Here is a 110245-nt window from a genome sequence, read left to right as displayed (position 1 = left end):
GCTGGACAACGCCCGGGGCATGAAGACGCTCGCCGAGGCCGCGTACGTGCGGGACCACGTCATCGAGCAGCTCGACGTGGCGGACGCGAGTCAGGACGAGGCGGAGCGCGCCTCGCGGCTCCAGTTCGTCGTGGTGGGCGGGGGTTACGCCGGGACCGAGACTGCTGCCTGTCTCCAGCGGCTGACGACCAACGCCGTGAAGCACTACCCGCGGCTGGACCCGAAGCTGATCAAGTGGCATCTGATCGACATCGCCCCGAAGCTCATGCCGGAGCTGGGTGACAAGCTAGGCGTCAGCGCCATGGAGATCCTGCGCAGGCGTGGCATCGAGGTGTCGCTGGGCGTGTCGATCGCGAAGGCGGAGCGCGAGGAGGTCACCTTCACGGACGGCCGGGTGCTGCCCTGCCGCACCCTGATCTGGACGGCCGGTGTGGCCGCGAGTCCGCTGATCGCGACACTGGGCGCGGAGACGGTACGCGGCCGGCTGGCGGTGAACCCGGAGATGGGTCTGCCCGGTGCCGACGGCGTGTTCGCGCTCGGTGACGCGGCGGCGGTGCCCGATCTCGCGAAGGGCGACGGCGCGATCTGTCCGCCGACCGCGCAGCACGCGATGCGACAGGGCCGGGCGGTGGCGGACAACGTGCTCGCCTCCCTGCGGGGTGGCGCACTCCAGCCGTACGTGCACAAGGACCTGGGGCTGGTCGTGGACCTCGGTGGCCGGGACGCGGTCTCCAAGCCGCTCGGGATCGAACTGCAGGGCATCCCGGCCCAGGCGGTGGCGCGCGGCTACCACTGGTCGGCGCTGCGGACGAACGTGGCGAAGACCCGGGTGCTCACCAACTGGCTGCTGAACGCGGTCGCCGGTGACGACTTCGTGCGTACCGGTTTCCAGGCGCGCAAGCCGGCGACGCTGCGGGACTTCGAGTACACGGACGCCTATCTGAGCCCCGAGGAACTCCTCGCGCGCACGGAGTCCGCCGCGAAGCGGAAGTGACGCTTCGCCACCGTTTCCGCCGGAAGGCGCCGCCCCGGGATTTCGCCGGGCGGCGCCTTCCGGCGTGCACGGCCTGCCGGGACCGGGCCTGCCGGGGTCAGGACTACGTGGCGAGGACGGTGGCGACGGTATCCGCCTCCTGCGGGCGCTTGTCCTCGCGGTAGCGCAGGACCCGGGCGAAGCGCAGGGTGACGCCGGCCGGATAGCGGGTGGAGCGCTGGAGGCCGTCGTAGGCGATCTCCACGACGAGCTCCGGGCGTACGGTCACGACGTGCCCGTCGTCGCCCGTGGAAAGCCCGAGCAGGCGTTCGGTCTGCCAGGCGAGCAGCTGGTCGGTGAGCCCCTTGAAGGTTTTGCCGAGCATGACCGGGGCGCCGTCGGGGCCCAGTGCGCCGAGGTGCAGGTTGGAGAGCTTTCCGCTGCGGCGGCCACTGCCCCACTCCGCGGCCAGCACCAGGAGGTCGAGGGTGTGCACGGGCTTGACCTTGAGCCAGGACGCGCCCCGGCGGCCGGCGCTGTAGGGGGCGGCGAGGTCCTTGACGACCACGCCTTCGTGGCCGCGTTCCAGAGTGGCGGCGAAGAAGGCGCCGGCGGCCTCCCGGGCCGACGGGTCCGAGGGGTCGGCGACGACGGCGCGCCGCACCCGCATCCGCTCGGGGACCAGGCGGGCGAGGGCGGCGTGCCGCTCGGCGAGGGGCCGGTCCAGCAGGTCCTCGCCGTCGACGTCGAGTACGTCGAAGAAGACCGGGAGCACGGGCAGCTCCGCCGCCGCGCGGGCCACGTCGCGGCGGGAGCCGACGCGTGCGGCGATCTCCTGGAACGGGCGCGGCCGGCCGTCCGGGCCGAGCGCGATCACCTCGCCGTCGAGGATGAAGCGTTCGCCGGGGAAGGCGGCGACGGCGGTCACCAGGTCGGGGAGGCGGTCGGTGATGTCGTCGAGGGTGCGGGTCCAGGCGCGTACGCCGTTACCGTCCCGGTGGACCTGTACCCGGATGCCGTCGAGCTTCTCCTCGACGACCGCACGGCCGCCCATCTTGTCGATCGCCTCCGGGACCGAACCGGCGGTGTGCGCGAGCATCGGGTGGACCGGGCGCCCGACGGTGAGCCGGAAGCGGGCGAGCGCCTCGGGGCCGTCCGCGAGCAGGGCGACCGCGACGTCCGTCAGCGAGCCGGCGAGCATGACGGCGCGGCGCACATCGGCGCCCGCCGCGCCGGACGCGCGGGCCAGCGCGTCCACCGCGATCGCGTCCAGGGCGCCCTGGCGCAGCTCGCCCAGGAGCAGGGCGCGCAGGAAGTGCTGTTCGTCGGCGGTTGCCGCCCCCAGCAGGGCGCGCAGCCGTTCCGCCCGCGCGGCCCGCGATCCGGAGCCGGTCAGGCTCCCGATCGCGGTCAGCTCGGCGTCGGTGTGCGCGACGGTGAGGGTGGGATCGGTGGCGGGTGCGACGGAGTCGCCGAGGGTGGACCAGCCGATGCCGAGCCGCCCCTGCGGCAGCCGCCCCGCGAGGTACGGGATGACGACCGGGACGTCGTCCGGTGCCGCCTCCCGGAAGAGGTCGGCCAGCAGTTCGACCTTACGGTTCCGGGCGGGGGCACCGGCGACCCGGAGCGAGACCTGGGCGAGCCGGATGAGCAGCATGTGCCCATGGTCCTACGGCGACACCCCCGCCGCCCGGAGAAGGACCCCGGGCGACGGGGGTGTCGCGCCGGCCGGGATCAAATGATGTTGAGCGCACCCGCCGCGCCGATCCCCCCGAGCACCATGAACACGGGCATCAGTACCTTCAGCTCCACCCAGCTGCCGGCCCGGAAGCGCATGGCCTTCGGCGGCCCCAGCGCGTACCAGCGCTTGCGGCCGAGGGGGATGGGCCAGAGGATCGGGCAGCCCGAGACCGTCAGGGCGTCGCCGATGTCGTGGACGAGGGCGCCGAGGAGGATCGGCAGCCCGAGCCACATGTACTCCTGGCCGGGTGCGTCGAAGAACCAGTTCGAGCCGTGTCCGGGCTGGTCCAGCACGCCGGCGAGGATCCAGGCGCTGGTCGCGCCGAGCAGCCAGACGAGTACGTCGCTGGAGACGCGGGCGGCCCGCCAGAGCAGCCCTTCGACGGCGAGCACGAGGTGGACGAAGAGGATCGCGAGGACCGCCCACCGGCCGCCGAGGATCGCGGCGCCCGAGGCGACGGCTCCGGTGAGGACGGCCCACAGCCAGGTGTGGGTCAGGGTCCGGTGGCCGCCGTTGCGACGGGGGTCGCCGGGGCCGCGGGTGGCCTTGTAGACGGCGTACGAGAGCTTGTCGACGACCTCGCAGACCAGCTTGGACACGGGACCGAAGGCGCGGGAGATGGTGGCCGACTTGTGGTCCAGATCGGGGGCGAGCGCGGCGCCCGCCGTGATCAGCGCTCCGACGACCAGGACGGGCCAGGGCATGGTGTGACCCGTGGCGGCGGCAGCCGCCCCCACCCCGAGCCAGGCCGCAGCTCCGGACAGTGAGTGTGCCGGTCCCATCATGGTGTTTTCCGCCCCCAGAACGTGGTGCGGCCGACGCCGTTGCGGCGCGGCCGAGTTGAGTGGGAAGCGTACCGCTCATGATCTTCGTGGGGCCGTCCGGTTCCCTCATTGGGACGGAAGGCAGGCAAGATGGGGGCGTGACCCTTATCGATCAGCTGCCCCCGACCGCAGACCCGGACGCTCTCTTCGAGGCCTTCTCCTCGTGGACCGAGAGTCAGGGAATCGTCCTCTACCCCGCTCAGGAGGAGGCGCTGATCGAGGTGGTCTCCGGGGCGAACGTCATCCTGTCCACGCCGACCGGCTCGGGCAAGAGCCTGGTCGCGGCGGGTGCGCACTTCACGGCGCTGGCGCAGGACAAGGTCACCTTCTACACGGCTCCGATCAAGGCCCTGGTCTCGGAGAAGTTCTTCGATCTCTGCAAGCTCTTCGGCACCGAGAACGTCGGGATGCTGACGGGCGACGCCTCGGTCAACGCGGACGCACCCGTCATCTGCTGTACGGCGGAGGTGCTGGCCTCGATCGCGCTGCGCGACGGCAAGTACGCCGACATCGGCCAGGTCGTGATGGACGAGTTCCACTTCTACGCGGAGCCCGACCGCGGCTGGGCGTGGCAGATTCCCCTGCTGGAGCTGCCGCAGGCACAGTTCGTCCTGATGTCGGCGACCCTCGGCGACGTCGCGATGTTCGAGAAGGACCTCACCCGGCGGACCGGCAGGCCGACCTCCGTGGTGCGCTCGGCGACCCGTCCGGTGCCGCTCAGCTACGAGTACCGCCTCACGCCGATCACGGAGACGCTGACCGAGCTGCTGGACACCCGGCAGTCCCCCGTCTACATCGTGCACTTCACGCAGGCCGCCGCCGTGGAGCGGGCGCAGTCGCTGATGAGCATCAACATGTGCAGCAAGGAGGAGAAGGAGAAGATCGCCGATCTGATCGGCAGCTTCCGCTTCACCACCAAGTTCGGCCAGAACCTCTCCCGGTACGTACGCCACGGCATCGGGGTCCACCACGCCGGGATGCTGCCCAAGTACCGGCGCCTGGTGGAGAAGCTCGCGCAGGCCGGGTTGCTGAAGGTGATCTGCGGTACGGACACACTCGGCGTCGGGGTGAACGTCCCCATCCGCACAGTGCTGTTCACCGCGCTCACCAAGTACGACGGCACCCGGGTGCGCACGCTGCGGGCGCGGGAGTTCCACCAGATCGCGGGACGGGCCGGGCGGGCCGGCTTCGACACGGCCGGGTTCGTGGTGGCGCAGGCTCCCGAGCACGTCATCGAGAACGAGAAGAACGTCAAGAAGGCGGGCGACGACCCGAAGAAGAAGCGCAAGGTCGTCCGCAAGAAGGCTCCCGAGGGCTTTGTCGCGTGGTCGGAGACGACCTTCGACAAGTTGATCCAGTCCGACCCGGAACCGCTCACCTCCCGCTTCCGGGTCACCCACACCATGCTGCTGTCGGTGATCGCCCGTCCCGGCAACGCCTTCAAGGCGATGCGCCACCTGCTGGAGGACAACCACGAGCCGCGCAAGGCCCAGTTGCGGCACATCCGGCGGGCCATCGCCATCTACCGCTCGCTGCTCGACGGCGGCGTGGTGGAGCAGCTGGCCCAGCCGGACGCCGAGGGCCGGATCGTCCGGCTCACCGTGGACCTCCAGCAGGACTTCGCGCTGAACCAGCCGCTCTCCACGTTCGCGCTCGCCGCGTTCGACCTGCTGGACGCCGAATCCCCCTCGTACGCGCTGGACATGGTCTCCGTCGTCGAGTCGACGCTCGACGACCCCCGTCAGATCCTCGCCGCCCAGCAGAACAAGGCGCGCGGCGAGGCGGTCGGGCAGATGAAGGCGGACGGCGTCGAGTACGAGGAGCGTATGGAGCGGCTCCAGGAGGTCACGTACCCGAAGCCGCTGGGCGAACTGCTGTGGCACGCCTACGACGTGTACCGCAAGAGCCACCCGTGGGTCGGGGACCATCCGGTGTCGCCGAAGTCGGTGATCCGTGACATGTACGAACGGGCCATGACCTTCACGGAGTTCACCTCGCACTACGAGCTGGCCCGGACCGAGGGCATCGTGCTGCGCTACCTCGCGAGCGCGTACAAGGCGCTGGAGCACACGATCCCGGACGACATCAAGTCCGAGGACCTCCAGGATTTGATCTCCTGGCTCGGCGAAATGGTGCGGCAGGTGGACTCCAGCCTGCTGGACGAGTGGGAGCAGCTCGCCAACCCGGAGGTGGAGACCGCCGAGCAGGCGCAGGAGAAGGCCGACGAGGTCAAGCCGGTCACGGCGAACGCCCGCGCCTTCCGGGTGCTGGTGCGCAACGCGATGTTCCGCCGGGTCGAGCTGGCCGCGCTCGACCGGGTCCGTGAACTCGGCGAGCTGGACGCGGACTCCGGCTGGGACGAGGACGCCTGGGGCGAGGCGATGGACGCCTACTGGGACGCGTTCGAGGAGCTGGGTACGGGTCCGGACGCGCGCGGTCCCAAGCTGCTGAAGATCGAGGAGGACCCGGCGCACGGGGTGTGGCGGGTGTGGCAGGCTTTCGCCGACCCGAACGGTGACCACGACTGGGGCATCCGCGCCGAGGTGGATCTCGCGGCTTCCGACGAAGAAGGCCGCGCGGTCGTGCGCGTCACCGACGTGGGGCAGCTGTGAGCCCGGCCGCGACGGTGGCGCCCGGGTCGCGAGAGTGGAGAAGAAGCGCATGACGAACCCCGCCGAGCTCTTGGTCGGCCTCCTCGACCTGGAACGGATCGAGGTCAACATCTTCCGCGGCCGGAGCCCCGAGGAGTCCCTCCAGCGGGTCTTCGGCGGTCAGGTCGCGGGCCAGGCGCTGGTCGCCGCCGGCCGGACCACCGACGGTGACCGTCCGGTGCACTCGCTGCACGCCTACTTCCTGCGCCCGGGCCGTCCGGGCGTGCCGATCGTGTACCAGGTGGAGCGGGTGCGCGACGGCCGTTCGTTCACGACGCGGCGGGTCACGGCGGTGCAGGAGGGCCGGACGATCTTCAACCTGACGGCCTCCTTCCACCGGCCCGAGGAGGCGGCCTTCGAGCACCAGCTGCCGGCCGCCCGGATCGTCCCGGCCCCGGAGGAGCTGCCCACGGTCGCCGACGAGGTGCGCGAGCACCTGGGCGGGCTGCCGGAGGCACTGGAGCGGATGGCCCGGCGCCAGCCGTTCGACATCCGGTACGTGGACCGGCTGCGCTGGACGCGGGAGGAGATCGCCGAGGCGGAGCCGCGCAGCGCGGTGTGGATGCGCGCTGTCGGCCCGCTGGGCGACGACCCGTTGGTGCACACCTGCGCGCTGACGTACGCCAGCGACATGACGCTGCTGGACGCCGTCCGCATCCCGGTGGAGCCCCTCTGGGGCCCGCGCGGCTTCGACATGGCCTCCCTGGACCACGCCATGTGGTTCCACCGCCCGTTCCGGGCCGACGAGTGGTTCCTCTACGACCAGGAGTCGCCGATCGCCACCGGCGGGCGGGGTCTGGCACGCGGCCGGATCTACGACCGGGAGGGCAACCTGCTGGTCTCCGTGGTGCAGGAGGGCTTGTTCCGGCGGCTGGGGGCGTAAGGCTGCCGGCCCCGGCCGACGACCCGCGCGAGCGGTGTCCGGGCCGTGTCCGGCTCCCGGCGCCCCGGTCTCACAGCCCCGGGAGGGTCTCCTGGTCGGCCTCCCGGCGGCGGGCGCGGGTGTCCGGTGGCGCCGGGTGGAGTTTCGCGTCGCAGGTGGGGCCGAGGCCGCTCCGCCGGGAGCCCCTGCCGGTGAGTGGGCGTCCGCAGAGGCGGCAGCGGACGAGGGGGCGCCGCGGGTCGCCGTCCCGGCTCGCGTCCTGAGCGGCGGGGGCCGGTGAAGCGCCGGAGAAGAGCTCGGGTGACTCCATGGCGGTGATTCTTCCAGGCGCCGGTGACAATCGGCCGGTGACCGTCGGCCCGCGACAGTCGGCCGGTAACCGTCGCACGGGTTGGTCCCGCCCCGTACGGCCGACCGCACGGGCGCACGGGCGCCCGGGCCGGATTGCCGGGGGCGGGGTGTACGGCCTTACTGGAGGGGCCCCGCACGCAGACCCGGCGGGGCCACGGAGTGAGGGGTACGCGATGGACCTGATCCACGTCCGCGCGGTGAGCCCGCCCGACCTGACCGAGCGGGTCGTGGCGCTGCTCGCCGACAATCCGTCCGTCCTCAATCTGATCGTGCAACCGGGGGTGGCCAGGAACCCGGACGGCGACGCGATCTCCTGCGACGTACTGACCGGGGGCGCCAACGCGGTGCTGCGGGGGATGCGGGAAGTCCGGTTGGACCAGCTCGGCTCCATCGTGGTCGAACCGGTGGACATGGCGTTCTCGGGGCGGGGCGGGTCCGGCGGGGGCGAGGAGCCGGGCCCGCTCGCGCGGGCCCCGGTCTGGGAGCAGGTGGAGGCGCGTATCCGCGCCGACGCCCGGTATCCGCCGAGTTTCTACCTCTACCTGGTCGTCGCCGGTCTGATCGGTTCGGTGGGGATCGTCACCAACTCGCAGATCCTGATCGTGGGGGCCATGGTCGTCGGCCCCGAGTACGGGGCGATCGTCAGCATCGCGCTCGGCATCGACCGGGGTGAACGGCGAACCATCCGCAGGGGGCTGAGGGCGCTCGGGGCGGGTCTGCTGCTGACCGTGCTGGTCACCTTCCTCTTCAGCCTGCTGATCCGGGGTTTCGGCCTCCAGTCGCAGGCGTTCGAGGCGGGGCTGCGCCCGGTGTCCGACCTGATCAACACGCCCAACTTCTTCTCGGTGGCGGTGGCGACGCTGGCGGGTGTCGTCGGCATCGTGTCGCTCACCGAGGCGCGGACGAGCGCCCTGCTCGGGGTGTTCATCTCGGTCACCACCATTCCGGCCGCCGCGGCCATCGCCGTCTCCGTGGCCTTCACCAGCTGGCAGGAGGCGTGGGGGTCGCTCGTCCAGCTGCTGGTGAACATCGTGGTCCTGGTGGCCGTCGGCACCGGCACCCTGCGGTGCCAGCGGGCGATCTGGCGGCGGGTCGCCCTGCGACGCCAGGGGCCGGGCGGGCCCGGCTGAGGCGGGTGCACGCGGGTGGCCCCCTCCCTCGGACGTGCCGGTCCCCACCGTGCCGGGGATCATCGAAGGGGGCGCTCCAGCGCCTCGCGCCGGGAACACCGGGAACACCGGGATCACCCGGGGGAAGTCAGGAGAGCCCGTCATGCCTCAGGACCGCCGCCCCGCGTCGCGCACCGCGCCTCGCGCCACCCCTGCCGAACGGGCCGCCGCGGGCAAGGCCGTACGCAAGAGGGTCCCCCGGTCGGCCCATGCGGCTTTCGAGCCCTCCGCGCGCCGGTTCGACCCGCTGACGGTCCTGGAGACCCAGTCCGCCGCGCGCGTGCCGGAGCTGGTCCCCCTCCGGTACGGCCGGATGACCGAGTCGCCGTTCCGCTTCTACCGGGGCGCAGCGGCGATCATGGCGGCGGACCTGGCGGGCACCGCGGACTCCGGGATCACCACGCAGCTGTGCGGTGACGCGCATCTGCTGAACTTCCGGCTGCTGGCCTCGCCCGAACGCAATCTCGTCTTCGACATCAACGACTTCGACGAGACGCTGCCGGGCCCGTGGGAGTGGGACGTGAAACGGCTCGCTGCCAGCCTGGTCATCGCCGCGCGGGCGAACGGCTTCTCGGACCGTGAGCGCACGCGCATCGTGCGGGCCTCCGTGAGGTCGTACCGGGAGTCGATGGCCGGGTACGCGGGGATGCGCAACCTGGACGTCTGGTACGCGAAGATCGACGAGGGGCGGTTGCGGGCCGTCGCTGCGGCGCAGCTCGCCGCGCGGGGGCGCGAGAACCTCGACCGCGCCCTGGTGAAGGCCCGCACCCGGGACAGCCGGCAGGTGTACGGGAAGCTCACCGAGTGGTCGGGAGGCCGCCGCCGGATCGTGTCCGACCCGCCTCTGGTGGTACCGCTCGCGGAGCTGGTGCCGGACGCGGAACGCATCGAGACCGAGGAACGGTTCCGGGTCCTGCTGCGGCGGTACGGCCGCAGCCTCCCGTCCGACCGCCGGGCGCTGCTCTCCAGCTTCCGGCTGGTGGACGTGGCCCGCAAGGTGGTCGGCGTGGGAAGCGTCGGCACGCGGTGCTGGGTCCTGCTCCTCCTCGGCAGGGACGACGACGATCCGCTCTTCCTCCAGGCCAAGGAGGCCGACACCTCGGTGCTCGCCGGCCATGTCGGGACGAGCCGCTACCGCAACCAGGGCGAGCGGGTCGTGGCCGGCCAGCGGCTGATGCAGGCGTCGAGCGACATCTTTCTCGGCTGGGAGCGGGCGGAGGGCTTCGACGGCCGGCGCCGCGACTTCTACGTCCGCCAGCTGCGCGACTGGAAGGGGATCGTCGAACCGGAGCGCATGGTGCCGGAGGGGATGGCCGTCTTCGGTGAGGTCTGCGGGGCGGCCCTGGCCCGTGCGCACGCCAGGTCGGGCGACCGGATCGCCATCGCCGGGTACCTGGGGCGGGGTGACGCCTTCGACCGGGCTCTCGGGGTCTTCGCCGAGGCGTACGCGGACCTCAACGAGCGGGATCACGAGGCGCTCGTGGCAGCGGTCCGCGCGGGGCGTCTGCCCGCCGCGGACCCTTCGGGGACCCGGTGATCCGGTCCGGGGACAGGTGAGTGCGCCCCGACCGGCTGTCGGGGCGCACTCCTGAGTCCGCGTCCGCCGTCCTCAGGGCGTGTGCGGCGTGTGCTCCGTGCGCGCGCACAGCGCCCAGATGACGAAGATGTTGATGGCGACGAGGATGATCGACCAGAACGGGTAGTACGGCAGCCAGAGGAAGTTGGCCACCGCGCCCAGTCCCGCCAGCACCACACCGATGAGCCGGGCCCACAGCGCGCCGGTGAACAGCGCGCATCCGGCCAGGATGATGACGATTCCCAGGATGAGGTGGATCCAGCCCCATCCCGTGAGGTCCCACTGGAAGATGTAGTTGCGGGTGGTGACGAACACGTCGTCCTTGGCGATGGCGGCGATGCCCTCGAAGACCGCCATCGCGCCGCCGAAGATCATCAAAACGCCCGCGAACGTGGTCCATCCGGTCTGGAACGCGGTGGTCTTCCGGGTGGTTCTGGCCATGGTCGGCCTCCTTGCCGTACCCGAAGCCCCTGAGCGGCCCGAACGGACGGGCCCTACGGAATCTTTACTTCTCAGCCTGGCACGCCGTCACCCGATCGGCACACGGGCGCTACCGGGTGGGGCCCGGAGCACGGCGGGGAACCCCACTTATCCCAGATACGGGATAAGCTCCCGGATATGAGAGATGACAGCGGGGCGGAGTCCGCCGACAGCCGACTGGCAGCCCGGCTCGCCTCACTCCGGGCCGAACGCGGCTGGTCCCTGGACGAACTCTCCGGTGCGACCGGCCTGAGCAGATCCACCCTGTCGCGGGTGGAGCGGGGCGAGCTGAGCCCCACCGCGGCTTCCCTGGGCCGGCTGTGCACGGCGTACGGGCTGACGATGTCGCGCCTGCTGACGGAGGTCGAGGCGGAGCCGCCCCGCCACGTGCCCGCCGGGTCGCAGCCGGTCTGGTACGACGCGTCCGTCGGCTTCACCCGCCGCTCGGTGTCGCCGCCGCACCCGGGACTCCGCGGCGAGGTCGTCGAGGGCACTCTCGACCCGGGCGCGGCGATCTCCTACGAGAACCCTCCCGTGCCCGGCGTGGAACAGCACGTGTGGGTACGGGAAGGGACGGTCCGGATCACCGTCGACGGGACCACGCACACCCTGGCCACCGGCGACTGCCTGCGATTCCGCCTGAACGGCCCCTCCCGTTTCCACTGCCCGGGGCCGGACCGGACCCGGTACGTCCTGCTCATCGTGATGCCGTGAAAGGAACCCCTCCCATGACCGAGATCGTCCCCGTATCGGGCCCCGAGCTCGTCACGTACGCCGACGAACTGGCCGCCCTGCTGGTGGACACCGTGCACGACGGCGCGTCCGTCGGCTTTCTCGATCCGCTCGACCGGGGCGCCGCAGCGGACTGGTGGCGGGAGCGTGCCAGGGCCGTGGAGGCGGGCACGCTGCGGGTCTGGCTCGCCCGGGACGGCGAGCGGGTGGCCGGTACGGTCAGCCTCGTTCCCGCGTCGCTGCCGAACGCCCGCCACCGTGCCGAGGTCGCGAAGCTGATGGTCCGCCCCTCCGGCCGGGGGCGCGGGCTGGGCCGCGCACTGCTGGCGGCCGTGGACGACTGGGCGGCGTCGGAGGGCTTGTCCCTGCTGGTCCTGGACACCGAGACCGGGAGCGCCGCCGAGCGGCTGTACCGGGCGGCGGGGTGGACGGAGTGCGGCTCGGTGCCGGAGTACGCGCGGGACCCGGCGGGGACGCTCAGGGCCACGACCTTCTACTACAAGACCCCCGGTGAGCGCGGGAAGGGCGGGAAGCCCGACGCGACCGCGGGCCCGGACGGCGCCGGGGCCACAATGGGCGGCGACGCCTTCTGACCGGGCGGCAGTTCCGAACGAGGAGTTCTCCGATGACCCTGCACGACATCCCCCTGCGGACCCTGACCGGCGAGCCGACGACGCTCGGCGCCTGGAGCGGCAAGGCGGTGCTGCTGGTGAACGTCGCGTCCAAGTGCGGCCTCACGCCCCAGTACGAGGGCCTGGAGCGCCTGCAGAACACCTACGGCGAGCGGGGCTTCACCGTCCTGGGCGTGCCGTGCAACCAGTTCGCCGGGCAGGAGCCGGGTACCGCCGAGGAGATCCAGTCCTTCTGCTCGACGACGTACGGCGTCAGCTTCCCGCTGCTGGAGAAGGTGGACGTGAACGGCGAAAGCCGGCACCCGCTCTACGCGGAGCTGACGAAGGTCACGGACGCCGAGGGTGCGGCCGGGGACGTCCAGTGGAACTTCGAGAAGTTCCTGATCTCCCCCGCCGGTGAGCCGGTCGCCCGCATCCGCCCGCGCACCGAGCCGGAGGCTCCGGAGGTCGTGGCCGCCATCGAGGCGCAGCTGCCCGCCTGACGTTCCCGGCCGGGGGCCGGGGTGCCCGGGTACCTGTCCCGAGCACCCCGGCCGAACCGGCCGTCCCGGCTGTCCCGTTTCAGCGGATCGGCATGCCCGAGAGGGTGCGGGCGATCACCAGGCGCTGGATCTCGCTGGTGCCTTCGAAGATGGTGTAGATCGCCGCGTCGCGGTGCATCCGCTCCACCGGGTACTCGCGGGTGAAGCCGTTACCGCCGAGGATCTGGACGGCCTGAGCGGTGACCTTCTTCGCGGTCTCGCTGGCGTACAGCTTCGACATCGAGCCCTCGGCCGAGGTGAACGGCTTGTTGGCGGCGGCCATCCAGGACGCGCGCCAGACCAGCAGCCGGGCCGCGTCGATCTGGGTGCGCATGTCGGCGAGCTGGAAGGCGACGCCCTGGTTGTCGATGATCGGGCGGCCGAACTGGGTGCGCGTCTTGGCGTAGTCGAGGGCGACCTCGTACGCGGCGCGGGCGGTACCGACCGCCATGGCGCCGACGGCGGGGCGGGACGCCTCGAAGGTGGCCATGGCGGCGTTCTTCACCCGCTCGCCGCCCGACTTCGCCCGCTCGCGGGCACGGGCGAGGCGCTCGTCGAGCTTCTCCTTGCCGCCGAGCAGGCAGTGGCCGGGGACGCGGACGTCCTCCAGCACCACCTCGGCGGTGTGGGAGGCCCGGATGCCGTGCTTCTTGAACTTCTGCCCCTGGGACAGCCCCGGGGTGTCCGGAGGCACGATGAAGGAGGCGTGGCCCTTCGAGCCGAGTTCGGCGTCGACGACCGCCACCACGACGTGGACGTTGGCGATGCCGCCGTTGGTCGCCCAGGTCTTGGTGCCGTTGAGGACCCACTCGTCCTTGGCCGCGTCGTAGACGGCGCGGGTGCGCATCGAGGCGACGTCGGAGCCGGCGTCGGGCTCGGACGAGCAGAAGGCGGCCACCTTCACGTCGTTCGCGTCGCCGTACATCTGCGGGATCCAGGTGCCGATCTGCTCCTCGGTGCCGTTGGCGAGTACACCCACGGCCGCCAGACCCGTGCCGACGATCGACAGGGCGATGCCCGCGTCGCCCCAGAAGAGCTCCTCCATCGCCACCGGGATGCCGAGGCCGGTGGGGTCGAAGAACTGCTGGGCGTAGAAGTCGAGCGAGTAGATGCCGACCTTGGCGGCCTCCTGGATGACCGGCCAGGGAGTCTCCTCACGCTCGTCCCACTCGGACGCCGCCGGCCGGATCACATCGGCGGCGAAGCCGTGGAGCCAGTCGCGTACCTGCTTCTGGTCTTCGTTGAGCTCAAGCGTGAACTCGGCCATGTTCCCCTCCATGCACTGCCCGACATTGCGTTACTTACGGTAACAGCAGTCTGTTACCGGCAAGTAGCCCCTGTCAACCGCTCATGGACCGATCGGCGCCCGTCCGAGCCGGGGTGTTACGTTGCCCGGGCGCGCGGAAAGCGCCAGGCCAGAGGTGTCAGGGGTGGGGAAAGGGCGAAAGATGGAGACCGCACGACAGGCCGACCGGCAGCGGACGGCGGCCGAGCAGCGGCGCCGGGAACTGCTGGAGGCAGCCGACCGGGTGGTGCTCAGGGACGGCCCCAGGGCCTCCATGAACGCCATCGCCGCCGAGGCGGGCATCACCAAGCCGATCCTCTACCGCCACTTCGGCGACAAGGGCGGCCTCTACCGCGCCCTCGCGCAACGCCACACCGACGCCCTGCTGAGCAATCTGCGCGCCGCTCTCGACGCCCCCGCCGAACGCCGCCGACGGGTGGAGAACACCCTCGACACCTACCTCGCGGCCATCGAGGCCCGCCCGCAGGTCTACCGCTTCCTGATGCACCCGTCCGACGACGTCCCCGCGCCCGAACCGGGATTCGACACCGGCCGGCACTCCGTGCCGCTGCTCCGGCGCCTCGGCGAGGAGCTGGGACAGGTCATCGCCGAGCGGGTCGAGCTCGGCGCGGACGGCGAAGAGACGGCCCGGATCTGGGGTCATGGAATCGTCGGGATGATGCACGCGGCGGGCGACTGGTGGCTCGGCGACCGCCCCGTCCCGCGCGAACGCCTGGTACGCAGCCTCGCCGACCTGCTCTGGGGCCGGCTGGCCGAGGTGGGCGACAAGCCGGGTGCGCCCGGCTTCTGAGCGCCTTCGACAACCCCATACAGGCCCTAAGGCCTCGGTTCGGCCCAGGGTGCCCGGCGGGCCTTGCGCAACGCCCGCGCCCGGCGCAGTCCGGTCAGCCGGTCGGTGTAGACGGTGCCGTCCAGGTGGTCGCACTCGTGCTGGAGACAGCGCGCGAACCAACCCGTACCGGTGATCTCGATCTCCTCGCCGGTGACGGTGCGCCCGCGCACCACCGCCCGGTCGAAGCGCTCGGTGCCCGCTTCGATGCCCGGCAGCGACAGACACCCCTCGGGGCCGCGTACCGTGATGCCGTCCGCCTCCACCAGCCGGGGGTTGACCACGTGGCCGAGGTGGCGGACGTCGTCGTCGTCCGGGCAGTCGTATACGAAGACCCGGAGCGGCACACCGATCTGATTGGCCGCGAGACCGACGCCGCGGGCCGCGTACATGGTGGCGAACATGTCCTCCACCAGCCGGGCGAGCGAGGGACCGAAATCGGTGACGTCCTCGCAGGCACGGTGGAGGACGGGGTCACCGAGGGTGCTCACGGTACGAATGATTCCGGAACTGCCGGGGATCGGGCGGTTTCGCATGGCCGTAAGGGTACGGTCCGCCTTGACCGCCCTGTTCCGTGGTGCCGCGGTGCGGCCGTCGCGCTGGACATCGATAGGCTGGGCGTGGACCGATGCAAGGAGGATCTAGGACGATGGCAGGCAACACGGAGCCGTTGTCGCCGCGGGCCAAGCTCGCCGTGACGGCGGGCAAGGCCGCGGCGGCGGTGTCGCGCGCCGCGGGGCGCGGCAGCGGATCGGTGATCGGCGGCCGGGTGGCGCTCAAGCTCGACCCCGACCTGCTGGGGCGGCTGGCGCAGCACCTGGACGTGATCCTCGTGTCGGCGACGAACGGCAAGACGACCACCACACGGCTGATCGCCGAGGCCTTGCGGGCCGCTGGGCCCGTCGTCTCGAACGCGCTCGGCGCGAACATGCCGGCGGGCATCACCTCGGCACTGGCCGGCGGATCGGACGCCCGGTTCGGCGTGATCGAGGTCGACGAGAAGTACCTCGCCGGAGTGGCGCGCGACACGACGCCCAAGGCGATCGCGCTGCTCAACCTCTCCCGCGACCAGCTCGACCGCGCGGCGGAGACCCGCATGCTGGCCGAGCACTGGCGCGAGGGACTGGCGGGCTCGAAGGCCGTCATCATCGCCAACGCGGACGACCCGCTGATCGTCTGGGCGGCCTCGTCCTCCCAGAACGTGGTGTGGGTGGCGGCCGGTCAGGCGTGGAAGGACGACGCCTGGTCCTGCCCCTCCTGCGGCGGTGTGATGCAGCGCCCCGGGGACGACTGGTTCTGCGGGCAGTGCGGATTCCGCCGTCCGGCGCCGAGCTGGGCGCTCAACGGCGACTACGTGCTCGACCCGCACGGCTCCGCGTGGCCGATCCACCTCCAGCTGCCCGGTCGCGCCAACAGGGCGAACGCCACCTCGTCGGCCGCCGTGGCGGCCGTCTTCGGGGTTCCCCCGCAGGTGGCGCTGGAGCGGATGTACCAGGTGCAGGCGGTGGCGGGCCGTTACGACGTGGTCTCGTTCCACAACCGCGATCTGCGGCTGCTGCTGGCGAAGAACCCGGCCGGCTGGCTGGAGACGTTCTCGCTCATCGATCCCCCGCCGACGCCGGTGATCCTCTCCGTCAACGCGCGCGGCGCGGACGGCACGGACACCTCCTGGCTGTGGGACGTCGATTACACGCAGCTGACCGGTCACCCGATCTTCGTGCTCGGGGACCGCAAGATGGACCTCGCCGTCCGGCTCGAAGTGGCCGGTCTGGACTTCCGTGTCTGCGAGACCCTGGACGAGGCCGTCCAGCTGGCACCGCCCGGCCGCATCGAGGTCATCGCCAACTACACCGCCTTCCAGGATCTGCGCCGTCGTGTCGGCAACTGATCCCCGCCAGGGCCTCCGGAGAGGACGAAGCATGAGCAACAACGGTCTGCGTCTGGTCTGGGTCTACCCCGACCTCCTCAGCACCTACGGCGACCAGGGCAACGCCCTCGTCGTCGAGCGGCGGGCACGGCAGCGCGGCCTCGACGTGCAGCGGGTCGACGTACGCAGCGACCAGCCGATCCCCACGTCGGGCGACATCTACCTCATCGGCGGCGGTGAGGACCGGCCCCAGCGGCTGGCGGCGGAGCGGCTGCGCCGCGACGGCGGACTGAGCCGGGCCGCGTCGAACGGCGCGATCATCTTCTCGGTCTGCGCGGGCTACCAGATCCTGGGCCACGAGTTCATCAACGACCTCGGGGAGCGGGAGCCGGGCCTCGGGCTGCTCGACGTGGTGACGACCCGCGGCGAGGGCGCGCGGTGCGTCGGTGACGTACTGGGCGACATCGACCCGAACCTCGGTCTGCCGCCGCTCACCGGTTTCGAGAACCATCAGGGCATCACACACCTCGGTCCGACGGCGCGTCCGTTCGCCCGGGTCCGGGTGGGCCGGGGCAACGGCACCGGGGACGGTACGGAGGGCGCGTACAGCGACACCGTGTTCGGGACGTACATGCACGGTCCGGTGCTGGCGCGCAATCCGCTGGTCGCCGATCTGCTGCTGAAGCTGGCCCTCGACGTCAACGCGCTGCCGCCGGTGAACGACCACTGGTACGAGGCGCTGAGGTCGGAACGCATCGCCGCGGCGACCCAGCCGGCCTGATGTGACGGCCTTGTTTCGTCTGAGTTGAATCCGGCTCAACCGAGCGGAGTCCAGCAGGCGGACAGAGGGTTCGGTCCCGCCACCCTGCGCCGGTAGGGTGGCGGGTATTCAGCCGGACGACGCGGTCCGGTCGTCGGCCCACGTTGCAAAGGTTCCTCGGGCAATGCGCATTGGTGTCCTCACGTCCGGCGGCGACTGCCCCGGTCTCAACGCAGTCATCCGCTCCGTGGTGCACCGGGCAGTTGTCGACCACGGCGACGAGGTCATCGGCTTCCACGACGGATGGCGCGGCCTTCTCGAGTGCGACTACCGCAAGCTCGATCTGGACGCGGTCGGCGGCATCCTGTCCCTCGGCGGCACCATCCTCGGCTCGTCCCGGGTCCAGCCCGCGCACCTGCGCGATGGCGTGGAGCGGGCCAGGGGTCACGTCGCCGACCTGGGCCTCGACGCGATCATCCCCATCGGCGGCGAGGGAACGCTGAAGGCGGCCAACCTCCTCTCCGAGGCGGGGCTGCCGATCGTCGGCGTACCGAAGACCATCGACAACGACATCGCCTCCACCGACGTCACCTTCGGTTTCGACACCGCCGTGGGCGTGGCCACCGAGGCACTGGACCGGTTGAAGACCACCGCCGAATCGCACCAGCGCGTGCTGATCGTCGAGGTCATGGGCCGTCACACCGGGTGGATCGCCCTGCACTCGGGCATGGCGGCCGGCGCGCACGCCATCGTGGTGCCGGAGCGGCCGTTCCACATCGACGAGCTGACGAGGGTCGTCGGGGAGCGCTTCTCGGCCGGCAAGAAGTTCGCGATCGTGGTGGTCGCCGAGGGCGCCAAGCCGCAGGACGACACGATGGACTTCGCCACCGGTTCCGAGGACATCTACGGGCACGAGCGTTTCGCGGGGATAGCGTCCCAGCTCTCGGTCGAGCTGGAGCGGCGCCTCGGCAAGGAGGCCCGCCCGGTCATCCTCGGCCACGTGCAGCGCGGTGGTACCCCCACGGCGTACGACCGGGTACTCGCCACCCGCTTCGGCTGGCACGCCGTGGAGGCGGTGCACCGCGGCGAGTTCGGCATGATGACGGCGCTCCAGGGCACGGACATCCGGATGGTGCCGCTGACCGCCGCGGTGGAGACCCTCAAGACCGTCCCGGCGGAGCGGTACGCCGAGGTGGACTGCGTTCTCTGAGCCTCTCCGCCCCCTCCTGCTCCCGCCACACGGCTTCCGGCAGGAGCGGTCACGACACCCCCGGGACTGCCCCCGGCCGCAAGCGCGGTCGGGGGCAGTCCTAGTCTGGACCGGACAACCGGCACGAATCGGGGACGTCCCCCAGCAGGAGTGAACAGATGGATCACGGCGGGCACGGCATGGACATGGATCTGCCGCCGTTCACACTGGGCCGCGGGCTCGCGTTCTCCGCGGACCCGTTCTTCCTGGTCGGGTGCCTCGCGGCACTGGCCCTGTACGGCTGGGCCGTGGTGCGGCTGCGGCGGCGCGGCGACGACTGGCCGGTCAACCGGATCGTCTTCTTCGTGGTCGGGGTGCTCACCATCGCCCTGGTGATGTGCACCCGGCTGAACGACTACGGCATGGTCATGTTCAGCGTCCACATGATCCAGCACATGGTGATCAGCATGCTCTCGCCGATCCTGCTCCTGCTGGGCGCGCCGGTGACCCTGGCGCTGCGGGCGCTGCCGGTGGCGCGGAGGCGGGGCGCCAAGGGCCCGCGCGAACTGCTGCTGATGCTGCTCCACAGCCGTTACATGAAGATCATCACGCATCCGGTCTTCACGATCCCGCTCTTCATCGCGAGTCTCTACGGCCTCTACTTCACCCCGCTCTTCGACTTCCTCATGGGCTCGAAGCCGGGCCACCTGGCGATGATGGTGCACTTCCTCGCGGTCGGTCTGGTCTTCTTCTGGCCGATCATGGGGATCGATCCCGGCCCGCACCGGCCCGGCTACGTGATGCGGATGCTGGAGCTGTTCGCGGGGATGCCGTTCCACGCGTTCTTCGGCATCGCCCTGATGATGGCCTCCCAGCCGATGGTGGAGTCGTACAAACACCCTCCGGCCTCGCTGGGCATCGACGCGCTGAGCGACCAGAGCTGGGCGGGCGGTATCGCCTGGGCCTTCAGCGAGGTGCCGTCCGTGCTGGTGCTGATCGCGCTCGTCTTCCAGTGGTACCGCTCCGACCAGCGGCTCGCGAAGCGCGAGGACCGGGCGGCGGACCGGGACGGCGACCAGGAGCTTGCGGCTTACAACGCGTATCTCGCCTCATTGCAGACGCGCGGACGGTAGCGCGCCACCCGTCTCGGGGGCGACCATGGTCCCAACGGCCGCGCGGCCGACGAGGAGCGTGCGCGCATGTCCGGATCGACGAAGTCCATGGGAGTCATCACCGTCACGGCCCTGGTGGCGGTGACGGCGTACACGGTGGCGTTGGGGAGCAACGGCTGGCTCTGGTTCGGGTGGGTGGTGCTGGGGCTGTGCACGCTCGGCATGCTCGCCATCCGGGACGCCTGACGCGGCCGCCCGCTTCCGGTCCGCGCCGTGCTCGGGCCCCGGCCAGCCCGGACCGGGTGTCCGGTCCGCACCTGCGGACCGGGGCGCCGCACCGCTTACACTGACGGGCCCGCACACCCGGGTGTCCGGTACGAAGCAGCCCGAGGCCGATCCGGCAGAACGAGGTTCACCCTCCGTGTTCTACTACGTGCTGAAGTACGCCGTGCTCGGCCCGCTGCTGCGGCTGCTCTTCCGGCCCCGCATCGAGGGACTGCACCACATCCCCGCAGAGGGGGCGGCGATCGTCGCCGGCAACCACCTCTCCTTCTCGGACCACTTCCTGATGCCCGCCATGCTCAAGCGCCGCATCACCTTCCTGGCGAAGGCGGAGTACTTCACCGGTCCCGGGATCAAGGGGCGGCTGACGGCGGCGTTCTTCCACAGCATCGGGCAGATCCCGGTGGACCGGTCGGGCAAGGAGGCGGGTGCGGCGGCGATCCGTGAGGGGCTCGGCGTCCTCGCCAAGGGTGAGCTGCTCGGCATCTACCCGGAAGGCACCCGCTCGCACGACGGGCGCCTCTACAAGGGCAAGGTCGGGGTCGCGGTGATGGCCATCAGGGCAGGGGTGCCGGTGATCCCCTGTGCGATGGTCGGCACCTTCGAGATCCAGCCGCCCGGTCAGAAGGTGCCGAGCATCCGGCGGGTCACGATCCGTTTCGGTGAGCCGCTGGACTTCTCCCGGTACGCCGGGCTGGACAACCAGAAGGCCGCGATCCGGGCCGTCACGGACGAGATCATGTACGCGATCCTGAATCTGTCCGGGCAGGAGTACGTGGACGAGTACGCGGCGAAGGTGAAGGCCGGCACAGCGGCCGGCGCGAAGCGGCCCGGACGTCCGGGCGAGCAGGGCTGATCCCCGCGGCCCTTCCGGCGGCTTCCGGTCGGCTTCCGGCCTGGCTGCGGGGGTGGGAGTGCGGGTGGCCGGATCGTGTCCCGGCCACCCGCGCTCCCCTGTCGTGGGTCTCCCGGTTACGGGACGGGCGTGGCGTGCGGGCCGCACGTCACGTCGTGCCGGTCGGTGGCGCCGGTGAGCAGATAGGTGTTGACCCGCTCGTTGACGCAGGGGTTGAGGAGACCGGTGACCCCGTGCGATCCGGCGTCCTTCTCGGTGATCAGCCGGGACCCCTTGAACCGCCGGTGCAGTTCGACCGCTCCTTCGTAGGGGGTGGCGGCGTCACGTGTGGACTGCACGATCAGGACGGGCGGGAGTCCCTTGCCCGTCCGCACCTCCAAAGGCGACTGGCGCTTGGTCGGCCAGGTGGCGCAGGGGAGGTTCATCCACGCGTTCGCCCAGGTCAGGAACGGGTAGTCGCGGTGCAGCCGGGTGTTGTCCCGGTCCCAGGTGCGCCAGTCGGTGGGCCACTGGGCGTCCGCGCACTCGACCGCGGTGTACACGGCGTTGCTGTTCTCGGTGGCGATGTTGCCCGCGAGGTCACCGAGGTCGGGGGCGATGGCGTCGACGAGCGCCTGGGTGTCTCCGGCCAGGTAGGCGCTCCAGGTCCGCGCGACGGGTGCCCAGGAGGAGTCGTAGTACGGCGCGCTCTGGAAGAAGCCGGTGAGCTCGGCGGGGCCGACGACGCCACCGATGGGGTTCTTCTTGGCGGCCGCACGCAGGGTGAGCCAGGCCTGCTCGACCTTCTGGGGCGTGTCGCCGATGTGGTAGACGGAGTCGTTGCGGGCGACCCACGCCTGCCAGTCCTCCCAGCGGGTCTGGAAGGCGACGTCCTGGTTGAGGTTGGCCTCGTACCAGATGTTGCTCCGTTCCGGGTTGACGACGCTGTCCACGACCATGCGGCGCAGGTGCCCCGGGAAGAGCGTTCCGTAGACCGCCCCGAGGTAGGTCCCGTAGGAGACGCCGAGGTAGTTCAGCTTCCTCTCGCCGAGCGCCGCCCGGATGACGTCCAGGTCGCGCACGGTGTTGAGGGTGGTCATGTGCGGCAGCAGATCGCCGCTGCGCTCGGCGCAGCCGGCCGCGTACTCGGCGGCGAGCTTGCGCTGGGCCCGCTTGTCCGCCTCGGTGTCGGGGACCGGGTCGGCCTTGGGCACCTTGACGTACTCCTGCGGGTCGGCACAGGAGACGGGGGCGGAGTGGCCCACGCCGCGCGGATCGAAGCCCACGAAGTCGTAGGCCGCGGCGACCTTCGTCCAGATCGGGTTCTTGTTGGTGATCCGGGTCGGGAAGCGCATACCGGAGCCGCCGGGGCCGCCGGGGTTGTAGACGAGGGCGCCCTGGCGTTCGGCGGCCGTCCCGGTGCTCACGTGGCGGTCGACGGACAGCTTGATCCGCTTCCCGTTCGGCTTCGCGTAGTCGAGCGGGACGGTCACCCAGCCGCACTGGATGGGCTTGGGGAGCCCGTACTCGGCGGGGCAGTCCGCCCAGTCGATGCCCTCGCGCGCGGCACGTTCCGCGGCGATCGCCGCTCCACGTGCCTCGGCCGCGCCGGTGTGCCGGTTGTCCGCTCCGGCCGCCGGTGCGGCCGTCATGCCCGCTATGAGCGTCCCCGCGATCAGAGTGCCGGCCGCGCCGAGCACTGCAGTGCGTCTCAAGTGGAACCTCCCCCATGGGTGTCGTGCCGCGTGTGCGGCACGGATCTACGGTTTCCCGCGGATCATTTCCCCTGTGAGGTTCCTGAGAACAGTGCGCATCCACCTTTCTTTACCCAACCGATAACCGGTAACAGCGGTACCGATCAGCGGACTTGGCCGTGCTCGCTCCTCAAGGCCGCTGCCGCTCGGCCGCGTTGAGCTGCACTTTCACCGCCCAGGACGAGTCGCACGGCCCCGTCCAGGACCCCGCGCAGCAGTCGGGCGTCGGCGGCCACGGCCGTGACCAGTGCGGCGGGTCCCGCCAGCGGGGTGAGGACGGCGGTGGGGCCCAGGAGACAGGGGCCCATCGGCTGCTCGTCGAACTCCGGCATCACGAAGAGGAGTTGGCCCACAGCCCGATGGGCGCCGAGCACGGCCGGCCCGTCCCATCCGCCCGGGGCGCCGGGACCGTAGGCGAGCTCCTGGTCGAGCAACGGGCGTCCCGCGCGCCGCACGGTGAGACGGGTGGTCAAGGAGCCCGTGGGTTCGCCGTGGCGGCCCAGGACCTGCTCCTCCCTGAGCACGAGCCGTGCGGTGGCGGCGAGTTCGACGGTGGTGGTCATCCGTAGTTCGCTGCCGCGGGCGGAGATCAGCTGCTCCGGGAGCCAGCGCAGCTCGGCGTCCTCGCCCACGGTCAGCCGGACGTCGTACCGGGCGGCCTCCGGGCCGGGGAGCGCCACCGTGGCGGCGGCGGCACCGACGGTGAGCCGCGCCCCGTTGCCGGCCTCCACCTCGACGGCGAGGTGGTCGCCGCCGAGGGGTGCGCTCATGGCGCCGACGACCGTGACCCCCGCGTACGGGGCGGGGGCCCGGGTCCGGCGCAGCGCGAGGGGGCCGTCGCTCTCCAGCACGGGCAGCGCGGTGGAGCCCCGCCCGTCCGTGACGGCGCGGACGCGGGCGGTCGCGGTGACGCTCACGAGGACCAGGCGGCGAGCTGCGACCTGACCCACCCGGCCACCGGCGCCACGCCGTCGGCGGAGGTCAGCGAGGTGAAGACCACGGGCAGTTCACCACGCTGCCGGGCGGCGTCCTCGGCCATCCGGCCCAGGTCGGAGCCGACGTACGGGGCGAGGTCGGTCTTGTTGACGACGAGCAGGTCGGCGGTGGTCACGCCGGGGCCTCCCTTGCGCGGGATGTCGTCGCCGCCGGCCACGTCGATGACGAACACCTGGGCGTCTACCAGCCCTTTGGAGAAGGTGGCGGTGAGGTTGTCGCCGCCCGACTCCACGAGGATGAGGTCGAGCGGGCCGACGCTGTCCTCCAGGTCCTCGACGGCTTCGAGGTTGGCGGAGATGTCGTCGCGGATGGCGGTGTGCGGGCAGGCTCCGGTCTCGACGGCCTGGATGCGCTCGGGCGGGAGTACCGCGTTGCGGAGCAGGAACTCCGCGTCCTCGCGGGTGTAGATGTCGTTGGTGACCACGGCGATGGAGAACTCGTCGCGCAGCGTACGGCAGAGGGCCGCGACGGTGGCGGTCTTGCCGGAGCCGACGGGGCCGCCCAGTCCGATGCGCAGGGCTCGGCGGGTGCCGTCCGGACGTGCGGCGTCCGCGCCGACCGCGGCGGGCCCGTCGTGCGAGTGGTCGAGATGCATGGTGCGGCTCCTGGGCTCCTGGGTGACGGAAGGTGCTGGGTGGTGTCCGGTGCGTGCGGTCGCTGGGCCGTGTCCGACAATTCCTGGCGGGCGTGCGGCCCCCGGCGGGAATCGTCGGACAGCCCTTAGGAGGCGAAGAGGCGGACGGGCCAGGTGGCGTGGGTCTCGGCGGCGATGTCGAGCAACGGGGCCGAGGCCGCGGGGAGGGCGTCGATGCCCTGCCGGGCTGCGGCGGCGGCCCGTTCGGCGACACGGTCGAGTTCGGGGGCGAGCCGGGCGAGGACGGCGGTGGCCTCGAAGGGGTCGAGCGAGAGCAGCCGCACGACGGCGGTGGACGGCCCGCCGACCGCCTCGTACGCGGCGCAGTAGGCGGCGTCCTCGGGGGTCAGGCCGGCCGAGGCCGCGGTGAGCCCGAGGACGACGGGCTGGTGGGCGCCGCGCGGCCGGGCGGCAGCGAGCGCGTCGAGGGCGGGACTCGGCCAGGTGGACCTGGCGGCCCTCATGAGCTGGCGGCCGAGCTTGCGGGCGGTGGCCCGCAGGGCAGGTGACGGGGTGCGGGCGTCCGCCGCCTCGTCGAGTGCGAGCGGGTCGTGGCCGAGGGCCGCCGCCGCGGCGAGCGCGGCGGCGGTGAGCCCGGTGGTGTGCAGGCGGCCCCGGCAGAAGTCGGCGAGGTCGCCCGCGTCTCGGACGCGTCCCGCTGTGACGGCCGGTTCGGCTCCGCCGGAGTGGGCGTGGCCTCCGGCGGGAAACCGGCCGTCGGCGAGGACGAGCAAGGCTGCGCGTGACATGGTTCCTGCCCGATTAGAAGAGGAAGTAGCGCTGGGCCATGGGCAATTCGGCAGCGGGTGCGGGTTCGACCAGGTCGCCGTCGATCGTCACGGCGAAGCTGTCCGGGTCGACCTGCACCCGGGGAAGTGCGTCGTTCTCCCGCATGTCGGCCTTGGTGACGCCCCGGGTGCTGGTGATCGGCACGAACCGTTTGCCGAGGCCGAGGCGTTCGGGCAGCCCGTCCTCGATCGCCGCGCTGGAGACGAAGTTGAAGGAGTTGGAGGCGGGAGCCCGCCCCACCGCACCGAACATGGGGCGCGGCAGGACCGGTTGGGGGGTCGGGATGGACGCGTTCGCGTCGCCCATCTGCGCGTACGCGATCTGCCCCCCCTTGATGACCAGGTGCGGCTTCACACCGAAGAAGGCGGGGTCCCAGAGGACGAGGTCGGCGAGCTTGCCGGACTCGACGGAGCCGATCTCGCGGTCGAGCCCTTGTGCCACGGCCGGGTTGATCGTGTATTTGGCGACATAGCGACGTACCCGGTGGTTGTCGGCAGCGCCGTCACCGGGGAGTGCGCCCCGGCGGTTCTTCATGACGTGCGCGGTCTGCCAGGTGCGCAGGACGACCTCACCGATCCGCCCCATGGCCTGGGAGTCGGAGGAGATGATCGAGATGGCGCCGAGGTCGTGCAGGATGTCCTCGGCGGCGATGGTGGACGGCCGGATGCGGGACTCGGCGAACGCCAGGTCCTCGGGGACGGCCGGGTTCAGGTGGTGGCAGACCATCAGCATGTCGAGGTGTTCCTCGATGGTGTTGACGGTGTGCGGGCGGGTCGGGTTGGTGGAGCTCGGCAGGACGTACGGCTCCGAGACGACGGTGATGATGTCGGGGGCGTGCCCACCACCGGCTCCCTCGGTGTGGTAGGCGTGGATCGTGCGGCCCGCGATGGCGGCGAGGGTGTCCGCCACGAAACCGGCCTCGTTGAGGGTGTCCGTGTGGATGGCGAGCTGAGCGCCGCTCTCCTCGCAGACCCGCAGGCAGGCGTCGATGACGGCGGGTGTCGCCCCCCAGTCCTCGTGGATCTTGAATCCCAGTGCGCCGCCGCGCAGTTGGGCCCGCATGGCCTCGTGGGACATGGTGTTGCCCTTGCCCAGGAGGCCGATGTTGACGGGGTACGCCTCCAGCGACTCGAACATCCGGGCGAGGTGCCAGGAGCCCGGGGTCACGGTGGTCGCCTTGGTGCCCTCGGCCGGTCCGGTTCCACCGCCGACGAGGGTCGTGATCCCGGACGACAGCGCCTGGTCCACGAGGGTGGGCGAGATGAAGTGGACGTGCGCGTCGATGGCGCCCGCGGTGAGGATCTTGCCGTTCCCCGCGATGATCTCCGTCTCCGGCCCGATGACGAGTTCGGGGTGGACCCCGTCCATGGTGTCGGGGTTCCCGGCCTTGCCGATGCCGGTGATCCGCCCGTCACGGATGCCGATGTCCGCCTTGACGATCCCCCAGTGGTCGATGACGATCACTCCGGTGATCACCGTGTCGGGGGCACCCTCGGCGCGGGTGGTGCGGGCCTGTCCCATGGACTCCCGGATGACCTTGCCCCCGCCGAACACCGCTTCGTCGCCGGCCCGTCCGGGGCCGCCCGAGCGGTCCTCCTCGATCTCCACGAGCAGGGAGGTGTCGGCGAGCCGGACGCGGTCGCCGGTGGTGGGGCCGAACAGGTCGGCGTACACGGCACGGTCGAGTTCAGCCATCGAGGGCACCTCCGGTTTCGCCGCGCAGGCCGGGGACGACGCGCGCGCCGGCGAGCGGCACGAGTTCGACGTCCACGGGGATGCCGGGCTCGAAGCGCACGGCCGTCCCCGCGGCGATGTTCAGCCGCAGGCCGCGGGCGGCACCGCGGTCGAAGTCGAGGCCGGGATTGGCCTCGGCGAAGTGGTAGTGCGAGCCGACCTGTACGGGCCGGTCGGCCGCGTTGAGGACGGTGAGACGGGTGACGGGGCGGCCTTCGTTGATCGGCACGGCCCCCTTGCCGTAAAGGACCTCTCCGGGAATCACGGCGCCCCTCAGACGATCGGTTCGTGGACGGTGACGAGCTTCGTGCCGTCCGGGAAGGTGGCTTCCACCTGGACGTCGTGGATCATCTCCGGGATGCCCTCCATGACGTCGGCGCGGGTGAGCACTGTGCGTCCGGACGCCATGAGTTCGGCTACGGTCCGGCCGTCGCGGGCGCCTTCGAGGATGTGGGAGGTGATCAACGCGACCGCCTCCGGATGGTTGAGCCGGAGGCCGCGTGCCCGGCGCCTCCCGGCGACGTCGGCGGCCACATGGATGAGCAGGCGTTCCTGCTCGTGCGGGGTGAGTTGCACGCTTCCACCTCATCGTCTCGCGCCCGGTACCGGCCCCGGCGCGGTGGAGCCCCGTCGGACACCGACTCGTTCGTCGGGTGCCGAGGCGGGCGTCACCGGCCAGGCAACGCACGTTAGGACCAAAGTTTTTCCGTCGCGTTAACTGGGACGCTCCCGCTCGGACGTCGGCCGGCGCCGGGGCACGCCCGCGGTGGGCGGGCCCGTGCCCCGGGGAGGCACCACCACGCCGCCTCCGTGCCCTCGCCTCGTATACGGCACGCACCGTCCGCGGCACCACCCCTCGCCTACCGCCCCCGGGTGTACGGGGCGGTACCGGCGCCCTCATGCCGGGGTGGGCGCGCCCCGGGCGCCGACATGGTCCGGCGGCGGCACGGGGAGTAGTACCACACCCCGCCTGCCCGCGTCGGCGGGGTGGCGGCCGTCGCCCCGGAGGCCGGAAGCCGGGAGCTCGTCCGACAGCGCGACTCGCTCGGGGTTTCCGTACGGGCCGGCCGGGCGGCCCTTCGCCCACGACTTCGACCGTGCCCCCGCCCCGACGCCGCGACCGCCCGCATCCGGGGCCCGTACGAGCGCGTCGCGGAGCACCGCACCACCCACCCGTACCGCCCCCGACGAGGTGACGTCCCGATGCTGCCCCCGGAGACGGGGAGCTGACGGCGCCCGGGCGGCATCGGAGTGGCATCGGAGTGGCATCGGAGTGGCATCGGAGTGGCTGGAGACGGCCGAGGGCTCCCTCCACTCCCCGCGCAACCCGGCCCACGGCGGAACCGGCCCGGTCATTCCCCGTAGCCTCCCGGGCATGACTCGCTCCACTCACGTCCCTCAGGTCACACGGCTCGTCGGCACGGACATATGCGCCTACGACCTCACCGCCGATGCCCGGGGGGTCCTGTCGCCCGCCCTGATCTTCCGGCCTTCCGCCGGGGACGAGGTGGTCGACCACGCCGCTGCCGACGGTCTCCAACGGGTCTTCTACACGACCTTGAACGCGGCCGTCTGCGTGACGGCCGACGGGGCCGAGGTCTGGCGGTCGGAATTCGTACCGGGGTCGGACAGACGGCACGGACACACGCCCGGCTGTGCGCTGTCGTCGGACGGACTCACGGTCTGGGTCTACCGGCCGGACACCATGGCCGGCCGTGACCGCTCCGACCAGTGGCTGGCCCTGGATGCCGGCACCGGGGCGGTGCTCGCTCAGGCGGACCTGGACACCGTGGGACACGGTGGGATCCAGCTCGTGCACCGGGCGAGCGGCGAGCTCCTCCTGAACGTGGGCGAGGGGCAGGACGGTTCGGTCATCCACCGCGCGTCGTGGGCCGAGGGGCGGATGGCTCTCCACCGCTACCCCTGGACCGACAGGTGCCTCATCGATCTGTCACCCGACGGACGTCACTTCATGACGGTCGATCACTGTCAGGGCGACATGGCCATCCACGCCTACCCGGACGGCGAGGTCACCTTCGCCCTCTCCGTCGATGCCTTCGGGCACGACTCGGAGAACATCTGCGTGGAGTGGTGCGGCGGCTACCTGAGCCCGGACACCGTCGTCGTCACCCTCGCCGGCGAGACCGAGGACGAGGAGGAGTGGTTTCGCCACTACCGCGTGGACGCGCGCTCCGGCAACATCCGGGCCGCGCTCGACGCCCACAGCGGGAATCCCTACGACCTCCAGCCCCTCGGGGACGGGTCCTGGCTCACCACCGATCCGTCCGGCCACCCGGTCCGCCGAAGCGACTCCACTCCTGGATGATCGATTCCAAGGGGTTCAGTGGTCATAGGCGGTCAAGGCTCGCATGACCGGTTGATCGGTGCGATCGCACCTGATTTACCGCACCCGCATCACCGCCCGATCGAGCCGTCGATCTGCTCGCGCAGGATGTCCGCGTGACCGGCGTGCCGGGCGGTCTCCTCGATCATGTGGACCAGCACCCAGCGCATCGAGGGCGGCGGGGTCTCGCGCAGCGAGCGGGCGCCGGGGCGGTCCAGGTCGGTGCAGGCGAGGGCAACCTCGTTGGCCCGGGCGATCGCCTCGCGATAGGCCTCCGCCACGTCCGAGGCGGTGTCGTCGGCGGACACCGCACCCTCGTCCTCCCAGCGCTCGCGGTCGGCGCCGGCATAGGCCCAGACGAACCAGTTGAGCTCGACGGCCGTCAGGTGCTTGAGCAGCCGGAGCAGGCTGGTCCCGGAAGGGACGCCGGCCGTGCGGACCGCCGGCTCCGGGACGCCGGCCGCCTTCGCGAGGACGGACTCGCGCAGGTAGTCCAGGAAGGTCAGCAGGGTGGTCTGCTCGTCGGCGTTCAGGCCGGGGGGCCGGAGATCGGGGCGGGGCTCGACAGTCGTCATGGCGGAACCGTAGATGATCGATTCAAGCCGTCGATGGTCGTATGCAGTCAGCGATCGCATGACGGGTTGCCCGGTGTGCTCGTTGTGCCAGATGGCGGCGGTCAGTCCACCACCCACACGCCGTCGGTCCACCGCGCGGTGTCCGTGGCCAACTCGCTCAAGACGTGCGGGATGAGGTCGGCCGCCTTGCGCAGTTTCTTGTTGCAGCCGGGCTGCTTCGACAGGGAACAGGTGCCGCAGGTGGGCCCAGGCATCCGCAGCCACCGGGCTTCGGAGGTGTTGCCGAGCATCGCCTGCATCATCGACAGCGTCACCAGTTCGGCATCGCTGAGCCGCGGCGCTATGCCGACTACCGGCCGCCAGGGGGCGAGCTGCGGCGAACCCTCCAGCAGGTCGTCGGTCCTGACGTGGAGTGCGGCCGCGAGGGAGTCCATGTCTGGCGTCACAACCTGACTGTGGACTCCCTCGTCTCATGGGCGCAGCCAACCCTTGGAATCGATCATCTGGGGCGTCTCGATCCGTTCCGGGCCATTCCTGGCGGTTCCGGGCAGATCCCGTGGGGGTGACGCTCCATGGGGTCGAGGGGCGTGCCGGACCGTAGGGGGTCTCCCTTTCCCGCGACACGCCGTAATGAATATCCGATTTTCCGCCTGTTCGGCGCAGGGAATCAGCCCGCCAATCACCTCTCCCGATTTGCACTCCCTCACGTTCTCCTCATGCGCGAACTGCCTTACTGCGAAAGCCCGGCGGAGCCACGCGGGGTACGCGCCCCCGGCCGCGCCGGACGCTCCCCCACACTCCCGGCGCAACGGGGGCCGACCGTCCTGGCTGCCACTGTCACCTCGAAAATTCCGCACGACGTGGGTCAAGATCCGTGGGACGACAAGCCCCCGCCACCCTGACGGGGCGGTCCGCGCGGACGCCGAGTCCTGCCGCCGAGCGGATGACGGGTCGACAGGAGTGGATCGGCAGGAGTGGAGGACCCGAGCACTACGGGTCGACCGGGCAACCGGCCGTCCCTCGGGGTGAAGCCGCAACGCGCGGCCGGGCAACTTCGCCAGCCCGAACCCGACAGGTCATCCTTCACAGGCGGCTGACGAAGGGTTGCGCATGACCGCGCAGGTTCATGTCCCGTCTCTGCTCACCCGGGCCGGTACGGCCTCGGTCCTCGCTCTGGCCCTCAGCTCGACCATGCTGGCCCCCGGCCTGGTCTCCGACGCCGAGGCGGCCACCCACGCGACGAAGGCGCTCCGGGTCGCCGCGTCGAAGAAGGGCTCCCCCTACCAGTGGGGTGCCATCGGTCCCCGCCGGTTCGACTGCTCCGGGCTGACCCTCTACTCGTTCAAGCGCGTCGGCAAGAAACTGCCCCGCACGGCGCAGCAGCAGTACAACAAGACGCGCCACATCACTTCCTCGCAGCGCAGGAAAGGTGACCTGGTCTTCTTCCACAGCGGTCGAAGCGTCTACCACGTGGGCATCTACGCCGGCAACGGCAAGATCTGGCACTCCCCCAAGACCGGGTCCGTGGTCCGGCTGGAGCGGATCTGGACGAAGCGGGTCTGGTACGGGCGGGTGCGCTGACGAGCGCCGGACCCCCGGGCGGCCGGTGAGCGGCGGCCGGTGAGCGGCGGCCGGTCCGGAAGCGGCCGTCCGCGCCGGTACGCGCGGGCGCCGCTTCCGGACCGGCCGCGCCCTCAGCCCCGCACCGGAACGGACCAGGGCAGTGCGACCCATACGGTCTTGCCGCCCTCGGCGGTCGGCGCCACACCGAACCGCCCGCCGGACTCCTTGGCCAGGGCCCGGATGATCGCCAGACCACGCCCGTTGTCCTGCTGCACGGCCGCGGGGAGTCGTCTGGGCCACCTGGGGTGGCTGTCGGTCACCTCCAGCCGCACTTCCTCGTCGCGGTCGAGCACCAGCCGCACCGTGAACGCGGGTGACTGGCCGCGCGTGTGCAGGACCGCGTTGGTGGCGAGTTCCGAGACGATCAGGAGGATCGTCCCGGCGTCGTCCGTGTCGTCGTGCATGCCCCACTCCGCGAGCACGCGGGCCACGTGTCTGCGGGCCGCGGACACCGACACCGGATCGCTCGGCAGGGTGACATGTGCTTCCTGATGGTCTGCCATGGCGACGCCGTCCCTTTCCGCCCGGGCGACCCCTATCGGCCCGGATTGTGCCTGGCGCCAGAGTGCCACCGCCTGAGCCCGTGCAGGCACGATCTGCCGAGATATGCATATATCTATCGCTCAATGCGGTGAACTCCGGCTCGGCGGGGCTCGAACATTCGGCACACTTGCCTTCCAGGCCGACCGGCGGAAGGAGACCGGCAATGGGTAACGGCCCCGTCGTACGCCGTCGCAAACTCGGTGAGGAGCTGCGGAGTCTGCGCCACTCGTCGGGACTCACGAGTCAGCAGGCGGCATCGATGCTCGGCTGGCACCAGTCGAAGGTGAGCAGGATCGAGACGGGTGCGAGCGGTGTGTCCCCGGCCGACGTCGGCCGTCTGCTCGACGCGTACGCCGTCGCCGACCCCGAACTCCGCACCCTGCTCTCGGCGCTGGCAGGATCGGCTGACGGTCGCGACACGGGCTGGTGGCACGCGTACCGGGCGGTCATCCCGCCGCAGTACCGCGATTTCATCGCCCTGGAGGCACAGGCCGAGACGGCCAGGACCCTGGAGACCTCGGTGGTTCCCGGCTTGCTCCAGACCGCCGATTACGCGCGGTCGGTCACCGAGTCGGCGCTGGACGGGATACCGGAGGCGCACCTGGACGCCCTGGTCGAAGTGCGGCTCGCCCGTCAGTCGGTGCTGCGGTGCGACGCCCCGCTCCGGCTCACCGCCGTGCTCGACGAGGCGGTGCTGCGGCGCGAGGTCGGCGGCCGGCGCGTGATGCGGGCCCAGCTCGACCACCTCGTGAGCATGACGGAACTCCCGCACGTGCGGATCCAGTTGGTCCCGTTCAGCGCCGGAGGATACGTCGGCCTGACCGGTCCGTTCGTCATTTTCTCTTTTCCGACAACTTCTGCACTGGATGTGGTCGTACTCGACCACTTGACGCGTAGTCACTACCTGGAACGGAAAGAGGATCTGGAAGCGTACGGCTCCGCTTTCCGCACCATGCGGGAGCGCGCCCTCTCTCCGGAGCGGTCGAGGGACCTCATCACGGCGATCGGCCGCGAGGGACGGCCGTGACGAACCACCGCGGGCCCGACCGGACGGAGCCGGGTGGGCCCCGCCGACGTCCACCGATCCGAAGGAGCACCATGGCCGACCGCCCGGCACCGCCCGCCTCACCGTGGCGCCGCAGCAGCCGCAGCACCGGTATGAACAACTGCGTGGAGACAGCGGTACGAGGGCCCGGCCTGCTGTCCGTACGCGATTCCAAGGCCGCGGACGGGGCCCGGCTGTCCTTCTCCGCATCCGCCTGGAGGGCGTTCGTGGCCGGCCTCGGGGGCCGGGGCGGAACCTCACACTGAGAGGCGTGCCCCGGCCCCGGCCGGCCCGCGCCCAGCGGTCAGCCGGCGCCCCTCGGAGCCGTACGGACGATGGTGTCCAGGGCGGTGTCGATGCGGTCGTCCGTCAGGTCGGCCCGGGCGGTGAGCCGGAGACGCGAGACGCCGTCCGGGACCGACGGCGGCCGGAAGCAGCCCACCGCGATCCCGGCGTCCCGGCAGTCCGCCGCCCATCGGACCGCCGCCTCGGGGGAAGGCGCCCGCACCGACACCACCGCGGCGTCCGGGCGCGCCGCGTACAGCCCGGACGCGGTCAGCCGTTCGTGCATCCGGGCGGCGACCTCGCGCGCCCGGGTGGCGCGTTCCGGCTCCCTCCTGAGCACCGCGAGGCTCGCGAGCGCGGCGCCGGCGGCGGCGGGTGCGAGTCCGGTGTCGAAGATGAACGTGCGGGCCGTGTTGACGAGATGACGGATCACCCGGGCGGGTCCCAGGACCGCGCCACCCTGGCTGCCCAGGGACTTGGAGAGGGTGAGCGTCGCCACGAGCCCTTCGTCCCCCGCCAGCCCGTGGGCGGCCGGAGCGCCGCGCCCACCCGTTCCGAGCACCCCGAGGCCGTGGGCGTCGTCGACGACCAGCCCGGCGCCCGCGCTCCGGCAGACGGCGGCCAGGGCTCCCAGGGGGGCCGCGTCCCCGTCGACGGAGAAGACCGAGTCGGTGACGACCAGCGCCGGCCCGGTGCGGGACTCCAGGGCCTTGGCTACGGCCTCCGGATCCGCGTGCGCCACCACCTCCGTCCTCGCGCGCGCCAGTCGGCAACCGTCGACGATCGAGGCGTGGTTGGACGCGTCGGACACGATGAGGCCCTCCGCGCGGGAGAGTGCGGTGAGTGCGGCCAGGTTCGCCGCGTAGCCGGAGGAGAACACCAGGGCGGCCTCGAAGCCGCAGAATTCCGCGAGTTCGTGCTCGAGCTCCGCGTGGAGGGTGGTGGATCCGGTGACCAGGCGTGAACCCGTGGCGCCCGCACCCCACTTCCGCGCGGCTCCGGCCGCTGCGTCGGTCACCTCGGGGTGCCGGGTGAGCCCGAGGTAGTCGTTGCTCGCGAGGTCCAGCACCTCGGTGGCGGCGGGCCGCGGGCGCAGCGTGCGGACGAGTCCGGCGGCGGCGCGGCGGCCGGACTCCTCCTCTGTCCAGTCGAACGGGGCGAAGGCCATCGGGGAGTCCCTTTTGTAGGCAGCTCACAGAGCGTAGCGGGGGGCGCAGCCGGTCATGGTGTGGCAATACACACACACCCTCCCCCTCTCTGCTGTCGAGTTCCTCCTTGGCCGATGACCTTTCCGTGCGTCAGGATCAACGCCATGGACCTGTTGAGCACACTGGTGGACAAGGGGTTGCGGCGCGAACTGCCGACCCGCGAAGAGGCGCTCGCCGTACTGGCGACCTCCGACGACGAACTGCTCGACGTGGTGGCCGCGGCGGGCAGAGTGCGCCGTCAGTGGTTCGGGCGGCGGGTAAAACTCAACTACCTGGTCAACCTCAAGTCGGGGCTGTGCCCCGAGGACTGCTCCTACTGCTCGCAGCGGCTCGGCTCCGAGGCGGGCATCCTCAAGTACTCCTGGCTGAAACCTGACGAGGCGTCCCGTGCGGCGGCCGCCGGGGTTGCCGGGGGTGCCAAGCGGGTCTGCCTGGTGGCGAGCGGCCGGGGCCCCACCGACAGGGACGTGGACCGGGTCTCCCGGACCATCGAGGCCATCAAGGACGACAACGACGGCGTCGAGGTGTGCGCCTGCCTCGGGCTGCTCTCCGACGGGCAGGCGGAGCGGTTGCGCGCGGCGGGGGCGGACGCGTACAACCACAACCTCAACACCTCCGAGGCCACGTACGGCGGCATCACCACCACCCACACCTACGCCGACCGGGTGGAGACCGTGCGCCACGCCCAGGGGGCCGGTCTGTCGGCCTGTTCCGGACTGATCGCGGGCATGGGCGAGAGCGACGAGGACCTGGTCGACGTGGTCTTCGCCCTCCGTCAACTCGACCCCGACTCCGTGCCGGTCAACTTCCTGATCCCGTTCGAGGGCACTCCGCTCGCCAAGGAGTGGAACCTGACACCCCAGCGGTGCCTGCGGATTCTGGCGATGGTCCGGTTCGTCTGCCCGGACGTGGAGGTGCGGCTCGCCGGTGGCCGTGAGGTCCACCTGCGGTCGATGCAGCCGTTCGCCCTGCACCTGGTCAACTCGATCTTCCTGGGCGACTATCTGACCAGTGAGGGGCAGGCGGGGCAGGCGGACCTGGACATGATCGCCGACGCCGGGTTCGAGGTGGAGGGCGCGGACACCACGACGCTGCCCGGCCATCGCGCGGCGGCCGGTGGGGGTACGAACGCCGGCGCGGGTACGAACGCCGGCGCGGGTACGAACGCCGGCGCGAGCGCGAGCGCGGGACCGGGGTGCGGGGGGCACCACGCGTCCGGCGGCTGCGGCGGCTGCGGTGGCGGGGCGGCAGCGGGCGGCGCCTGCGCACCGTGCGGCGGTCCCGCCGGGGACGCGTCGGGCGACGCCCCGCCGGAGGCGCGGGGGGCCGCCGCTGCGGCGCGCACGGACCTGGTGGCCGTGCGTCGGCGGGGCGCGGGGACGGATCTCGCTCCCAATGCCTGAGGCGTACGCCCCGGGGCCGGCGCGCTCCGCCGGGCCCGCCCCGGGCGGCCGGCCCGGGTGCGCCGCCGTACCGTCCGCCGCCGTACCGTCGTACGGTGCGTCGTCCGGTGCGTCGCCCACGCCGACGCTCCCTCCCGCTCCCGCGCTGACGCCCGCCCGGCTGCGGTCGCTCGACCGGGCGCACGTCTGGCATCCCTACGGACCGATGCCCGGACGGCAGGAGCCGCTGATCGTGGAGTCGGCTTCCGGCGTCCGACTCAGACTGGCGGAACCCGTGGACGGGCAGCGGGAGTTGGTGGACGGGATGTCCTCCTGGTGGTCCGCGGTGCACGGGTACAACCACCCGGTCCTGAACGAGGCGGCGCACGGGCAACTGGACCGGATGAGTCATGTGATGTTCGGCGGGCTCACCCATGAGCCCGCCGTCCGGCTGGCCACCCGGCTGGTGGAGATCACCCCGGCCCCCCTCCAGCACGTCTTCCTCGCCGACTCCGGTTCCGTCTCCGTCGAAGTGGCGGTGAAGATGTGCCTGCAGTACTGGCGATCCGCTGGGCAGCCCGCCAAGCAACGGCTCCTGACCTGGCGCGGGGGGTACCACGGCGACACCTGGCAGCCGATGTCGGTGTGCGATCCCGAGGGCGGGATGCACGACCTCTGGTCGGGGGTACTCCCCCGGCAGGTCTTCGCCGACGCCCCGCCGGACGGCTTCGACGCGGAGGTCGACGAGGCCTACGCGGGGCATCTGCGCGAGCTGATCGCCCGCCACGCCCATGAGCTGGCCGCGGTGATCGTGGAGCCCGTCGTCCAGGGGGCCGGGGGTATGCGGTTCCACTCGCCCGCCTATCTGCGGGTACTCAGGGAGGCGTGCGACACGCACGACGTACTGCTCGTCCTCGACGAGATCGCGACCGGATTCGGCCGCACGGGCCGGCTGTTCGCTGCGGAGCACGCCGGGATCGCCCCGGACGTCATGTGCGTCGGCAAGGCGCTGACCGGTGGTTACCTCACGATGGCGGCGACCCTGTGTACGACGAGGGTGGCCGAGGGCATTTCGCGCGGCGAGGTGCCCGTGCTGGCGCACGGTCCGACCTTCATGGGCAATCCGCTCGCCGCGGCGGTCGCCTGCGCCTCCGTGGACCTGCTCCTCGGCCAGGACTGGCAGCGCGAGGTGGAGCGGATCGGCGCGGGTCTGCGGACCGGTCTGACCGGGGCCGAGCGGCTGCCGGGCGTCTCGGACGTGCGGGTGCTGGGCGCGATCGGGGTCGTACAACTCGACCACGAGGTGGACATGGAGGCGGCGACCCGTGCGGCGGTGCGCGAGGGCGTATGGCTGCGGCCGTTCCGGGACCTCGTGTACACGATGCCGCCGTACGTGACGGACGACGAAGACGTGGCGCGGATCTGCCGTGCCGTGTGCGCCGCGGCGCGGGAGGGATGACCATGACCATTCTGGTGGTGTCCGGCACGGGCACCGAGATCGGCAAGACGATCGTGACCGCGGCCCTGGCGGTCGCTTCGGGCGGCCGGGTCGCGGTGCTCAAGCCCGCGCAGACGGGCGTCGCTCCGGGGGAGGACGGTGACACGGCCGAGGTGGTACGGCTGGCCGGCGGTGAGGTGACGGCGGTCGAACTGGCCCGCTACCCCGAACCGTTGGCGCCCGCGACGGCCGCCCGGCGCTCCGGACTCGCGCCCGTACGCCCGTACGAGATCGCCGACGCCGCGCGGAAGCTGGCGACGGAACACGATCTGGTGCTGGTCGAGGGCGCGGGCGGGCTGCTCGTACGGTTCGACGACGCCGGGGCCACGCTCGCGGACGCGGCCCGGTTGTTGGAGGCGCCGGTGCTGCTGGTGGCGGCTGCCGGGCTCGGCACGCTGAACTCCACGGCGCTGACGGCGGAGGCGCTGCGGACGCGGGGCCTCGCGTGCCCGGGTGTGGTGATCGGCAGCATGCCTGCGGACCCGGATCTGGCCATGCGGTGCAATCTGGAGGACCTGCCGATTGCGGCAGGCGCCCCGCTCGTGGGCGTACTGCCGGCCGGTGCGGGCTCGTTGCGGCCCGCCGACTTCCGTGCCCAGGCGCCGACCTGGCTCGCGCCGGAGCTGGGCGGGGTGCGCGGGGCCGGCTGACCGCCCTCCGGGGCGGGACCGCGGCCCCCGACCCCCGGAACGCTTACGGTCGCGGGCGCCGGGGCATCCGGTCACCCCCCGGACGCCTAGGCCCAGCCGCACCAGTCGTGCAGCTCTTCGGCGATGTCGCGTACGCCGGCCTTGCCCTCCTTCACCGGGCGGGCGAGGTCACAGACGTGGTCGGGGGACGTCTGGATGCGAAGTCCGGAGGCGACCAGGTAGCCGTGCGCCACGGCTGAGGCGAACATCGCATTCGAGTGCTCCAACGCCGGAACGTGCAGCAGGAGTTGGAGCAGCGAGGCGGCGTTGCGTGCGGGCTGGTGCAGACCGGGCTGCCGAAGATCTCCGCCTCGTGCCGGCTGACGGCGGCGACGAGGGCGTCCCAGTCGGCGACGTGCGGATCTCCCGGCGTCCGGTGCTCGGCCACCATGAGCAGCCATGAGAGATCGATGCGCAGGCTCTCGGGGCCGGGTGACGGTGATTCGGGTGACTCGTCGCGTTCCATGCAGTGAGGTTCCATGCAGTGAGGCCGTCTCGGAGGGGGAAGCGCTCGGTCCGCGCGCAGGGACCCCGTCGGTTCCGGACTCGATATTTCTCAGGCCAGGGCGTGATCGAACCCCCTGCCACCGCACGGGGGCGGTCCGGGGGCGCATTGCCGAGGAGACCGGTCCGGGCAGCCACTCTCCGGGCGCCAGCACTGGTGCTGGTACTGGCTCTGGTGCGGAAACCGACAGCGACCTGGAGCGCGTGGCTTGCGCCGAAGCCACACATGGCCCGGATCGGCCACGGTGGCGGGCGCTCGGGGCCGGCGGTCGACGCACTCGGTGCGGGACGCACTCGGCGCACGACGCGCTCCGTACCGCATTCCTCGGCGAAGACCGATTCGTACCGCTGCATGAAGTCCGCGGCCGCTTCCACGAAGGCGCGGGCCACGTCCTCCGAGTCCGTTTCCGCGCGCTCGGCCGGGGAGCGGGTCGCGGTCGCCCTCCTCCGTCGTGCGGCGCCGGCTGCGACGGCCTGGTCCACTCGGGAGTTCAGCTGGGTATCGGGCATCTTCCCCAGCTAGGCCCGGCAGTGTTTCCCCATGAGGAGGGGTGGTCGGTGCGTGCGATCGCAAGGCGACCGGAAGCCCTGGTAGCTCCGCTACCAGGGCTTCTGGTCAACGCAGGGAGTGCGCGTGCCGACCACCGCGACGGGGCAAAGCGTGCCGGGCGCGGCACTAGCGCCGCCCGGTCCGCCCGGGCAAGGGGATCGGGCGCCGCCGACCGGTCGGGGCCGGTAGGCAAGCAGGCAGGCAGTGAATCCCGCTCGACTACCACCGCTCGTCGATGGTGGGATTGTGCCCATGAGTGATCTTTCGCCGCACGGCCTCCCGACACACGGCCTCTCGCCGCACGACCTCCCGACACACGGCCTCTCGCCGCACGACCTCCCGACTCGTGACCTCTCGACGCACGACCTCTCGATACGCGCCGCCGTCCCCGCCGATCTGGACGCGGTCCTCACCTTCTGGAAGGAGGCGGCCGAGGGGACGAGCATCAGCGACGACCGGGACGGGATCGCGCGACTGGTGGAACGGGACCCCGAGTGCCTCCTTCTCGCGGAGCGCGGCGGCCGGCTCGCGGGGACGGTGATCGCCGGGTTCGACGGCTGGCGCTGCCACCTCTACCGGCTCGCCGTCCATCCGGACCAGCGTCGGCGCGGGGTGGCGACCGCCCTGCTGTCGGCTGCGGAGGAGCGGTTCGTGAGCCTCGGCGGGCGGCGCGGGGACGCGATGGTCCTCGACGACAACGAGCGCGCCCAGCATGCATGGCGCGCGGCGGGGTACGAGCGGGAGTCCCGGTGGAGCCGCTGGGTGAAGCCCCTGACCCGCTGAGGAGGGCCCGCGCGCGAGCGGGTGGTGGCGGACTCGGGGCCACTCCGCACTACTTTGCCGATCCTTTACTATGTCATTCTGTCCGATCGGCACAGCGATTCAGTACGGCCACCGGAACCGGGACCCGTGCGACGATCAGCGTGCCGATCGGCATTCGACCCCCTGCCGAGAAAGGTGTGAGCGTCCGCCCATGGGCGAGCCTCCCAGTAGCCGAACCCGCCGGTGTCACGGACATCGCGCGATCCTCCACCCGCTGCCCGATCATGGGACGGAGGTGAACCGATGACCGAAGTGCTTCTGCTGCTCGTGGCCGTGCTGCTCTCCATCGCCTGCGGCGCCTTCGTCGCCGCCGAGTTCTCCCTGACCACCGTGGAGCGCGGCGACCTCGAACGAGCCGTCGAGCGGGGTGAGCGCGGGGCGGCCGGCGCTCTCAAAGCCGTCCGCAGCCTCACTTTCCAGCTCTCCGGGGCGCAGCTCGGCATCACCGTCACCAACCTGGTGGTCGGCATGCTCTCCGAGTCGTCGATCGCCAAGCTCATCCGCGGGCCACTGGTCGCGCTCGGGCTGTCCCCCAGCCTGTCGCGGTCGGTGGCTCTGGTCATCGGGACCGCCCTGTCCACGGTGGTCCTGATGGTGGTGGGTGAGCTCGTCCCCAAGAACTGGGCTATCTCCTCACCGCTGAAGGTCGCCAAGGCGGTCGCCACACCCCAGCGGGTGTTCACCGCCGTATTCCGGCCCTTCATCAGCCATCTCAACAACACCGCCAACCGCATCCTGCGCCGCTTCGGCCTCGAACCGGCCGAGGAGCTGGCCTCCGCCAGGAGTCCGCAGGAACTGGCGGCCCTGGCCCGCCACTCCGCGAAGGAGGGGGCGCTGGAGGCGGACACCGCCGAGCTGTTCGTCCGCACCCTCAACCTCGCCGAGCTCACGGCGGAGAACGTCATGACGCCCCGGGTCCAGGTCGTCGCGCTGGACGTGCAGGCGACCGCCGAGGACGTCGCGAACGCGACCCGGGCGACCGGGCTGTCCCGCTTCCCGGTCTACCGCGGCAGCCTGGACACGGTCGTGGGCGTCGCCCACATCAAGGACGTCCTCGCCGTGCCCGCGGAGCAGCGGCCCCGCACCAGCGTCTCCGACCTGCTGCGCGAACCCCTTCTCGTACCCGAGACCCTCGGCGTCGACAGACTCCTCGACCGTCTCTCCGGCCGCAAGCTCGCCATGGCCGTCGTCATCGACGAGTACGGCGGCACGGCCGGTGTGGTGACCCTGGAGGACATCGTCGAGGAGGTCGTCGGCGAGGTGCGGGACGAGCACGACCCCCACGAGACGCCGGACCTGGCTCCCGCCGGGGAGGACGCCGACGGCCGCACCCTGTGGTCGGCCGACGGCGCGGCGCGCACCGACCAGCTCCGCACCATCGGGCTGCGCGCTCCGGACGGACCGTACGAAACCCTCGCCGGGCTCGTCGCCAACGAGGTCGGACGCATCCCCCGGGAGGGCGACAGCGTGGAGCTGGCCGGCTGGCGGATCGACGTCGTGGACGCTTCGGGGCGTCGCGCCGCACGCGCCCTGCTGCACGCGCCGCTCCCCGGCGAGGACCCCCTGACAGAGGATGCCCGATGACCGTTCTCCAGCTCTTCATCGGCCTGCTGACACTGGTCGTGAACGCGTTCTTCGTGGGCGCGGAGTTCGCTCTCATCTCGGTGCGCCGGAGCCAGATCGAGCCGGCTGCCGAGGCGGGCGACCGGCGGGCCCGCAGTGTGCTGTGGGGCCTGGAACACGTCTCGGCGCTCCTCGCGGCGGCGCAGCTCGGGATCACCCTCTGCACCCTGGTGCTGGGTATCGTCGCCGAGCCGGCCATCGCGCACTTGCTGGAGCCCGTGTTCGACGCCGTCGGGGTGCCGCACGGTCTGGTGCACCCACTGTCGTTCGTCATCGCGCTGACGGTGGCGACCTACCTCCACATGCTGCTCGGAGAGATGGTCCCGAAGAACGTCGCGCTGGCCGATCCGGCGAAGGGTGCGCTCTTCCTCGGACCACCGCTGGTGGCGCTGGCCAGGGGGCTGCGCCCGGTGATCTTCGCGATCAACGCGTTCGCCAACCTGCTGCTGAAGCTCCTGCGGGTGGAGACGAGGAGCGAGGTCTCCGCGACCTTTTCGGACGACCAGCTGGCGAGGCTGGTGAGGGACTCCGGTGACGCGGGCCTGGTGGACGACCGGTCGGCCGAGCGGCTGCGGCACGCCCTGGAGCTGGGTAGCCGCCCGGTCCGGGACGTGGCCATGCCGATCGCCCAGATGGTCAGTACCCGGGTGGGTACGACCCCGGAGGAGCTGGAGCGGCTCTCGGCCGAATCCGGCTACTCGCGCTTCCCCGTGATGGATGGCGAGCAGCGGATACTCGGCTACCTCCACGTGAAGGACGCCCTGGACGCGGCACCGCGCGACGTGCCGTTCCCGGTCTCCGCGATGCGTCCCATCGCCCGCGTACGGGCGGCTGCCCCGCTCGACGACGTACTGACGGCGCTCCGGCGCAGCCGTACGCACCTCGCGGCGGTACTGGACGACGACGGCCGGCTGGTCGGCACGGTCACCATGGAGGACGTGCTGCGCGAGCTGGTGGGACGGCCGCGGACCGGCTGACCGCACCGGTCGGGACGGCTCCCCCGCACCCCGTGACCCGCCCGGTCGGTCGGTACGCGGGCGCGCGGTGCGTGGGGCAGGTGGGCGGGCCGCCGAAACCGGCGGCTCCGGTCTCCGCGATACGATCGCGGAGCCATGGAAATGAATGCCTCTTACACCAGTTTCGTCGCGGTCGGTGACTCGTTCACCGAGGGCATGTCGGACCTTCTGCCGGACGGTACGTACCGGGGCTGGGCCGATGTCCTCGCCTCCCGGCTGGCGGCCCGCTCCCCCGGCTTCCGGTACGCCAACCTGGCCGTCCGGGGCAAGCTGATCGGTCAGATCGTCGACGAGCAGGTGGAAGCCGCCGCGGCCCTGCAGGCGGATGTGGTGACGCTCGTCGGCGGCCTCAACGACACCCTCCGGCCCCAGTGCGACATGGGCATGGTGCGAGGGCGGCTCGAAGAAGCGGTGGAGCGCCTCGCCCCGTCGTGCAAGACGCTCGTGCTGATGCGCAGCCCGGGACGGAACGGTCCGGTGATGGACCGCTTCCGCCCGCGCATGGAGGAGCTGTTCGCCCTCGTGGACGACCTGGTCGGCCGGTACGGCGCGGTGGTCGCCGACCTGTACGGGGCGCCGTCGCTGGGCGATCCCCGGCTGTGGGACATCGACCGGCTCCACCTGACCGCGGAGGGGCATCGCCGGGTCGCGGAGGCGGTCTGGCAGACGCTGGGGCTGCCTGCCGAGAGCGACTGGCGGACCCCCATGGGGGCGGCGGCGCGGGTTCGCTGGGGTACCCGTCGGGTCGAGGACGTCCGCTTCGCCAGACAGCATCTGGCTCCCTGGATCGGGCGGCGGCTCACCGGCAGGTCCTCGGGTGACGGACGCTTCGGCGCCCAGTTCGACGCGGCCTCGGGGCGCGCCTTCTGGATCACTCCGGCCCGTCCCGCCGACCCCGGTCCGGTGACGTCCTGGGTCCGGTACGACGAATCGCGGGACGCGTAGGAGCGGCCAGGAGCGCACGCGGTCGAGCCCCGCACATATAGCCGGACGGTGACCCGGGTCTCGTAGCAAGCCACAAACCGGTCCCCGGCGCCGGCCTGCACAAACCGCCAGTAGAATCCCTTCACGTGACTGCTGTGTCTGCGAAGCCTCGCATCCCCAATGTCCTTGCCGGCCGCTACGCCTCCACGGAGCTGGCCGTTCTCTGGTCCCCCGAGCAGAAGGTGAAGCTGGAGCGTCAGCTGTGGCTGGCGGTGCTGCGTGCTCAGAAGGACCTCGGGATCGAGGTACCCGACGCGGCGCTCGCCGACTACGAGCGTGTTCTCGACCAGGTCGACCTCGCCTCCATCGCCGAGCGCGAGAAGGTCACCCGCCACGACGTGAAGGCGCGCATCGAGGAGTTCAACGCCCTCGCCGGCCACGAGCAGGTCCACAAGGGCATGACCTCCCGTGACCTCACCGAGAACGTCGAGCAGCTCCAGATCCGCCTCTCCCTGGAGCTCATGCGCGACCGCACCGTGGCGGTGCTGGCGCGGCTCGGCAAGCTCGCGGGCGAGTACCGCGAACTCGTCATGGCGGGCCGGTCCCACAACGTGGCCGCGCAGGCCACCACGCTCGGTAAGCGCTTCGCGACCGGCGCCGACGAACTGCTCGTCGCCTACGGCCGCCTGGAGGAGCTGCTCGGCCGCTACCCGCTGCGCGGCATCAAGGGCCCGGTCGGTACCGCGCAGGACATGCTGGACCTGCTGGGCGGCGACACCGCCAAGCTCGCGGACCTGGAGCAGCGCATCGCGGGCCACCTGGGCTTCGCCAACGCCTTCACCTCGGTCGGTCAGGTCTACCCGCGCTCCCTCGACTACGACGTGGTGACCGCCCTCGTCCAGCTGGCCGCCGCCCCCTCGTCCCTTTCCAAGACGATCCGTCTCATGGCGGGGCACGAGCTGGTGACGGAGGGCTTCAAGCCCGGCCAGGTCGGCTCGTCCGCGATGCCGCACAAGATGAACACCCGGTCCTGCGAGCGCGTCAACGGCCTGATGGTCATCCTGCGCGGTTACGCCTCGATGACCGGCGAGCTGGCCGGCGACCAGTGGAACGAGGGTGACGTCTCGTGCTCGGTGGTACGCCGGGTGGCGCTGCCGGACGCCTTCTTCGCGTTCGACGGCCTGCTGGAGACCTTCCTGACGGTGCTGGACGAGTTCGGTGCCTTCCCCGCCGTCGTGGCACGTGAACTCGACCGCTACCTGCCGTTCCTCGCCACCACCAAGGTCCTCATGGGCGCCGTGCGCGCCGGTGTCGGCCGCGAGGTGGCCCACGAGGCGATCAAGGAGAACGCGGTGGCTTCGGCCCTCGCGATGCGGGAGCAGGGCACGGAGCGCAACGAACTCCTGGACAAGCTGGCGGCGGACGAGCGCATCCCGCTCGACCGCGAGCAGCTGGACTCCCTGATGGCGGACAAGCTGTCGTTCACGGGAGCCGCCGGTGACCAGGTCACCACTGTGGTCAACCGGATCGAGGCCATCGTCAAGGAGCACCCCGCAGCCGCGGGTTACGCCCCCGGGTCGATTCTCTGACCGGCTCCGCCTTTCCTCTGCCGTGAGACCCGAAGAGCTGGCCGCCGCCCGCGACCGCATCGTCCCCGATGTGGTCGCGGGCGGTTTGCGCGTGCTGTTCTGCGGCATCAATCCCAGCCTCATGACTGCCGCGACCGGGCACCATTTCGCGCACCCCGGCAACCGGTTCTGGCCGGTGCTCCATCTCTCCGGCTTCACCCCCCGCCGACTGTCTCCGGCCGAACAGGGTGAACTGCCCTCCTACGGTCTCGGCATCACCAACGTCGTCGCGCGGGCCACCGCCCGGGCGGACGAGCTGACCGCCGAGGAGTACCGCGCCGGCGGACAGATCCTGGTCGAGAAGACCGGGCGTCTACGGCCCCGGTGGCTGGCGGTCGTCGGCGTGACGGCCTACCGGACGGCCTTCGGGGAGCGCCGGGCCCGCATCGGCCCGCAGGAACGGATCATCGGCGGTGCCCGCGTGTGGGTGCTTCCCAATCCCAGCGGGCTCAATGCCCATTGGACCGTCGACTCGATGGCCGAGGAGTACGCCCGGCTCCGCGCGGCGGTGGACGACGCTGCCCCGCCGGACGGCGGCTGAGACGTCAGCTCGCCGCAGCGCCTCCCGCACCGCGTCGGCGTCCAGCTCTTTGCGGTCTGGCCCTCCGCCGACCAACCCTTTCCCGTCTGCCTTTCCCCTCGGGTACTTTGCCGTCAAGACCCCTGCCATCAGCTACGTCGCCGATCCGTCGCCGTGCCCGGGACCGTGCCTCACGCGCTCTCGCCCGCCGGGCTGCTTGGCACACCGCCCACGGATTGAGTCCCACGTCGGCCTCAGGCGTCCCGGGTGCGTATCGCCCACCAACCGGCCACCAGGGCTGCGGCTGTCCATGCGGCAGTCACCGCCAACCCGCCCCAGGGGCCAAGGCCGCCCACGGGGCTTTCATGCAGGACCAGCTGGCCCGCCCGGTCGGGCAGGAAGTCAGCCGCGCCCGCGTCCACGTCCCCTACAACGAACGAGACGATCAGGATGAAGGGCACGAGCATGCTCAGCACCGCGACGGCGCTCCGGAGCAACGCTGTGAGGCCTGCCGCAAAAAGGGCCATGAGCGCGAGATAGATACCGCTGCCCAGAACGGCTCGCAGCGCCCCTGGATGCCCCAGCCCGATCGCGAACTCCCCCATGAACAGCTGCCCCAGCAGAAAGCTCGCGAGGCCGGCCACCTCCCCCACGAGCAGAGCTGCCACCCCCACGACGGCTGTCTTCGCGATGTAGAACAGGTCACGGCGCGGCACCGCGGTCAGGGACACCCGCAGGGCCCCGCCCACGAACTCGGAGGAAAAGGCGGTGGCGCCGAAGGCCATGGCAGCGATCTGTGCGAAGTTCATCGCGTAGAAGGCCGTGAACACCCGATCGGCATCAGGGTGGTTCGCTTCGGCCTGTCCGGTCGTGGCGGAGACGAGCATGGAGATGGCCACAGTGACCACGAACACCGCAGCCAGAGAGCCACAGACGGCGCGCACCGACCGTGCCTTGATCCACTCCGAACGTAGGACCGCGACCGCTGCGTGCGACATCGTCATGCCTCCTTTGACGAGGTAGGAAGTGCGGCGGCGAATTCGGCGGTCTCCGCCGTGAGAGCGAGGTATGCCTCCTCCAGAGTGACGCGTTCCTCCACGAGTTCCAGAAGGGCGATGTGCTGGGATGCGGCCAACGCGCCGATCTCCTCGGTACGGGCCCCCTTGATCCAAAAGACCCCGTCTCCCGCGTCGGTGGCGTCGTAACCGCTCCGGATCAGGATGTCGCGGAGTCGTCCACCCTCGACCGCACGCAGCCGCACTCTGGGCCGACTGCGTGACGCGAGGAAACTCTCAGTCGGCATGTCGACGAGAAGCCTGCCCCCGCCGAGAATGATCAGGTGGTCAGCGAAGGCTGCGGTCTCGTCCATCAGATGACTGGACACCAGAACCGCGCGTCCCTCCCGTGCGAGCCGCTTTATCAGCTCGCGAATCCAGATGATCCCCTCGGGATCGAGTCCGTTGGACGGCTCGTCCAGCATCACCGCGGCAGGGTCACCGAGCAGTGCGGCGGCTATGCCCAACCGTTGGCGCATGCCGAGCGAGAACGTCTTGATCCGTCGGGTGGCGACCGATGCCAGACCGGCCTCCTCCAGCACGGTGTCGACCCTTCGCCGCGAGATGCCATTACTCACCGCGAGGGCGAGCACATGGTCGCGCGCTGTGCGCGAACCGTGCGCCGCTCCTGCGTCGAGCAGCGAACCGACCGCTCGCAGCGGGTTGTCGAGCGCGGCGTAGGGCTGTCCGTCCACGGTCGCCGTGCCCCCGGAGGGGCGGTCCAGGCCGAGGATCAATCGCATCGTGGTGGACTTCCCGGCGCCGTTGGGGCCGAGAAAGCCGGTCACCCGGCCGGCCTCCGCACGAAAGGTGAGTCTGTCCACCGCGCGAGTGGAACCATAGTCCTTGGTGAGTTGCTGCACATCGATGCTGGTCATGTACTCAGCCTGGCGGTAGCACCCCAAGACGTCCTCCCCCGGCCGTGGGAAGCCTCTCCCCCACACGGGGGAGGTACCACGGCGTGAGCACTGCCACCATTGCTCACGTGCGCCATCTACTCACCCCACTGACCGACCCGGTGACCTACAGCCGCTGGATCCACCTCGTCATCCCCCTGGCCGTCATATCCGTGTGGCTTTTCGTTTCGCCGGGCTTCCCGTGGGAGCTCGCGCTGCTCGCGGTGCCCGTCGGCCTCCTCCCGGTGATGCGTCTGGGTGAAGGGGTGCAGGCTCAACTGCTTCTCGTACCCGACGAGCGCGGGAAGGCCGACGCGACCATCTCGATCGCGCCTGCCACGACTTGGGGTGAGAAGTGGCGGACCGTGCTCTGGCTCGAACTACGCCTTGTGCTCTCCTTCATCGTGGCAGGGGCCACGGTCTGGTTGCCTGCTACGGCAATCGACATGGTCGGTGCCGCGACGGGGGACGGCACCGACAACGGCATATTCAAGCTGGTCGAGCCCCACGCCTGGTTCGCGGCGCTGGCGCCTCTTCCCCTTCTTTTGTTGCTGGCTTTCGTGGTTGTCTGCGGACGGTTCACCACAACTGTGGCGCGCCACTTGCTGGGGCCGTCGAGAAGCGAACGCATGTCGGCCCTGGAGGAACTCACGGAGCAGCTCCTGGAACGCAACCGCATTGCGCGCGAACTCCACGACTCCATCGGCCACGCCCTCACGGTTTCGGTGGTACAAGCCGGTGCCGCACGTACGGCGGACGACCCTGAGTTCACCCGGCGCGCGCTGATCGCCATTGAGGAGACGGGTCGTGCGGCACTCGACGATCTGGAACGGGTACTCCGGGTGCTGCGCGAGCCGCGAGCCTCTGCCGACCGACGGCCGACGCTGATGGCCGTCGAGCAGTTGCTCCACTCCGCGCGAGGATCCGGGGTCGCCGTGGACGCCCAGGTGGTCGGGCGCCTCGACCGCCTGCCCGACTCCCTGTCCCGGGAGGGTTATCGCATCCTTCAGGAGTCGCTCACCAATGCGCTGCGTCACGCGGGCCGGGTCCCTGTCCGTGTGCGTATCGGCGTCGAAGACGACCACCTCGAACTCGATGTACGAAACCCCATGGCGGGAACCGCCATCCGCTCGGGCCGCGGACACGGACTGCAGGGGATACGAGAACGGGCGAGGCTGCTCGGCGGGTGCGCGAAAGCCGGCCCGCGCCAGGGCGAATGGCAAGTCCGTGTCACCCTCCCCCTGGGGGGCGTGGGGTGATCCCGTGACGGTGAACGTCCTCCTGGTCGACGATGAACCCCTCGTACGGACAGGCCTACGGGCGGTGCTGGAGTCGCAGCCGGACATGAGGGTGGTCGGGGAGGCCGCGGACGGCGCGGCAGTGCTCCCTCTGGTCCGGCAGCTGCGGCCGGACGTGGTCGCCATGGACGTCCGAATGCCCTTGATGGACGGCATAGAGGCGACCCGTCTACTGCTTCGCTCACTCGCCCGACCGCCGAAGATTCTAGTGGTCACGACGTTCGAAAACGACGAGTACGTGTACGAGGCGCTGCGCGCCGGTGCGGACGGGTTCCTGCTCAAGCGCGCCCGACCTATGGAGATTGTGAATGCTGTCCGGCTCGTGGCGGAAGGCGAGTCACTGCTCTTTCCCGCAGCGGTACGCCGACTGGCCTCCGAATACGGAACGAACAGGGCCCGGGCGGTGGTGGAGCGGGCGGCCCTCACCGACCGGGAGGGGGCTGTGCTCCGGTTGATGTGTCGGGGACTCTCGAACGCGGAGATCGCGGCCAAGCTGATTGTGGGCACCGAGACGGTGAAAACCCATGTCAGCGCATTGCTGAGCAAGCTCGGGGCCAGGGACAGGACACAGGCCGTCATCACGGCGTACGAGTCGGGTTTCGTGGTCCCCGGCTGACGGCGGGGCGTGGCCTGGGCCACCCGGACCGTTTCCGCACCCAAGCCCCCGCAAGCCGCAGTCGGCCCCGGCAAGCTCCCGCGTGGTTTCTTGCCCGGGCGGACGGCGGGAAGCGCTCGACAGGGCTCATCACGAGGCCGACGCAACTGAAGTGCAAGCGGCGTGATCCAGCCACCCGGGGCCCGTCCGCAATGGGAACGGTGGGACCTGCGGGAACCGGGGCCGGGGTCACCGTGCGGTCGTGTCCCGTCGGAGACCGCCCCGCCCCGGCGGCGTTCGCGGAGCGTCACCCCACCGAGTACCATCCGGCAGACACAGGGGGCGTGAGGAGGACACACGTGGGGCGGCTGACCGGTGGAGACCCGTCGTTGTTGCGGCGGATCAATTCCGCGGTGGTACTGCACGCCCTGCGTGGAGCCGAGCTCCCGACGCTCTCGGACCTGACCCGGATCACCGGCCTTTCCCGGCCAACGGTCGAGGGTGTCGTCGAGGGGCTGTTCGACGCCGGGCTCGTCGTGGAGGCACTGCCCGATGAGGGGGAAGCGCGGCGCCAGGGCCGACCCGCCCGTCGGTTCCGCTTCCGTGCCGAGGCAGGGCATCTGCTGGGTATCGAGATCGGCCCGCACCGGATCTCCGCCCTCATTTCCGGACTCGACGGCAGGATCACCGGGGCGGGTCAGCGGGCTGTCTCCGAGAGTGCGCCCGCGGACGACCGGCTCGATCAGGTCCGAGCGATGATCGCCGATCTGCTGCGCCGTACGGGCGTGGCCAGGAGCAGCGTGCGAGCCGTGGGGGTCGGGAGCCCGGGGATCGTGGAGGCCGATGGCACGGTCCGGCTGGGCACGGCGCTGCCCGGCTGGACCGGCCTCCCCCTCGGGGAGCGGCTCCGGCGCTCGTTCCGCTGTCCGGTCCTGGTGGAGAACGACGCCAACACGGCTGCCGTGGCGGAGCACTGGAAGGGCGCCGCCACGGAGTCGGACGACGTCGTCTTCGTCCTGGCGGGCTTGAGCCCCGGCGCGGGTTCGCTGATCGGGGGACGGCTGCACCGCGGGTACGGCGGCGCCGCCGGCGAGATCGGCGCGCTCCACCTGCTCGGCAGGGAGGTCACGCCGGAGCATCTGCTGTCCACGACCGACACACCGCTCGACCCGCTGGACGAGCCGGCGGTCGCGGCGGTGTTCACGAAGGCCCGGCAGGGCGACAGCCGCGCCCAGGAGGCCGTCGAGCGGTTCATCCAGCGGTTGGTGCACGACGTGGCGGCACTCGTGCTGGCTCTCGACCCGGAGATCGTGGTGGTCGGTGGCTGGGCGGCAGGGCTCGACGGGGTGCTGGACCCGTTGCGGAACGAACTCTCGCGCTACTGTCTGCGCCCGCCCCGGGTCGCCCTGTCCCTGCTCGGGGAGGCGGCTGTGGCGACCGGGGCCCTTCGGCTGGCACTGGACCACGTGGAGGCACAACTGTTCGCCGTGGAGGGCACGGTGACGGCCCGCCGCTGATCGCGGCGGGCCGTCGGGTCCGCACGTCCCCCCGGTGTCGCGGGGCGGGGATGTTCAGGAGGCCTGGCGCTCCTGCTCCTGGCTGATCTCCAGGCCCCCGGACTCTCCGAAGGTCAGTCGGCAGGTGTCGGCACGGTAGGTGGCGACGGAGACCGCGGCGGTGCCGCCCGCGGCGAAGTAGCGCGTGGTGACGACCAGGACGGGGGCGCCGGGCAGCCGGTCCAGTTCCTTGGAGTCGTCCGCACTGGCCGAACCGAGTTCGACCGAGCGGTCCTGCCCCTCGAGTCCGAGGCGGTGCAGCTCGCGCAGCACCCCGCGGACGCGAGCGGGGCCCGTGGAGGTCTCGATCCCGGACAGGTCGGGGACCGACGCTGAGGGCACGTACAGCAGTTCCGCGGCCACCGGCTGACCGTGGGTGGTCCTGATCCGGCGGATCACATGGACCGTTTCGTCGGCCGCCGTGCCGAGCGCGGCGGCGACGGCCGCCGGGGCCGTGCCCCGAGCGCATTCGACGGGCTGCCACGCCTCGTCGGCCACAGCGCCCGCCCACTCCTGCTGGGCCGTGGAGACCGCGACCCCCACCCTGGGCGGAGCGACGGTGGTGCCCACCCCGCGCCTGCGCTGAAGCCTGCCTTCGAGTTCGAGCTGCTCCAGAGCCTGCCGGAGCGTAGCCCGTGCGACGCCGAACCGGGCTGCGAGATCCCGCTCGTTCGGCAGGATCTCACCCACCGCGAAGTCCGAGTCGAGTGCCTCACTGAGCACGGTCCTCAGGTGCCAGTACTTCGGCTCCTGCACCGTTTCCAGCTGCGTGGTCCCCACCCTGTCCTCCGCAATCGCCCAGCGGCCTTTTCCGCGACAACATTTATTAAAGGTTCCTGTCTTAACGTAAGGACCATAGGACGACGCACCGGCTTGGTCAAGACCAATCCTTGCCCGGGGTTCCGCGAAACGGGCTTCTGGCACGGAGCGTTCACAGGACGTTCGTGGTACGGGTCGATGCGCGGGGGCGCCCCTGCGCTCCCCCCGAACCGAAAGCTCGAACCGAAAGCTCGAACCGACGGCTCGAACCGACGGTTCGCACGGGAAGCTTGAACCTAAAGCTTGAACCGATAGCTACCGAGCGGTAGTTGTAGGTCCGGAAGGGTTCATCCACGCCAGGGAGCGGCCATGACCGGCACGGCATCGTTCACGTTCGACACCTCCGCGGGTCCGCGGAGTCTCTCGGTGGGCTACGCGCGGACCGGCACCGGGCAGCCGCTGCTGTTGCTCCACGGCATAGGTCATCACCGACAGGCGTGGGACCCGGTGGTACGGATTCTGTCCGGTGAGCGTGATGTGATCAGCGTGGATCTGCCGGGCTTCGGTGAGTCGCCCGGGCTTCCCGACGGTCTCGCGTACGACGTGCGGACGGTGGCCGGAGCGCTGGCGGCCCTCTGCTCCGAACTCGGCGTCGAACGCCCGCACGTGGCAGGCAACTCGCTCGGGGGTCTGCTCGCGCTGGAACTGGGACGCACCGGTCGTGCCCGGTCGGTGACGGCCCTGTCCCCCGCGGGATTCTGGAGCGGTCCGGAGCGCCGATACGCCTTCGGGACGCTCTGGGCGATGCGCCAGGGTGCCCGGTCGCTGCCGGTTCCACTGATCGAGCACCTCTCCCAGAGCGCGGCCGGTCGCGCCGCTCTCACCAGCACGATCTGTGCCAGGCCCGGCCGCCGTTCGCCGGAAGCGGTCGTCGCGGAGACCCTCGCGCTCCGGAGCGCGACCGGCTTCGACGGGACACTGGCCGCCGGCCGGAACGCATCCTTCACCTCCGACGTGCCGGGCATCCCGGTCACCGTCGCCTGGGGCACCCGCGACGTGCTGCTGCCCCGCCGCCAAGGCATCCGGGCCAAGCGTGTCATTCCCGGCGCACGGCTGGTGCGGCTGCCCGGATGCGGTCATGTGCCGATGAACGACGACCCCGCCCTCGTGTCCCGAGTCATTCTCGACACGAGCCACGAGCCGATGAGGTAGCCGGCCCGGGGGGAGCCCCGGGCACCGCGTATTCGTTGTCCACCTCAGGTGTTCACCCCAGGTTGGGGCGGGCGCCTCTGCCGCGCGTTAGGCATGGTCCTGCGCGCTCCGGGGCTCTTCGGACGCGCACTGGCACACCCGCACCCGGAGGCGCATCGATGACGAACCGTCCGCACACCCTCTCCCCCGGCCGCCGGACCGTACTGCGCGGCTCGCTCCTCGCGTCTGCCGCCGTCGGGCTGCCGGCCGTCACCGGTGCGCCCGCGTTCGCACGGTCCGGGCGCCCGTCGGCCGAGTGGGGTGTCCAGGTCGGCGATGTCACGGCCTCCACCGCGTTGGTCTGGGTGCGCTCGGACCGTGCGGCCCGGATGCTCGTCGAGACGTCGGCCACGGAGTCCTTCCGCGCGTCCCGGCTCTGGCACGGGCCGCTGATCGGGGCCGGGACGGACTTCACCGGGACGACCCCGCTGCACGGTCTCCCGGCCGGCGAACAGATCCACTACCGGGTGACCCTGGCGGACCCGGACGATCCGCGTCGCACGGGCCGCCCGGTGTACGGAACCTTCCGTACCGCCCCGGCGAAGCGGCGCGAGGGAGCGCGGTTCCTCTGGTCCGGCGACATCGCCGGGCAGGGATGGGGCATCAACCCCGACATCGGGGGCTACACGGTCTACGAGGAGATGCGGAACCTCAACCCCGACTTCTTCCTCTGCAGCGGCGACAACATCTACGCGGACGGCGTCATCGAGCCGAGCGTGACCCTGCCCGACGGCCGTATCTGGCACAACGTCACCACCGAGGAGAAGGCGAAGGTCGCCGAGACCCTCGCCGAGTACCGGGGCAACTTCCGGTACAACCTGCTGGACGCCAACGTGAGGCGGTTCAATGCGCAGGTGCCGTCGATCGTCCAGTGGGACGACCACGAGGTACGCAACAACTGGTACCCCGGGCAGATCCTCGACGACGTGCGTTATACGGAGAAGAACGTGGACGTGCTGGCGGCACGCTCGGTGCGGGCGTACCGCGAGTACCTCCCCGTCTCCACCCTCCGCGCCGCTCCGGGCGAGGGGCGCATGCACCGGGTGGTGCGCCACGGCCCGCTGCTCGACGTGTTCGTGCTCGACATGCGCTCCTTCCGCAACGCCAACTCGCCCGGCCGACAGGCCGAGGACACCACCGGGATCCTCGGTGCGGAGCAGCTCCAATGGCTCAAGGACGAGCTCTCCCGGTCGCACGCCGTGTGGAAGGTGATCGCGGCGGACATGCCGCTCGGGCTCGTGGTACCGGACGGAGCCACGAACTTTGAAGCGGTCGCCCAGGGTGACCCGGGCGCCCCGCTCGGGCGGGAACTCCAGATCGCCGAGCTGTTGCGGCACATCAAGCACAACCGTGTCACGGGGACCGTCTGGCTGACGACGGACGTGCACCACACCTCCGCACAGCACTACCTTCCCGAGCGCGCGGCCTTCAAGGACTTCGCGCCGTTCTGGGAGTTCGTCTCCGGCCCTCTGGCCGCGGGCGCCTTCCCGGCGAGTGCGCTGGACGGCACGTTCGGCCCGGACCGGGTCTTCGTCAAGGCTCCCGTCCAGTCCAACCAGTCCCCCATGGAGATGCCGCCGCTCTTCGGCGAGGTCGACATCGACGGCGGGAGCGGGGAGATGACGGTGCGCCTGCGGCAGCAGGGCGGAAAGGTCCTCTTCACCAAGGTGCTGCAGCCCGGGCTCACGGGTCAGTGATCCCTCGCCGGGCGCACCCGAGCCGATCGGGGCGGGGGACCGGAACACCCCGGCCGCCCGGCACGCTGCCGGAGGGTCTCGATCGGAGCCCGATGTCAGACAATTCAGGCCAAGGGATGCCCGAAAAGCAACGAAAGGCGACTAGATCCACACTTAACCCATCGGTCACAGTCCGTTCGTGATCAGGCAACACCGCTCGGTCACAGTGAGGACATGACTGATGTGACCTCCGCCAAGACCGCCCGCCGCCCCCACCACTGGCGGCGGGACCTGATCGAGCTCGCCGCCCTGTTCACCGCAGTGGCCGTGGCCGACGTCGTTGCGAACCTCGTCGGGCACCAGCCCGACGGCCCGTACCTGCTCATCGCCTCGGCGGTCGCGCTGACCGCCACCGCCACTTTCCACACCTGGTGGGCCCGCAGGCACAGCCACGCCCCACCGTCCGGGGCCGGCGGCGCCGTATCCGGCGGCACAGCCGTCGGATACGGCGCCGAGCTCGGTCTGAACCTGGCCTTCGACGCCTCGCCCGCGCGCGACGAGACGGTGCTGTGGCGGATGCGGACGACGGTCCAGGACACCCCTGGGAGCCTGGCGGCACTGTGCATCGCGCTCGCCCGTCTCCGTATCGACATCCTGACCCTCCAGACGCACCCGCTGGGCGACGGGACCGTCGACGAGTTCCTGCTGCGCGCGCCCTCGTCGCTGAGCGCGTCCGAGCTCACCCGGGAGGTGTCCGCCGCCGGCGGCGCGTCCACCTGGATCGAGCGGGCCGACGCCCACGACTTGGTGGACACCCCGACGCGGGTCCTGGGACTGGCCACCCGTACCGCACTGGACGCGGCGGAACTCCCGCTCGCTCTGCGCCAGTTGCTGGGCCGGTGCACCATCCACTCGCTGCCGGCGGTCAGCGTGACGGGACGGATCACCGGTGAGGGCACCCCTGTGGAAGGGGTGCTGGAAGAGACGGTGATGCGGCTGCGCGATCCCTCCGGCGGCATGATCACCGTGGAGCGTCCCTACCTGCCGTTCACCCCCACCGAGTTCGCCCGGGCCCGCGCCCTGGTCGAACTCGACGCGCGTCTCGGTCCCCGCGTCCCGCGCAGCGAGGACGTCCTCACGCTCGCCGAGGGCCCCGAGATCACCGTGCGCCGCGCGGACCAGAGCGACCTCGCGGCCGCCCGCGAGATGCACGACCGCTGCTCCCCGCGCACCCTGGGGCTCCGCTACCACGGTCCCGTCGCGGACGCGGACCGCTACCTCGACCACCTGCTCAGCCCGCGCTTCGGCCGCACCCTCTCGGTACAGACCGACTCGGGCCGGATCGTCGCCCTCGGCCACCTCCTCTGGGACGGTGACGAGACCGAGGTCGCCCTGCTCGTCGAGGACGACTGGCAGCGTCGCGGCGTCGGCTCCGAGCTGCTGCGCCGACTCGTAGGCCTGGCCGCCGAGGCCGGGTGCGAGTCCGTCTACGCCGTCACCCAGGCCAACAACACCGGCATGGTCGCCGCGATGCGTGGACTCGGCCTGCCCCTGGACTACCAGATCGAGGAAGGCACGCTGGTGATCACGGCGCGTCTGGCCGCCCGGCGCGCCACCACGGTCGCCCCCTCGTACGCCGACTCGTACGCGGACGGCACCGCGTCCGTCGAGCCGGCGGACACCGCGAGCCTCACCGGTCCGAGCGGATCAGGCTCTCCCGTGGAGCCGGTCATGGCCCCCCACTGGATCGACCCGGCCGAATGGGCGTGGAACACCCGCCGCTGAGGCGGGTACGGGAAAGCCGCCCGGACGGCGGCCCCGCACCGGGAGCGAGAGCCGGTGCCGGGCCGCCGTCCGCACTCGATCCGGGGCACGGGCCGAAGACGCCCTGCGCCACCCGGGTCACCCGGCGCACCCGGCGCACCCACCGAGAACGGCACACAGCCGCGATCCGGCCAATCTCACGCGTGACTTACGGACTCCTCCTGCGGTGCCAGGTGAACCCCGCGCCGCAGGGAAGCGGTGAGTTCCGAGGTGGCTCCGCACGCCCACCAGAGATCGGCTTCCGGTCGCGGAGAGGGGCAGGGTGACGGAAAGCGGTTCCCCGTACGAGGATGTCCGCATGTCAGACACTTCGAGCAGCGCGCTGCCCCGTCAGGTCGCCGACGCCTACGTCGACGCCATCATCGATCTCGACCCCATCCTGGGCACCTACCTCGGTGTCCCGGCGAGTTCACGCCGTCTGCCCGACTTCTCGCCCGACGGCCAGGCAGCCATCGCCGATCTCGCACGCGCCACGCTGGTGAAGCTGGACGCTGCGGAGCTCCTCCCGGGCGCCGACAGCGACGCCGAGCGCCGGTGCGGCAGGCTGCTGCGTGAGCGGCTCACCGCCGAGCTCGCCGTCCACGAGGCGGACGAGCATCTGCGGGCGGTGTCCAATCTGCACTCCCCGGCCCACAGCATCCGCGAGGCCTTCACGGTGACGCCCACCGAGACCGACGAGGACTGGGCCGCGGTCGTCGACCGTCTGCGGGCCGTTCCGGACGCGCTCGCGGGTTACCGCGCCTCACTCGCCCTCGGCCTCGAGCGGAAGCTGCACGGTGGTCCCCGCCCCACAGCCACGTTCATCGAGCAGCTGACGGCCTGGGCCGGCGAGGGCGAGGAGGCCGGCTTCTTCTCGGCCTTCGCCGCGCCCGGCCCCGCCGCGCTCCGCGAGGACCTGGACAACGCAGCCCGTGTCGCCGGCGAGGCGTTGCTGGCCCTGCGTGACTGGATGAACGAGGTGTACGCCCCCGCGATCGAGGGCTCGCCGGACACCGTGGGCCGCGAGCGGTACGCACGGTGGTCGCGTTACTTCAACGGCACCGACCTGGATCTGGACGAGGCGTACGCGTACGGCTGGTCCGAATACCACCGGCTGCTGGCAGAGATGAAGGCCGAGGCCGCGAAGATCCTGCCCGGGGCCGGCCCCTGGGAGGCGCTCGCGCACCTCGATGTCCACGGTAAGCACATCGAGGGCGTGGACGAGGTCCAGAAGTGGCTCCAGGGCCTGATGGACGAGGCGATCGACGCGCTGGACGGCACACACTTCGAACTCGCGGAGCGGGTACGGAAGGTGGAGTCGCGGATCGCGCCGCCCGGCGGTGCCGCAGCCCCGTACTACACCGGCCCCTCCGAGGACTTCTCCCGTCCCGGCCGCACCTGGCTGCCGACGATGGGCGAAACCCGCTTCCCCGTCTACGACCTGGTGTCCACCTGGTACCACGAGGGGGTGCCCGGCCACCACCTCCAGATCGCTCAGTGGACCCATGTCGCCTCCTCGCTCTCCCGCTACCAGGCGTCGGTCGGCCAGGTCAGCGCCAACGCCGAGGGGTGGGCGCTGTACGCGGAGCGGCTCATGGACGAGCTGGGCTTCCTGCCGGACGCCGAACGGCGTCTCGGTTACCTGGACGCCCAGATGATGCGCGCCTGCCGGGTCATCGTGGACATCGGCATGCACCTGGAGCTGGAGATCCCGGCGGATTCGCCGTTCCACCCGGGCGAGCGGTGGACGCCGGAGCTTGCGGAGGAGTTCTTCGGCGCCCACAGTGGCCGTCCGGCGGACTTCGTGGAGAGTGAGCTGACCCGCTATCTTTCCATGCCGGGTCAGGCGATCGGCTACAAGCTCGGCGAACGTGCCTGGCTGCTGGGCCGGGAGAACGCCCGCGCGGCCCACGGCGACGCCTTCGACCTCAAGGCGTGGCACATGGCCGCCCTGTCGCAGGGGTCACTGGGCCTGGACGACCTCGTCGAGGAGCTCTCCAAGCTCTGATCCTGGACGGTCCCCTCCGTGCGGCACCCGTCCCGTCGCACGACCTCGACCGGGTGCACCGGCCCGGCCGTGTGCACCGGCCCGGCGGTGCGCACCGGCCGGCCGGGTGGCGGAAATGCCGTCCGGCCGGGCCGGTCCGGCTCCACCACGCCGTAACCCGCTTGCCGAAGGGGCCCGTTCCGGTACGGTCGTACCGCCTCGAACCACGCACCGCGACCGAAGGCTCCGCCCATGCCCGGCTTCCTCCTCTGCGCCGACCCGTTGCGCCCGAACCGTCCGGACCCCCACTTCGCCGCAGAGGCGACGGCGGTGGCGACGGCGGTACGGGAGAGGAGCGCCACCACCGCGCTCATCGACCATGACGCGCTGCTGGCGGGCGACGCGGCGGGCGCCGTCGCCCGGGTCCCGCGTGGCTCGGGGCCTTACTGGTACCGGGGCTGGATGATTCCGGTACGGCGGTACGCCGACCTGGAGGTTGCACTCGCGGAACGGGGCGCCTCCCTGCTCACGGACGCTGCGGCGTACCGGAGAGCCCATGAACTGCCCGGTTGGTACGCCACGTTCGCGTCACTGACTCCGCGCAGCGTCTGGCATCCGCTCTCCGGTACGGCTCCGACTGCCGTGCCGAGGGACGGTGCGTTCTGGTCCGCCCTCGCGCGACCGCTCGGCAGAGGCCCGGGGATCGTCAAGGATTTCGTGAAGTCCCGGAAGCACGAATGGCACGAGGCCTGTTTTGTACCTGAGTTGAGCGACGCCGAGGGGCTCTCCGCGGTCGTCGGCCGCATGGTCGATCTCCAGGGCGACTTCCTCGCGGGCGGAGTGGTGGTCCGTGCGTACGAGCGGTTCGTCCCGGGCGGCGAGGCGCGGGTGTGGTGGCTCGACGGGGCACCGGTCCTGGTGACCGCCCATCCGGACACTCCCGGCGACCGGCCGGTCCCCGCACTGGGCCCGGTCGGCGAGGCCGTGCGCCGGCTCGGCTGCCGACTGGTGACCACCGACCTGGCGTTGCGTGAGGACGGCGAGTGGCGGGTGGTCGAGGTGGGTGACGGACAGGTGAGCGGGCTCCCCTCGGGCACCGGTGCGGGGCCTCTGCTGGAGGCGCTGCTCGACGCGTGACGGGCCGCCCGCGCGATCGGGTCCCCCCGGAACCGATGGCGCCTTCTCCCTCCTGAGTACACCCGCCGGCCAGACGCGACGGCGGGATCAGCAACCGCAGTCCTCGCCCTCCACCGGTGCGGTGAGCGGGTCGGGGGTGCGGCGCTCGGTCCCCAGTGACGTCTCGAATTCGAAGCCTTCGCGCACCCAGTACTCGAATCCGCCCCGCATCTCCTTGACCTGGTAGCCGAGTTCGGCGAGGGCGAGGGCCGCCCTCGTCGCTCCGTCGCAGCCCGGGCCCCAGCAGTAGGCGACGACGGGGACGGCGGGGTCGAGGAGCCGGGCGGCCTGCTCCGCTATCAGCGCGGTGGGCAGGTGTACGGCGCCCGGGACGTGCCCCTGGTCCCAGGAGGCGGTGGAGCGACTGTCCACGACGGTGATGCCCGGACCCGCGTCGAGCTGGAGGGCCGCCGCGACGTCGGAGACATCGGCGTGGAAGGCGAGGGAGGCGGCGAAGTAGGCAGCGGCGGCAGCCGGTGGGGCGGGCGGCACCCGCAGGACCGGGTGGGATGACGGAGTGGCGGCGGGCCGCGGGGCGAGGGGCGAAGTCGTGTTCATGGGCCCAAATCTAGGGGGACCACACACGTACCAGAAGGCACGAACCACGCAGCTCGGCTTGATCGCCCGGGGATTCCCCTGTTGTCTGGGCCTATGACCGATTATTCACCGGACGCCACCGACTGGCGCATTCTCGACGCGTTGCAGCGCGACGGCCGCGCCAGCTTCGCCGATCTCGCCCGGGCCGTGGCCATGTCGCCCAGCGCGGTGACGGAGCGGGTACGGCGGCTGGAGGAGCTCGGCGTGATCAGCGGGTACAGCGCGATGGTCGACCCGGAGCGGCTCGGGCTACCGATCCTCGCCTTCGTACGGCTGCGCTACCCGACCGGGAACTACAAGCCGTTCCACGATCTCCTCGCCACCACCCCGCAGATCGTGGAGGCTCACCACACCACCGGGGACGACTGCTTCGTGCTGAAGGTGACCGCGCGTTCCATGCGTCACCTGGAGGAGGTGACGGGGCGCATCAGCGGCCTGGGGGCGGTGACCACGAGCGTGGTGTACTCCTCCCCGCTCCCCCGGCGTCCGATCGAGCGCTGAGGCGGTTCCCCGGGCCGGGCCGGAGGGCGCGACCGGCGCCGGCCCCGGTTCCCCGCGGTCAGTTCAGACAGTGGCGGACCGTCGATCCCTGCCGTCCCTTCACGACTTCGAGCTGCACGGGTACCCGGCGCCGCAGGTCGGCCACGTGGCTGACGATGCCGACGCTGCGGTCCCGCTCGCGGAGGGAGTCCAGAACGTCGAGCACCTCGTCCAGCGTCTGCTCGTCCAGGCTGCCGAAACCCTCGTCGATGAAGAGGGTGTCCAGCCGCGTCCCGCCGGCCTCGTCGGTCACCACGTCGGCGAGGCCCAGCGCGAGGGCGAGGGAGGCGAAGAAGGTCTCACCGCCCGAGAGGGTGGCGGTGTCACGTTCCCGGCCCGTCCAGGCGTCGACGACGTGCAGCCCCAGTCCGGCCCGGCGTCCACCCGTACGGGCATCGGAGTGGACCAGGGTGTAGCGGCCGGCGGACATCCGCTGGAGCCGGACGGTGGCTGCGGCGGCCACCTGCTCCAGGCGGGCGGCGAGCACGTAGGACTCCAGGCGCATCTTGCGTTCGTTGTCGGCCGAGGTACCGGCGGTGAGCCCGGCAAGGCGGGCGACCCCTTCGTACTCCGCGCGGAGCGGGCCCAGTGCGCGTACTTCCCGGGTGGCCTCCCGGGACAGCCGGTCCAGCTCCGCGCGGCGTTCCTGAGCGGCGGAGAGCGCCGACGAGGCGTCGCGCAGCAGGGTCTCGGCACAGTCGTACGCCACGCGCGCCCGGTCCGGCGACGCGTCGGGACGGGCGGCGGCCTCGCGGGCGTCCTCCTCCGCCAGCCGGTCGGCGACGGCGGCCGCCTCGGCCTGCCAGACGTCGATCCGGCTCTGCAACTGCCGCTGCGCGGAACGGTCGAGCAGGGTCGCGACGGCCTCCTGAGGGGTGTCGAAGCCGGCGCGGAAGGCGGCGTCGGCGAGGCGCCCGTCGGCTTCCTTCCGCCGTTCGGCCGCACCCTGTTCGGCCCGTACGGCATCGGCGGCCTCGGCGAGCAGGCCGGCCCGCCGGGCGAGCCGGTCGGCGTGGGCCGCGATGGAGCCCGACGCCTCGCGCACACCGGCGAGTTCGCCCTCCAGGGCGGCCTGCTCCCGGTCGAGGTCCTCCCGGCGGGAGACCCTCACGGCCGCGCGTCGTTCGGCGTGACGGCGCTGATCCAGCCGGTCCTGGTGTTCCCGCTGGGCGGCGGCGAGGGTCTCGCGTGCCCGGTGCGTTCCGGCGGCGAGCCGGTGGGCCTCGCCGTGCTCACGGGTCAGTTCGCGTACGTGGTCGGTCAGTTCGGCGACGGAGGGATCGTCGGACCCCGGCTTCACCGCCGTGCCCGTGGTGTCCACGCCGTCCGGATCGTCCGTGGCATCCCCGACCGCCTCGGCGCGCGCGGTGGTGTGGCGTTGCGTCAGGAGTCCGAGCGCCTGGTCGGCCCGGACGCGGGCCTGCTCGGCGGCCCGGTGGGCGGCCAGGGCCGCTTCCTCGGTGGCGCGGTCCACGTGCCCGTCGCCCGCCCGCGCGGGGGCCGGGTGTTCGGCCGAACCGCAGACCGTACACGGCTCTCCCGCGGCGAGTTGGGCGGCCAACTCGGCCGCGATGTCGCGCAGTCGGCGCTCGCGCAGGCCGAGCCACCGTTCGTGTGCGGCGAGCGCGTCCTCCCGGGCGGCGGACAACTGCTCCCGGGATCCCTCGATTTCGTGGGCGAGGGCGTCCCGGCGCCGGGCGGCGTCCAACCGGCCGCGGGCGACCGCGAGCCGTGCCGCGAGTTGTTCCGTGCGGGTCGCGGCCTCCTGAGCCGCCTCCACCTCGGCGGCCAGGGACGCACGGGTGTCGTCCCAGCCGGCCAGCCAGGCGTCCGCCTCGCGGACCGTCTCGTCGTCCTGGACCGACTCACCTTCGAGGGCAGCGCGTTCGGCGTCGATGGCGGCGCTGCGCGACTCGGCGCGGCGGGCGGCGTCGAGGCCGCCCAGTTCCTGCCGGTAGCCTCGTTCCAACTCGGCCAGGTGCCCGGCCGTGGCGTCGGCGAGTTCGGTGGGCAGCTTCGCACGGAAGCGGTCGCGAACGGCACCCGCCGCGGCGGCCTCGCGCTCGGCCGCGTCCCGCAGTTCGAGAGCGGGGACGATCAGGTCCGCCTTGCGCGCACGCGCCAGGCGCTCCTCGCAGCGGTCGTGTTCGGCGCGTCCTTCCTCCAGGCCGACCGCACGCCGGCGGGTTTCCGCGAAACGCTGCTGAAGACGGGCGAGTTCACGCTCTTCGTCCAGCGCGCGGCGAGCCGCCGCCCGGCGCTCCTCCGCGGCGCTCGCCTCGACACGGGCGATCTCCAGTCGCTCCCGCGCGCCGGAGCGCGCGATCGCCGACCAGCTCAACACGCCTTCGGTCAGACCCGGTTCACCGGGCTGGGCCGTCGGCAGGGACGACTCGGCAGCGGGCCCCGCAGCCTGCGCCAGCCGCTGGGCAATGGCGAGTACGCGTTCGTCTCCGGCCCTGACGCGGGACTCGGCCGCTCGGCGCAGCTCGGCGAGGCGTTCCTCGACGGCGGCGAAGCGCCGGGTGTCGAAGAGCCTGCCGAGCAGCTTGCCCCGGGCTTCGGCGTCGGCCCTCAGGAAGCGGGCGAAATCGCCCTGCGGGAGCAGCACCACCTGGCAGAACTGGTCCCGGCTCATTCCGAGGAGCTGGGTGATCTCCTCGCCGATCTCCTGGTGCGACTTGCTGAGGGCCTGCCAGCCCTTCTCCGGGTCGTACACGCGCAGGCGGCTCTGGGCCTTCTCGGTGGTGTACCCGTCGCCCTTCTTCTTGGGGCGGGTCTGGGCGGGTGCGCGGGTGATCTCCAGGCGCCGGCCGCCGGCGGTCAGTTCCAGCAGGACCTCGGTGGGGGTGCCGGGGTCGGCGTGGTCGCTGCGCAGCGAGGTGCCGGGGCTCTGCCGTGCGCCGGGGACAGCCCCGTACAGGGCGTAGCAGACGGCGTCGAGCACCGAGGTCTTGCCCGCGCCGGTGGGGCCGTGGAGCAGGAAAAGGCCGGCCGAGGAGAGCGCGTCGAAGTCGACCTCGGTGGTGGTGCCGAAGGGGCCGAAGGCGGTGAGGACCAGCCGGTGGAGCCTCATCGGGACGCCTCGCGCACGCCGTCGTCCACGCGTACGTCGTCGAACGCGGCACGCAGCACGGTGCGTTCCTGCTCGTCGGGTCCGCTGCCGCCGCGCACGTGCGCCACGAAGTCCTCGGCGATCTGGTGGTCGTCGCGCCCCTTGAGCCGCTGCGCGTACGAGGCGAGCGGGTCCTCGGGGTCGCGTTCGGGGTCGAAGACGAGGCTGAGGGTGTGCGGGAAGCGTTCGGCGAGCCGCGCCATGGGGTCGGCGGGGCGGGCGGGATCGGTGAGGGTGGCCTCGATCCAGGAGTCCCGGTGCCTCTGCAGCGCGGGGTCTTCCAGGAGGGTGTCGAGCCGGCCGCGCAGCCGGGCGAGGGGCCGGGGCACGGGGCAGTCGAGGCGCTCGCCGGTGATCGTGCCGTCCGCGTCGAGGTCGATCAGCCACATGGTCTTGCGGTGGTCCGCCTCGGAGAAGGAGTACGCGAGGGGGGAGCCGGAGTAGCGCACCCGCTCGCTCACCCGCTGGCTGCCGTGCAGGTGGCCGAGGGCGACGTAGTCGACGCCGTCGAAGATCCCGGCGGGTACGGCGGCGACTCCGCCGACGGTGATGTCGCGCTCGCTGTCGCTGGGTTCGCCGCCGGCGACGAAGGCGTGGGCGAGCACCACGGAGCGGGTGCCCGGCGCGCGGTCCGCGAGGTCGGCGCGCACCCGGTCCATCGCGGCGGAGAGTACGGATTCGTGCGCGGCCTTCGCCGCCCCGAGGGAGTCCTTCACGAGGGCCGGTTCGAGGTAGGGGAGCCCGTAGCAGGCGACGTCACCGTGGGCGTCGGTGAGCACTACGGGGGTTCCGCACCCGGCGGGGTCGGTGCGCAGGTGGATGCCGGCCCGGTCGATGAGCCCGGCGCCGACCCCCAGTCTGCGGGCCGAGTCGTGGTTGCCGGAAATCATGACGGTGGGCACCCCCAGGGCGGCGAGCCGGTGGAGGGCGGAGTCAAAGAGTTCGACGGCGGCCAGCGGCGGCACGGCGCGGTCGTAGACGTCGCCGGCGACGAGGACGGCGTCCACCTCGCGGTCGCGGACGGTGGCGACGAGGTGGTCGAGGTACGCGGCCTGGGCGTCGAGCAGTGCGACGCGGTGGAAGGACCGGCCCAGGTGCCAGTCCGAGGTGTGCAGCATCCTCAAGACGTCGCTCCGGCCGCTGTGGTCCGCATGGTCCTCGTCCTCCGCCCCCTGGCCGGGCCGTCCCGGTCTCCGGTCTCCTGACTGTGTGCGCGGCACCGCGTCCACGTGGTGTCCGGCGCGGCCGTGCGGCTCCACGCTAATGCCGTGGGACGCCCGTTCCCGCATCGCCGGGGGTGGCGAACCTCACCGGCGGGCGCCGACGTTGCGGCCCGGCTCCCTCCGAGAGCGGCGCGGTCACACGTCCCCGTACGCCTCGCCGCCGAGTTCGAGCGTCGCGGAACCCGCCGTCGCGTCGGCGAGCCAGGCACGGAATCCGGCCACATCCGCGTCGGGCAGTCCGATCTCCAGGGTGACCGCCTCCGCGTACCGCACCTCGCGCACGGCGGTGCCGGTGGCGCGCATGTCGTTCTCCAGTTTGCCCGCCCGCTGGTGGTCGACGGTGACGGTGGCCAGCCGGTACCGCTGCCGGGTGAGGGTGCCGAGCTCGTCCAGCGCCTCGCCGACCACTCCGCCGTACGCCCGGATCAGGCCACCGGCGCCGAGCTTCACCCCGCCGTAGTAGCGGGTCACGACGGCCACCGCGTACCGGATCTCGCGGCGCATCAGCATCTGCAGCATCGGCACTCCGGCGGTCCCGCCGGGCTCGCCGTCGTCGCTCGCCTTCTGTACGGAGGCGTCGGCGCCGACCACGTAGGCGTAGCAGTTGTGGCTGGCGGTGGGGTGCTCCCTGCGGACGCGTGCGACGAACTCCTGCGCCTCCTGTTCGGTGGCGGCGGGGGCGAGCGCGCAGAGGAAACACGACCGGTTGATCTCGGTCTCGTGCACGCCCGCTCGGGCGACTGTCCGGTACTGCTCCTGCATGTCTCCACCCTAGGCGGTGTGCCGGGCGGCCCCGTACCCGCTCCGACCAGCGGGAACACGGCGCCCCGGCGGTCGAACCGCCCCGGGGCGGCCACCTGGGGCGCACGGGGAATGGCGGCGGCGCGTGGCGGGTTGTCGCTGACATGTACGCAGACGATGAGACGATCCGGCGGATCTTGCTGGACTCCGGCGACACCTGGGCCGTGGTCGGCCTCTCCTCCAACACCTCGCGGGCGGCCTACGGGGTCGCCGGGGTCCTCCAGCGGTTCGGCAAGCGGGTGGTTCCCGTCCACCCGAAGGCCGAGACCGTGCACGGTGAGCAGGGGTACGCCTCGCTGGCCGACATCCCGTTCCCGGTGGACGTGGTGGACGTCTTCGTCAACAGCGAGCAGGCCGGCGCCGTGGCGGACGAGGCCGTGGCAGTCGGGGCGAAGGCCGTCTGGTTCCAGTTGTCGGTGATCGACGAGGCCGCGTACGCGCGCACCCGCGAGGCCGGTCTGGACATGGTCATGGACCGGTGCCCCGCGATCGAAATCCCCTCTCTGCGCTGACCCGCTACGCCCGGGCGCGATCACATCACGGCGGAATCGGCCGAAGCCGGTCGCGCTCTTCCGCCGGGTTGGGCGGGGGGCGGAGAATGAACGGCCGTGGACACGGTGACGTACCGGGACCGGCTGGCCGCCGAGCTGCTCGCCCTGGGGGTGCGTCCCGGGGCCGCGCTGATCGTGCACGCCTCGATGCGCGCGGTACGCCCTCCGGCCCCCGGCGCTCCCCTCGTGGTCGCGGGGCTGCGGGGCGCGCTGGGACCGGCGGGGACCCTGGTCGTTCCCGCGTTCACGCCGGAGAACTCCGACACGTCGCGCGACCATCTGGCCCGTGTGGCCGGCCTCACCGACGCGGAGCGTGCCCGGTTCCGCGTGGGCATGCCGCCCTTCGATCCGGCCACCACGCCCGCCCCGGCCATGGGCCGACTCGCCGAGGCGGTACGGCGGAGCCCCGGCGCGCGGCGCAGTGACCACCCGCAGACCTCCTTCGCCGCGCTGGGCCCGGACGCCGCACGGCTGACCCGGGGCCACCGCGCCGACTGCCACCTGGGCGAGGATTCGCCGCTCGCCCGCCTGTACGACGCGGGCGCGCAGGCGTTGCTCCTCGGCACCGGTTTCGGCACGTTCAGCGCCTTCCACCTCGCCGAGTACCGGGTCCCCGACCCCCCCGTGCGCCGCTACCGCTGCGTGGTGGGCTGCTCCGGCGGGAGCCGGTGGTGGGAGTACGAGGACGTGGCGCTCGACGACTCCGACTTCGTCGCGCTGGGCGCGGAGTTCGCGCGGGCGACGGCCCCCGGGACCGTCCGCACCGGCCGGGTGGGCGGAGCCGCCTGCATCCTGGTGCCGGTGCGGGAAGCGGTGGACTTCGCGGTGGAGCGGTTCGTGAACGGCGTGGACGGCGCGAACGGCGCTCGCCGGACCCGCGTGGAGGACCCAAGCACGGGTGCCTGAACCACCCTCAGACGCCCAGCCCCTCCACCACCACCGCGCCCGGGAGAGCGGCGAGGGACTTGCCGGGGACGATGAGCTTGCCGCGACGGCTGCCGCTGCCGATGAGGACCCACTCCTCGTCGAGGACCGCGGGGTCGATCAGCAGTGGCCAGGCGGCCGGGAGGCCGATGGGCGTGATCCCGCCGTACTCCATGCCGCTCTCGCCGACCGCGGTGTCCATCGGGGCGAAGGACGCCTTGCGCGCGCCGAGGTGCTTGCGCACCGCGCCGTTGACGTCGACACGGGTCCGGGAGAGCACGACGCACGCGGCGAGGGTCACGTCGGCGCCGCATTTGCCGGCCACGACCACGCAGTTGGCGGACCGGTCGGGCAGATCGGCACCGTAGTGCTCGACGAAGACGGCGGTGTCGGCGAGGTCCGGGTCCGTGTCCACGTGCAGGATCTGCTCGGCTCCGAGGCCGCCCCAGCCCCGCGTCACCGCCGCTGCCACCGGGGCGACGAGCAGGCCGGTGCGGTCGGCCGCGGGAGCGGTGGCGTCGTCGTCGAAGGTGCCGATGGGTGCGCGCATGGAGTCACGCTAACAGCCGCCCGTGAGCCGGATGTTGCCGGTTCAGCGGACCGGCGGGATCCAGACGGCCAGGGTCAGCTCGACCGGCTCGGTGCCCTCGTTGCGGTAGGCGTGGGCGACGTGCGCCTGGAAGGTCGCCGAGGTGCCGGCGGGGACGGTGTGGGCCTCGCCGGCGACGACGAGCGTCAGTTCACCCGCCGTGACGTGGAGCAGTTCGACGGTTCCTTCCGGGTGCGGGTCGGAGGCGCTGCCGTCGCCGGGCTCCAGGTGCCAGGACCAGAGTTCGAAGGGGCCGCCCGCTTCGGCGCCGACGAGCAGGGTGGTCGAACTGCCGGCCTCGGTCGACCACATGCGGACCGCCTGCTCGGGGGCGACCAGACGTACCTGCGGGCCCTGCTCGTAGTCGAGGAGCGCGGTGATGCTGACGCCGAGCGCGTCGGCGAGCTTCACCGTGGTGCCGACGCTCGGGTTGGTCCTGGCCTGCTCGATCTGGATGATCATTCCTCGGCTGACGCCGGAGCGGGCCGCGAGGGCGTCCAGCGTGAAGCCGCGCTCCCCTCGCCAGCGCTTGAGGTTCCGTGCCAGCGACTGGGTCAGCTGGTCGAGATCAGACACATTGAGTCCAATATCTTCGATGGCGGCGTACAAAATAATGAACTACGGTGTGGTGCACCCCTGCCCCGACCGTTCGCCGCACTGTACTGCGAGGCCCGTCATGTCAGCACTCTTCGCCCTGGCCACCAGCCTGCTCTGGGGGCTCGCCGACTTCGGCGGCGGTCTGCTGACCCGCCGGATTCCGGCCCTGACCGTGGTCGTCGTCTCCCAGACGATCGCCGTCGTCGTCCTGGGCGTCACCGTGGTGGCGACCGGCGCGTGGAGCGAGGCCGGCGACCGGCTCTGGTTCGCGGTGGCGGCCGGCACGGTCGGCCCGGTGGCGATGCTCTGCTTCTACGAGGCGCTCGCCCTGGGGCCGATGAGCGTGGTCTCCCCGCTCGGTTCGCTCGGTGTGGCGGTACCGGTCTCGCTCGGCCTGCTCGCCGGGGAGCGCCCGGGTCCCGCACAGCTGGCCGGGGTCACCGTCGCCGTGACCGGGGTCGTCCTCGCGGGCGGGCCGGAACTGCGCGGAGCACCGGTACGCCGCCGGGCGGTGCTGCTGACGCTGGTCGCGGCCTTCGGCTTCGGGGCCGTCATGTCGCTGGTCGCGGAGGCTTCGACCAGTACGACGGGCCTGTTCCTGGCCCTCTTCGTGCAGCGCGTCACCAACGTTCTGGTCGGCGGCGCGGCCCTCTTCGTGTCGGTACGCCGGGGCGGCCGGGCCCTGCCCGGCGAAGGCGGCCGGGCGGTGGTGCTCGCGGCCCTGCCCGCACTGGCCTTCGTCGGTCTCGCGGACGTCGCGGCGAACGGCACGTACGCCACCGCCGCGCTGCACGGCTCGGTGACCGTGGTGGCGGTGCTGGCCTCGCTGTATCCGGTGGTGACCACCCTGGTCGCGCGCGGGGTCCTCAAGGAACGGCTCCGCGGCATCCAGGCGGCGGGCGCGGGACTGGCCCTGATGGGCACGGTCCTGCTGGCCTCGGGATGACCCGGGCGGCGCAGCGCCCGTACCGCACGGCTCAGGCCGGTCCGGGACCGCTCTCCGCGGCGGCGAAGTCCAGCAGCTGCTCGGGCGTGACGCCTTCGGGGATCGGTACCGGCGCGGGCGTGCGCAGCGGGGGCTGCCAGCCCCGCTCCGGGTCGAAGCTCCGCACCACCCGGGCCGGGGCGCCCGCCACGACGGAGTGGTCCGGCACCTCTCCCCGTACGATCGCGCCCGCCGCCACCACCACGTTGCGGCCGAGCCGGGCGCCGGGCAGCACCACGGCTCCGGTACCGATCCAGCAGCCCGGCCCTATCGCCACGGGCTCCATGCGCGGCCACTGCCTGCCGACCGGCTGTTCCGGGTCGTCGTAGCTGTGGTTCGTGGAGGTGATGTAGACGTACGGACCGCAGTACGTGTCGGAGCCGATCGTCACCGTGGTGTCGGCGATGACATGGCTGCCGCGGCCGAGTACCACCCCGTCCTCCAGCGTCAGGATGGGGTCGGGGCCGAGCTCCAGTCCGGGCATCATCCCGGCGGTGAGCGTCACCTGCTCGGCTATGACGCAGTGGTCCCCGAGGCGGATCCACGGCTCGCCGAAGATCGTGCCCTGCGGGAACGCGAGCCGCGTCCCGGGTCCGATCCGGCCGAAGCGGAGCGGGCCGGGGTGCTCGGCGGTCACCGCACCGTGCTCCCCCACCCACGCCCGGCCGCGGTGGACCGCGCGCGAGGCGGCGTGACGCCACCAGCGGGCGAGGAAGGGAAATGCGTGTTCGCTCTTCGGCACCCGCTCACGCTAACCGTCCGCGTTCGCCCCCTCGGGGGCTCCGGACTGTGATGTTCACCCCAACGCCCGGCAGGTGTGAAGGCGTCACCTACGGTTTCTCTGTCAGTCACCCTCGGACGAAGGAGCGGACCATGGCGGAGCAGCCGTTGATCACGGGCGTGGGAGGCAGAGAGCCCTCGGTCGACCCGGACGCCTTCGTGGCGCCGACCGCCGTCGTGATCGGCGAGGTCACCCTCGCGGCGGGTTCGAGCGTCTGGTACCACGCGGTCCTGCGGGCGGACTGCGGCCCCATCTCCCTGGGCGCGGAGAGCAACATCCAGGACAACTGCAGCGTCCACACCGACCCGGGCTTCCCGCTCACGGTGGGAGACCGGGTGTCCGTGGGTCACAACGCCGTGCTGCACGGGTGCGTGATCGAGGACGACGTGCTGATCGGCATGGGGGCGACCGTGCTCAACGGCGCCCGCATCGGTGCCGGCTCACTGGTCGCGGCCCAGGCTCTCGTCCCCCAGGGCATGCAGGTGCCGCCGGGTTCCCTGGTCGCGGGCGTACCCGCGCGGGTCAAGCGGCCCCTCACCGCGGAGGAGCTGGAGGGGATCAAGTTCAACGCGGTGGGTTACGTGGAGCTGGCGAAGGCACACCGGCAGGCACACGCGGGCTGAGCCGGGGGCGGACGGTGTCCGGCGCGGCCGGCCCTGGCCCTGTCCTCACTCCGCCGCGGCGGCCGGGGCCGGGGCTTCGTCGGCGTGGGCGGCCGCCTTCTTCGCACGGTTCCTCAGCACCAGCATCGAGGTCAGACCGACGAGGACCGCGACCAGGAGCCCGAGCCAGGAGAAACGCTTCAGCCACGCCTCCGCCACCACGCCCACCGAGTAGATCACCGCGGTGGTGCCCCCGGCCCAGACGATCCCGCCGAGCACGTTGGCGATCAGGAACTTCCAGTACGGCATGTGCAGCACCCCGGCGAGCGGTCCCGCGAAGATGCGCAGCAGGGCGACGAAGCGGCCGAAGAACACCGCCCACATGCCCCACTTCTCGAACGACCGCTCCGCCATGCCCACCTGGGCGGCCCCGAAGTGCTTGGGGAATCTCGCCTCCAGCCAGGCCAGCAGGGGGCGACCGCCCTTCCTGCCGATCGCGTACCCGATCGAGTCGCCGACGACCGCTCCGGCGGTGGCGCAGGCGCCGAGGACGTACGGGTTGATCTCCCCGTGCTGGGACGCGAGAAGGGCCGCGCTGACGAGGACGATCTCGCCGGGCAGCGGAATGCCCAGGCTCTCCAGCCCGATGACGGCCGCCACCAGAAGGTAGATGCTCAGCGCGGGGATGGTCTCGAGCCACTCCTGGACGTGCAACGCCGTTCCTCCCGTGCGGGTGTTCCCCCTGCCGGTCGCCCGTGCGGCGACGTGGCACAGTCCAGCAGCCTACCGGGCCGGGCGCGGCCCCGACGGGGGACGGCCGCTCCGGGCGGCGGACCGCAGGCCCACGGGGCACGCCGGCCGGCGAACCGGATCGGCGAACGGCGGACCGGATCAGCCGTGACCGGATCAGCCGTGCGGCCGGAGCGTCCAGATCACCGTCATCTCACCGGTCACGGCTCCGTCGGCGCGGGTGATCTCGATCGACACGGGGAACTCGGGCCGCTTGCCCTCGTCCAGCTCGGCGATGACCTCGGCGGCGGGACGTCCGAGGGTGGCGGTCGCGGTGACCTCCCCCATGGCGAGCTTCCGGTAGCCGATCTCGGCCCGGACGGCGAGTGGCACGGCGCGGCCGAGCTGGTCGCCGAAGGCCGCCATCACGATCGCGCCGCTGGCGGACTCGGCCAGCGTGAACATGGCTCCGGCATGCGGGCCCCCGAGGTGGTTGTGGTAATCGGCCCGGTCGGGCAGGCGCAGCACCGCGCGCTCGGCTCCCGTCTCCAGGAATTCGAGGCCGAGGGTGCGGACCATCGGTACCGTCGCGGCGAGCATGTCGCCGAGGTTCTTCTCTTCTGCAGCGCTCATGGCCAGAGATGTTACTCACGGGTAGCACTTCTTGGCCATCCCCTCACAGGGGCGGCCGTGACCGATGTCTCCCCGCCCCTCTATGGTTACTGGCCATGTGGCCAGGACAGCAGCCGCCCGGGGGCGAGCAGAACCCGCAGGACCCGAACCAGAACCCGTACCAGCAGCCGGGGTACCAGCAGCCGAATCCCTACCAACAGCCGGGATACCAGCAGGGACAGCAGGGACAGCAGGGACAGCAGGGCTATCCGCAGGGGCAGCAGCCCGGTTACGGCTACCCGCAGGGCGGGCCCCACCCCGGCGGGCCGAACCCGTACCAGCAGCCGACCGTTCCGGCGTACGCCGTGCAGGCGCCTCCCGGCGGACCGCAGCCGCCCGACGACAAGCGGAAGACCGCGGTGGTCGCCGTGGTCGCGGCCGCGGTGGTCGTGGTGGTGGCGGTCGTCACGGGCGTCGTGGTGCTGAAGAAGGACGACCAGCACGGCGGCAAGGACGTCGCCGACGGCAAGGCGTCCTCGTCCGCACCGGCGAAGCCGTCCGCCAAGACGTCCCCGCCCGCCAATCCGCGGAGCGGCGACGACGACGCACAGCCGACCGTGCCCGGGTGGAAGGTCGTCACCAACCCCAAGTGGGGGACGCGGTTCGAGGTGCCGGGCGACTGGGAGGTGTCGAGCGCGGGCATGATCTCGGGGTTCGAGGACGCCAAGAACCCGACGGGCGGACCCGTCGTAGGCTTCTCCGCCCCCGCGTTCCTCAAGAGCAAGTGGTGCGTGGACGACTCCGACAAGAACGGGTACAAGGAGGAGACCAGCCTCGCAGGCGTCGGCAGCAAGGGCGCGCAAGGCGCCAAGTCGACCGACGAGGCGGCGAAGACGGCAGCGGAGCAGTGGGCCTGGGCCGCCTACGCGCAGTCCGACCCCAAGGACAAGGTCAAGGTCGGCGCCCCCGAGGCGTACACCACCACTTCCGGTCTGACCGGCAGCGTCGCCCGGGCCACCGCGCTCGGCCTGGCGAAGAAGAACAAGTGCGACACCGACGGGAAATCGGTCGCCTTCAGTTTCAAGAACAGCGACGGCGCGTACGCGAGCTGGATCCTCTTCGCCAACGCGGGCGTGGACGACGAGCTGCCCGACACCACGATCGACAAGATCCTGAGCACCGTCCGGCTGGTGGACGTCACCTCCTGATCCGGCGGCCGTTCAGGCCGTCCGGGCTCGCTTCCGCCCACGGGCGCGGAGCGATGTTCCGCCGCCGGCTTCCGCGGAGGCCCGGCGGCGGAACCGGGAAGAAACAGGACCTCACGCCCTGGCGGGGACATATCCATTTGGCAGGGCGGGGCACCGCCGTGTTTAGTCCCTGGGTGACGTCCCCCGCACCTTCCCCCGCGAAGCGGCGCCGCCCCGAGTGGGCCGGCCGCAACTACACCCTGCTGACCACCGCCGCCGTCATCACGGGCGTGGGAAGCAGCAGCGCCCTCATCGCCACCTCGTTCGCGGTACTCCAGCAGGGCGGGAGCGGCGGCGACATCGGACTCGTCGCCGCCGCCCGCACCCTCCCGCTGGTGGTCTTCATCCTGGTCGGCGGGGCCGTCGCGGACCGGATGCCGCGCCACCGGGTGATGGTCGCGGCCAACGCGCTCAACTGCGTCTCCCAGGCGGCCTTCGCCCTGCTGGTACTGACCGGAACCGCCGAACTCTGGCAGATGATGGTCCTCACCGCGCTCTGCGGCACCGGACAGGCCTTCTTCAACCCCGCCGCCGAGGGCATGCTGATGTCCTCCGTCACCCCGGAGCAGGCGGGCCGCGCCTTCTCCTTCTTCCGCATGTCGTCCCAGGGCGCGGGCATCGGCGGAGCCGCCCTCGGCGGGGTCATGGCGTCGGCGGTGAACCCCGGCTGGGTGCTGGCTCTGGACGCGGCCGGCTTCGCGGTCGCCGGGGGGCTGCGCGCCTTCCTCGACGTGAGCCACATCCCCGCCCGCGAGCCGGGCGGCGGCCTCCTCTCCGACATGCGGGAAGGGTGGCAGGAGTTCATCGGCCGCCCTTGGCTGTGGTCGATCGTGGCGCAGTTCTCGGTGGTCGTGGCCGTCGTCGGGGCCGCCGAGTCGGTCTACGGTCCGCTGGTCGCCCGCGACGAGTTCGGCGGCCCGGGACCTTGGGGCACCGCGCTCGCCACGTTCGGTGCGGGAACCCTCGGCGGGGCGCTGCTGATGTCCCGCTGGAAGCCTCGGCGGCTGCTGCTCGCGGGCACGCTCGGTGTCTTCCCGCTCGCTCTCCCCTCGGCGGCGCTCGCCGTGCCGCTGCCGGTGGCCGGGCTCTGCGCCGTGATGTTCGTGAGCGGCGTCGCCATAGAGGTGTTCGGGGTGTCCTGGATGACGACGATGCATCAGGAGATACCCGAGGACAAGCTGTCCCGGGTCTCCGCCTACGACTGGTTCGGCTCCGTCGCGATGCTGCCGCTCGCCACGGCGGTGGCCGGACCGGTCGAAGGGCTCGTCGGGCGGGGCACGGCCCTGTGGGGATGCGCAGCGCTGGTGGTGCTCATGACCGCGCTGGTGCTGCTCGTACCGGACGTACGGAACATGACCCGGCGCGAGCACACCCCGCCCACCACGACGGGTGGTCACGGTGGCGAGGACTACTCCCCGGGGATTCCGGCCGACGGCGTCCTCCCGGCAGATGCCTCAACCGATGCTGAAGGCGCCCTCGGGCGGCTCGGGTGAGGCGACCGCGTCGGCGTCGCCGACCGGCTCGGCCCGGCCGATCAGGCGGGTGAGCGCCGGGCCGTGCTCGACCCGGGCGGGGAAGGCGTCGCCGGCGCAACGCCGGGTGAGCGCCGCGGTGTCCAGCGGTGCGTGCGCGGCCAGCAGGACGACGTTCCCGAAGCGCCGGCCGCGCAGCACGGCGGGTTCGGCGACGACCGCCAGCTCGGGGAAGACGGTGGCGAAGCCGGCGAGCTGGGAGCGGAGGAAGCCGAAGGGCGCGCTGTCGGCGAGGTTGGCGGCGTAGATCCCGTCCGGACGCAGGGCCCGGGCCGCGGCCCGCGCGTACTCGACGGAGGTGAGGTGGGCCGGGACGCGCGACCCGCCGAAGACGTCGGCGATCAGTACGTCCACCGAGCCCGGCGCCGTCCGCTCCAGCAGCTCCCGCGCGTCCTCGGCGTGCACGGTGATGCCGCCGTCGTCCGGCAGCGGTAGTTGTTCCGTCACCAGTTCCAGCAGTCCCCGGTCGGCCTCGGCGACCGACTGCCGGGAACCGGGCCGGGTGGCAGCGGTGTAGCGGGGCAGGGTCAGCGCCCCGCCGCCCAGGTGCAGGACGGCGAGCGGTTCACCCGCGTCCGCGGCGGTGTCCAGCACGTGCGCGAGCCGTTGGACGTACTCGAACTCCAGGTACGTGGGGTCGTCCAGGTCCACGTAGGACTGTGGTGCCCCGTCGACCGTGAGCAGCCACGCGCGGTCCCGGTCCACGTCGGGCAGCAGGCGGGCGGTGCCGTGGTCGACTTCGCGGATGACGGGTATCGGCTCGTTCACTCCCCCATTGTGAGGCGTCCGGCATGGTGAGGCGTTTGGCGGTGGCAGTCGTTCCGGTGGTGGCAGTCGTTCCGGCCGTGCGCGTCCGTTGTCGCAGCGGCGGAAGGGGTCTGGGCGGGGCGGACCCCTTCCGCCGCCCCTCCTGGGTGTCAGGCCCGGACCACCTCGTCCCCATGCAGAGGTGAGGACGTGCTCGCCGCCGTGGCGTCCGGTCCGGTCGCGCCGGCCAGGACCGCCGCGCCGACCAGACCGGAGTCGGATCCCAATTCCGCCGGAACGGCGCGAAGATGACGCAGGAACGGCATCGTCGCGTACCGCTGCAGGTGATGGTTGAGCGGTGAGAAGAGCACTTCGCCGGCCTGGGCCACGCCGCCGCCGACCACCGCGACGTCGATCTCGACCAGCGCGGCGGTGGCGGCGATGCCGGCCGCCAGGGCACGCGCCGCTCGGTCGAACGCCGCGAGGGCGGCTGGGTCACCGGCGCTTGCCGCTGTGGCGACTGCCGACGTGACGGCCGTCGCGGTCGGCCGCCAGCCCAGGGAGAGCGCGTGCCGGGTGATGGCCGTACCGCTGGCGATGCCCTCCAGACAGCCGATGGCGCCGCACGGGCAGGGGTCACCGTCGTAGTCGACGCTGATGTGGCCGAGATGACCGGCGTTGCCGGTCAGGCCGTGGTGCACGGTTCCGTCGAGGATCAGGCCGGCACCCACCCCCGTGGACACCACCAGACAGAGCGCGCTCCCATGACCGCGCGCCGCACCGTGGCGGTGCTCCGCCGCCGCCATCGCCACCGCGTCGCCCGCCAACGACACGGGTCTGTGGGCGAGGGCCGGGTGGGCCGCGACCGATGCGGCAAGCGGGAAGTCGCGCCAGGCGGGGATGTTGACGGGGCTGACCGTTCCGTGCGTCAGGTCGACCGGGCCGGCGCTGCCGATGCCCAGCGCGCGGACGTTCCGCCACAGCGGGCCGGCGGCGAGGGCGTCCACCACCTCGTACACGGCGCCGAGAAGCATGTCGGCGGACGCCTGCGCCGGGGTGGCGCGCCGCACGCGGCGGAGGAGGTCCCCGCCCTCTGTCACCAGGGCACCCGCGATCTTGGTCCCCCCTATGTCCAGGGCACCTGTCAGGACATCGTCCGGGGTGTGGGGAACGAACGGCTGACTACTCATGGTAATCACATCTCCGGATGGTGGGGTGCGTGGAGCGCTCGGGATCCGGCACATCCGACCATGCGACTGACAACGTTGTCCACAAGAGGGGCCGAATGAGTCCCCATGCTCCCCCGCGGCCCGTTCGGTTTAGTCAGGATTTAGTAAAACTGCTGATCACAGCCCTGGAGGCGAGTGAAATTCACCTGAACCGGTCTATGGACATTGCCGCGAAGTTACGTCTACGTTGAGCGCTCATCAGGCCGAGCGGCCGGGAGTCGTCGCAGCGTTCCCCGCTCCGGCATCGACGGTTCATGCGGTGAAAGGTGGCAGAGATGCGGAGAAGTTGCGTGGGAATCGTGGTCGCGATCATGGTGGCGGCCACTGCGTGTAGCGGCCAAGGAGGCGCCACGGGCGGCGGGACCGCGGCCCTTCCGAGCGATCCGGCGAAGGTGTCCGGCGAGATCACCGTCCTGACCAACAGGACGGACCAGATGGCCGACGGCACGTTGAAGAAGTACGCCGCGGAGTTCCGGAAGGTGTACCCGGGCGTGAAGGTCAGGTTCGAGGGACTGACCGACTACGAGGGCGAAACCAAGATCCGGATGAACACCGACAACTACGGCGACGTCCTGCTGATCCCGAACTCCCTGTCCGTCAAGCAGTACCCCACCTTCTTCGCCCCGCTGGGCGAGGCCGGCGAACTGTCGGCGAAGTTCGACTACACCGACCACGCCACCGTGGACGGCCGGGTCTACGGCCTGGCCGCCATCGGCGTGGCGAACGGATTCGTCTACAACAAGGCGGTCTGGGCGAAGGCCGGCGTCGACGACTGGCCGACTACGCCCGAAGGCTTCGTCGCGGACCTCGAGAAGATCAAGGAGAAGACCGCCGCCACGCCGTACTACACCAACTACAAAGACGGTTGGCCGCTCACCAACTGGACCAACGCCATCGGCTCCCCCACGTGCGACGCGGACTCCTACGACTCCCTGGCGACGACGGACAAGCCGTGGAGCCGGGGGTCGGACCTGTACACGATCGACAAGCTGCTCTACACGATCGTCGACGAGAAACTGGCCGAGCCCGATCCCACCACGACCAACTGGGAGGACTCGAAGGCGCAGATCGGAACCGGCAAGGTCGCGTCGATGTGGCTCGGCTCCTGGGCGATCTCCCAGATGCAGGCCGCGGCGAAGGCAGCCGGGAAGGACCCCGACGACATCGGGTTCATGCCCTTCCCGCAGCAGACGGACGGGAAGTTCTGTTCCGTCCTGCGCCCCGACTACCAGTACGCGGTCAACGTCCATTCGGAGAAGAAGGCCGCTGCCCGCGCGTGGATCGACTGGTACATCACCGAGTCCGGTCAGTCCGCCGCCGAAGGATCCATCTCCTCGGTGAAGGGAACCCCGCTGCCCGACACGCTCGCGGCGTTCTCCGACAACGATGTCAGCACCATCCCGCAGCACCAGAAGGACGTCGCCGAGGTCAACGCGATCGACAAGGCGTCCGAGATCGGCATCACCGCGCAGGACTACCGGCAGAAGCTCGTGGATGTCGCCCGCGGAGCGGCGGACGGGGACATGGAGAGCTTCTTCGACGATCTGAACGGTAAGTGGTCCGACGCCCGGCAGGGCCTCGGCGGCTGACCGCGCCGGCCCTCGGACGGGCCCGGGACCACGGCCGGGCGGCCGTCCCGGCCGCCCGGAGCCGACGGGGAGCCGTCGCCCGCCTCGCTGCCGCCCAGCGCCTTCGACCGGGAACCACCAAGAGGAACCATGAGATGACCGCTGTCCAGAAGACCCGCGCAGCGGAGCACGCCGACGACCGGCGAAGTGCTCCGCCCCCGGATGCCTCCCCCGCCCGGTCCCGCACCGGCAGGCGCCGTCGTATCGCCGGCCTGACCCCCTGGCTCTTCCTCGCCGTCCCCCTGACGCTGCTGGGGATGTTCACCTACCTCCCGGTGGCCGACATGATCGGCTACAGCTTCACCGACTGGGACGGTGTCAGCCCCGTGTCCTCCAACGTGGGTGCGGAGAACTACACCGAACTGGTCACACAGCCCGCGCGGTTCGAGGTGTTCCTGGTCAGCGGCTTCTACCTGGCCGCCTCGGTCGTACAGATCGCTCTCGCGCTGTACTTCGCGACGGTCCTCAGCTTCAACACCCGATTCCGTAACCTCTTCAAGGGCCTGCTGTTCTTCCCCTACCTGATCAACGGGGTGGCCGTCGGATTCGTGTTCCTGTACTTCTTCCAGCCCGACGGGACCCTCGACACGTTGCTGGGCATGGTCGGTGTGGGCGGCAAACACCTCTGGCTGGGCGACCCGGACCTGGCCAACCCCTCGCTGGCCGGGGTGTCGATGTGGCGCTTCACGGGGCTGAACATGGTGCTCTTCCTCGGCGCCATCCAGTCGATCCCGCCGCATCTGTACGAGGCGGCCCAACTGGACGGGGCGAACCGCTGGCAGCAGTTCCGGCACATCATCGCGCCCAGCATCAAACCCGTCATCAGCCTGAGCTTCGTTCTCGCCGTCTCCGGTTCACTGGCCGTCTTCGAGATCCCGTACATCATGACCGGTGGCGCCAACGGCACGGAGACCTTCGTCATCCAGACGGTCAAGCTCGCCTTCCAGTTCGACAAGGTCGGTCTGGCCTCGGCCTCGGCCGTCCTCCTGCTGGTCCTCATCCTGCTGATCACCTGGGTCCAGCGCCGGCTGATCCCCGAGGAGAGGGTGGAACTCTCGTGACCACCGACACCAACGACACCATCGCCGCCGCCCCCGCTCCCACCCCCGACCGGCGTACGGTCCGCGCCGACCGCGGCGCACTGTCCCGCACCGCCGTCGCTCTGAAGTACCTCTCCCTGCTGCTGGCCTCGGCGGCCGTCGTCGTTCCGCTCGTCGTCGTCCTGCTGACGTCGCTGAAGACGCAGTCGGAGGTGGCGAACGGCGGTCCGCTGTCGCTGCCGGGCGACTGGTTCAACTTCGCCAACTACACGACCGCCTTCGAACAGGGCGCGATGGCGCGGGCGTTCGGCAACACGGCGCTGATCCTCGTGGTCTCCACCCTCGGGACCGTACTGATCGGATCGATGACCGCGTACGCCATCGACCGTTTCCACTTCCGCCTGAAGAAGCTGGTGATGGGCCTCTTCCTGCTGGCCGCGCTGGTTCCGAGCGTCACCACACAGGTCGCGACCTTCCAGGTGATCGACGATCTGGGCGCCTTCAACACCCGCTGGGCGCCGATCCTTCTCTACACCGGCACCGACATCGTCTCGATCTACATCTTCCTGCAGTTCATCCGGTCCATCCCGCTCGCCCTGGACGAGGCCGCGCGCATCGACGGCGCCAACTCCTGGACCATCTACTGGAAGATCATCTTTCCGATGCTGCGGCCGGCCGTGGCCACCGTGGTCATCGTCAAGGGCATCGCCGTCTACAACGACTTCTACGTGCCCTTCCTCTACATGCCCGACCCCGACCTCGGCACCATCTCCACCGCCCTGTTCCGGTTCAAGGGTCCCTTCGGAGCGCACTGGGAGACCATCTCCGCCGGCGCGATCCTGGTGATCGTGCCGACCCTGATCGTCTTCCTGGCGCTGCAGCGCTTCATCTACAGCGGTTTCGCGGCGGGTTCCACCAAATGACCCGCCCGAGCGCCGCACCCCGCACCACGTCCCACGTCCCACGAGGAGTCCCGCATGAAGACCAGCACGCCCGTGTCCCAGGGCTGGACGCTGCGCCTGAACACCGACCGTCACACACCCGAGCGGGCACCCGCCGGACTGGCCGGCACCACCGTGCCGGCCCAGGTGCCCGGCTGTGTCCACACCGACCTGATGGCGGCGGGATGGCTGGCGGACCCCTACCTCGACCGCAACGAGGACGAGGTGGCGTGGGTGGGCCGCGCGGACTGGACGTACGCGACCCGGTTGCCGGGATCGGGTGACGCGTTCGAGCGTTCCGACCTGGTTTTCGAGGGACTGGACACGGTCGCCGCGGTGCGCGTCGGCGACCGGCTGGTGGGGCGCACCCGCAACATGCACCGGTCCTACCGGTTCGACGTCACCGAGCTGCTCGCGGACGGGCCCGCGCCCCTCGAAATCGCCTTCACCTCTGCCTACACCGAAGCGGAGGCGGTGCGCGCCGCTCTGGGAGAGCGACCCAACTCCTATCCCGAGCCGTTCAACTACGTGCGCAAGATGGCCTGTTCGTTCGGCTGGGACTGGGGTCCCACTCTGGTGACGGCCGGTGTGTGGCGCGAGGCGCGGATCGAGCAGTGGTCGACGGCCCGGCTGGCCGAGGTCCGGCCTCGGATCACCGTCGCCGAGGACGGCACCGGTGTCGCCGAGATCGTCATCGACGTCGACCGCACGGCCACCGGAGAGCACCGGCCCCTGCGGCTGGTGGCCGTCGTGGGTGACGCCTCGTCGGAGGTCACCGTCCCTCCGGGGGAGAACAGCGCGACGGTGACCGTACGCGTCCCCGACGCGGAGCTGTGGTGGCCGCGCGGCTACGGCGACCAGAGGCTGTACGGGTGCACGGTCGTACTCGGCGAACCCGACGGCGGCGGCGAAGCCCTCGACGCGTGGGAACGGCGCATCGGCTTCCGTACCATCGCACTCGACACGTCTGCGGACGCCCACGGAAGCGCCTTCACCCTGGTCGTCAACGGCACCCCGGTCTTCGCCCGGGGAGTGAACTGGATACCCGATGACGCCTTCCCCTCGCGGGTCACCACCGACCGCTACCGCCACCGCCTCACCCAGGCCGCCGAAGCGGGCGTCGACCTGGTGCGGGTCTGGGGCGGCGGCATCTACGAGGACCGGGCCTTCTACGACCACTGCGACGAACTGGGGCTGATGGTCTGGCAGGACTTCCTGTTCGCCTGCGCGGCCTACCCGGAGGAGCAGCCGCTGCGTTCCGAGATCGAGGCGGAGGCCCGGGAGAACGTGACCCGGCTGATGCCCCACCCGTCGCTGGTCCTGTGGAACGGCAACAACGAGAACCTGTGGGGCTTCGCCGACTGGGAGTGGGAGCAGGCGCTGGGCGGCGATTCCTGGGGCGAGGGTTACTACCTGGGTCTGCTGCCCCGCGTCGTGGCTCAGACGGACCCGACCCGCCCGTACTGGGCCGGGAGCCCGTGGTCCGGATCGTGGGACCACACGCCCAACGACCCCGACCACGGCACCGCGCACTCCTGGGAGGTGTGGAACCGCCGTGACTACAACGAGTACCTCACCACGGTGCCCCGCTTCGTCGCCGAGTTCGGCTGGCAGGCGCCGCCGACGCTCGCCACCCTGGAACGGGCGCTGACCGAACGCCCGTTGGCGGCGGACTCGCCGGCCATGCTGCATCACCAGAAGGCCGAGGACGGCAACGGCAAACTGAACCGCGGTCTCGCCCCGCACTTCCGGGCTCCCGCCGACTTCGACACCTGGCACTACCTCACCCAGCTCAACCAGGCACGGGCCGTAGCCGCGGGCGTCGAGCACTGGCGCTCGCACTGGCCCCGCTGCGCGGGCACGGTGCTGTGGCAGCTCAACGACTGCTGGCCGGTCACCTCCTGGGCGGCGATCGACGGCGACGGCCGCCTCAAGCCCCTCTGGTTCGAGATGCGCCGCCTGTACGCCGACCGGCTGCTGACGATCCAGGGCCGCGACGGCGACCTGGTGCTCGCCGCCTGCAACCAGAGCGCGGCGATCTGGGAGACCACGGCCACCGTCCGTCGCCTCCGGGCGGACGGGACGGTACTCGCGCACAGCGAGGTCGTCGTGAAGGCCGCGGGGCGCAACGTGGCCCTGGAACGGCTCCCCGAGGCGGTGGCGCACTTCGGTGAGGTGGGCGAGGAACTCCTGGTGGTCGACGCGGACGGCCTGCGTGCGGTGCACTTCGGCTGCGTGGACCGCGAGTTCGCGCACCCCGCCGCCTCCTACGAGGTGAAGGTGAGCGAGGACGGTGAGAACGGTGCGCTGGTCACGGTCACGGCCGGGGGGCTCGTACGGGACCTGCTGCTGCAGTCCGACCGGTTGGACGGGGACGCCCGTACGGATCGCGGGCGGGTGACGCTGCTGCCCGGTGAGAGCACGACGTGGCGGGTCACCGGCTGGCCGCGGCCGGACGCGGATGCCGCTCGCGCCGCGCTGTTCTGCGTCAATGACGCGGAAACCGCCCGTGAGTGAGGGGAACGCACGCCGGCCGGGGCGCGTCACGATCTCCGACGTGGCGGCCCGGGCCGGCGTGTCCCGGGGAGCGGTGTCCCTCGCGTTCAACAACCGTCCGGGCGTCTCGGAGGCCACGCGCGAGCGCATCATGGGCGCCGTCGCGGAGCTGGGGTGGGTACCGAACCAGGCCGCGATCAAACTGTCGGGGTCGGCGACCGGCGCGGGGGACACCGTCGGTCTGGTCGTCGCCCGGCCCGCACGCCAACTCGGCCTGGAGCCCTACTACATGGAATTCATCTCCGGCGTCGAATCCGTACTGGAAGGGCAGGGATGCTCGCTCCTGCTGCACCTCGTGCGGGACACCGACCAGGAGATCGCGGTGCACCGCCAGTGGTGGCAGTCGCGCCGGATCGCCGGTTCCATCCTGGTCGACATCCAGCAGGACGACCCAAGGATCACCGAACTGGCGACGATCGGGCTGCCGGCGGTCGCTGTCGGCCACCCGACACTGACCGGCGGCTTCACCTCGATGTGGACCGACGACGCGGCGGCGGTGAACGAGGCTGTGCGCTACCTCGCCGCCCTCGGGCACCGGCGGATCGCACGGGTGGGCGGGCACCCGGCGCTCGGCCACACCATGATCCGTACCACCGCGCTGAACACGATCACGGCGGAGCTGGGTCTGGAACCGGCCCGCAGCGTCACCACCGACTACTCCGGTGAACAGGGCGCCCGGGCCACCCGGTCGCTGCTCGCTTCCCCGGAACGGCCCACGGCGATCATCTACGACAACGACATCATGGCGGTCGCCGGTCTCTCCGTGGCCGCGGAGATGGGCCTGAGTGTGCCGACGGACGTGAGTCTGATCGCCTGGGACGACTCCCAACTGTGCCAGCTCACCCGTCCGAACCTGTCCGCGATGAGCCACGACGTCTTCGGTTTTGGCGCCGACGTCACCCGTCGGCTCTTCGACGTCGTCCACCGCCGCAACCCCACGTCCGGACCCCCCGCGATACCCGCGCTACTGCCCCGCGGCAGCAGCGCACCCCCGGGAGGCACCGCCCGCTGACGGTACGGAGCCCGCGCCCCTGTCATCCCGCGCCCGACACCGGCCGACCAGCCCTTTTCCACGTCCTCGGAGTGTCCTGTGACCACATCCACCCTCCTGCCCCCCGCCCTGCACGCCCCCTCGCGGGGATCAGGCACCGCGCTGCTCGTCCCCCACGGGCAGCGGCCGGGCGTCGCCGAATCCCGGGCCGAACGGTGAAGCTCGCGACGCGGGTCTGGGGCGACGGTCCCCGTACGGCCGTACTGGTGCACGGCCTCATGACGGACTCCCGCAGCTGGATCCGGGTGGCTCCGGCGATCGCGGAGCACGGCTACCGCGTCGTCGCCGTGGACCTGCCCGGACACGGCGCCAGTGAGCCCGCCGAGACGTACACACCCGCGGCACTCGCCGCCGCCCTCCTGGAGAACCTGCCCCAGGCACCTGACCTGGCCGTCGGCCACTCGCTGGGCTCGGCCGCGCTGCTGCTCGCCGTGTCCGGACTGCGCTGCGCCCGCGCCGTTCACTGCGACCCGGCCTGGGTGCCCCGCCGACGCGACCTGGACGCGCTGCGCGCCGCCAAGTACGCCACCTGGCAGGAGTTGCGGGCCACCCACCCCCGCTGGCACGACGAAGACATCTCGACGGAGCGCCGCGCTCTCGCCACCTGGGACCCGGCGTCCGTCACCGCCCTGCGACACCTGCCCGGCCTGCCGGACACCCCCGCCGTCCCCTCGCTCGTCGTGCTGGCCGGCCCCAGCGAGCGGATTCCGACGGCGGAAGCCACGACGCTGAGCCGTCGTGGCTGGCAGGTGCGCACGGTGGACGGTACGGGGCACACCGTCCACCGTGACGATCCGGACGGCTTCCTCCGGGCACTGCGCGGCTGGCTGTGACCGGCCCCCTCGGCCGGACCCGCCGCGCAGTGCTCCGAGAAGGCGTCAGGGCAGCGCGATCTCGCCCTGGTTCAGTACCCGGGGGAGGAAATAGGCCGTCTGGATCTCCGCATTGGTATTGCTTCCGCGCAGTTGCTCGGACCACATCATGAACCATGCCCACTGAGGCTGGCTGTCCAGCAGCGAAGCGGTCGGCACCTTGCCCATCTCCGCAATGGCCATGGGCTTCGTTCCCGCGATGTTCCGCATCTGCTGGTAATCGGCGGAACTGGGGTAGTTCTTGTACCAGGCGTCCAGCGAGACGACGTCGACGTATGCATCGCCCGGATAGTAGTTGCTCCACCCGCCGGCCGGATTGTCCTGCACGTTCCACACCCAGATCAGATTTTCCAGCCCTTTCGTCTTGGCGAGATAGTCGTGGGTGATCTGGTAGAGGCGCGCACTGCCGTTCGTTCCGGGCCGATTACCCCACCAGTTCCATGATTCGTTCATCTCGTGGAGTGGCCGGAAGAGCACCGGCACGCCGGCGCTCCTCAATTGCTGAAGGTAGGGGACGACCTCGTCGAGGCGTCGCTTCCAAGCGCTGTTCAGGGCAGTGCCGTCGGTGATGATCTGCGAGAACTGCGCGGCGGAGACGTTCGACTTCACGCCACCCTCGAACGCGCAGGTGCTCCCGCCCGTGGGCGGGCAGACGTGCCAGGTCAGGGCGGTCAGCGAACCATTGGCCCACTCGGTCTTCGCCTGGTCGACCACCCGCTGCCGGTTGGCCACGTCCGCGGCGTTGAACATCAGATCACCGCCCCACAGCCCGGGGTACTGCCCGGTCACGTCCTTGACCTGTTGCGTGTACAGACCCGGCGTGGAGGCAGGTTCTTTGTTGTGCTGCCCGGAAACGATGTGATTTCCGGAAATGGTGCGGAGATAGTTGAGCACATTCTGCCGGGGAGTCGCGGGAAACGCTTGCGCCGAATCCGCCGCAGGCCAGACGGAGATCGCAGCCGCGACAGCAGCTGCCGCCATAAAGGTGATGTAGTGCCGGATTGTCCTCATGGGCATCCAAGCTCTCGTGGGGAAACCGCGTTCTTGTCGCCAAGATGGCCGCTGCGCCCTTGCTCGTCAATGGGTCGAGCAGCGCTCCGCAACCCGTCGGGTTGAGACTTTGCTTAACGTTTTCTGAACGCGGCCGAGAAGCTGTCGAGTTGTCCGGCATGCGTGCTTTCGTTTTACGTCTCACCACTCATCGACAAGCGCACTCGCCCCGTCACCGGGACCTCACTGACCGGGCCGGCCTCCCCATGCGAAATCCGCGCCGCGTGGGGTCCCCGCACGGGAGAGGGGTCCGCCTCCCCCGGGCGGGGAAGGCGGACCCCGGACGTCGGGGCGTCGAGCCGTCAGGCCGACGGGGTCAGAGCAGCGCGGTGACGGTGCCGGCGCCGACCGTGCGGCCGCCCTCACGGATCGCGAAGCCGAGCCCGGCCTCCAGCGGGACGTCCCGGCCCAGCTCCACGGTCATGGTGACCGTCTCCCCCGGCCGCGCGACCGCCGTCGTCCCGAGGTCCACGTCCCCGACCACGTCGGCCGTACGGATGTAGAACTGCGGCCGGTAACCGGTGGCGACCGGTGTGGTGCGGCCACCCTCGCGGGCGGACAGCACGTACACCTGGGCGGTGAATCGGCGCGTCGGAGTGACGCTGCCGGGCGCGGCCACGACATGGCCCCGCCGGACCCGGTCACGCTCCACCCCACGCAGCAGCAGGGCCACGTTGTCGCCGGCCTGTGCAGACTCCATCGGCCTGCCGAAGGTCTCCAGCCCGGTGACCACCGTCTCGGTGTCCGCACCGAGCACGTGGACCCGGTCGCCGATCCGTACGGTGCCGCGCTCGACGGCACCGGTGACGACGGTGCCGCGCCCGGTGATGGTGAGCACGTTCTCCACGGGGAGCAGGAACGGCGCGTCGGTGTAGCGCACCGGCATCGGCACGTAGGTGTCCACCGCGTCGAGCAGCCCTTCGATCGCCGCGGTCCAGCGCGGGTCGCCCTCCAGCGCGCCGAGCCCGGAGACTTGGACGACGGGCACGGTGTCGCCTCCGTACCCGTGGGCGGAGAGCAGGTCACGCACTTCCAGTTCGACGAGGTCGGCCAGTTCGGGGTCGGCGGCGTCCGCCTTGTTCAAGGCGACGACGATGTGGTCGACGCCGACCTGACGGGCCAGCAGCACGTGCTCGGTGGTCTGCGGCATGACGCCGTCGAGCGCGGAGACGACCAGGATCGCCCCGTCGAGCTGGGCGGCCCCGGTGACCATGTTCTTGACGTAGTCGGCGTGGCCGGGCATGTCGACGTGGGCGTAGTGCCGGGTGTCGGTCTCGTACTCGACGTGCGCGAGGTTGATGGTGATGCCGCGCCGGGTCTCCTCGGGGGCGCGGTCGATCCGGTCGAACGCGACGTACGAGGTGGCGGTGCCCGGCCGTCCGCTGAGGACCTTGGTGATGGCGGCGGTGAGGGTGGTCTTTCCGTGGTCGACGTGGCCCATGGTTCCGATGTTGAGGTGGGGCTTGGTGCGCACGTATGCCGTCTTGGGCATGGCTCGTTCCTTGGTTTCGAAGCCGTGAGAGGGGACCCCTGTGCCCGTCCGACCCTCCCCTCGCGGGATCCGCCGGACAGTGTCGGAGGAGGGTCAGCTTCGGGCGCCGCCGAGAAGCGCAGGAGCAGCGGTGGTGGCTGCGGCTGCGGGGGATGCCACTGCGGAGAGTGCCGCGGCAGCGAGCGCCGCCGTGATGAGCGCCGCCATGATGTTCGCGGCAGCCTTCGGCGCGTCCGCGACTGCGGACGGCGCTGCGAGGAAGGCGTACCGGGACATGTACAGGATGATGGCCGGTCGGGCCGGTGCGCGTCGACAGGTTTTCCGACCGGAAGGCGGGGCCGCTCCGGCTCGTCCGCGCGGACGCGGCGGGGGTGCGACTTCCGGACTCCCGGTCTGCCGGACACGGTTGATGCGCTGCGGACGCAAACCGGACCCATGCTGTCGGAACGTCAGATCATCACGCGTACATTACGGCGATCACATGCCGCTTTCGGTTACTCTCCCCAGATGTTCGAACCCGTCACCGCAGCCCGTCCCCGCAACGGTCCGGCCCTGCGCCTCTCGAAGGCGCTGCTGTCCCCCTGGTCCCGGTTCTCCCTGCTCGTGGTGGTCCTGGCGGCCGCCGCGTCGACCATGCTGCTGTTCGACCCGCAGCGGATGCTCTCCTCCGGCTGGCCGGCCCAGTTGACGGGTGGCACGGCGGCCCTGCTGTTCGGGCTGGCGTACGGCGTCTCCACCGTGGCCTTCGCGCCGCGCCCCCTCCTCAATCTGGCGGCCGGAGCGCTCTTCGGTACCCAGACGGGTCTGGCCGCGGCGCTCGCGGGCACGGTGCTCGGGGCCGGGATCTCCTTCCTGCTCGGCCGGGTACTGGGGCAGGAGGCGCTGCGCACCCTGGTGCGCGGGCGCTGGCTGAAGGCGGCGGACCGCCTGCTGAGCCGGCACGGTTTCCGTTCCATGCTGGCGCTCCGGCTCTTCCCTGGTGTGCCGTTCGCCGCCGCCAACTACTGCGCGGCCACCTCCCGGATGCGGTACGCGCCGTTCCTGCTGGCAACCGGGCTCGGGTCCATCCCCAACACCGCCGCCTACGTGGTGGCCGGCAGCGAGGCCGCATCGCCCACCTCTCCCGCGTTCCTCCTCGCGATGGGGTTCATCGTGGTCTCGGGCGTCGGAGGCGTGCTGGTCGCCTGGCACAAACGTCATCGGCTCGGCGCAGCGGCCTGAATCCGCGCAGCCGCGTCCGGCGAGGAGCGGCGGACGACGGGCCATGGGCGACCGGCGGCGGAAAGGGGCCGGGGCAGGGGGCAGGGGGCAGGGGGCAGGGGGCGAGCAGTTCACCTGTAGGCGATACTCTGCGCCGGACGACAAAAGATCTCCGAGGCTTCCGCCTTGTCCTTTTCTGACCGTTTTCGCACGCTGCCGACGTCTCCATGTCGTGCGGCCGTAGCCTGATCACCTCCGGGATGGCCTAAGCCCCATGAGCTGGTTCGAATCATTCGTCCTGGGGTTCGTTCAGGGACTGACCGAGTTCCTGCCGATCTCCTCCAGCGCGCATCTGCGGTTGACCGCCGCTTTCGCCGGGTGGCACGACCCCGGCGCGGCGTTCACCGCGATCACCCAGATCGGCACGGAAGCTGCGGTGATCATCTATTTCCGCAAGGACATCGCCCGCATCATTTCGTCCTGGTTCCGCTCGCTCTTCGACCGCGAGATGCGCAGCAACCACGATGCCCAGATGGGCTGGCTGGTCATCGTCGGCTCGATCCCGATCGGCGTCCTCGGAGTCGCCTTCAAGGACCAGATCGAGGGCCCCTTCCGTGATCTCCGTCTGATCGCGACGACCCTGATCGTCATGGGCATCGTCCTCGGCATCGCGGACCGGCTCGCGGCCCGCGACGAGGCCGGCGGCCGACACCGCGCCGCCAAGGAGCGCAAGTCGCTCCAGGACCTGGGTGTCCGGGACGGCCTGATCTACGGGTTCTGCCAGGCGATGGCCCTGATCCCGGGTGTCTCCCGCTCGGGCGCCACCATCAGCGGCGGTCTGCTCATGGGCTACACCCGCGAGGCGGCGGCCCGCTACTCGTTCCTGCTGGCCATCCCCGCCGTCCTGGCTTCCGGCGTCTTCGAGCTCAAGGACGCGGGCGAGGGACACGTCTCCTGGGGCCCGACGATCTTCGCGACCCTGGTCGCGTTCGTGGTCGGTTACGTGGTCATCTCATGGTTCATGAAGTTCATCTCGTCCAAGAGCTTCATGCCCTTCGTCTACTACCGCGTGATCCTCGGCATCCTGCTCTTCGCCCTGGTCAGCGCAGGTGTGCTGAGCCCCCACGCGGGCGAGTCGGCGGGCTGACCAGGCAGGAATCTAACGGATACCGCTAGGTTGCAACTGGAGATTTCTGGAGTGAATTAGAGGACTTTCGAGCCTTCTAACCATGATCATCTCCCAAAGTTCTCCCAAATGATCTTGGGGGCTTGCCAAGCACGGGGAGCCGGCAGGCGGGAGCACAGCACCGCCCGCCGACCGCGCGCAGCAAAGAGCCGGGGCAGGACCGCCACCTGGAGGGGTGAAAAGCGGTACTGCCCCGGCTCTCTGCTGAACGACTGAGTCACCAGTCGGTATCTCTGGGAACCTCTCGCCCGCCACTAAAGGGGTGCGCGACGAGCGAGAGGCATTCCCCGACGGTGCCCGCCTTTCGGTCGCGCCCGCCGAGCATGTGGGTTATCAACTGCCCTTGGCATAGTCCGGACGCCTGAGCGCAACCTGATATATCAGGTTGCCGGTCGCGTCCTACGGTCGGATCTCACTCGATGATCATCAATCGATGTAGGGGTCCGGATGTCAGGTGCAGGCGGGGCCGCGTACCGGCGTATCGCCGCGGACATCCGCCGCCGCATTGCCGTCGGCGAGTGGGTGGCCGGCCAGTCGCTCCCGTCGCGCAGCGAGATGGCCGCCGAGTACCACGTCCACGAGCAGACGGTGCGCCTGGCCTACGACCTCCTCCGTCGGAGTGGTGTCCTCGATGGGGAGCGGGGGCGGCATGTGGTTGTGGCGCATCCTCCTGCCATGCGGACTCTCACCGACGCGGATGCCGATTGGCCGTGGGGCACCGAGCGCACGGACTCCAGTCCGCAGCGCGCAACCGACGACCTTGCCGGCCGTCTGGACGTTCCAGCTGGAGCCTTGCTGCAGCACGAGGTGGTGGAGTGCCTGGAGCCGGGTGGCCGGTCGGCGATGCTGGTGGAGTCGTGGTGGCGTGGTCGTCGCCGCTCGCACTCGTCGTGTGTGGCCGAGTTGGGTGTCGTGTCGCTGCCCGAGGGTCAGGCGCACGCGCTGGGCCTGCTGGTGGACTCTGTGGCCTACCGGGTGGTGCGGACTCGTCTCGATCCTCATGGTGCCCCCGTGGAAACTGCCGATCTGATCCTGCCGCTGGATCGGTGGACGATCCGTCTCTGATCTGCGTGGTGACTTTTCAGTCAGCTCCATGTCGAGCCTCGCTCATTTGTGGCCGAAATACCAGCCTTGAGCGCATCCATGTGCACCTACCATTCAGTAGGTCACCGCGCGTATCACCCCTGGCCAGAGGTCTGTTACGCACCACGAAACCGGCTCACCGACTCGGCTACAGCGGCGCCGAGCGCCCGGCTCACCACCGACCGGTCGGCAGTCCGGCCCGTGCACGCCGGATCGCCTGCCGGGTGTCGGTAGGTGTCATCGCGGGCCCCTGACGCGCTGAACCCTTCGACGGCTACCTCGAAGTCGCCGACGATCGAGTGGTCGCAGTTGACGCAGATACGGGGGAACGTCATCAGCGGGCCTCCCGCCACGCGCGGCCAAGATGTGCCGAGGTGGGGCAGGAGACGCCAGCCCGACAGGTGGCACAGGTGGCGGTGTGCCCGACGAGATCCCGGTACGCGCCATCCCTTGCCGAACCGTGCTCCCCCAGGGCGCGTTGCCCGTCCGCCAGTAGCTCGGCAACCGCGACCGCGTTGCACAGGTGCCCCGGGCTTCGGACCGGGACGCACCAGTGCAGTCCGGAGGCGTGCGCAACCCCGGGTCTGGGGGTCACCACCCAGGACCCGCGGCCGAGGACCACCGCCAGTGGGGACCGCCACGTCTCCACCGTGCCAGCAGCGACGAGGGCGTAGTAGTACCTGCCTGCGTCGTGGATCACCGGGCCGTCGAGGCGCTGCCCCATCACCGCGGAGGCGACGTGGCAGTTCGTTCCGCCGACCGCGGCGTGCACGAGACCGACGGGCATTTTCACGGCATCCCACCGGGCGCCGGCCGCGAGAACGACAGGGCTCTCCGTACTACGGGCTGCGGCGGCTCCGGCGAACCAGCGGGCCGCGTCCGTGCTTGTGCGTGCGTTCATGGGCTGAGCCTGCACCGGCCCAGCAGCTACGCGCGATCACGAGTTCGGCAGGAAAACCAGGGGCTGTCACCACTCCACGACGACAACCCGCGGGTCTGTCATCACCAGCCCATGATTTGGGGGACTGCCCGTCCAACTCGCGCCATATGGTGGCGAGGTGGCACGCAACGAGAGACCGAAACAATGCGCGCGCGAGCTCGCCGGACAGGCCGCGGTAGAGGGCTGGAGCCCTTGGGTGCTGGCGTCCCGCATCGCTGAGGAGACCGCTGTCAGTCTGCTCCAGGCGCACCGTCTGGCGAGGGGGTGGACTCTGGCCGAGGCCCGCATCGAGCTGGGTGGCATCGGGGTGCGGGTCACCACTCAGCAGCTCTCCGCGTGGGAGACCGGGCGGGGTAGGCCTGGCGACACGCACCTGGATCACCTGTGTCGCCTGTACGAGACCCGCCCCGATCGGCTGGGGTTCGGTACCGACTACACCCCGGCCGGGACTGATGCGGAGGCCGGCGCAGGCACCGACCGAGGCGCCGTGTCGGCCGGCCGGACCGTCGAGGTCCCGCAGCAGTCATCTGCGGCGCTGCCGTCCCTCGCCGTGATCCGGGCCCGCATGACGGCCGCCCTGTCGCCGCCTCTTGCCGAGGTGACGATCGAGCAGTGGGAGCGGCGGGCCGCCGAGCACGGGCAGGAGTACCAGGTGCTTCCCCCGACGCGCCTCCTTCACGACAGTGTCTGTGACTTCGTGGAGCTTCAGCAGATGCTGGAACAGAGCCAGGCCGCGGACGCCCGTGCGCGGCTCTGCCGGGTCACCGCGCAGCTGGCGGGCACGGCGGGGATAGCTCTCGTGGCGCTGGGAGAGCACCGGGAGGCCCGCCGCTGGTACCAGGTGGCCCAGTTGGCTGCCGACGAGACTGGCGACCGGGCGCTCAGGGCGTGGTTGTTCGCCCGGGAGGCGGTCATCCCGTTCTATTTCGGCGCCCCCGCGGCAGCCCTGGCCCTGGCGGAGCGGGCCCGGCTACTCGCGGGTGCCACGGTCTGTGCCACCGCGGCCTGGGCGCCCGCGCTGGAGGCGCGAGCCCTGGCCCGTCTCGGCCGACACCGCGAAGCCCAGGACGCCCTCAGGATCGCCCAGGCCGCGTTCACGAAGCTCGGGTCGACGGACACCAGCGACACCGCCTACGGGTACACGGAGCGGCAGTTGGTGTGGCACGAGGGCAGCATGTGGACGACGATCGGCGACACCCGGCGGGCCCAGCGCGCCCTGCACGAGGCGCGCGGCCTGTACGGGCCAGAAGAGCACCTGGACCGGGCGCTCATCACGATGGACGAAGCGACGTCACTGATCGGTGTGGGCGAGATCTCGGTCGCGTGCCGGGAGACAGAACGCCTGCTGCTGGGTCTGCCGTCCGACCACCTCACTGGGATCGTGGTCGCCCGGGCCCGCGAGCTGCTCGGGGCCGTTCCTGCTCGGGCAAGTGTCTCGGCGCCGGTCCGTGACCTGCGTGCGCTGCTCGATGACGGGGTGCCGGGGATGGCTGCTCTTCAGTGACGGGCGAGGAGCTGGAGTAGCCCCGTCACGGCGACGCCGGCCACGATCTGCCGGTCGTCGATCATCTGCTGGATGGTGTTCAGCGGGTGCCACTCGATGCGGTCCGCCTCGTGGGTGTCCACGGGATCGGCGACCCGCACGGCATCGTGCGCGAGGTAGACGTGGTGCTCGGCGTTGGACATGCCCCCGACGGGCTGGTTGTAGGCGAGCGGGGTGAGCGCGGCCGGATTGACCTGGTAGCCGGTCTCTTCCAGTACCTCGCGGGCGGCAGCGACGGTCAGTTCTTCGCCGGCTTCGACGATGCCGCTGGGGATCTCCCAGTTCCAGGTGTTGGTGGCGAAGCGGTGCCGCCACATCAGGAGCACCTCATGGGCGTCGTTGAGGAGGACGGTCGCGGCGACGGGTGCCAGCTTGATCAGGTGGTGTTCGTACCGGGGACGGCCGGGCGGTTCAACGTCGACGAGGTCGAGTTCCACCCAGGGGCTGGTGTAGATGGGTCGGGTGCCGTGCACGGTCCATTCGCTCATCGTTGTCTCCTGCGCCTCGCCCACCAAGATCGCGTCATCGTAGTCCGGGAGGTCTGGGCTCTGTCGGCCCCTGCCCGTACTGTGGTGCGCATGCCCCCGACTTCGTGTGACGTTGCTGCTGCGCGCCCGTTGACTGTGGTGAATGCGGAGATCCGCGCACTGTGGCAGCGGGGTGGTGGGCGCCTGTCGGTGGAGGCGCGCCGGGAGTACGAGCGGTTGCTCGCGGAGTGGGCAACAGCCGTGCGGGGGGACGTTGGCGAGGCGGCGTGAACTACTAGTGATCTACCAGTTGGTCCCAGATTGGTAGTTCGTGACGCACGAACGCCCGCCCCCACACAGCTTGGGGGCGGGCGTAACGCTGGACGGCCGCCCGGCTATCGAACCGACGACTTCTCGGGTGCCACGGTTTCCCAGTGGCAGACGGACGGGCCAGCGGCACAGGAGTCACCCGTCTCCCGGAGGTGGGCGGGGCTACCTCTCAAACAGCGTGAGGCGTGAAGGCCGGGTCTCACACCCGGATGCCGCTGTAACCAGCATGGCAGAAGCCTCGCTGTCAGCGCCGTCGTTTACGATCCGGCCGTGGCGAAACCGAGTGATGAACTGATCGAATTGTGTCGTGCCGCTGTCGAGGCTGAGCGGGTGGCGACGAGCGTGCCGTACACCGAGGAAGGCTGGCGGCCGTGGCGGGAAGCGGCAGCGGCGTTCCAGTTGGCGGTGACCGCCGAGGCTGCGGCAGGTGGGGCGAACCGGTACGAGCTGGAGATGGCAGCGAAGAAGGCGGTCCTCCACCCGGAGCCGGGCGCCTGACCAGTGTTTTCCTGCGATCCCAGGAAAACCTGGGGAGGCAGCCCCGCCCCACCGGGTGCTGTGCCGGTGGGGCGGTTGCAATCCCCGCGGGTAACGGGCCCGGAGGCCCTGGGAGTTGTTGCTAAAAGCGTACCGGGCCGGTATGGCAACCGGTCGGGCGTCACCTGCGACTACCTCGTGCGCCGGTAAGCACCAGGCGAAAGCTGAACGAGTACCTCGTCCGGGCCGGGGGTGTACTGCGGGATGGTGCCGCCGTGCGCGTACCCAGAGAAGCCGCCACGGCGGATGAGGGCAGCCAGCAGGCGGCGGATCACAGTTGCCCCCGGTAGAGAATGTCCAGCTCGTCGTCGAGCTCCATGAGGTCATCGTGGTATTCGAACAGCATGGCGCTCCGGAACTTCTCGACACCCTCCTTGAACGATGCAGTGTCGGTGGCGACATTGACCGTCCTCGGGCGCTGCTCCTCGGGTTGGTGCACGGTTTCCTCCTTGAAGGGCGGCCCCGCCGACAGAGTCTCGTAGAGAGGCGTGTCCAGTGTGGCAGGGCGGGTGGGGGCGCACGGGCGATAGGCTGACATGCGGGCCCTCCGGCCACTAGACCTGGCCGGAGGGCACCATGCTGTGCGGGTCAGACTCGGTCGAGGACGACCTGCCCGTCCTCGGTAAGCCGCCGCCAGAAGGTCCCGTCGGTCTCGTGGACAGCCCTCGTGGCAGCGACGGGGTCGCAGGTCTCGACGATCAGGTCCCAGTCCGTGTCGCGCGGGGAACCCTCGGTGGTGCCGTACACGCGGTACGTGGCCATGGTCGACGGCCTCACTGCTCGCTGGTGGCGACTTCCGCGCCCATCAGCCCGACGGCTTCGAGGCCGGCTTCGATGGTGACGGCGCGCTTCAGGAGGAAGGTGGCCTCGGTGATGAGGCGGGTCAGGTCGCCGGAGACCGTCCGGCCGTCGGCGGGCGGGTTCGCGGCGATGTACGCGGCCTGCTTGGCCAGGCGCTCGGCCTCCTCGGCGAACTGGTCCTGCTCCCGCTTGAGTGAGTAGGTCAGGGCTTCGCGGGCGGTTACCTGCGCCATGGTCGTGGCCCTCACTGCTCGGTGGTGGACTTGCTGCGGATCAGGAGTAGGCAGTCGGCGCACCAGGACTCGTCCGGCTTGTCGAGACGCAGCGGCACCTCCCGCTTCGGCCACGGGAAGACGATCCCTTCCTCGCTGCACGCGATGGGCTGGAACTCCTCAACGACGGGGCCCACCGGCTTGTGCCAGATGAGCTGGTCCGGCGTGCGGCCGTAGCCGGGCACGCGCTCAGAGATGGCGAGCATGGTCACTTCTCCTTGTGGGGCTTGGACTCGTGGTTGCGGACGCTGGTCTCGGTGCCGGTGTGCGTGCAGCCGGGAACGGTGCAGCGGATCCAGCCCTGCTGCACCGCCGCGTCGGTGACGGACTTCTCAGGGCCGTAACCGTGGGCAGCGAGGAAGCGGGGGACGGTACCCCCGTACTCGGCCCTGATGAGCGCCGCTTCGGCGATCTTGTCGTGCCCCCGGGCGAAGAAGCTGCCGATGCCGGTTTCGGTACCGCACCCGCACCAGCACAGGCCGGTCGGGAGGAGGCGGTCGCTCACTTCTCGCCCTCCAGCAGTGCACCAATCGCGGCGATGGCGTCGGACACGCCCTGGTTGTATGCCTCGTCCTCGGGGGTGGCCGTGTCGTCGTGCAGGTACTCCCCGCGCGCCGCTTCGATTGCTTCGCGCAGCGCGTCAGTGCGGGTCAGGTTCTCGGCTTTTGCCATGTGACCAAGATAGCTATTCTTGGTTGTCAATCAAGATGAACTAGAAAAGATACGCCAGTCGCAGCACGCGGCACTCAGCCGTAGACTCGAACGCATGTACGACCTGCCGCCCGACCTGCCCCGCCTCCACACCCTCCGCACCTGGATCGCCCTCCAGCTCGACCACATCGACAAAGCCATCGCGGCAGCAGAGCGGGAGACGGCACCGGCACGGCAGCCCGCCGTCGAGAGGACCGTCGAACCGCCGCCCACCCCCGACTGGGGCATCACCCGGCAAGGGCGCGGCGCACCCGTCACCGAAATCCACCGAGGCGACTGCTGGGCCTACGCCGGGCGCATGGAACCCATCAGCCGGGAACAGGCGATTGCCGAGCTGCGAGCCGGGGTCCAGCCATGCGACGTCTGCCGACCCGAGCAGGAACTCCACCAGGCGCCGTGACCCCACCTGCGGCAACCGGACGACCGGCGCACCCTGGAACCATGAGCGCGCCGATCATCATCCACCGGCCCTCCCCCACCGGCGGCCGGCGAGTCACCATCCGGGGGCAGATCGCAGGGCTCGCCATGGGGGACGTTGACGTGATCGAGTTCCTGCGTCGGGCCGGGCTACCCGACGCCGAGCAGCTGCTCGACAACCCGCAGTGGGTTGAGTGGCGGGGAGGACGGGCGCACCGGTACGAAGCGGCTTAACTGCGTCAGGGCTCAAACGGCGTCAGGAGATCAGTCGTTGAGACGTCCAATACCCACGCCAGCGCAACGAGGTGGTCGACGGTTACGGCGGGCGACGACTGCCCATGGATCGACCCAGTTTCCATGCGCCTGATCTGGGTGTCTTGCAGTCTGATGCCGCGCTCTCGTAGGGCTTGCGAGAGCGCGGTCGAACTCATCCTGCGTGCTCGTCGCAGCCTTCGGATGTTGCGCCCGACCACCAGAGAGACGTGCCTCTCCTCGGGCGTATGGACTCGACTGGCGCCCGCGTCCGTAGTCACGAGCTCACCAAGGCTGATGCCGGTTCGACCTGCTCCTCGTCATGCGCGCGCAGCGCCTGCGAGATGGCGCCGACGCTGGGGTTCTTCCCTTTGTTCGAGCCCTCGGTGATGCGCAGGTGGGGCTGGATCTGCTTGAGGCTGTAGCCCTTCTCGCGCAGAGCGACCGCCTGAACGACTAGGGCCTCGGTCATCACCGGTCGCCGTCCCCCGATGCGGCCTCGCTTGCGAGCGGCGTCGAGGCCGTTCTTCGTCTTCTTGACAATGTCGCGCCGGCGATCCTCTGCCAGGGCCAGGGCCAGGTCAAGGATCAGGGAGCGTTCCTTGTGCTCTCCCGACGCGATGCCTTCGAGGACCTTGACGGCGATCCCCCGCTCGAAGAGGTCGTTGAGGACGATCAGCCCTTCGAGGAGGTTCCTCCCGAGCCGGTCGACTTCCTGGACGCAGAGCATGTCGCCTTCGCGCAGATACTCAATGGCGTCCATCAGCGCGGGGCGCTCCTCGGTCTGAAGCTTGCCACTGATTTTCTCTTCGAAGACCTTGATGCAGATCGGGTCGAGCGCGTCATGCTGTCGCTCGGTGTTCTGCTTGTCGGTGCTCACCCGGACGAGGCCAACTAGGGCCATGCGACTCCTCCTTCATTCAGCAAACGTCTTGCCAGAGTAGCTGAACGACTGAAGTAGATGAACGGGTTTCTGAACGATTCACCCTCGGGGAACGCAAGCCGGTTCATGATCGCATTCAGATTCAGCGATCGACCGTTTGATGAAGGGGTCCTGTGGGTGACACCCGTCCTGGCAGACTCACGTCATGACCACATGCACCACCTGCCGCCGCGAGTACGACGAGTCGGACGAGACGACAGTGAGGGAGCACACCGAGCCCGTGCACTGCTCGCAGTCGTGCCGTTGTGTCGGACGCCCGCGCTGCTACACGTGCCACGGCTCGTTCTGCTTCTGCGTCGAGCACTGATCGCGGACACGATAACGGGCCCCGCTCCGAGAGGAGCAGAGCCCGCCATACGGCATGTTATCGAGGGTCGTTACAGCAACTCGGCACCACGACGAAAGACTTCAGACTCCACACCTGTAGACAGGTCTACAGGACGTCTGTAGAGTGGTCTACAGATGAAGCGAAGGGCGCTTCAGGAGGGACCATCATGGGCATGCAGCGCCACGAGCTCGAAGCCTGGCTCGGCGACGACCACAACCTCGACAACGACCAGGCCGACGAACTCCTCCGCATCGCTGACGAGATTGAGGAGCAGTACCCCGACGAGGACGACCGCGACGACCGCGAGGCCGCCTTCACCGCTGCCTACCGCCTCATGATCGAGGCCCCGGAAGACCTCGTAGCAGAACTCGCCGCCGAACGCACCGCCGCCCGCCTTGCCGAACACAAGGCGCTCGTTGCCCTCCGGCAGGTCGCCGTCACCCGCATCGGCAACGGAGACGCCACCGAGGCCGGGTTCGCTCAGCAGGCCGGGATCGACCGCATGACCGTGCGGAAGTGGACGCAGGACCAGAAAGACCGCGCCCTCCTCGACCGCGCCCTCTTCGAACTCGTCCGCAGTCACGGCATGTCCGCCGAGGACCAGAACAAGCTTAGCGAGGCCATCAGCATCCGGGACACCAGCAGCCAGGCAACCACCCTTCTCGCCGCACTGCACACCCACAGCGTTGAGTACCTCTCCGAGGAGGCGCGAGCCCTCGTCGCCCGCGCCGAAAAGCGGGCCCGTCAGCTCGTCTGACCCAGTGCACGACGAAGCGCCCCGCTCTCGAATGAGAGCGGGGCGCAGGCGCGATGGCGCATTGCGAGTGGCCACCACTACAGTCCCGGCGCATGACCATCCACTGGGGCGACGTCGCCACCTACTCAACGACCGGCGCGAGCGCTGTCATCGCACTTGGGGCCTGGCGGTCCGCTGCCCGTTCGGCGCAAGAGGCCAAGAGGTCCGCTGACACCGCAGAGGATGTTGCTCGCATCGAGCGTGCACGGTGGCACTCCGACCTGACTCCCGTCTTCGAAGTGACGCTCGGCGAGGAACAGGGCGGTCGGGCCGGATTGGACGTTCAGCTCCTGCGTCCGCTCGGCCTCCAGCATCTCGACCGGATCGAGCTCTCCATCGCCAACAGTGACGACCTGGAGCGAACCGATCGATTTGCCGCAAGCCCTCCGCAGGAAGACCTTGACGCCCAGGTGTGGGGGCCGTTCCGCTTTGCCGCCGGAGCCGACGGCGCGGACGTCACCGGGCGAACCGTTACTCCTATCTCGCTGACCGTAGGCCGAGGTCGGCCGTTCTCCGTGGAGCGCACCAGGCCCCCTTACTGGCAAGAGGGTCCAGATCGGGAAGAGCGGTGGACGAGGCAGTGGGAGGACAAGCCGGTGAAGCTCGTGATCCGCTGCCGCAAGGAGGGGTTCGAGCCATGGGTGGTGCCCTACACCGTTGAGGTGCCGCCGCCCGTTCCGTCGCTTCACTAGCCGCCGCTCCCCCGAGCCTTGGTCACAAGTCCGTCACCACTGGAGACTGCCAGTCCCTCGTCGCTGTGGACGCGGTTACGGTCAGCGCTTCATGACCACTTGGGGGAAGCATGCGTTCTCGTACTGCCGTTGCCGCGGCCCTATTCCTCGTCGTCGCACTGGCCGGCTGCGGGGGTAAGTCGGACACGGCCAGCTCGCCGACCGCGTCGAAGGAGGCGACTGTCGCCGCGAGCACGCCGGCTGCGGAGGTCGACTGCTCGGACACGTCGCTGAGCCAGGCGGACTGGATGAAGTCCTGCTCGGAGGACGCCGACGGAACTGGGGGCGACGGGGGCCCAAGCGCGAACCTGGCGTTCGGGAAGCCCTACGCGTGGCCGGACGGATTGGAGGTCACCGTGCTGGACGCGACGGTGTTCTCCGACTGGAGCGAGTACGAGGAGCCCGACCCGAAAAGCACCGAGTTCCGGGTGCGGTTGCGGCTCGACAACAAGAGCAAGGCGCCCGTCGATCTGAGCGACATCACCATCATGGTCGACGGGGCGACGAACGGCGGCCAGTCGTTCAGCTCGGCGTTCGAGAGGGGCAGCGCCCCGCTGGAGGGCCGACTGGCCCCGGGGGTGTCCGCGGTGAAGACCGATGACAACGCCCTGGAGACGCGGTACGGGCGGGACGTGGTGGTCACGGTGCAGCGGACGAGCGACGACGGGATCGACGTGTTCCCCGAGTTCACCGGAACGATCAGGTAGGGAGCGCGGGGCTTCGCCGACGCCCCGGCCGAGCCCCGCACCCGTGCGCGACTCCGCGCCTGAGGTCACACGTCTTGGTTGATGAACTCGCGGGCCTGGTCCGGGATCGGCTTGGCCGCCGGCGGCTCCAGTCCAGAGGACCGCACCCATGTGGTCAGCCCTCGCACCCGGTCGATCAGGTAGGTGATGGCGACCCCAGCGCCCTCCAGACGCAAATCCTGGCGGTCAGAACTCTGCTCCAGCTCGTCAATCCGTCGGCCTTGCCGGTCCATCTCCTTGCGCATGGCGTCGGTGACGACGGTGAAGTCGTCACGCCGCTGGTCCCGCCGGGTACGCCGTGCTGCTCTGCCGCTCCACACAGCGGCTGCCGCCGATGCCACCCCCACCACCCCGCTGGACACTGCGGTCCACGTTTCGACGCTCATGGACTCACTCCAGTTTCTTGGGGCGCGGGGGTTCTCTCCACCCGGCCACCACGATTACCGGCACTGTGGCTACCGCCCAGATCAGTGCCGTGACCCACCCCCTTGCGTTGTCCCCGAGGGGCCACCAGGACACAAAGTAGGCGAGCATCCAGGGGACAACGATGAGCAGGAGGGCCGGGAATCCGACCCAGTCGCGGCCCTCTGGTAGGGCGGCCGAGAGCATCGCGGTGAGTCCGCAGACGATCCAGCCGAGGGCCCAAGCGTCGAGGGGTACGCCGTGCTGTAGCAGGAGCCGGATGCCGCGGGTGTCCGGCAAGGGCTCGACGAGTTGCCCGAACCCGTAGAGGGTCCAGAGTGCGCCGAAGGATCCGAGGAAGGCGCCTCGGCGGCCGAGGGTTCGGGCTACCCGTCGGGCTACGCGGCGTGGCATCTACACGCCTTCGAGCGTGGAGGACTTGGTCGGCGTCAGCGGGATGGCCGGGACCGGGGAGACCTGGACGCGGGTCAGGAGGGTGAGGGCGGTGAGGATGAGCATGTTGATGGCGCCGATGGTCTCCTGCGACACGTCGTAGCCGAAAGTGGCGACGAGCACGGCGCCCGCGGCTACGACGGCGGTGAACGCCTGGGGGGCGATGGGCCGGGTCATCGCTGCGGCGATGGCGCCGAGGATGGCGGTGGCGACGCCGACGATCGCGCCTGCGGTCTCGGCGGTGAGGCTTGTGATGCCGAGGGATACGACGAGGCCGAGGACTGCGGCCAGGGTGTTGAGGAGTACGACGGGCTCGCGGCCAAAGGTTCTCACGGGGGTCTCGTTTCTGCTGGTGGGGTTCAGGTGTTGGGGACTTGGAGCTTGTCCCAGGTGGTTTTGCCGGGCGGCCAGGTGGCGGCGCTCCCGGTGTAGCCGAGGGATCGCTGGTAGGCCTGGTAGGCGTCGACGTCGGCCTTGCCCAGCTTGGGTCCGGGGCCGACGGTGTAGTAGCGGCCGAAGCCTCGGGCGATGAGGCGTTTGCCCATGGCGGTGAAGATGGGGCTGGACTTGCCGAGGGCGGGGCGGGTGCCGTTCAGGAAGTACGAGGCGCCGGGGTACGGCTCGTACTTGACCGGCTTCGCCGGGGTCGTCGCGGCGGGGATGGTGGACGCCGGCCGGGGGGCGCCCTTCTGGACCCAGGTGTACAGCGGGCCTCCGGGGCATGCGGTGGCGTATCCGTCGCGGTGGCCCTTGATCTCGGTCCCGGCTCCGTGCTGGCGCAGGAGGTCGATGCCGTCGCGGATGGCGCCGAGCATGGCGTCGGTCGGCTCGGTCAGGCCGGATGAGCCGATGAGTCCGACGATTGCGTAGTGGGCGATGTTCAGCGGCTGGTTGCCGTTGGCGCCGGTTCGCTTTCCGATGCCGCGTCCTTCGAGGAGGTAGCCGTGGGGGCAGGCTGCGTAGTTGTACGCGACGTCGGAGTAGCCCTCGGCGGTGTTGGCGAGGTGGGACTTGCGTATCGCCTTCCACTCGGCGATGCATTCGGCGTGGTCGGTGAGCAGCTTGGTGCTGACCTCGGTGCCTTCGTAGTGGACCTTCACGCCTTTGGTGCTGGTTTGGGTGGGGGCGGCCGACGTGGGCCAGCCGAGTTCTGAGCGGGTGACGAGCTTCATGCGTTCTCCCGACAGCTGATTGACCTTTGAATCATAAGCTCTAAGTTCGATTATGCCTACGAATCCCAGGGGTTGGGGCTATGCTGCCCGTGGGTCGTCCGCTTCACCGGGCACCCCTGCGGCTGGCCTGGCCGTGCGGGTCTGGGCCAGCCGCCCCAACCCGCACCCACCCGCACGGGAGATCGCCATGAGCAACAGCCATGAGCCCCGCCCCATCACCGCCGCAGAGCTACTCCCCCTCGCCGTCGCCGCCGAGAGTGTTGATCACGGCTTCGCCCCCACCGAAAGCGCGATCGGGAAGTGCCCCACCTGCGGCTTGGACGTTGTCAGCGGCGACAGCTTCGAGCGGCCGTACACGCTCGATCTGTACTGGGTCGCCAACCCTTGCGGCTGCTTCTTCAGCGTCTCCGACGAGACTCTCGACGAGCTGCGGCAGGGGCTGGACAATCGGGTCGGCGAGGCGGGTGGTCTCAGTGCCTGACGTTCAGGGCCGTTGCCCGGCCTGCGATGGTGCCAGCCTGTTTCTCGGCGAGGGTGGGCATGTCACCTGCTCGCGCATCGACTGCGCCGCGCCGGATGCCGCTGACCAGCTGCTGCACGGCGAGGAGGAGGGGGTTCTCCAGCTCTTCCGAGGCGACTTTGGCACGCGCTTGATTCTCCGGGCCCTCGAAGCCGATGAGCCGTCCTCCAAAGAAGCCCAACTCGCGGGTGGTGCCGCGTGGCTTGCGCACGTCGCGGAAGGCCAAGCCCAGCCCTTCCGTGCAGCCTTCTCGTCGCTCCTACCGCCTACTCCCAAGGCCCCAGGGCAGCCGCTGGAGGAGGACTCGCGCGCCCCCTGTTGCGCGGGAGACGTCCTCGCCGCTCTCGGCCACCGGATACCGGAGGCTCTCGCCAAGGGCCTGAACCGCGACGACTACGCCCTCGCGCCAGACGCAACCGAGCCGCCCGTTGTCGGGACGGCACGCATCCAAGTGGACGTCGCCGTTGTCTCCTCTACCGCCGTCCCGGTCCCACTGGAGGCGTTCGATCGTTTGGTGCGGGTGGCGATGTGGGTGTCCCGTGGCCAGTCCATGGCGCACGTACCTGACCCGCTGATCGGCACCAGCTACCCGGACACCGCCGCACGGGCCGCTCTCGGGGCACTCGACGACGCCGGGCTCCTCGACACCTACCGTCAGACCGCCGAGGAGAGTTCGGATGCCTGAGCCGACCGACCCCATGACCGAACTCGCCCAGCAAGCTGCACAACTCCACGAGGTGTACGAGACCTACATACAGGCCGGGTTCACCGAGCAGCAGGCATTCGAGCTCACCAAGGCCATCACCGGGGCCGGATGATCTGCTCCGATTGCTCCGCCTACGACGGGCAGGGCAGCACCGACAACTCGCCCGTCGCCCATGACCAGTGCGGCACCCTGCGCGCACTCAACAACCCGGAGGCATCATGACCGCCCGCGACGAGCTACGCCAGGAGATGGTGCGCAACCACCTGTACATGACCGAGGAGCGGGCGGACGAGCTCATCGACGCCGCTCTCCAGGAAGCCGAACACAGCCGGGCCGCCGATGGGCCACCGATGGTCCCAGCTGCCGCGCTGCAACTGCTGCGCTTCATGGCCGAGCGCTGCTACAAGCGCGGCATCAACGACGCCCAGTACTTGCTCGGCATCGTGGAGCAGGCGATTGACGAGCACAAGGTGCGCGAGTACGTCGACGGTCTCGGCCGTAGCGAGTTGGAACTCCGCACGCGAGTCGAGATCGCGGAAGCCTCGGCCCGAGAACTCGGCAACTTCGTTGCCCGGATGCGTGGCGCCGGGATCATCGATGCCGAGGGCAAGATCGCGCCCTACGTCCAGGGGGTTCACGAAGCGGCGACGGGGCGCGTCCGCGTCCTGCATGAGCGGAGTCCATCCGGAGCCTGCGTTCACTGCTCGGCGAATGACTACCCGGACTACGAGGTCACCCATCCTTGCGCGACGCTGCGCGCGCTCGACAACTTGGAGGCGTCGTGAGTGATCCCACCGCAACCACGGTGCCCGCCCCGCCGGACGACTCGCCCTTTTGGGATGGCCCCCTGCATGGGCTCGTCAGGAAGTGGCTGCGGGCGAACAACATCGAGCCCCAGATCCCCCGCATGGGCATTACGGTCACGGGGCCGCCCGGCGAGCGCACCATCCACTACCGCGACTTTGTCCGCAACGTTGACGGCCACATCCAGGTCGACCCCAACGGCGAAGGTGAACCCCTCACGGAGAAGCGCGCCACGCCATGCCTTGTCGAACCGCCCGCCGAAGTGACGGGGGAGGCGTCGTGACCGCCCGGCCGCTCGCGGTCGGCGACGTCATCCACGGATTCGCCCACGGGGCGTTCGGACGCGACCACTACCACTGCGTGCGCGTCGAAGCCGTCGGCCCGGACTGGATCGTTGCCCGCAATCCTGGCGAACCGGACTGGGCGCCGTCCTTCGCTTCAAGTACCGAAGAGCTGGGACTATGCGCGCAGGCCCGCGACGAGGGTCACCAGACGCCCTGGGGTGAACCCGTCCAACCATGCCCGCTCGCTGGCAAGGTGACGCCCACCGAGCCGCTGATGGACGTCTTCTTTGTAGCCGCCGACGGGAGGACCATCGTTCACGGTTCGGTCATCGAGATCGGCGACGACGGCACCCTCACCGTCCGAAGCCGCCAATAGTGCCGTAGACGCGTAGACTTGGCGCCGTCGGCTCCGCCAGCTCGGAGTCGTGATCAGACAGAAGAGCCACCGCCCCCTCCTGGAAAGTCGAGGCGGTGGCTTTCTGCTTGCCTCAGCCGCGCACGACAGCCATGGTGAACCCCTGCCCGTAGGCGCCCCGGTACTGATCCGGCGTCCACGCCCGGCCTCCCGCGAGGAACACCGGCTCCACCCGTGCCCCGCCCGGCGCGGTCTCGTCGGCGACCAGCACCCAGCCCGCCACCGCGCCACCCGGCGGCGTCCCCGCCGTGTCCGTCCCATACGGGACGGACACCTCCACCAGGTAACCCGGGGCCGCATCCACAAGCGCCGACACGGCCCCGACCGGCGACCCCGGCTCCACCAACGCCGGCATCAGAGCTGCGTGATGACGAAGTTCCGAAAGTACGGGCGCGTCGTCACATCCGTGACCGAGCCGTTCGACAGGCCCAGGTAACCGCCCCGGTACGTCGTGTCCGCGACCGCCCCCGTTGTCCAGCCAGCCCCGTCCGTGCGCTTCACCTCGACCGTCGTCGGGGTGACGTTGATCTGGAACGACATGGCAGTGTCGGCAACGGGCGCCGTGGTGGCGATCGTGGAACCAATCTGCGTGCCGCTCGTCGACCCGGCGGTGTGCCGGTACAGCTGCATCTGACCGTTGCCGCGCAGCACCATGTGGTAGCCGCCCGACGCGTTGCTGTTGGCGAACCGGTAGGCGTCGTCGCTGACCTTGCCGAAATAGAACCCGCCATGGAGCGTCGCATCGGCAGGGAGCACCTTGTATTTCATGTCGAACGTGATCCGGTACCCGCCCGCACCAGCCTGCACCGGCGCATAGGTACCCAGGCCGTAGGACTGGTTCGGTACGGCGGCGATACTGACCCAGCCGACGTCCGGAGGCGGGGCGAACTGGAGGGCGTAGGTGGGGTCGTAGTCGATCGTCGGGGTGCCCCCAGACTCCTTCACCTGGAGGTCCCAGCGGGAGGCGGTGCGCTGCGGGAGCGCCGTCGACACGTAGCGGGGGTCCGACGACATGATGCCGACGACACCGAAGCCGGTCAGCCGGGCAACCTGGGAGCGCCTGTAGACGGGCCACGCGAAGACCGGCTTGCCGCGCGCCACGACCTGCTGGACGCGCAAGTCGGTGAACGTCGTCTGGACACCCCAGTAGTCGACCATGGAGTCCTTGCCGTCCATGGTGGCGTCAGTGGTGCCAGTGTCGAGGTACACCCACGTCCGGTAGCCGCGCGACTTGGCCCACGGCAGTGATGCGGTCCCGATGTGCGCCTTCCAGACCACGCTGCGCGGGGCGTGCGGGTAGTACGTGTCGAGCAAGTTCTGGAGCGGGACGACGGCGTCGTTGCCCTTAGCCTCCAGCAAGATGATCGTTGCCCCGAGGAACTCGTCCAGCACCTGCCGAAGCGGTACCAACGGCTGCTCCGCCCAGCCGGCGCCCAGCAAGGGCTTGCTGACGGTCAGCACCTGCTGGCTGATCTCCTCGGTGGTGAACGTGTTGACGTTCCCGGTCCGGTTCGTGGTGCGATCCATGGCGGCGTCGTGAATGCACCACAGTTCACCGCTGGCATCGACGTTGACGGACACCTCTAGTGGGTACCCCTGAGCCGACGACGCACGGTACCCGGCCATTGTGTGCTCGGGCCGCACCATGCCGCCGCCCCTGTGTGCGAAGAAGCGCGGGGCCAGTGCCGTCGCCCCCGCGAAGTAGGTGTCGACCGTCTGGATCGCGGACGGCAGGTACAGGGCTGCGGCGGCAGACGCGGAGGCTGTCACTGCGGCACCCTGGGCTGCCGCCGCCTTCGCTGTCGCGTCGTCGGCCGCTGCTGCCACCAGCCCGTCCAACTGGCCGGCGAAGGAAGCGACGACGTCGGCGGGGACCATGGCGTACCGGCGCCCGTACCCGAAGTCCACGAAGCACGCGGTCGCTCCGTCGGGGCCGTAGAACGCGACCGCCCCGTCGATGGCTGCGACGACAGACGCTATGGCGCTGCCGTTGATGTCGAGCAGGTCGGTGAGTTGGGTGCCGCCCGTGACTGCGTCCCAGACCGTGCCGGTCGCCCCAGGGCGGAGCAGGAGCTGGTTCCCGACTCGTTCCATGGCGTAGTCGCTGGTGGAGCCGCCGAAGAGGTGGCGCATGGGGGTCCTTCCGTGCCGTTCAGGCGGTCCAGTAGGTGCCAGTGAGGGTGAATTCGTCGCCGCTGCGGATGTTGTACGGCGTGTTCGTGGAGACGTTCTGGGAGTTCGGGATGGCGGCGATGGTGCTGCCGTTCTGGACCGGGTAGCGGATGCGGGCGATCCGGGATGTGGAGTCCGTGGGGAACGTCAGAGCGTTGCCCTGGGCCGATCCCTCGCCGTTGCCGGAGTTCAGGTGCCAAATGAACAGGCTGTGGTTGGCGGTGGTGCACGGGTATCCGGGCGGCAGCGTGACCTGGAGCGGATCGTCGTAGCCCGGCGGGTTGCCTGTGGGGGCCAGCTCGATGGTGAGGTCGACGCGCCGCCCCATGACCTGGTAGCGGCCGGCGTTGAGGGAGTTGGAGCCCCAGTTGACGGTGTTGGCCCCGCACGTCCAGACGGGCGTGTACGTGCCCTCCTCTACTCCACCGGTGGCCAGCCATTTCCAGTCGGCCCCGTCGCCCATGAAGAGGCCGGTTCCCTCGACGAGGAGTTGCCCTCGGGCGCTGGGTCGGCGTGCGCCCGGCACCGAGGGGGCGACCCCCCGGCCTGTGAACCACCGGCGGTCCAGCACGTTGGTGGTGGTGACCACGGATGATCCGGCGGCCACGGTGCACTGTGCCAGCGGGATCTCGTAGTCGCCGGTTTCGTCGGAGGCGAGGGTGGGGGCGCTGGTCCCACCGGTCCGGTAGACGACGCGAACGGTTTTGCTGCTCATGCTCGCGCGCAGCACGACCATGTCGATACGGGCGACAGAGCCGGCGTTCGCGGTGACGGGGACGCTCTTGACCGTGTCGTTGCTGTAGTAGAACCCGTTCACGAACGCTTCGCCGATGGCCAGGCTGACGTTGCCGGTGCCATTGCCGGTGACCTTCAGGGCGGTGCTGGTGGGGCCGTCGCCGTGGACGCCGTCCAGGCCCCATCGGCGGGCCATGCGGGACCATTGGGACTGGGTGGCGATGGGGCTGCCGTCGAACGGCGCGCTGAATTCTGCCATCAGGCGGCCTTCCTCGTCTTGAGCCTGCCCACGTCGCGCTTGACTCGGGCCAGGTACTGGTAGATGCGGGCGACTGTGTTGTTGCCGTCGTCGGAGCCGACGGCGGCTTTCACGGTGGTGCCGTCCGCGGCGGTACAGGTGAGGGTGACCTCGCGGACGACGTCGGTCATCCACGAGTCGCGGACCTGTGCGGACACGGTGTCGCCTACCTGGTAGTCGCGGCCGTACCGGAGGAGCGGAATGTCGATGGGGCTGATCGTCAACGAGCCCTGCCCGGCCCCCGCGGTGAGCGCCTCCTCGGCGGCCTGGTCCATCTGTGCGGTCAGGTCCACGGAGGCGGTGTCGACCGAGGTGAGGTCGACGAACTGCTCGATGACCTGCGCAGGGAACAGGGGATCGACCCGGTCGTAGGTCTTGCACTGACGCGGTGACGACTGCCCGCCGGCCACGACGAGAGCGCGGGTACAGGTCGGCGGGGTGGTCGTGTACGAGGCGTCCAGAAGGTTCCCCAACCCGAAGCTGAACCGGGCGGTCCCAGATCTGTCGGTCGGTGCGTACACCTGGAATTGCAGCCCTGCTCCGACCTGGACCACACGGAATCCGAGTCCGGCTGCGGAGGCGAGGTCTTGCAGGACTGCGAGTAGGCCGTCGAACTGGTTGACCTGCCGGGTCACGGCCAGCCCGCGGGCACCATCCGCCGCGAGGGTGAGCAGCGGGTTACGGCGGCCTGTTGGAGCGCCGGGGCCAGCGTTCGCGTTGACGAGTGCCCGCATCGCAGTCTCGGTCTTCACCGCACTGATCTTGTAGACGGTGTCGGCCTGTGCCCCAATCGCGGCGGCCGGGTTGGGCCAGCAGGTGTACTGAGCGAGGACTACCGTGTCGCTGACACCGCCGACGGTCAGTTTGCCCGTGCCGCCGTCGGAGTCGGAGCGGGACCAGTCGACCGTGCGGATCGGCCCGGAGTCGACGAGGTCACCTGCTGCCGTTCGGATGATGAGCCCGTTGCCCTCGACGAGGAGCTCGGCCTTGTCGGAGTCGGCGCTGAGCTCCATCGTGTACGCGCCGATCGCGTTGTACCGGGGCACGATGGTCAGGGACGTGTAGTCGTCGACCTGTCCGACGCGCTGAAGCGCAGGGTTGCGCACGTAGACGCGGAGTGCGGTGTCGTCCATGGGTCTCCTCCTCTCAGGCGGCGAGGTAGCGGGGCTGGTAGGTCATGCGGACGCTGGTAGTCGAGGTCGACCCGGCGACGGTCAGCGTGAGGTCGTTCCGGTCGGGCTCCAGCGGCCACAGGGTGGAGTCGTCGGAGAGGTTGGGCCACAGGTTCGTGACCCCGTTGAGGAGCGCGGTCTGGCGGCGTTCGCGGGTGTCGATGACGACGGTGTCCGTGCCGGTGAGAGTGCGGGTGAGGACGAGGGACTGGCCGGTGGTGGTGTTGGTGAGGGTGGCGCTGGTTGCCGGGCCCTGGATGGTCCAGATCGGGTAGGCGTCGTCGTCACCGTCGTTGTCGACGGTGACCGAGCCGAGCACCTGGGAGTCGCCGACGGTGAGCGGCAGG

119 protein-coding genes, 3 pseudogenes and 1 riboswitch (2 of these 123 cut by a window edge) are annotated in these 110245 nt (G+C 70.7%); of the genes and pseudogenes, 68 read left to right on the top strand and 54 right to left on the bottom strand.

The window, feature by feature from the left end; translation table 11 throughout:
• Positions 1-994, top strand: partial view of an NAD(P)/FAD-dependent oxidoreductase gene (locus tag ACFYPN_RS16875; protein WP_358756975.1) — the 3' portion only. Its footprint begins 368 nt before the window's first position; the window shows 994 of its 1362 coding nt (coding positions 369-1362); the start codon falls outside the window, past its left edge; its stop codon occupies positions 992-994.
• A 103-nt stretch (positions 995-1097) separates the two neighbouring features.
• Here ACFYPN_RS16875 and ACFYPN_RS16870 read toward each other — a convergent pair whose 3' ends face one another.
• Together ACFYPN_RS16870 and ACFYPN_RS16865 are read right to left on the bottom strand one after the other, a co-directional pair.
• The gene (locus tag ACFYPN_RS16870) at positions 1098-2630 is read right to left on the bottom strand and encodes an ATP-dependent DNA ligase (protein ID WP_389298895.1); all 1533 of its coding nucleotides are present in this window, start codon (positions 2628-2630) and stop codon (positions 1098-1100) included.
• A gap of 77 nt (positions 2631-2707) precedes the next feature.
• Entirely contained in the window at positions 2708-3499 is a 792-nt protein-coding gene (locus ACFYPN_RS16865; RefSeq protein WP_358756971.1) for a metal-dependent hydrolase, read from the bottom strand.
• 77 nt (positions 3500-3576) lie between these two features.
• Here ACFYPN_RS16865 and ACFYPN_RS16860 point away from each other — a divergent pair, with 77 nt between their 5' ends.
• Both ACFYPN_RS16860 and ACFYPN_RS16855 read left to right on the top strand, forming a co-directional pair.
• Entirely contained in the window at positions 3577-6150 is a 2574-nt protein-coding gene (locus ACFYPN_RS16860; RefSeq protein ID WP_389298893.1) for a DEAD/DEAH box helicase, read from the top strand.
• Positions 6151-6199: 49 nt separating this feature from the next.
• Positions 6200-7072, top strand: a complete 873-nt coding sequence (locus tag ACFYPN_RS16855) for an acyl-CoA thioesterase II (RefSeq protein WP_358756967.1) — start codon at positions 6200-6202, stop codon at positions 7070-7072.
• A 70-nt stretch (positions 7073-7142) separates the two neighbouring features.
• Here ACFYPN_RS16855 and ACFYPN_RS16850 read toward each other — a convergent pair whose 3' ends face one another.
• Positions 7143-7382, bottom strand: a complete 240-nt coding sequence (locus ACFYPN_RS16850; RefSeq protein WP_358756965.1) for a DUF6011 domain-containing protein — start codon at positions 7380-7382, stop codon at positions 7143-7145.
• A 214-nt stretch (positions 7383-7596) separates the two neighbouring features.
• Between ACFYPN_RS16850 and ACFYPN_RS16845 the strand changes: the two genes are divergently transcribed.
• Both ACFYPN_RS16845 and ACFYPN_RS16840 read left to right on the top strand, forming a co-directional pair.
• A complete protein-coding gene (locus tag ACFYPN_RS16845; protein ID WP_389298891.1) occupies positions 7597-8553 on the top strand; it encodes a DUF389 domain-containing protein in 957 nt (318 codons plus the stop codon).
• A 142-nt stretch (positions 8554-8695) separates the two neighbouring features.
• Positions 8696-10129 carry a DUF2252 domain-containing protein gene (locus ACFYPN_RS16840; RefSeq protein ID WP_389298889.1) on the top strand — a complete coding sequence of 478 codons (1434 nt, stop codon included), beginning with the start codon at positions 8696-8698 and terminating at the stop codon, positions 10127-10129.
• Positions 10130-10201: 72 nt separating this feature from the next.
• Here the strand turns inward: ACFYPN_RS16840 and ACFYPN_RS16835 are convergent, their stop codons facing one another.
• A complete protein-coding gene (locus tag ACFYPN_RS16835; RefSeq protein WP_358756960.1) occupies positions 10202-10609 on the bottom strand; it encodes a hypothetical protein in 408 nt (135 codons plus the stop codon).
• Positions 10610-10786: 177 nt separating this feature from the next.
• On the opposite strand from ACFYPN_RS16835, the gene ACFYPN_RS16830 reads away from it, so the two are divergent.
• Genes ACFYPN_RS16830 through ACFYPN_RS16820 form a run of 3 tightly spaced genes read left to right on the top strand, consistent with a single transcriptional unit; the run spans position 10787 to position 12494 of the window.
• A complete protein-coding gene (locus ACFYPN_RS16830; RefSeq protein ID WP_389298887.1) occupies positions 10787-11362 on the top strand; it encodes a helix-turn-helix domain-containing protein in 576 nt (191 codons plus the stop codon).
• A 14-nt stretch (positions 11363-11376) separates the two neighbouring features.
• Positions 11377-11973: a GNAT family N-acetyltransferase gene (locus ACFYPN_RS16825; RefSeq protein ID WP_389298885.1), complete on the top strand. Its 597-nt coding sequence runs from the start codon at positions 11377-11379 to the stop codon at positions 11971-11973.
• Positions 11974-12005: 32 nt separating this feature from the next.
• A complete protein-coding gene (locus ACFYPN_RS16820) occupies positions 12006-12494 on the top strand; it encodes a glutathione peroxidase (RefSeq protein ID WP_389298884.1) in 489 nt (162 codons plus the stop codon).
• A 79-nt stretch (positions 12495-12573) separates the two neighbouring features.
• Here the strand turns inward: ACFYPN_RS16820 and ACFYPN_RS16815 are convergent, their stop codons facing one another.
• The gene (locus ACFYPN_RS16815) at positions 12574-13800 is read right to left on the bottom strand and encodes an acyl-CoA dehydrogenase family protein (RefSeq protein ID WP_358756953.1); all 1227 of its coding nucleotides are present in this window, start codon (positions 13798-13800) and stop codon (positions 12574-12576) included.
• A gap of 181 nt (positions 13801-13981) precedes the next feature.
• On the opposite strand from ACFYPN_RS16815, the gene ACFYPN_RS16810 reads away from it, so the two are divergent.
• Entirely contained in the window at positions 13982-14629 is a 648-nt protein-coding gene (locus ACFYPN_RS16810) for a TetR family transcriptional regulator (RefSeq protein ID WP_358756951.1), read from the top strand.
• 26 nt (positions 14630-14655) lie between these two features.
• On the opposite strand, the gene def is transcribed toward ACFYPN_RS16810, so the two are convergent.
• A complete protein-coding gene (gene def / locus ACFYPN_RS16805; protein ID WP_358756949.1) occupies positions 14656-15204 on the bottom strand; it encodes a peptide deformylase in 549 nt (182 codons plus the stop codon).
• 113 nt (positions 15205-15317) lie between these two features.
• Here def and ACFYPN_RS16800 point away from each other — a divergent pair, with 113 nt between their 5' ends.
• The 6 genes from ACFYPN_RS16800 to ACFYPN_RS16775 all read left to right on the top strand — a co-directional run bounded on the left by ACFYPN_RS16800 (position 15318) and on the right by ACFYPN_RS16775 (position 20734).
• On the top strand, positions 15318-16556 hold the full coding sequence (locus ACFYPN_RS16800) for a MurT ligase domain-containing protein (RefSeq protein ID WP_358756947.1): 1239 nt from the start codon (positions 15318-15320) through the stop codon (positions 16554-16556).
• 31 nt (positions 16557-16587) lie between these two features.
• The gene (locus tag ACFYPN_RS16795; protein WP_358756945.1) at positions 16588-17316 is read left to right on the top strand and encodes a glutamine amidotransferase; all 729 of its coding nucleotides are present in this window, start codon (positions 16588-16590) and stop codon (positions 17314-17316) included.
• A gap of 163 nt (positions 17317-17479) precedes the next feature.
• Entirely contained in the window at positions 17480-18505 is a 1026-nt protein-coding gene (locus tag ACFYPN_RS16790) for a 6-phosphofructokinase (RefSeq protein WP_358756943.1), read from the top strand.
• Positions 18506-18663: 158 nt separating this feature from the next.
• On the top strand, positions 18664-19617 hold the full coding sequence (locus ACFYPN_RS16785; RefSeq protein WP_358756941.1) for a cytochrome c oxidase assembly protein: 954 nt from the start codon (positions 18664-18666) through the stop codon (positions 19615-19617).
• Between the two features lie 66 nt (positions 19618-19683).
• The gene (locus tag ACFYPN_RS16780) at positions 19684-19842 is read left to right on the top strand and encodes a hypothetical protein (protein WP_358756939.1); all 159 of its coding nucleotides are present in this window, start codon (positions 19684-19686) and stop codon (positions 19840-19842) included.
• A gap of 175 nt (positions 19843-20017) precedes the next feature.
• On the top strand, positions 20018-20734 hold the full coding sequence (locus ACFYPN_RS16775; RefSeq protein WP_358756937.1) for a lysophospholipid acyltransferase family protein: 717 nt from the start codon (positions 20018-20020) through the stop codon (positions 20732-20734).
• A 116-nt stretch (positions 20735-20850) separates the two neighbouring features.
• On the opposite strand, the gene ACFYPN_RS16770 is transcribed toward ACFYPN_RS16775, so the two are convergent.
• From ACFYPN_RS16770 to ACFYPN_RS16740, 7 genes are all read right to left on the bottom strand, one after another.
• Positions 20851-22428 carry an alpha/beta hydrolase gene (locus tag ACFYPN_RS16770; protein WP_389298880.1) on the bottom strand — a complete coding sequence of 526 codons (1578 nt, stop codon included), beginning with the start codon at positions 22426-22428 and terminating at the stop codon, positions 20851-20853.
• Positions 22429-22571: 143 nt separating this feature from the next.
• On the bottom strand, positions 22572-23384 hold the full coding sequence (locus ACFYPN_RS16765; RefSeq protein WP_389298878.1) for an urease accessory protein UreD: 813 nt from the start codon (positions 23382-23384) through the stop codon (positions 22572-22574).
• Positions 23381-24058 (bottom strand): urease accessory protein UreG, encoded by a 678-nt coding sequence (ureG, locus tag ACFYPN_RS16760; RefSeq protein WP_358756931.1) that lies wholly within the window; start codon positions 24056-24058, stop codon positions 23381-23383. Before ureG ends, ACFYPN_RS16765 begins: the two co-directional genes overlap by 4 nt.
• Positions 24059-24183: 125 nt before the next feature.
• The gene (locus ACFYPN_RS16755) at positions 24184-24846 is read right to left on the bottom strand and encodes an urease accessory protein UreF (RefSeq protein WP_389298875.1); all 663 of its coding nucleotides are present in this window, start codon (positions 24844-24846) and stop codon (positions 24184-24186) included.
• A gap of 13 nt (positions 24847-24859) precedes the next feature.
• Positions 24860-26581 carry an urease subunit alpha gene (locus ACFYPN_RS16750; RefSeq protein ID WP_358756927.1) on the bottom strand — a complete coding sequence of 574 codons (1722 nt, stop codon included), beginning with the start codon at positions 26579-26581 and terminating at the stop codon, positions 24860-24862.
• The gene (locus ACFYPN_RS16745; protein WP_389298873.1) at positions 26574-26885 is read right to left on the bottom strand and encodes an urease subunit beta; all 312 of its coding nucleotides are present in this window, start codon (positions 26883-26885) and stop codon (positions 26574-26576) included. Before ACFYPN_RS16745 ends, ACFYPN_RS16750 begins: the two co-directional genes overlap by 8 nt.
• 8 nt (positions 26886-26893) lie before the next feature.
• Entirely contained in the window at positions 26894-27196 is a 303-nt protein-coding gene (locus tag ACFYPN_RS16740; RefSeq protein ID WP_358756923.1) for an urease subunit gamma, read from the bottom strand.
• 799 nt (positions 27197-27995) lie between these two features.
• Between ACFYPN_RS16740 and ACFYPN_RS16735 the strand changes: the two genes are divergently transcribed.
• Positions 27996-28946, top strand: a complete 951-nt coding sequence (locus tag ACFYPN_RS16735; protein ID WP_389298870.1) for a hypothetical protein — start codon at positions 27996-27998, stop codon at positions 28944-28946.
• Positions 28947-29035: 89 nt separating this feature from the next.
• On the opposite strand, the gene ACFYPN_RS16730 is transcribed toward ACFYPN_RS16735, so the two are convergent.
• A complete protein-coding gene (locus ACFYPN_RS16730) occupies positions 29036-29539 on the bottom strand; it encodes a DinB family protein (protein WP_389298869.1) in 504 nt (167 codons plus the stop codon).
• A 101-nt stretch (positions 29540-29640) separates the two neighbouring features.
• On the bottom strand, positions 29641-29985 hold the full coding sequence (locus ACFYPN_RS16725; protein ID WP_358756918.1) for a hypothetical protein: 345 nt from the start codon (positions 29983-29985) through the stop codon (positions 29641-29643).
• Between the two features lie 477 nt (positions 29986-30462).
• Positions 30463-30646: riboswitch (cyclic di-AMP (ydaO/yuaA leader) on the top strand.
• A 3-nt stretch (positions 30647-30649) separates the two neighbouring features.
• Here ACFYPN_RS16725 and ACFYPN_RS16720 point away from each other — a divergent pair.
• Positions 30650-31120 carry a C40 family peptidase gene (locus tag ACFYPN_RS16720; protein ID WP_358756916.1) on the top strand — a complete coding sequence of 157 codons (471 nt, stop codon included), beginning with the start codon at positions 30650-30652 and terminating at the stop codon, positions 31118-31120.
• Positions 31121-31233: 113 nt separating this feature from the next.
• Here ACFYPN_RS16720 and ACFYPN_RS16715 read toward each other — a convergent pair whose 3' ends face one another.
• Positions 31234-31665, bottom strand: a complete 432-nt coding sequence (locus ACFYPN_RS16715; RefSeq protein ID WP_358756914.1) for an ATP-binding protein — start codon at positions 31663-31665, stop codon at positions 31234-31236.
• A gap of 203 nt (positions 31666-31868) precedes the next feature.
• Here ACFYPN_RS16715 and ACFYPN_RS16710 point away from each other — a divergent pair, with 203 nt between their 5' ends.
• Complete coding sequence (locus ACFYPN_RS16710; protein WP_358756913.1) at positions 31869-32732, top strand: helix-turn-helix transcriptional regulator; 864 nt, start codon at positions 31869-31871, stop codon at positions 32730-32732.
• 71 nt (positions 32733-32803) lie between these two features.
• Complete coding sequence (locus ACFYPN_RS16705; RefSeq protein ID WP_358756911.1) at positions 32804-33016, top strand: DUF397 domain-containing protein; 213 nt, start codon at positions 32804-32806, stop codon at positions 33014-33016.
• 38 nt (positions 33017-33054) lie between these two features.
• On the opposite strand, the gene ACFYPN_RS16700 is transcribed toward ACFYPN_RS16705, so the two are convergent.
• A complete protein-coding gene (locus ACFYPN_RS16700) occupies positions 33055-34203 on the bottom strand; it encodes an 8-amino-7-oxononanoate synthase (RefSeq protein WP_358756909.1) in 1149 nt (382 codons plus the stop codon).
• A 144-nt stretch (positions 34204-34347) separates the two neighbouring features.
• On the opposite strand from ACFYPN_RS16700, the gene bioB reads away from it, so the two are divergent.
• From bioB to bioD, 3 genes are read left to right on the top strand one after another with little or no spacing between them, the layout of a single operon-like run.
• Positions 34348-35646 (top strand): biotin synthase BioB, encoded by a 1299-nt coding sequence (gene bioB / locus ACFYPN_RS16695; RefSeq protein ID WP_389298865.1) that lies wholly within the window; start codon positions 34348-34350, stop codon positions 35644-35646.
• Positions 35639-37084, top strand: coding sequence for an adenosylmethionine--8-amino-7-oxononanoate transaminase (locus ACFYPN_RS16690; RefSeq protein ID WP_389298863.1), 1446 nt, complete (start codon positions 35639-35641; stop codon positions 37082-37084). The genes bioB and ACFYPN_RS16690 overlap by 8 nt, the downstream gene beginning before the upstream one ends.
• 2 nt (positions 37085-37086) lie before the next feature.
• Positions 37087-37773, top strand: coding sequence for a dethiobiotin synthase (bioD, locus tag ACFYPN_RS16685; protein WP_389298992.1), 687 nt, complete (start codon positions 37087-37089; stop codon positions 37771-37773).
• An 86-nt stretch (positions 37774-37859) separates the two neighbouring features.
• Here the strand turns inward: bioD and ACFYPN_RS16680 are convergent.
• Positions 37860-38203 (bottom strand): annotated as a pseudogene (locus ACFYPN_RS16680) (fic family toxin-antitoxin system, toxin component).
• 915 nt (positions 38204-39118) lie between these two features.
• Here ACFYPN_RS16680 and ACFYPN_RS16675 point away from each other — a divergent pair.
• The 6 genes from ACFYPN_RS16675 to mug all read left to right on the top strand — a co-directional run bounded on the left by ACFYPN_RS16675 (position 39119) and on the right by mug (position 45420).
• A complete protein-coding gene (locus ACFYPN_RS16675; protein WP_358756904.1) occupies positions 39119-39649 on the top strand; it encodes a GNAT family N-acetyltransferase in 531 nt (176 codons plus the stop codon).
• A gap of 282 nt (positions 39650-39931) precedes the next feature.
• Positions 39932-41272, top strand: a complete 1341-nt coding sequence (locus ACFYPN_RS16670) for a hemolysin family protein (RefSeq protein WP_358756902.1) — start codon at positions 39932-39934, stop codon at positions 41270-41272.
• A complete protein-coding gene (locus ACFYPN_RS16665; protein ID WP_358756900.1) occupies positions 41269-42288 on the top strand; it encodes a hemolysin family protein in 1020 nt (339 codons plus the stop codon). Before ACFYPN_RS16670 ends, ACFYPN_RS16665 begins: the two co-directional genes overlap by 4 nt.
• A 135-nt stretch (positions 42289-42423) precedes the next feature.
• Entirely contained in the window at positions 42424-43272 is an 849-nt protein-coding gene (locus tag ACFYPN_RS16660) for an SGNH/GDSL hydrolase family protein (protein WP_389298860.1), read from the top strand.
• Between the two features lie 125 nt (positions 43273-43397).
• Positions 43398-44840 (top strand): adenylosuccinate lyase, encoded by a 1443-nt coding sequence (gene purB, locus ACFYPN_RS16655; RefSeq protein WP_358756896.1) that lies wholly within the window; start codon positions 43398-43400, stop codon positions 44838-44840.
• Positions 44841-44862: 22 nt separating this feature from the next.
• Positions 44863-45420, top strand: a complete 558-nt coding sequence (gene mug, locus ACFYPN_RS16650; protein WP_389298858.1) for a G/U mismatch-specific DNA glycosylase — start codon at positions 44863-44865, stop codon at positions 45418-45420.
• Positions 45421-45653: 233 nt separating this feature from the next.
• Here the strand turns inward: mug and ACFYPN_RS16645 are convergent, their stop codons facing one another.
• Positions 45654-46397 carry an ABC transporter permease gene (locus tag ACFYPN_RS16645; protein WP_389298989.1) on the bottom strand — a complete coding sequence of 248 codons (744 nt, stop codon included), beginning with the start codon at positions 46395-46397 and terminating at the stop codon, positions 45654-45656.
• 2 nt (positions 46398-46399) lie between these two features.
• On the bottom strand, positions 46400-47332 hold the full coding sequence (locus tag ACFYPN_RS16640; RefSeq protein WP_358756890.1) for an ATP-binding cassette domain-containing protein: 933 nt from the start codon (positions 47330-47332) through the stop codon (positions 46400-46402).
• A 107-nt stretch (positions 47333-47439) separates the two neighbouring features.
• Here ACFYPN_RS16640 and ACFYPN_RS16635 point away from each other — a divergent pair, with 107 nt between their 5' ends.
• The 3 genes from ACFYPN_RS16635 (at position 47440) to ACFYPN_RS16625 (ending at position 50760) form a co-directional block, all read left to right on the top strand.
• Positions 47440-48609 carry a histidine kinase gene (locus tag ACFYPN_RS16635; protein ID WP_358757083.1) on the top strand — a complete coding sequence of 390 codons (1170 nt, stop codon included), beginning with the start codon at positions 47440-47442 and terminating at the stop codon, positions 48607-48609.
• 4 nt (positions 48610-48613) lie between these two features.
• Positions 48614-49264 carry a response regulator gene (locus tag ACFYPN_RS16630; RefSeq protein WP_389298856.1) on the top strand — a complete coding sequence of 217 codons (651 nt, stop codon included), beginning with the start codon at positions 48614-48616 and terminating at the stop codon, positions 49262-49264.
• Positions 49265-49602: 338 nt separating this feature from the next.
• Positions 49603-50760 carry an ROK family protein gene (locus ACFYPN_RS16625; RefSeq protein ID WP_358756886.1) on the top strand — a complete coding sequence of 386 codons (1158 nt, stop codon included), beginning with the start codon at positions 49603-49605 and terminating at the stop codon, positions 50758-50760.
• 54 nt (positions 50761-50814) lie between these two features.
• Here the strand turns inward: ACFYPN_RS16625 and ACFYPN_RS16620 are convergent, their stop codons facing one another.
• A complete protein-coding gene (locus tag ACFYPN_RS16620) occupies positions 50815-51579 on the bottom strand; it encodes a GntR family transcriptional regulator (protein ID WP_389298853.1) in 765 nt (254 codons plus the stop codon).
• A 348-nt stretch (positions 51580-51927) separates the two neighbouring features.
• On the opposite strand from ACFYPN_RS16620, the gene ACFYPN_RS16615 reads away from it, so the two are divergent.
• The 5 genes from ACFYPN_RS16615 to ACFYPN_RS16595 all read left to right on the top strand — a co-directional run bounded on the left by ACFYPN_RS16615 (position 51928) and on the right by ACFYPN_RS16595 (position 59412).
• Complete coding sequence (locus ACFYPN_RS16615) at positions 51928-52770, top strand: alpha/beta fold hydrolase (protein ID WP_389298851.1); 843 nt, start codon at positions 51928-51930, stop codon at positions 52768-52770.
• A gap of 158 nt (positions 52771-52928) precedes the next feature.
• Positions 52929-54506 carry an alkaline phosphatase D family protein gene (locus tag ACFYPN_RS16610; RefSeq protein WP_389298849.1) on the top strand — a complete coding sequence of 526 codons (1578 nt, stop codon included), beginning with the start codon at positions 52929-52931 and terminating at the stop codon, positions 54504-54506.
• Between the two features lie 222 nt (positions 54507-54728).
• On the top strand, positions 54729-56270 hold the full coding sequence (locus ACFYPN_RS16605) for a GNAT family N-acetyltransferase (protein WP_358757081.1): 1542 nt from the start codon (positions 54729-54731) through the stop codon (positions 56268-56270).
• A gap of 337 nt (positions 56271-56607) precedes the next feature.
• Entirely contained in the window at positions 56608-58296 is a 1689-nt protein-coding gene (locus tag ACFYPN_RS16600) for a DUF885 domain-containing protein (RefSeq protein ID WP_389298847.1), read from the top strand.
• A gap of 231 nt (positions 58297-58527) precedes the next feature.
• The gene (locus ACFYPN_RS16595; protein ID WP_389298845.1) at positions 58528-59412 is read left to right on the top strand and encodes an ATP-grasp domain-containing protein; all 885 of its coding nucleotides are present in this window, start codon (positions 58528-58530) and stop codon (positions 59410-59412) included.
• Between the two features lie 87 nt (positions 59413-59499).
• Here the strand turns inward: ACFYPN_RS16595 and ACFYPN_RS16590 are convergent, their stop codons facing one another.
• On the bottom strand, positions 59500-60009 hold the full coding sequence (locus ACFYPN_RS16590) for a rhodanese-like domain-containing protein (RefSeq protein ID WP_389298843.1): 510 nt from the start codon (positions 60007-60009) through the stop codon (positions 59500-59502).
• A 93-nt stretch (positions 60010-60102) separates the two neighbouring features.
• On the opposite strand from ACFYPN_RS16590, the gene ACFYPN_RS16585 reads away from it, so the two are divergent.
• On the top strand, positions 60103-60549 hold the full coding sequence (locus ACFYPN_RS16585) for an Lrp/AsnC family transcriptional regulator (protein ID WP_358756873.1): 447 nt from the start codon (positions 60103-60105) through the stop codon (positions 60547-60549).
• 58 nt (positions 60550-60607) lie between these two features.
• Here ACFYPN_RS16585 and ACFYPN_RS16580 read toward each other — a convergent pair whose 3' ends face one another.
• The 3 genes from ACFYPN_RS16580 to ACFYPN_RS16570 form a co-directional block, all read right to left on the bottom strand.
• Complete coding sequence (locus tag ACFYPN_RS16580) at positions 60608-63664, bottom strand: SMC family ATPase (RefSeq protein WP_358756871.1); 3057 nt, start codon at positions 63662-63664, stop codon at positions 60608-60610.
• Positions 63661-64827 carry an exonuclease SbcCD subunit D gene (locus tag ACFYPN_RS16575; protein WP_389298840.1) on the bottom strand — a complete coding sequence of 389 codons (1167 nt, stop codon included), beginning with the start codon at positions 64825-64827 and terminating at the stop codon, positions 63661-63663. The genes ACFYPN_RS16580 and ACFYPN_RS16575 overlap by 4 nt, the downstream gene beginning before the upstream one ends.
• A 234-nt stretch (positions 64828-65061) precedes the next feature.
• Entirely contained in the window at positions 65062-65688 is a 627-nt protein-coding gene (locus ACFYPN_RS16570) for a YigZ family protein (protein WP_389298838.1), read from the bottom strand.
• 143 nt (positions 65689-65831) lie between these two features.
• On the opposite strand from ACFYPN_RS16570, the gene ACFYPN_RS16565 reads away from it, so the two are divergent.
• The gene (locus ACFYPN_RS16565; RefSeq protein WP_358756866.1) at positions 65832-66239 is read left to right on the top strand and encodes a CoA-binding protein; all 408 of its coding nucleotides are present in this window, start codon (positions 65832-65834) and stop codon (positions 66237-66239) included.
• Between the two features lie 96 nt (positions 66240-66335).
• On the top strand, positions 66336-67184 hold the full coding sequence (locus ACFYPN_RS16560; RefSeq protein WP_389298836.1) for an aminoglycoside N(3)-acetyltransferase: 849 nt from the start codon (positions 66336-66338) through the stop codon (positions 67182-67184).
• Positions 67185-67191: 7 nt separating this feature from the next.
• Here ACFYPN_RS16560 and ACFYPN_RS16555 read toward each other — a convergent pair whose 3' ends face one another.
• Entirely contained in the window at positions 67192-67752 is a 561-nt protein-coding gene (locus tag ACFYPN_RS16555) for a YbaK/EbsC family protein (RefSeq protein ID WP_389298834.1), read from the bottom strand.
• A gap of 42 nt (positions 67753-67794) precedes the next feature.
• Positions 67795-68367, bottom strand: coding sequence for an XRE family transcriptional regulator (locus ACFYPN_RS16550; protein WP_358756860.1), 573 nt, complete (start codon positions 68365-68367; stop codon positions 67795-67797).
• Between the two features lie 100 nt (positions 68368-68467).
• On the opposite strand from ACFYPN_RS16550, the gene ACFYPN_RS16545 reads away from it, so the two are divergent.
• Entirely contained in the window at positions 68468-69334 is an 867-nt protein-coding gene (locus ACFYPN_RS16545) for an EamA family transporter (protein ID WP_389298831.1), read from the top strand.
• Between the two features lie 31 nt (positions 69335-69365).
• Here the strand turns inward: ACFYPN_RS16545 and ACFYPN_RS16540 are convergent, their stop codons facing one another.
• Positions 69366-70115, bottom strand: coding sequence for an acyltransferase (locus tag ACFYPN_RS16540; protein ID WP_389298829.1), 750 nt, complete (start codon positions 70113-70115; stop codon positions 69366-69368).
• Between the two features lie 131 nt (positions 70116-70246).
• Between ACFYPN_RS16540 and ACFYPN_RS16535 the strand changes: the two genes are divergently transcribed.
• On the top strand, positions 70247-70777 hold the full coding sequence (locus ACFYPN_RS16535; protein WP_358756857.1) for a gamma carbonic anhydrase family protein: 531 nt from the start codon (positions 70247-70249) through the stop codon (positions 70775-70777).
• A gap of 45 nt (positions 70778-70822) precedes the next feature.
• Here ACFYPN_RS16535 and ACFYPN_RS16530 read toward each other — a convergent pair whose 3' ends face one another.
• Entirely contained in the window at positions 70823-71470 is a 648-nt protein-coding gene (locus tag ACFYPN_RS16530; RefSeq protein ID WP_358756855.1) for a DedA family protein, read from the bottom strand.
• Positions 71471-71662: 192 nt separating this feature from the next.
• The gene (locus tag ACFYPN_RS16525) at positions 71663-72118 is read right to left on the bottom strand and encodes a DUF4442 domain-containing protein (RefSeq protein ID WP_358756853.1); all 456 of its coding nucleotides are present in this window, start codon (positions 72116-72118) and stop codon (positions 71663-71665) included.
• A gap of 95 nt (positions 72119-72213) precedes the next feature.
• Between ACFYPN_RS16525 and ACFYPN_RS16520 the strand changes: the two genes are divergently transcribed.
• Entirely contained in the window at positions 72214-73305 is a 1092-nt protein-coding gene (locus tag ACFYPN_RS16520; protein ID WP_358756851.1) for a hypothetical protein, read from the top strand.
• Between the two features lie 173 nt (positions 73306-73478).
• Positions 73479-74837, top strand: coding sequence for an MFS transporter (locus ACFYPN_RS16515; protein WP_358756849.1), 1359 nt, complete (start codon positions 73479-73481; stop codon positions 74835-74837).
• Here ACFYPN_RS16515 and ACFYPN_RS16510 read toward each other — a convergent pair.
• Both ACFYPN_RS16510 and ACFYPN_RS16505 read right to left on the bottom strand, forming a co-directional pair.
• Positions 74799-75644 (bottom strand): fused MFS/spermidine synthase, encoded by an 846-nt coding sequence (locus tag ACFYPN_RS16510; RefSeq protein ID WP_358756847.1) that lies wholly within the window; start codon positions 75642-75644, stop codon positions 74799-74801. The genes ACFYPN_RS16515 and ACFYPN_RS16510 overlap by 39 nt on opposite strands.
• A 149-nt stretch (positions 75645-75793) precedes the next feature.
• Positions 75794-76813, bottom strand: a complete 1020-nt coding sequence (locus ACFYPN_RS16505) for an ROK family protein (protein WP_358756845.1) — start codon at positions 76811-76813, stop codon at positions 75794-75796.
• A 314-nt stretch (positions 76814-77127) separates the two neighbouring features.
• Here ACFYPN_RS16505 and ACFYPN_RS16500 point away from each other — a divergent pair, with 314 nt between their 5' ends.
• From ACFYPN_RS16500 to ACFYPN_RS16475, 6 genes are all read left to right on the top strand, one after another.
• Positions 77128-78441, top strand: a complete 1314-nt coding sequence (locus ACFYPN_RS16500) for an extracellular solute-binding protein (RefSeq protein ID WP_358756843.1) — start codon at positions 77128-77130, stop codon at positions 78439-78441.
• A gap of 134 nt (positions 78442-78575) precedes the next feature.
• Entirely contained in the window at positions 78576-79541 is a 966-nt protein-coding gene (locus ACFYPN_RS16495) for a sugar ABC transporter permease (RefSeq protein WP_358756841.1), read from the top strand.
• A gap of 20 nt (positions 79542-79561) precedes the next feature.
• Positions 79562-80443, top strand: a complete 882-nt coding sequence (locus ACFYPN_RS16490) for a carbohydrate ABC transporter permease (RefSeq protein WP_389298986.1) — start codon at positions 79562-79564, stop codon at positions 80441-80443.
• Positions 80444-80497: 54 nt separating this feature from the next.
• The gene (locus ACFYPN_RS16485; protein ID WP_389298825.1) at positions 80498-82978 is read left to right on the top strand and encodes a glycoside hydrolase family 2 protein; all 2481 of its coding nucleotides are present in this window, start codon (positions 80498-80500) and stop codon (positions 82976-82978) included.
• Entirely contained in the window at positions 82971-84029 is a 1059-nt protein-coding gene (locus tag ACFYPN_RS16480; protein WP_358756837.1) for a LacI family DNA-binding transcriptional regulator, read from the top strand. Before ACFYPN_RS16485 ends, ACFYPN_RS16480 begins: the two co-directional genes overlap by 8 nt.
• A gap of 194 nt (positions 84030-84223) precedes the next feature.
• Positions 84224-84901 (top strand): alpha/beta fold hydrolase, encoded by a 678-nt coding sequence (locus ACFYPN_RS16475; protein WP_389298823.1) that lies wholly within the window; start codon positions 84224-84226, stop codon positions 84899-84901.
• Positions 84902-84946: 45 nt separating this feature from the next.
• Here the strand turns inward: ACFYPN_RS16475 and ACFYPN_RS16470 are convergent, their stop codons facing one another.
• From ACFYPN_RS16470 to ACFYPN_RS16460, 3 genes are all read right to left on the bottom strand, one after another.
• Entirely contained in the window at positions 84947-85951 is a 1005-nt protein-coding gene (locus ACFYPN_RS16470) for a glycoside hydrolase family 26 protein (protein WP_389298821.1), read from the bottom strand.
• Positions 85952-86306: 355 nt separating this feature from the next.
• Positions 86307-87482 (bottom strand): elongation factor Tu, encoded by a 1176-nt coding sequence (tuf, locus tag ACFYPN_RS16465; RefSeq protein ID WP_389298819.1) that lies wholly within the window; start codon positions 87480-87482, stop codon positions 86307-86309.
• 93 nt (positions 87483-87575) lie between these two features.
• Positions 87576-87758 (bottom strand): hypothetical protein, encoded by a 183-nt coding sequence (locus tag ACFYPN_RS16460; protein ID WP_358756829.1) that lies wholly within the window; start codon positions 87756-87758, stop codon positions 87576-87578.
• Positions 87759-87989: 231 nt separating this feature from the next.
• Here ACFYPN_RS16460 and ACFYPN_RS16455 point away from each other — a divergent pair, with 231 nt between their 5' ends.
• The 4 genes and pseudogenes from ACFYPN_RS16455 (at position 87990) to ACFYPN_RS16440 (ending at position 90933) form a co-directional block, all read left to right on the top strand.
• Complete coding sequence (locus tag ACFYPN_RS16455) at positions 87990-88703, top strand: TVP38/TMEM64 family protein (RefSeq protein ID WP_358756828.1); 714 nt, start codon at positions 87990-87992, stop codon at positions 88701-88703.
• A gap of 253 nt (positions 88704-88956) precedes the next feature.
• A complete protein-coding gene (locus ACFYPN_RS16450) occupies positions 88957-89829 on the top strand; it encodes an undecaprenyl-diphosphate phosphatase (protein ID WP_358756826.1) in 873 nt (290 codons plus the stop codon).
• Between the two features lie 486 nt (positions 89830-90315).
• A pseudogene (locus ACFYPN_RS16445) lies at positions 90316-90465 on the top strand (GntR family transcriptional regulator); the annotation flags it as partial.
• A 78-nt stretch (positions 90466-90543) separates the two neighbouring features.
• Positions 90544-90933: a hypothetical protein gene (locus tag ACFYPN_RS16440; RefSeq protein WP_389299013.1), complete on the top strand. Its 390-nt coding sequence runs from the start codon at positions 90544-90546 to the stop codon at positions 90931-90933.
• A gap of 134 nt (positions 90934-91067) precedes the next feature.
• Here ACFYPN_RS16440 and ACFYPN_RS16435 read toward each other — a convergent pair whose 3' ends face one another.
• Entirely contained in the window at positions 91068-91286 is a 219-nt protein-coding gene (locus ACFYPN_RS16435) for a hypothetical protein (protein ID WP_389298816.1), read from the bottom strand.
• A complete protein-coding gene (locus tag ACFYPN_RS16430; RefSeq protein WP_389298814.1) occupies positions 91286-91852 on the bottom strand; it encodes a hypothetical protein in 567 nt (188 codons plus the stop codon). Before ACFYPN_RS16430 ends, ACFYPN_RS16435 begins: the two co-directional genes overlap by 1 nt.
• Before the next feature lie 235 nt (positions 91853-92087).
• Here ACFYPN_RS16430 and ACFYPN_RS16425 point away from each other — a divergent pair, with 235 nt between their 5' ends.
• The gene (locus ACFYPN_RS16425; RefSeq protein ID WP_389298812.1) at positions 92088-93395 is read left to right on the top strand and encodes a hypothetical protein; all 1308 of its coding nucleotides are present in this window, start codon (positions 92088-92090) and stop codon (positions 93393-93395) included.
• On the opposite strand, the gene ACFYPN_RS16420 is transcribed toward ACFYPN_RS16425, so the two are convergent.
• Positions 93389-93922, bottom strand: a complete 534-nt coding sequence (locus ACFYPN_RS16420) for an NUDIX hydrolase (RefSeq protein ID WP_389298810.1) — start codon at positions 93920-93922, stop codon at positions 93389-93391. The genes ACFYPN_RS16425 and ACFYPN_RS16420 overlap by 7 nt on opposite strands.
• Before the next feature lie 639 nt (positions 93923-94561).
• On the opposite strand from ACFYPN_RS16420, the gene ACFYPN_RS16415 reads away from it, so the two are divergent.
• Positions 94562-94729: a hypothetical protein gene (locus ACFYPN_RS16415; RefSeq protein WP_389298808.1), complete on the top strand. Its 168-nt coding sequence runs from the start codon at positions 94562-94564 to the stop codon at positions 94727-94729.
• Between the two features lie 310 nt (positions 94730-95039).
• On the opposite strand, the gene ACFYPN_RS16410 is transcribed toward ACFYPN_RS16415, so the two are convergent.
• From ACFYPN_RS16410 to ACFYPN_RS16385, 6 genes are all read right to left on the bottom strand, one after another.
• Positions 95040-95207 carry a hypothetical protein gene (locus ACFYPN_RS16410; protein ID WP_389298806.1) on the bottom strand — a complete coding sequence of 56 codons (168 nt, stop codon included), beginning with the start codon at positions 95205-95207 and terminating at the stop codon, positions 95040-95042.
• A gap of 149 nt (positions 95208-95356) precedes the next feature.
• Entirely contained in the window at positions 95357-95530 is a 174-nt protein-coding gene (locus ACFYPN_RS16405; protein WP_389298804.1) for a hypothetical protein, read from the bottom strand.
• 11 nt (positions 95531-95541) lie between these two features.
• The gene (locus ACFYPN_RS16400) at positions 95542-95802 is read right to left on the bottom strand and encodes a hypothetical protein (protein ID WP_389298802.1); all 261 of its coding nucleotides are present in this window, start codon (positions 95800-95802) and stop codon (positions 95542-95544) included.
• Positions 95803-95813: 11 nt separating this feature from the next.
• Entirely contained in the window at positions 95814-96047 is a 234-nt protein-coding gene (locus ACFYPN_RS16395; protein WP_389298800.1) for a hypothetical protein, read from the bottom strand.
• 2 nt (positions 96048-96049) lie between these two features.
• Positions 96050-96346, bottom strand: a complete 297-nt coding sequence (locus ACFYPN_RS16390; RefSeq protein ID WP_389298798.1) for a hypothetical protein — start codon at positions 96344-96346, stop codon at positions 96050-96052.
• The gene (locus ACFYPN_RS16385; RefSeq protein WP_389298796.1) at positions 96343-96513 is read right to left on the bottom strand and encodes a hypothetical protein; all 171 of its coding nucleotides are present in this window, start codon (positions 96511-96513) and stop codon (positions 96343-96345) included. The genes ACFYPN_RS16390 and ACFYPN_RS16385 overlap by 4 nt, the downstream gene beginning before the upstream one ends.
• A 94-nt stretch (positions 96514-96607) precedes the next feature.
• Here ACFYPN_RS16385 and ACFYPN_RS16380 point away from each other — a divergent pair, with 94 nt between their 5' ends.
• Together ACFYPN_RS16380 and ACFYPN_RS16375 are read left to right on the top strand one after the other, a co-directional pair.
• On the top strand, positions 96608-96952 hold the full coding sequence (locus ACFYPN_RS16380) for a DUF6233 domain-containing protein (RefSeq protein ID WP_389298794.1): 345 nt from the start codon (positions 96608-96610) through the stop codon (positions 96950-96952).
• 41 nt (positions 96953-96993) lie between these two features.
• The gene (locus ACFYPN_RS16375; RefSeq protein ID WP_389298792.1) at positions 96994-97203 is read left to right on the top strand and encodes a hypothetical protein; all 210 of its coding nucleotides are present in this window, start codon (positions 96994-96996) and stop codon (positions 97201-97203) included.
• Between the two features lie 295 nt (positions 97204-97498).
• Here ACFYPN_RS16375 and ACFYPN_RS16370 read toward each other — a convergent pair whose 3' ends face one another.
• Entirely contained in the window at positions 97499-98125 is a 627-nt protein-coding gene (locus ACFYPN_RS16370; RefSeq protein WP_389298790.1) for a recombinase family protein, read from the bottom strand.
• A 184-nt stretch (positions 98126-98309) separates the two neighbouring features.
• Here ACFYPN_RS16370 and ACFYPN_RS16365 point away from each other — a divergent pair, with 184 nt between their 5' ends.
• The 4 genes from ACFYPN_RS16365 (at position 98310) to ACFYPN_RS16350 (ending at position 100726) form a co-directional block, all read left to right on the top strand.
• Entirely contained in the window at positions 98310-98471 is a 162-nt protein-coding gene (locus tag ACFYPN_RS16365) for a hypothetical protein (protein WP_389298788.1), read from the top strand.
• Between the two features lie 187 nt (positions 98472-98658).
• On the top strand, positions 98659-99249 hold the full coding sequence (locus tag ACFYPN_RS16360; protein WP_389298787.1) for a hypothetical protein: 591 nt from the start codon (positions 98659-98661) through the stop codon (positions 99247-99249).
• A 92-nt stretch (positions 99250-99341) separates the two neighbouring features.
• Positions 99342-99980 (top strand): hypothetical protein, encoded by a 639-nt coding sequence (locus ACFYPN_RS16355; protein WP_389298785.1) that lies wholly within the window; start codon positions 99342-99344, stop codon positions 99978-99980.
• A gap of 110 nt (positions 99981-100090) precedes the next feature.
• Positions 100091-100726, top strand: a complete 636-nt coding sequence (locus ACFYPN_RS16350) for a hypothetical protein (protein ID WP_389298783.1) — start codon at positions 100091-100093, stop codon at positions 100724-100726.
• A 65-nt stretch (positions 100727-100791) separates the two neighbouring features.
• On the opposite strand, the gene ACFYPN_RS16345 is transcribed toward ACFYPN_RS16350, so the two are convergent.
• From ACFYPN_RS16345 to ACFYPN_RS16330, 4 genes are read right to left on the bottom strand one after another with little or no spacing between them, the layout of a single operon-like run.
• Positions 100792-101151, bottom strand: a complete 360-nt coding sequence (locus tag ACFYPN_RS16345) for a hypothetical protein (protein WP_389298781.1) — start codon at positions 101149-101151, stop codon at positions 100792-100794.
• 4 nt (positions 101152-101155) lie between these two features.
• On the bottom strand, positions 101156-101581 hold the full coding sequence (locus tag ACFYPN_RS16340; protein WP_389298779.1) for a hypothetical protein: 426 nt from the start codon (positions 101579-101581) through the stop codon (positions 101156-101158).
• Entirely contained in the window at positions 101582-101953 is a 372-nt protein-coding gene (locus ACFYPN_RS16335) for a hypothetical protein (RefSeq protein ID WP_389298778.1), read from the bottom strand.
• Positions 101954-101979: 26 nt separating this feature from the next.
• Complete coding sequence (locus ACFYPN_RS16330) at positions 101980-102792, bottom strand: peptidoglycan-binding protein (RefSeq protein WP_389298776.1); 813 nt, start codon at positions 102790-102792, stop codon at positions 101980-101982.
• 187 nt (positions 102793-102979) lie between these two features.
• Here ACFYPN_RS16330 and ACFYPN_RS16325 point away from each other — a divergent pair, with 187 nt between their 5' ends.
• From ACFYPN_RS16325 to ACFYPN_RS16295, 7 genes and pseudogenes are all read left to right on the top strand, one after another.
• On the top strand, positions 102980-103273 hold the full coding sequence (locus tag ACFYPN_RS16325; RefSeq protein WP_389298774.1) for a hypothetical protein: 294 nt from the start codon (positions 102980-102982) through the stop codon (positions 103271-103273).
• Positions 103257-103394, top strand: a pseudogene (locus tag ACFYPN_RS16320) (DUF6085 family protein); the annotation flags it as partial. The gene ACFYPN_RS16325 and the pseudogene ACFYPN_RS16320, both read left to right, overlap by 17 nt.
• Before the next feature lie 468 nt (positions 103395-103862).
• Positions 103863-103997, top strand: coding sequence for a hypothetical protein (locus ACFYPN_RS16315; protein WP_389299010.1), 135 nt, complete (start codon positions 103863-103865; stop codon positions 103995-103997).
• Entirely contained in the window at positions 103990-104130 is a 141-nt protein-coding gene (locus ACFYPN_RS16310) for a hypothetical protein (protein WP_389298772.1), read from the top strand. Before ACFYPN_RS16315 ends, ACFYPN_RS16310 begins: the two co-directional genes overlap by 8 nt.
• 106 nt (positions 104131-104236) lie before the next feature.
• Positions 104237-104803 (top strand): hypothetical protein, encoded by a 567-nt coding sequence (locus ACFYPN_RS16305; RefSeq protein WP_389298770.1) that lies wholly within the window; start codon positions 104237-104239, stop codon positions 104801-104803.
• Positions 104800-105105, top strand: coding sequence for a hypothetical protein (locus ACFYPN_RS16300; protein WP_389298769.1), 306 nt, complete (start codon positions 104800-104802; stop codon positions 105103-105105). Before ACFYPN_RS16305 ends, ACFYPN_RS16300 begins: the two co-directional genes overlap by 4 nt.
• Positions 105102-105482, top strand: a complete 381-nt coding sequence (locus ACFYPN_RS16295; protein ID WP_389298767.1) for a hypothetical protein — start codon at positions 105102-105104, stop codon at positions 105480-105482. Before ACFYPN_RS16300 ends, ACFYPN_RS16295 begins: the two co-directional genes overlap by 4 nt.
• 112 nt (positions 105483-105594) lie before the next feature.
• Here ACFYPN_RS16295 and ACFYPN_RS16290 read toward each other — a convergent pair whose 3' ends face one another.
• The 5 genes from ACFYPN_RS16290 to ACFYPN_RS16270 form a co-directional block, all read right to left on the bottom strand.
• Positions 105595-105795 carry a hypothetical protein gene (locus tag ACFYPN_RS16290; RefSeq protein WP_389298765.1) on the bottom strand — a complete coding sequence of 67 codons (201 nt, stop codon included), beginning with the start codon at positions 105793-105795 and terminating at the stop codon, positions 105595-105597.
• Between the two features lie 80 nt (positions 105796-105875).
• Positions 105876-107654, bottom strand: coding sequence for a glycerophosphodiester phosphodiesterase (locus tag ACFYPN_RS16285; RefSeq protein WP_389298763.1), 1779 nt, complete (start codon positions 107652-107654; stop codon positions 105876-105878).
• Between the two features lie 19 nt (positions 107655-107673).
• Positions 107674-108687, bottom strand: coding sequence for a hypothetical protein (locus tag ACFYPN_RS16280; RefSeq protein ID WP_389298762.1), 1014 nt, complete (start codon positions 108685-108687; stop codon positions 107674-107676).
• The gene (locus ACFYPN_RS16275) at positions 108687-109859 is read right to left on the bottom strand and encodes a siphovirus ReqiPepy6 Gp37-like family protein (RefSeq protein ID WP_389298760.1); all 1173 of its coding nucleotides are present in this window, start codon (positions 109857-109859) and stop codon (positions 108687-108689) included. The genes ACFYPN_RS16280 and ACFYPN_RS16275 overlap by 1 nt, the downstream gene beginning before the upstream one ends.
• A gap of 13 nt (positions 109860-109872) precedes the next feature.
• Positions 109873-110245, bottom strand: partial view of a phage distal tail protein gene (locus ACFYPN_RS16270; RefSeq protein ID WP_389298758.1) — the 3' portion only. The gene runs 569 nt beyond the window's last position; 373 of the gene's 942 nt are visible here — the last part of the coding sequence; its start codon lies beyond the right edge, outside the window — the gene reads right to left on this strand; the stop codon is at positions 109873-109875.

It is taken from the genome of Streptomyces sp. NPDC005576 (assembly GCF_042871745.1).
Lineage (GTDB): Bacteria > Actinomycetota > Actinomycetes > Streptomycetales > Streptomycetaceae > Streptomyces.
This window is presented reverse-complemented; position numbering and strand designations above follow the sequence as displayed.

Coding starts and splice junctions, on each gene's coding strand:
- ACFYPN_RS16460 (WP_358756829.1), bottom strand. CDS start 87,758: ATGTCCCGGTACGCCTTCCTCGCAGCGCCGTCCGCAGTCGCGGACGCG.
- ACFYPN_RS16340 (WP_389298779.1), bottom strand. CDS start 101,581: ATGCCACGCCGCGTAGCCCGACGGGTAGCCCGAACCCTCGGCCGCCGA.
- ACFYPN_RS16455 (WP_358756828.1), top strand. CDS start 87,990: ATGTTCGAACCCGTCACCGCAGCCCGTCCCCGCAACGGTCCGGCCCTG.
- ACFYPN_RS16590 (WP_389298843.1), bottom strand. CDS start 60,009: ATGAACACGACTTCGCCCCTCGCCCCGCGGCCCGCCGCCACTCCGTCA.
- ACFYPN_RS16405 (WP_389298804.1), bottom strand. CDS start 95,530: ATGGCCACGTACCGCGTGTACGGCACCACCGAGGGTTCCCCGCGCGAC.
- ACFYPN_RS16700 (WP_358756909.1), bottom strand. CDS start 34,203: ATGGCCTTCGCCCCGTTCGACTGGACAGAGGAGGAGTCCGGCCGCCGC.
- ACFYPN_RS16365 (WP_389298788.1), top strand. CDS start 98,310: ATGACCACATGCACCACCTGCCGCCGCGAGTACGACGAGTCGGACGAG.
- ACFYPN_RS16285 (WP_389298763.1), bottom strand. CDS start 107,654: ATGCGCCACCTCTTCGGCGGCTCCACCAGCGACTACGCCATGGAACGA.
- ACFYPN_RS16660 (WP_389298860.1), top strand. CDS start 42,424: ATGGAAATGAATGCCTCTTACACCAGTTTCGTCGCGGTCGGTGACTCG.
- ACFYPN_RS16485 (WP_389298825.1), top strand. CDS start 80,498: ATGAAGACCAGCACGCCCGTGTCCCAGGGCTGGACGCTGCGCCTGAAC.
- ACFYPN_RS16830 (WP_389298887.1), top strand. CDS start 10,787: ATGAGAGATGACAGCGGGGCGGAGTCCGCCGACAGCCGACTGGCAGCC.
- ACFYPN_RS16350 (WP_389298783.1), top strand. CDS start 100,091: ATGCGTTCTCGTACTGCCGTTGCCGCGGCCCTATTCCTCGTCGTCGCA.
- def (WP_358756949.1), bottom strand. CDS start 15,204: ATGCGAAACCGCCCGATCCCCGGCAGTTCCGGAATCATTCGTACCGTG.
- ACFYPN_RS16450 (WP_358756826.1), top strand. CDS start 88,957: ATGAGCTGGTTCGAATCATTCGTCCTGGGGTTCGTTCAGGGACTGACC.
- ACFYPN_RS16800 (WP_358756947.1), top strand. CDS start 15,318: ATGGCAGGCAACACGGAGCCGTTGTCGCCGCGGGCCAAGCTCGCCGTG.
- ACFYPN_RS16280 (WP_389298762.1), bottom strand. CDS start 108,687: ATGGCAGAATTCAGCGCGCCGTTCGACGGCAGCCCCATCGCCACCCAG.
- ACFYPN_RS16525 (WP_358756853.1), bottom strand. CDS start 72,118: ATGAGCGCTGCAGAAGAGAAGAACCTCGGCGACATGCTCGCCGCGACG.
- ACFYPN_RS16325 (WP_389298774.1), top strand. CDS start 102,980: ATGAGCAACAGCCATGAGCCCCGCCCCATCACCGCCGCAGAGCTACTC.
- ACFYPN_RS16570 (WP_389298838.1), bottom strand. CDS start 65,688: ATGCAGGAGCAGTACCGGACAGTCGCCCGAGCGGGCGTGCACGAGACC.
- ACFYPN_RS16355 (WP_389298785.1), top strand. CDS start 99,342: ATGACCATCCACTGGGGCGACGTCGCCACCTACTCAACGACCGGCGCG.
- ACFYPN_RS16720 (WP_358756916.1), top strand. CDS start 30,650: ATGACCGCGCAGGTTCATGTCCCGTCTCTGCTCACCCGGGCCGGTACG.
- ACFYPN_RS16705 (WP_358756911.1), top strand. CDS start 32,804: ATGGCCGACCGCCCGGCACCGCCCGCCTCACCGTGGCGCCGCAGCAGC.
- ACFYPN_RS16825 (WP_389298885.1), top strand. CDS start 11,377: ATGACCGAGATCGTCCCCGTATCGGGCCCCGAGCTCGTCACGTACGCC.
- ACFYPN_RS16330 (WP_389298776.1), bottom strand. CDS start 102,792: ATGAAGCTCGTCACCCGCTCAGAACTCGGCTGGCCCACGTCGGCCGCC.
- ACFYPN_RS16545 (WP_389298831.1), top strand. CDS start 68,468: ATGTCAGCACTCTTCGCCCTGGCCACCAGCCTGCTCTGGGGGCTCGCC.
- ACFYPN_RS16400 (WP_389298802.1), bottom strand. CDS start 95,802: ATGGCGCAGGTAACCGCCCGCGAAGCCCTGACCTACTCACTCAAGCGG.
- ACFYPN_RS16440 (WP_389299013.1), top strand. CDS start 90,544: ATGCGGACTCTCACCGACGCGGATGCCGATTGGCCGTGGGGCACCGAG.
- ACFYPN_RS16820 (WP_389298884.1), top strand. CDS start 12,006: ATGACCCTGCACGACATCCCCCTGCGGACCCTGACCGGCGAGCCGACG.
- ACFYPN_RS16375 (WP_389298792.1), top strand. CDS start 96,994: ATGAGCGCGCCGATCATCATCCACCGGCCCTCCCCCACCGGCGGCCGG.
- ACFYPN_RS16675 (WP_358756904.1), top strand. CDS start 39,119: ATGAGTGATCTTTCGCCGCACGGCCTCCCGACACACGGCCTCTCGCCG.
- ACFYPN_RS16370 (WP_389298790.1), bottom strand. CDS start 98,125: ATGGCCCTAGTTGGCCTCGTCCGGGTGAGCACCGACAAGCAGAACACC.
- ACFYPN_RS16595 (WP_389298845.1), top strand. CDS start 58,528: ATGCCCGGCTTCCTCCTCTGCGCCGACCCGTTGCGCCCGAACCGTCCG.
- ACFYPN_RS16795 (WP_358756945.1), top strand. CDS start 16,588: ATGAGCAACAACGGTCTGCGTCTGGTCTGGGTCTACCCCGACCTCCTC.
- ACFYPN_RS16670 (WP_358756902.1), top strand. CDS start 39,932: ATGACCGAAGTGCTTCTGCTGCTCGTGGCCGTGCTGCTCTCCATCGCC.
- ACFYPN_RS16850 (WP_358756965.1), bottom strand. CDS start 7,382: ATGGAGTCACCCGAGCTCTTCTCCGGCGCTTCACCGGCCCCCGCCGCT.
- ACFYPN_RS16855 (WP_358756967.1), top strand. CDS start 6,200: ATGACGAACCCCGCCGAGCTCTTGGTCGGCCTCCTCGACCTGGAACGG.
- ACFYPN_RS16395 (WP_389298800.1), bottom strand. CDS start 96,047: ATGCTCGCCATCTCTGAGCGCGTGCCCGGCTACGGCCGCACGCCGGAC.
- ACFYPN_RS16810 (WP_358756951.1), top strand. CDS start 13,982: ATGGAGACCGCACGACAGGCCGACCGGCAGCGGACGGCGGCCGAGCAG.
- ACFYPN_RS16600 (WP_389298847.1), top strand. CDS start 56,608: ATGTCAGACACTTCGAGCAGCGCGCTGCCCCGTCAGGTCGCCGACGCC.
- ACFYPN_RS16645 (WP_389298989.1), bottom strand. CDS start 46,397: ATGTCGCACGCAGCGGTCGCGGTCCTACGTTCGGAGTGGATCAAGGCA.
- ACFYPN_RS16845 (WP_389298891.1), top strand. CDS start 7,597: ATGGACCTGATCCACGTCCGCGCGGTGAGCCCGCCCGACCTGACCGAG.
- ACFYPN_RS16555 (WP_389298834.1), bottom strand. CDS start 67,752: ATGCGCGCACCCATCGGCACCTTCGACGACGACGCCACCGCTCCCGCG.
- ACFYPN_RS16470 (WP_389298821.1), bottom strand. CDS start 85,951: ATGAGGACAATCCGGCACTACATCACCTTTATGGCGGCAGCTGCTGTC.
- ACFYPN_RS16505 (WP_358756845.1), bottom strand. CDS start 76,813: ATGAGTAGTCAGCCGTTCGTTCCCCACACCCCGGACGATGTCCTGACA.
- ACFYPN_RS16585 (WP_358756873.1), top strand. CDS start 60,103: ATGACCGATTATTCACCGGACGCCACCGACTGGCGCATTCTCGACGCG.
- ACFYPN_RS16275 (WP_389298760.1), bottom strand. CDS start 109,859: ATGGACGACACCGCACTCCGCGTCTACGTGCGCAACCCTGCGCTTCAG.
- ACFYPN_RS16735 (WP_389298870.1), top strand. CDS start 27,996: ATGACTCGCTCCACTCACGTCCCTCAGGTCACACGGCTCGTCGGCACG.
- bioB (WP_389298865.1), top strand. CDS start 34,348: ATGGACCTGTTGAGCACACTGGTGGACAAGGGGTTGCGGCGCGAACTG.
- ACFYPN_RS16690 (WP_389298863.1), top strand. CDS start 35,639: ATGCCTGAGGCGTACGCCCCGGGGCCGGCGCGCTCCGCCGGGCCCGCC.
- ACFYPN_RS16755 (WP_389298875.1), bottom strand. CDS start 24,846: ATGTCACGCGCAGCCTTGCTCGTCCTCGCCGACGGCCGGTTTCCCGCC.
- ACFYPN_RS16790 (WP_358756943.1), top strand. CDS start 17,480: ATGCGCATTGGTGTCCTCACGTCCGGCGGCGACTGCCCCGGTCTCAAC.
- ACFYPN_RS16610 (WP_389298849.1), top strand. CDS start 52,929: ATGACGAACCGTCCGCACACCCTCTCCCCCGGCCGCCGGACCGTACTG.
- ACFYPN_RS16730 (WP_389298869.1), bottom strand. CDS start 29,539: ATGACGACTGTCGAGCCCCGCCCCGATCTCCGGCCCCCCGGCCTGAAC.
- ACFYPN_RS16520 (WP_358756851.1), top strand. CDS start 72,214: ATGTGGCCAGGACAGCAGCCGCCCGGGGGCGAGCAGAACCCGCAGGAC.
- ACFYPN_RS16420 (WP_389298810.1), bottom strand. CDS start 93,922: ATGAGCGAATGGACCGTGCACGGCACCCGACCCATCTACACCAGCCCC.
- ACFYPN_RS16710 (WP_358756913.1), top strand. CDS start 31,869: ATGGGTAACGGCCCCGTCGTACGCCGTCGCAAACTCGGTGAGGAGCTG.
- ACFYPN_RS16495 (WP_358756841.1), top strand. CDS start 78,576: ATGACCGCTGTCCAGAAGACCCGCGCAGCGGAGCACGCCGACGACCGG.
- ACFYPN_RS16430 (WP_389298814.1), bottom strand. CDS start 91,852: ATGAACGCACGCACAAGCACGGACGCGGCCCGCTGGTTCGCCGGAGCC.
- tuf (WP_389298819.1), bottom strand. CDS start 87,482: ATGCCCAAGACGGCATACGTGCGCACCAAGCCCCACCTCAACATCGGA.
- ACFYPN_RS16870 (WP_389298895.1), bottom strand. CDS start 2,630: ATGCTGCTCATCCGGCTCGCCCAGGTCTCGCTCCGGGTCGCCGGTGCC.
- ureG (WP_358756931.1), bottom strand. CDS start 24,058: ATGCATCTCGACCACTCGCACGACGGGCCCGCCGCGGTCGGCGCGGAC.
- ACFYPN_RS16835 (WP_358756960.1), bottom strand. CDS start 10,609: ATGGCCAGAACCACCCGGAAGACCACCGCGTTCCAGACCGGATGGACC.
- ACFYPN_RS16580 (WP_358756871.1), bottom strand. CDS start 63,664: ATGAGGCTCCACCGGCTGGTCCTCACCGCCTTCGGCCCCTTCGGCACC.
- ACFYPN_RS16785 (WP_358756941.1), top strand. CDS start 18,664: ATGGATCACGGCGGGCACGGCATGGACATGGATCTGCCGCCGTTCACA.
- ACFYPN_RS16860 (WP_389298893.1), top strand. CDS start 3,577: ATGATCTTCGTGGGGCCGTCCGGTTCCCTCATTGGGACGGAAGGCAGG.
- ACFYPN_RS16500 (WP_358756843.1), top strand. CDS start 77,128: ATGCGGAGAAGTTGCGTGGGAATCGTGGTCGCGATCATGGTGGCGGCC.
- ACFYPN_RS16750 (WP_358756927.1), bottom strand. CDS start 26,581: ATGGCTGAACTCGACCGTGCCGTGTACGCCGACCTGTTCGGCCCCACC.
- ACFYPN_RS16640 (WP_358756890.1), bottom strand. CDS start 47,332: ATGACCAGCATCGATGTGCAGCAACTCACCAAGGACTATGGTTCCACT.
- ACFYPN_RS16305 (WP_389298770.1), top strand. CDS start 104,237: ATGACCGCCCGCGACGAGCTACGCCAGGAGATGGTGCGCAACCACCTG.
- ACFYPN_RS16840 (WP_389298889.1), top strand. CDS start 8,696: ATGCCTCAGGACCGCCGCCCCGCGTCGCGCACCGCGCCTCGCGCCACC.
- ACFYPN_RS16380 (WP_389298794.1), top strand. CDS start 96,608: ATGTACGACCTGCCGCCCGACCTGCCCCGCCTCCACACCCTCCGCACC.
- ACFYPN_RS16385 (WP_389298796.1), bottom strand. CDS start 96,513: ATGGCAAAAGCCGAGAACCTGACCCGCACTGACGCGCTGCGCGAAGCA.
- ACFYPN_RS16345 (WP_389298781.1), bottom strand. CDS start 101,151: ATGAGCGTCGAAACGTGGACCGCAGTGTCCAGCGGGGTGGTGGGGGTG.
- ACFYPN_RS16535 (WP_358756857.1), top strand. CDS start 70,247: ATGGCGGAGCAGCCGTTGATCACGGGCGTGGGAGGCAGAGAGCCCTCG.
- ACFYPN_RS16360 (WP_389298787.1), top strand. CDS start 98,659: ATGGGCATGCAGCGCCACGAGCTCGAAGCCTGGCTCGGCGACGACCAC.
- ACFYPN_RS16665 (WP_358756900.1), top strand. CDS start 41,269: ATGACCGTTCTCCAGCTCTTCATCGGCCTGCTGACACTGGTCGTGAAC.
- ACFYPN_RS16615 (WP_389298851.1), top strand. CDS start 51,928: ATGACCGGCACGGCATCGTTCACGTTCGACACCTCCGCGGGTCCGCGG.
- ACFYPN_RS16815 (WP_358756953.1), bottom strand. CDS start 13,800: ATGGCCGAGTTCACGCTTGAGCTCAACGAAGACCAGAAGCAGGTACGC.
- ACFYPN_RS16715 (WP_358756914.1), bottom strand. CDS start 31,665: ATGGCAGACCATCAGGAAGCACATGTCACCCTGCCGAGCGATCCGGTG.
- ACFYPN_RS16565 (WP_358756866.1), top strand. CDS start 65,832: ATGTACGCAGACGATGAGACGATCCGGCGGATCTTGCTGGACTCCGGC.
- ACFYPN_RS16865 (WP_358756971.1), bottom strand. CDS start 3,499: ATGATGGGACCGGCACACTCACTGTCCGGAGCTGCGGCCTGGCTCGGG.
- ACFYPN_RS16315 (WP_389299010.1), top strand. CDS start 103,863: ATGGCGCACGTACCTGACCCGCTGATCGGCACCAGCTACCCGGACACC.
- bioD (WP_389298992.1), top strand. CDS start 37,087: ATGACCATTCTGGTGGTGTCCGGCACGGGCACCGAGATCGGCAAGACG.
- ACFYPN_RS16780 (WP_358756939.1), top strand. CDS start 19,684: ATGTCCGGATCGACGAAGTCCATGGGAGTCATCACCGTCACGGCCCTG.
- ACFYPN_RS16310 (WP_389298772.1), top strand. CDS start 103,990: ATGCCTGAGCCGACCGACCCCATGACCGAACTCGCCCAGCAAGCTGCA.
- ACFYPN_RS16435 (WP_389298816.1), bottom strand. CDS start 91,286: ATGACGTTCCCCCGTATCTGCGTCAACTGCGACCACTCGATCGTCGGC.